We start from the raw sequence: 113563 nt of genomic DNA, 5'->3' as shown, positions 1-113563 counted from the left end.
TTATATAACGCCCAGTTTTTTAACCCTCATGGGAATTCCGAAACACCCTGTGCCTCATCGAGAGAGGGCGGGTTCTGGAATTCGCCGCAACACAAAGAGAGTAAAATGAGCAAAGTAATCGGTATCGACCTTGGTACAACTAACTCCTGCGTCGCCATTATGGACGGTGGAGATGCCCGCGTCATCGAAAACGCAGAAGGCACACGTACAACCCCTTCTATGGTAGCTTTCACCGACAGCGGTGAGCGCCTGTCCGGTCAACCTGCAAAACGTCAGGCCGTGACCAACCCTGAAAACACCCTGTTCGCCATCAAGCGTCTGATCGGCCGCCGTTTCGACGATCCGCTGACAAAGAAAGATCAGGATCTGGTTCCTTACAAAATCGTCAAAGCGGACAATGGCGATGCGTGGGTAGAAGCCAACGACGACAAATATAGCCCGTCTCAAATCTCTGCCTTCATCCTGCAAAAGATGAAAGAAACAGCAGAAGCGTTTGCCGGTGAAACCATTTCTCAAGCTGTGATCACGGTTCCGGCTTACTTCAACGATAGCCAACGTCAAGCCACAAAAGACGCTGGTAAAATCGCTGGTCTGGAAGTTCTGCGTATCATCAACGAGCCGACAGCGGCTGCGCTTGCCTACGGTATGGACAAAAAAGAATCCGGCACAATCGTTGTTTATGACTTGGGTGGCGGTACGTTCGACGTTTCCATCCTTGAAATCGGCGACGGTGTCTTTGAAGTAAAATCCACAAACGGGGACACGTTCCTTGGTGGGGAAGACTTCGACATGGCCATCATCGACTATCTGGCAGACGAGTTCAAAAAAGAACAAGGCATCGACCTGCGCGGCGACCGTATGGCCCTGCAACGTCTGAAAGAAGCGGGCGAAAAAGCGAAAATCGAACTGTCTTCTTCTACAGCAACTGAAGTCAACCTGCCGTTCATCACGGCTGACCAGTCCGGCCCGAAACACCTGAACATCAAACTGTCTCGTGCAAAACTGGAAAGCCTGGTTTCCGACCTGATCGAACGGACCGTGAAGCCGTGTAAAGACGCGTTGAAAGACGCCGGTCTGAAAGCATCTGAAATCGACGACGTTATCCTCGTCGGTGGGATGACACGTATGCCGAAGGTTGTTGAAAAAGTTAAAGAAATCTTCGGTGTTGAGCCGAACAAAGGTGTAAACCCTGACGAAGTGGTTGCCATGGGTGCGGCTATTCAGGGCGGTGTCTTGAAAGGCGACGTGAAAGACGTTCTCCTGCTTGACGTCACCCCGCTGTCTTTGGGTATCGAAACTTTGGGCGGTGTCTTCACACGCTTGATCGATCGTAACACAACAATCCCGACACGTAAGTCTCAGGTCTTCTCAACGGCTGAAGACAACCAGTCTGCCGTCACCATCCGCGTCTTCCAAGGCGAGCGTGAAATGGCGGCTGACAACAAACTGCTGGGTCAGTTTGATCTGGTAGGTGTTCCGCCTGCACCGCGTGGCGTTCCGCAGATCGAAGTGACTTTTGACATCGATGCGAACGGTCTCGTCAACGTGTCTGCGAAAGACAAAGCAACCGGTAAAGAACAGCAAATCTCCATCAAAGCTTCTGGTGGTCTGGATGATGCTGAGATCGACAAAATGGTGAAGGATGCGGAAAGCCACGCTGAAGAAGATAAAAAGCGTAAAGAGGTTGCCGAAGCCCGTAACCAAGCTGAAAGCCTGATCCACACGACAGAAAAGAACCTCACTGAACATGGTTCCGCCCTGTCTGCGGACGAAAAAGGCGAGATCGAAACAGCGATCAACGACCTCAAGTCTGCGCTTGAAGGCGACAACATCGACGTGGAAGACGTAAAGGCGAAAACAGACGCCTTGATGAACGCCTCCATGAAACTGGGTGAAGCGATGTACAAAGCCCAGCAGGAAGCTGAAGGCGGCGAAGCTGCAGGTGCTGCGGCTGATGAAGCGCCAGCTGACGACGGTGTTGTGGATGCTGACTTTGAAGAAGTCGATCCAGACAAAAAAGACAAGTAACTTTTAAAAACGAACCTGTGCCCCGGACCCAATCCGGGGCCTCTTTCTAAGAGATCCCCGCCCCAGTCGGGGGTCAACTTGTCTCTAAAGAGGAATAAAAATGGCAAAAGATGATTACTACAATACGCTCGGCGTCGATCGTGATGTGGATGAAAAGGCGCTAAAAGGCGCATTTCGTAAACTTGCCATGAAATATCACCCGGATCGTAACCCGGATGACGCGGACGCTGAGACGAAATTTAAAGAAATCAACGAAGCTTACGAAGTCCTGAAAGACCCGGAAAAGCGCGCGGCCTACGATCGTTACGGTCACGCAGCCTTTGAACAAGGCGGCCCCGGTGCGGGCGGCGGCGGCTTTGGCGGCGGCGGTTTCTCCGGTTTTGGTGACATTTTTGAAGAAATGTTCGGCGATATGATGGGCGGTGGCCGTGGACAGAGTTCCGGTCGCGGTGCTGATCTTCGTTACAATATGGAAATTACCCTTGAAGAAGCCTTCAACGGGAAAAAAGCCAAAATCGAAGTGCCAACTTCTGTAAACTGTAGCTCTTGTGACGGCAGTGGCTCGGAAAATGGCAAAGCGCCGACCATGTGTCCAAGCTGTCATGGTCGCGGGAAGGTTCGCGCCCAGCAAGGCTTCTTCACGATCGAACGCACCTGTCCCACCTGCCATGGCGCCGGCTCGATCATTTCGGATCCGTGCGGTGTGTGTGGCGGGTCAGGTCGCGAGCGTAAATCCAAAACCTTATCCGTGACTGTCCCTGCGGGTGTGGAAGATGGCACACGTATTCGTCTGTCAGGGGAAGGGGAAGCCGGTTTACGCGGCGCACCCAGCGGCGACCTTTATATTTTCCTAAGCGTTATCCCTCATCGGATTTTCCAACGCGAAGGGGCTAATATTTTCTGCCAAGTCCCGATCCCAATGACAACCGCTGCCCTTGGTGGCGAGATTGAAGTCCCAACGGTCGATGGCGGACGTGCCCGCATTAAAATCCCGGAAGGGACGCAAAGCGGCAACCAGTTCCGCCTGCGCGGCAAAGGGATGGTCGTTATGCGCACAGACTCGCGCGGGGATATGTTTGTGGAAGTAATGGTGGAAACACCTGTCAAACTGACCAGCGAACAAAAAGATATCCTGCGCCAGTTTGAAGCAGCGGGTGGCGGCAGTGCTGAAACCCATAACCCTGAAAGTCAGGGCTTCTTCAGCAAGGTTAAAGACTTCTTTGAAGATTTAACCGATTAAAAGTTTCATTAAACAACTCAAACACCGCTCTTCATAAGAAGAAGCGGTGTTTTTTTATCCAAAAACAAACCGTTTAAGGGAATAACTTGCTTCGGGTAAAAATTTATAGTTACCTATTTAGGAAGATAACCAGATCACCTACCCCGGATCCGCCCGTGCAGACAGTATTCACCTTTATAAAACTCATGCCTTGTACAATCCTTCTTTTGTTCTGTTTTATCTCGACTGGCCATTCTCAATCTCAAAAACCCCTGACATTCTGTTTTGAAAATTGGAAACCCTACTCCTTTATAGACACCAACCATCAACCGAGTGGATTATCTGTACAATTAATCGAACTTGCAGCGAAAAGACTCGATATCCCCGTGAGTTTCGAGCTTTTACCCTGGAAAAGATGCCTGTTCAAAGTCGAAAATGGTCAAGCAGACGCTGTTGTAGATGCTTCCAAGCGCGAAGCCTTTTTACAAGGACCAACGGCTCTAACTTTTTATACCAATACCATTTGGGTGCACACCCACGACACGCTTCGCGACCTTCCGTCTCTCTCTATCCTCGCGGGTCGGCGCGCAGGATATGTCGACGGCTACAGTTATGATCCACGCTATCTCACTATTGCAGGCATAAAAGTCGATTATTCCCCTGATGAAGCAACCGCTTTGCGTAAGCTGGATGCAGCCCGCGTCGACTATGCCATTGCAGATTATGTCTCAACCAAACATCTTTTGAAAAAAAGATCCCTCAACATCCGCGACCTGCGCCCTTTTCCGTCGGTTAGTCCCCTCTACCTGTCTTTTCATAAAAGTCGCGCGACAGAACAGCGCCTGTTTGACGCCACATTCAAAGACATGCAAGAAGACGGCACTGTGGATGCAGCCTATCAAACCTATATCGGTGAAACCCTGACCAACCTTATTAGAGCTTTCTAAATTTAGCTTGTATCGCACGAGAACCAACACATCTAAATAAAGTGGTGCTTACCAAGCGGAGGAGTCATGAAAGTTCTAGCCTATCTTTTTCTCTTTCACTGTTGCTTTGCCTTCACAGAAAGCAGAGCGACGGGCCTAACTTTTTATACAGAACATTTTCCGCCTTACAGCTATGTGGAAAATGGTAGTGAAGAGCTAAAAGGTATTTCAGTTGAGATTGTAAATGAAATCCTCAAACGCACCAAATTTAGCCATAGCGTGCGCCTTCTGCCTTGGAACCGGGCCTATGAATTAACCCTCACCCACAAAAATGCCTGCTTGTTTTCCACCGGGCGCACCGCAGATCGAGAACCTCTATTCAAATGGATCTCGCCCTTCACAGAAGTTTCGATGGTACTCTTCAGTCAAAAAGTAAATCCTATTAAAATCAACAGTTTGGAAGAGCTGGAGCACTATCGGATCGGCGGCTATCTGGGGGATGCGGCCGCCAACTATCTGATGGATCATAATATTTCAATCGAAAACGTAACGAATAATTTTTTCAATATCAAAAAGCTGGAAAAAGGGCGGATCGACCTGTGGGCAACCGGCGAACTCGCAGGTCTACAAATTGCCCAAAAGGCAGGCTATGCCAATCTTCACAAGGCCTATACCCTCATGACGTTACCCGGTGGCATTGCCTGTAATCGCCAGACCGATGACATCCTGATCGCGCGCATGCAGGATGAACTTAAAACACTCTATGACGAAGGTTTTATCGCACAGGTCTATCAACGCTATATGCCAGAACTGACCATCCCATCTTATTAACCGCCTACTCTTTCCACGCGATCCAGCCACCAAAGAGAAAGGCACCGTAGAACGGCTCAACGGTCTTAAACCCTGCGCTGTGCAACAGCTCAAGAATACGGTCTTCACTCACAAACTGGATATCGCGCACCACATGTTCAAAGCCGCGATCCACAATATGTTCCGGCATCCCGTTGTGAAGCTGCCAATCACGCCAGATATCCAAAAACCGCTTAAAGCGCGCACCTTGCACATCCGCATGTAAATCCGCCAAAATAAGAGGTGCACCGGGGTTCAGACGCTCGGCAATAGAACGTAACAACACTTCTTTTGAGCCATCGTCCGGTACAAAGTGCATCACCAAAATCAAAGTCGCGGCATCAAACTTCATCTCTGCCGACAGATCCTCTACAAAGCCTTGATAAATATGGGCGCGATCAGACATCTGTTTAATCTCAAGGTTTGCCTGCGCAACCGCGGCCATAGCGGGTGCAGGCTCAACACCCGTTAAATGCCATGTCGGAAAATGATCGCCCAAGGTCATCATTTCAACGCCCGTACCACACCCGACACTCAACAGCTTTGCCTCTGTTGCTGTGACGTAATGATCGAGAACAACCTTGATCATCTCATGCAGCACCTCATAGCCGGGAACAACTTGGCGAATAACGCGATCATACGCCTCCGCCTTCTGGTCATCAAAATGCTGTGTGGTATCAAAGTCTGTCATGGTCATGGCTCTTTTATCGAAAGACGGCCCCGATAGCATATAAAAGCAGGGACATAGGATTTACAGGTTGTATAAAGGTCACCATACATCTGAATGAGAGAACGTTCCTCAAAAAAACGACCAACCTACACATAAAACCCCCAAATGAGTGCGATTGGTCACACCTGCGCTACTACTTTTGTATTATTCTGTTTGCATAGTTTGGAGAATTAAGAGATAGTCTTTGTCATGTTACGTGCTGTTTCCCCCCTTCAGACCCTGACAAAATGCGCCTCCGCCTTACGTGAACGCAAAAACATCAAAAACAGGGTTACACTCGCTACTGAAATCGGATCGACCCTAGATGCAACAGGATTGTCGAGCAATGAGCGTTTAATTGCACAGCAAATCGTCGCCAAGCTGATTGAAGACGAAATCGAAGAAGTCCGACGCGCCATTGCGCTGTCCGTGGCCCATTCTCCCCACCTGCCTGCTGAACTGGCAGAAAAACTCGCGCAAGACATCGCTGAGGTTTCCATTCCGGTTCTCAAACTATCTCCCGCCTTGGAAGATCGCTTTCTGGAAGAAATTATCGACAGCGGGGCCATTGACCGGATGAAAGCCATTGCCTGCCGTCAAAACCTATCTAAAAACCTCTGTCGCCGTATTGTCGCCATGGGGAAAAAGGGTCCGGTTTTAACGCTCTTGGAAAACCCGAGCGCCCAAATCACCAACCATACCCTGACGACCATTATCCGTGTCTACGGCGATGATGGCCAGATTGAACAGGCCGTCCTTGATCGCGGGGAACTGCCGGATGATGTGATTAATGAACTGTGCGAACTAACCGAAACCCACGTCAGCAGCTTTATTGAGCGCTATTTCAAACTGCCCAAACCCGTGGTCGATGTCCAGAAAGGACGCAATTTGCTGAAGACCGTCAAAACGAACCAGACCACAAATGATCCCAGTGACTGGTGGGATACAAAAACAGGCGCGGTTTAAAGCCTCTTTTCCATGCGAAAGTTTTGTAAGGAAACTTGATTACGCTCAACCATTTGCGCTTCTACAACGTGAAAACCTTTTCGCTCAAAAAAGCCACGGGCGGTGAGACTGGCTTCCACATAAATGCGCTTGTTGTTTTGCTCTAAGGCCTGCTTTTCAACAGCCTCATAGAGCAAACTCGCCACCCCTTGCCCCTGAAAATCGGGGGAGACAAACATCATATCCAGATGCCCGTCCGCTTCCAGGTCGGTAAAGCCCGCCAGCTGCCCCTCTTGAAAGGCCAGCCACGTGGGATGGTTGGCGAAATGCACGTCCCACCCTTGCCCTGTCATGCCGTCAGGTGCCCAGACCATAAGCTGTTCTGGGGTATAGTGGACACAAGCGACTTCATGCACACTGCGATAAAACAACGTAACCATGGCCGGTACATCGCCCGGTTCAAAAAGTCGCAAGATAAATTGCATCAGGAGGCCAATTCTAACAAGCCATCCAGATCGCAATATTCCTCCAGATGATCAGCCAACTGATCCAACACCTGATCGATCTGCTGTTCATAAGACAGCGCCGCTTGGCGTCCTTCACGTAAAGTGCTCAAATAAGCGTTTCTAAATGCATCTTCATTAAACAGGCCATGCAAGTAACTACCGATCAGGCGCCCATGATCGTGATAAACGCCCTCATCTTCCCCGTTCAGGGTCAACAGAGGCGACTGACGCGCCGGACCTTCAGACACGCCCATATGCATTTCATAGCCACGAACGATACTATCGTCTAACACAGACACGCCCTCGGCAGCCCGTAAGGTCTTCGGCCCCTTTAAAACCGTTTCCATATCCAAAAGCCCCAGCCCGTCCATCTCTGTGACCGGACCTTCGATCCCATCGGGGTCATAGACCTTGCAGCCCATCATCTGATAGCCCCCACACAGGCCCACCACATGACCGCCGCGACGCACATGGGCCTGTATATCGATATCCCAGCCCTGTTCACGTACAAAGGCCAAATCAGACAAGGTCGCTTTGGAACCGGGCAGCAAAATCACATCCGCATCCCCCGGCAAGGCGCGGCCCGCTTCAACGATATCCACAAACACATCAGCTTCCGCACGCAACGGGTCAAGATCATCAAAATTGGCAATGCGGGGGAAGCGCGGCACCACGATCTTGATTGATCCGGTGGCCTGATCTTTACCACGCTGATCCAAACTCATGGCATCTTCATCGGGCAATAAGGCGGCTTTATGGAAAAACGGTACGACCCCGAAACTTTTAAGGCCGCATTTTTCACGGATAATGTCCAGCGCAGGCTCGAAAATCGTCACGTCACCGCGGAACTTATTGATCAAATACCCTTTTAATCGATCCTGCTCAGCGCGCGGCAACAACACGTGGGTGCCAACAAGGGAGGCGATCACCCCGCCACGATCAATATCACCGATCAGGATCACCGGTACATCTGCAGCTTCGGCAAAGCCCATATTGGCAATGTCAGAGGCGCGTAAATTCACTTCCGCCGCGCTGCCTGCACCTTCCACCAAAATCAGATCTGCCGTTTCCCCTAATTTATGGAAACTTTCCAAAACCTTGGGCATCAGGCTTGGCTTCATTTTGGTGTAATCGCGTGCGGAACAATTACCGATGACCGCGCCTTGCACCACCACTTGGGCGCCCACATCGGTCTGAGGCTTTAATAAAACCGGATTCATATGAACCGTTAAATCCAGACCACACGCGCGCGCTTGCAGAGCTTGGGCGCGTCCAATCTCCCCACCTTCAATCGTGACGGCGGCATTGTTGGACATGTTTTGCGGCTTAAAGGGCGCGACTTTTAAGCCCCGGCGCACATAGGCACGGCACAGGCCCGCGACCAGCAGGGATTTCCCCACGTCGGAACCTGTGCCTTGAAGCATCAAGGATTTAAACGATTTTGCCATCTTACTCTTGCAAAGCAGATAAGGTCGCACGCAAGGAATCTGCGGCCGGATTGCTCACCATACCTTCAAGCACGATCTGGCGTGGCTCAACGGTTTGCGCGTAAAAATTTTGGTTCAGGTCTGCGCGTTTGGCAAAGACTGCCCCTTCAACCGCCCCGCCGCCAAACAGGCCACGGTCCAGCGAAAAGGCCAAGATATCTGCGCCCATGGATGTGGTTGTCGATCCATCGACACTGCCGCCGAAAGACCCGACAACGATGCCAGCGGCCGCACCCGCTTTAAACTGGTCATCCAAAATGGCTTCCAATCCCGCTTGCGTGCGGATCACATAGATCATCTGGGAGTCTTTTAAGCCGATTTGAAAACCGACACTGCCGCCCCCCAGCGTGTAAAACGCCGGATAGCTCCAGCTCCCGTTCGGGCGTTTGGACAACAGAACGGCATTGCCATATTCTCCGCCAACGATAAAGCCACCTTTCAACAGACGCGGAACAATCACAACGCCCACCGCTTTATTGAAGGCGTCATTCAGTTCTTTATACCGTTTCGATCCCAAAACGTGACGGGCTGTTGCTTCGGCTTCCAACAGAATTTGAATCGCATCCTGTGAGGCCGCATAGGATTTGCCCGCCCCCATCAGGGTAAAGACACAAAGAAAAAGCGCGAGAAAGCGTTTCATAAAACTCTATTCCTTTTTGATGATCCGGCCTCAGAGCATGCCTGTAATTTCTAAAGAAACCCCTAAAATTCCACACCCGGCTGGGCTTTAATGCCACTTCTAAACGGATGTTTGACAAGAGTCATTTCGGTTGCCAAATCTGCACAATCCAGCAAAGTCTCTGACGCGTGGCGTCCAGTTAACACCACATGGACCATATCGGGGCGATGGGTCAACGTCTCGATCACCTCGGCCTCGTCCACATAGTCGTAGCGCATGGCGACATTGATCTCATCAAGGATAACCATGCGGTAGTCCCCGCTGTCGATCATCTCTTTTGCCGCTGCCCATGCTTTTTGGGCGGCTTGAATATCGCGTTCTTTATCCTGTGTTTCCCAAGTAAAGCCTTCGCCCATGGCTTTAAAGGTCACCAGATCGGGGAAGCCTTCAAACACACGGCGTTCTGCGGTATCCCATGCGCCTTTGATAAACTGGATCACCCCCACCTTGAAACCATGTCCGACGCAGCGCAACGCCATACCAAAAGCAGAAGACGATTTCCCCTTCCCTTTGCCCGTATGGACGATGACCAGACCTTTTTCATCGATCTTTTTTTCCATCATCTTGTCACGGGCGGCTTTCTTTTTAGCCATTTTACTTGCGTGCTTATCCAAATCCGCTTCAGACATGATCTCACCTTTTTAAAACTATACCTGTTCCAATATAGGCGGATCACCTCAAAAGCCCATAGGCAAATCTGAGCCCCGCCATAAAACTTTCATCAAGATCAGATAAAAGCGACCAACCCGACAAAGGCCGCATTGACCAAACAAGCCACAATATAAACCCGTAAAGCTCGTTTCAGGTCTTTCTGCGTCACTTTAGCCCGTCCCTCACCAATCCACGGATCATTAATCTGGCCTTCACGGTATTTGCGCGGGCCTGCAAGGGAAATATCCAACGCGCCTGCCATCGCCCCTTCCGGCCATCCCGCATTGGGGGACCGATGCTTGCGGGCATCACGGAACATGGTTTTCAACGATTTTAATGGCGTCGTCGTCGGCAAAAAACAGGAGGCAAAGAAAATCCAGAACCCGGCAAGACGCGCGGGGATCAGGTTTAAAATGTCATCCAGACGCGCAGCCGTAAAACCAAAGGACTTATATTTCTCCGACTTATGCCCGATCATGCTGTCCATGGTATTGACCGCTTTATAAACCAACAAGCCAGGGAAGCCGAATAATACGTACCAAAAGACCGGCGCAACCACCCCATCACCAAAGTTCTCCGCCAACGATTCAATGGCAGCGCGGATCACCCCATGTTCATCCAACTGGTCCGGGTCCCGCCCGACAATATGGCTCACCGCCACCCGTCCACCGGACAAGCCGTCTTCTTTCAAAGCCACACCCACCGCGTGCACATAGGTAAACAGGCTACGTTGCGCAATCAGGCTAATGACCAAAAACAGCTCCAGCGCCCAGCCGAACGGATAATGTTGTCCAAACCACGCCACCGCAAAACCGATCACACAGCACACCGACACAATAAAACACACGACCAAAAAGCCGCGAATGGCGCGGTTGGTTTCCGATCGGTTTGCCCGATTGAGCTTATTATCCAGAAAGGAAATCAGCTCCCCGATCCAGACTACCGGATGTTTGATGACATTAAACAGACGGTTCATATCCCCGACATACGCATCCAGCGCAAGGGCGGCGAGCAACAACCACAAAGGATCAAAGGTTTGCGTCAACAACAGGCTATCCATCCCGACCATACTTGCCCTAAGCCCCCTTCAAGGCGGACTTCAACGCACCCAGATCAAATTCGCTAAACACGGACAGGCCATTATTTTTCAACAAGGTCGCGGTCACGCCCGACCCCGGTATTTTAGTTGAGGTAAAGGTTCCGTCATAAATGATGTTCACCCCACAAGACGGGCTACGTTCTTTCAACAACGCATAGCGGATGCCGTGTTCTTGGGCCAAGGCCAGCGCAAGATCAGCCCCGTTATAAAACGCCTCGGTAAAGTCCTGCCCGTCTTTATCCAGAATGTCTCCGGTCTTTAAGTCACGCTCACAGGGCGGGCGTGGGGCGGGCAAGCCGCCTGCCATTTCCGGACAGATGGGGATGAGACGGCCTTCTTCCTGCCAAGTGAGAAAGTCTGGGTCATCAATCAAACAATGCCCCGCGTCATAGCGCACGTTTTCCCCAAAGAGGCAGGCGCTAATCAGTATTTTTTCCATGACTTAAGTCCGTTTTGACAGCGACTTTTTATGCCCGCTCTGCTTTTCGTGGGCTGCCGCGCGTTTTTTGAGTACACGCATGCTTTTACGGCGATTCTCTTCCGCGATCAAGGCTTCAACATGGCGGCCCTGATAAAGCTCAATACCGATCTCGCGCCCAAACTCCACCGACTCTTCCGTATCACACCGGCTCAGGATCACACGGGCAGGCCCCGTTAGCATAATATGGCGTTTGACCCGATCCGTCAGGTCATGGCCACCCAATAAGATATCAGGGTGCCAGATCAATTTGATCAAATCGGCTTCCAGACGTTCCCGATCAATAAAGGGTAAAGTCTTATAATTCACCCCGTCAATACAGATGCGATAGCCACGCTGTTTTACAAACTCACGGGCAAATAGATAGGCGTTGAGGTCACTAAAGACATCCAGCTGTTGCAGTTCCAAAACGATATTGCCCCGCATGGCCGCAATCACATTTTCGTCAAACTTCAGAAACTCTGGGGACAGCAAGGTCGCCACATTCAAATTGATGCTGATATCACCGGTAATATCGCGGTCTTCCGTCTTGCTAAGCAAAGACAGCACACGACGATCCAGCGTTTCCGTCAAATGCTGGAACAGCCACGGCGAGGACGTCAGGTTGGAACCCGGCAGCAACGTATCACGCAGATCCGAAATAGAAATAAACAACTCGCTGAAATAAGGGTTTGGCACATTTTGCGCGCCTTCCACCTTACAGACATATTGACGACGCACCATATTGGTCAAATCGGCGGCTTTTAGGGCTTCCACCAAACGGTCCAGCGTGCGCGGCGTCAGTTTTTCGCCTTCTTCCTGCTTCGCCAACAAATTGGCTTTCACGTCATGGGATGGACCTGTCAAGCTACCTGCCTTGTTTTGGGCATCCACTAAATCACGGGCCATGGCGACGATCTGGTCATATTCCGTTTCCACATCAAACCAACTGGTAAAGCCGTGCCCGTCCACTTCTTCTTCCGACAAAAGCGGGTCATCGCCAAACAGAAATTTCACTTTCTCCAGCGCCTGTTCCACCTGCCCCATGGCTTCCATCTTAAAAATAAAGACGATATCTGAATTATGCAGGACAAACAGTTGGCCGAACAGTTCTTTGACCAAGCCTTCAAACGCGTCCGCCGCGACACGGATATGATGTTCACGACGGTTAAACGGGCGCAGTTTGGACAGATGCAGATGCATCATTTCGCGGCCCTGTCGGTGATGTTCCAAACGACGGACATAATCGTAAAACAGGCTTTCCTGATTTTGCGTCCCCATCAGTTTGCCTCCCGTCTTGCTTTGGCAGCGGCTTTTTGCGTCATGGCCTCCACCAATTTATCCACAAAGAACCCTTGGAAACGCTGGACGCCCAATTGCAGGCCAAAGCGCACCGCTTCTTCCCCATCTACGTGGGAGATAATGATTTTTTGCGACCCGATAGATTGGATCAGCTCGCGCATTTCAGCTTGTCCCGATTGTGTCGCTGACGCCCCTAAACGATCCCCCCACGCGATTTTATAAAAGTCAGCCTGCAAACGGCTGGGATCATAATAATCCAGCACCAAAGGCTGAATGGCATCAATGAGCACCTGATACCCCCGCGCATGCAACAGATCGCGGATTTCTTCATAAACAAAAATATCCGAAAACACATCAAGGGGCTGGAATTCAAGGATCACCCGATGGGCCTGATCGCCGACAAACTGATCAAACATCTGAAAATCTTTAGTGTGGATCGTTTGTAAGTTCAAATTCAGGCTAATGACCTTGGGCAAATCATCCATGGACTGGCTGCGCAACATCAACAAGACCCGTTGATCCAAAATCATGGTGAGATATTGAAACAACCAACGATCCGCCAACAAATCAATATCCGGTGCTACGGCTTTGCGCAGATCATTGATGGAGACAAAATATTCCCGAAACAGCAATTGTCCCTGACCGTTGGTTCCAACCTGCACCGCAGACTGATGGCGCATCAAGGGCCGCGCATCCAATTGTTTAAAGCTACGGGCCAATTGGTCGAGATTTTTAGGGGTGAGCTTTTCATCTTCCATCACGGAAGTACCGGTTTTCATCTTTAACGCCATACCACTGAGGGCGGCGGTAACGACGGCTTCTTTAAAGAAGCTGAAATCTTCTTCCAGATCAAACCAGCTCGACAGCATTTCTTCGCCCGCAATATCGCGCTGTCCGATGAGGGGATCAGCCTTAAACAACATGCGCACCGTATCCAAGGCCTTGTCAATTTCACCGACTTTAGTGCTTGGACAGGTCAAAACGATATCGAAATTACCCAGAATAAACAGTTCCGCCCCATGGTTAACGCTGATCGGATCAAAAGCACGTTCTGCGATACGGATATAATCAGGGCGGCGGTTGGCCTTTTGCAATCTGGATAAATGCACATGCACCGCACATTGGCCTTGCGGGTTTTTCTCCAGATATTGCAGGTTTTCCAACAACTTGTTTTCAGGCCCATTGATATCGGCCCGAATAGCTTTCATTACCAAGGCATCATTTTCTGTTTGTGCCATCGCCGTCTTACTTTCTCATCCCTGATTGAGCATTTTCTTCCCAGACAATACCATAGCGATAAAACTCTTCATAAAAAATTAAATTCATCTATGTTTTTCCGGTCGAGAATGTTAAACGCAACCTGCAAGACTTCAAGGGAGATAAACTCGTGCATATGCGTAAACGGATTTTGGTGACAGGTGGTGCCGGTTTTTTAGGGTCTCATTTGTGTGAACGCCTCCTCAACGAAGGCCATGACGTTATTTGCGCCGACAATTTTTTTACAGGCAGCAAAGACAATATCCGGCACTTGCTTGATAATCCTTACTTCGAATTGATGCGCCACGATGTCACCTTCCCGCTTTATGTGGAAGTGGACGAGATTTACAACCTCGCCTGTCCGGCCTCTCCGGTTCATTACCAACACGATCCGGTCAGCACGACCAAAACAAGCGTGCATGGGGCAATCAACGTGCTTGGGCTTGCAAAACGCGTCAAAGCCAAAGTCTTTCAGGCCTCGACCAGCGAAGTGTATGGCGATCCCGAAATTCATCCCCAACCGGAAGAATATCGCGGCAACGTCAACCCCATCGGTCCACGCGCCTGTTATGACGAAGGTAAGCGGTGTGCGGAAACCCTATTTTTCGACTACTACCGCCAGCACAATGTAAACATCCGCGTTGCCCGTATTTTCAACACCTACGGCCCGCGTATGCATCCAAATGACGGGCGTGTCGTGTCCAACTTTATCATGCAGGCGCTACGCAACGAGCCGATCACCATTTATGGCGACGGATCACAAACCCGATCTTTCTGTTATTGCGATGACCTCATCGACGGCTTTATCAAATTGATGGCCGCCAGCGACGACGTGACCGGCCCGATCAACCTTGGGAATCCGAGTGAGTTCACCATCAAGCAGCTGGCAGAGAAAGTCATTGACATGACCGGATCAAAATCCACCCTGACCTTTGAAGATCTGCCGGTTGACGACCCGCTGCAACGCAAGCCCATCATCGACAAAGCGCGCGAGCACCTGAATTGGGAACCCAAAATCGCCCTTGAAGAGGGTCTTAAAAAGACGATCTCTTTTTTCGAAAAAATGGTCTAACGCGTTAATACCGCCCGATCGACTGCCCTTTTAAAAAGCGGATTGTGCTTGCCACATCATCCCATCGGCTTTCTTTGGCTTTATCTATGGCGCCCTGATAGCCAAAGGCCCGCACAAGCAGATGTGCGAGCTCCTCACGGCGATCACTTTCCTGTGGATGGGTGTATCGGGTTTTTCGCGATAATGTCAGGGTAGAATACATATCTCAAACCTCCAAACCAAGTGTCATGCCCCGTTTTACGGGGGCAGCCATTCGTTTATACACTTTGAGATATGTTCATTCCGGCTTCGTTTCAAGCCTTAGGGCATAAGATTTTTGAACTTATGCCACGCCGCGATAGTCGTCCTGCATAAAACGCAGTTCTTCTGCCACGTTAAACCATTGAAATTCCATGGCGGTGCAGATCGCATCATTATACCCCATGCTCAGAAGCAGGCGCTCGGCATAGTCGCGTACATCTGTTTGATTGGAAGCCTGTAAGCTTTGCATTTGTTCAACCATAGTCAACATTATGAACCTCTTATCCTTAGGGTTTTTTAATGTGATCGGGCGTTCTTCGACACAAGAACGGGGGTAAGTCTGCCGAGAAAACGCCCGATACGGAGGTATGTCCGTTTCACAATGCTATATAAACACACTAATGTTGCATGGGTTTTTCCAGAATAATTTATTTTGTTTCAGTTTATTTCAAAATTTGTAAGACGATCCTCCAACCAAGCCTTTCCCCCTCTAAAAAGGCGCGCTATAAAGGCTTTTTCTACCCAATAACGTAAAGTGAAGAGCTGATGGATTTACATACCCTTTTCCAAAGTGAATTCGACCGCCACCAAGCGGCTGTGGATGCCACACGCAAACAGTTGGAAGCGCCCTTTACCCAGTGGGTAGAAAAATCCCTGCACACCCTGAAAAACGGCGGCAAGATCATTTTCTTCGGTAATGGCGGCAGTGCCTCAGACGCTCAGCATCTGGCAACCGAACTGACGGTACGCTATGTCAAAAACCGACCAGCCCTCGCCGCCCTTGCCCTGACAACCGACACATCGGCGCTGACCGCCATTGGCAACGATTTTGGGTTTGAAGATATTTTTTCCCGTCAGGTCGAAGCCCTCTGTCAGGACAAAGATCTGGTGATCGGCATCACCACCTCCGGCACCAGCCCCAACGTCATCAAAGCCCTCAAAGCCGCCAACGCCATTGGCGCGACCACCGTTGGTCTGGGCGGACGCGATGGCGGCTTATTGCCTGAACTTTGCGATGTCAGCCTGATCATCCCGCATCAGGAAACCGCGCGCATTCAGGAAATGCATATCACCCTTGGGCACGCCTATTGTCAGGCGCTTGAAAACGAAGCAGGGTCTTAAGTTATGAACAGCCGCACCCGTCACCTTGAACTCCTCAATCGTGCCTCGAACGTCGATATCCTGTGCGTCGGTGATATTATGCTGGATCGATTTGTCTACGGCTCGGTTGATCGCATTTCACCGGAAGCCCCGATCCCTGTCATGCGGATTAATCGGGAACAATCCATGCTCGGCGGGGCCGGCAATGTGGTGCGCAACCTGTTAAGCCTTGGGGCCAACGCACGCTTTTGCGGGCTTGTCGGCAAAGATGAAGCCGGGCGCGAAGTGGCATCCTTGCTGAATGAAGATGATCAATGTACCGCAAACCTGATTGTGGATGATCATCGTCCGACCTCAGTTAAAACCCGCTTCATGGCGTCCAACCAACAAATGTTGCGCGCCGATCACGAACATATCGCCGCCTTAAGCGAAACCCAGCAACAGCAATTGCTGCTGGATGTTGCAGAAAGCCTGCCCGATGTACAGGTGATGGTGCTGTCCGATTACGGCAAAGGCGTGTTGGAAGGCGACAATACCCAACATCTGATCACACTGGCGCGCAAAGCCGGCATTGCGGTGGTTGTGGACCCGAAAGGCAATGATTACAGCAAATATCGCGGCGCAACCCTTGTCACCCCCAACCGCAAGGAACTGAGCGAAGCCAGCCAGATGCCGTGCGATAATGACCAATCCATCATCGCCGCCGCCCGTCATATCATCGAGACCTGCGGCATTGAAAATGTTTTGGCGACCCGTTCCCAAGACGGCATGACACTGGTAACCAAATCTGGTGAAGTGGTGCATCAGGCCACCGTCGCGCGTGAAGTTTTTGATGTCTCCGGTGCAGGGGATACGGTCGTTGCGACCCTCGCCCTTGCCCTTGGGTTAGGTGCGAGCCTGTCAGAGGGGGCAGAACTTGCCAATATCGCGGCTGGAATCGTTGTCGCCAAGACAGGGACCGCCAGCGTCTATCAGGACGAACTGGTCAATGCGCTGCACCATCAGGAACTTAATCAGGCCGAAGCCAAAATTCTTGATCGCCCGCACGCCAAAGACAAAGTCGTCCATTGGCAACGCCAAGGGCTCAGCGTCGGCTTTACCAACGGCTGTTTCGATTTACTCCATCCCGGTCATATTTCGCTGATCAAGCAATCGGCGGCGCAATGTGACCGCTTGATCGTTGGGCTTAACAGCGATGCGTCGGTCAAACGCTTAAAAGGCGACGAACGCCCCATCCAGACGGAGATGGCACGTGCAACCGTCCTCTCTTCCCTCGCTGATGTGGATATGGTCGTCATCTTTGAAGAAGACACGCCCATGGAAACTCTTTCTGCCTTACTGCCTGACGTCCTGATCAAAGGAGCGGATTACACCATTGATCAAGTGGTCGGGGCGGATTTAATCCAGCAAAATGGGGGCCGCGTCTTCCTTGCGCAATTGGAAGACGGTTTTTCCACCACAAATACGGTCAATAAGCTGAAAAACAGCTAAGTTTCCTTAATTTTCAGATCCTAAAACCTGCTGATAGGCGTGCCATGTCGCATGTCCAATCAGCGGGAAGGTAAGTATCAGCCCCACCCCGGTCACCAATCCGGCAAACATCAATAAAACGATCAAGAATGCCCACAAGATCATCACATGAAAATTAAGATAGATCGCATAGGCACTGGTCAACATTGCCGGAATCAACACCGTTTTCCGGTCAATCATCATCGGGAGAGAAAACGCCCCGCTAAAAAAGATGATCACCGCAAATACAGCCCCTAATGCCGTAATCATAAAGGCAAAATGCAGCCCTTCAAGGGACATGGCACGATCAAGGATCGGCCCCCATTCCGGCATCACGCCAGGAAAGGCGATGGCAAACAGGGTAAAGGACAACCGAATCCAGACCATAAACAAGAAAACCTGTGCAATCCCCATCGCCATCACCGAATAGGTATTGCGCTTAAATCCAAAAACCGCATGTCCAAGCTGAAAAGGCGTTCCCTGCTGTCGGCGCAAACTACCTTCATAAAATCCTACAGCAAGCGCCGGACCAATCAGCAAAAAGCCGGACAGCGACGGCAGGACCAGATAAGGCAGCTCCAAATGGTAAAAACCAAAGGAGACAAATACCCCCAGAATTAGAAAAAGGGCAGCATAGATCATGCTCACCCCTTTTAACGCTTTGGTATCGGCCCAGCCTTTTGCCAGCCATTGAAACACATCGTCCGTATGGACCTTGCGCACCAGCGCCATTTCAGGCACCAGAAATCCCGCTGTGGATTGTTTAATTTCCTCACTCATATAACCTCCCCAAAGGTGTCCGCCTCTGTTTTTTGATGTATACTCTAAACTTTCAATTGGAGGGCGCTAACCTTGGCAACTTTGTCTGTTACACAAGATGACATTACGACACTCTCAGTAGATGTGATTGTAAATGCAGCAAATTCAAGTCTTTTAGGAGGGGGTGGTGTTGATGGGGCCATTCATCGGGCCGCCGGCCCCGCTTTATTGGCGGAATGTCGCACCCTTGAGGGCTGTGCGACGGGGGAAGCAAAACTCACCAAAGGCTATAACCTGCCCGCACGCTATGTCATCCATACCGTCGGGCCGATCTGGGCGGATCACCGTGAAGAAACAGCCGAACGTCTCTTGTTCAATTGTTACTTTAACTCTCTCAACCTCTGCCTTAAAAATCACCTAGGAGTTATTGCTTTCTCTAACATTTCAACGGGTGTTTACGGCTTCCCCAAACAACGTGCCGCGGAAATCGCGCTCAAAGCAGTAGAAGTTTTCGAAGAAGAACAGGGCGGCATAAAAGAAATCATCTTTTGTTGTTTCGATATCGAAAACAAAAACATCTATGAAGCACTTTTAGCAAACCGAACCTGACAGGGCTATTCCTTCAAAACGATGATATCCATAGGCTGATCCACCCCCGCCACACGGCGGTTTGGGCGCAATTCCCAACGCGCCTGCGCGTTCGTATAGCCTTGTTTTACGGCATACTCCAAGGTTTCGCGTGTCGCAATGGCCCGCCCCCCTTCACTCTTGGTCTGCTTTTCCATTTTTGCCGACACATTGGCGGCATCCCCGATCACGGTATATTCCAACCGGTGCTCTTCCCCAATCACCCCAAACACAATAGGGCCGGAGGCGCAGGAAGCATGGATGACCACGGGGTCCAGCCCCTCTGCCACCCTTTCCACATTCCAGCGGTCGGACGCCTTGATAATCTCTTCCATCGCGCGCAACGCATCTGCTCCGTGGCTGTCAGATTCTGCCAATACCCCAAAATAAGCCATAATTCCGTCACCGGTAAACTTGTCCACATGCCCGTTATAGGCGGAGATGACCGGCACAATACGGGCATGATACTGGGTAATCAGCGCGATCTGTTCTTCGGGTGTGGAGCGTTTCGTCAGCGGTGTAAACCCGCGGATATCCACGTTTAAAACCGAGGCTTCGCGCGAAACCACATCCCCGATGGCCGCATCACATTCCGATGACTTGATCTGATTAGCCAAATCTTGCGAGAAAAAACGCGACAAGGATTGCGCGGCCTGCGTCTGAGACACCGCCTGCACCAATAAACTACGGGCGCGCACAATCGCCAATCCAAGAATCAGGGAAACCAGAATAATCGACATCATCTTGTCAAATTCCGCCCCGATCAGGACGCTGTTGGACGTGAGATAATGCACGTAATCACGGGTCACCATATTGTGCATATCATCGGCATAGACCACATAACCGACCATAAAGCCCCAGCCGACAACCGCGGCCAGACCACTCAGCAAAATATAACGCGCCTCAAAGCGCAAGGCCCGCAAAGCAATGAAAATAAAGATGTAAAGAACCGTTGGCGCTTTTAGATAAAAGCTCGGTGGTTGCATATATTGCAGGTGAAAACTAAAGATCGTGCCAAACAACAATAAAATATCTGCCACAATCGACAGACCGATCATCCAGCCCGTCAAGCGCATACGATAACTTAAAACCAGCCGAAAAACCGTAAACATAAAATACAGCGACAGGACATAAGGCACCGGTGCAAAGGTCGCATCCGGATGAAAGGTTTTCGGTGAAATCGCATAAACCGTGCCGAAGGTCAGCACCACCCCCAGCTGGATCCAGCCGATCAACTGTTCAGAGGTATTTTGCTGATCAATCATCGCCTGCTCTACCCGTGCGGGCAAATTATCGTGAGCAGTGATCCCCAACCATTCTTTTATCTGTGCCATCTTCCCCCCTTTATTTTTTAAGGAACCAGCTTGTAGCCCCCGGGTTCGGTCACAAGAATCTGGGCGTTGCTTGGGTCTTTTTCAATTTTCTGGCGTAATCGATAGACATGGGTTTCCAGCGTATGGGTCGTAACACCTGCGTTATAGCCCCAAACCTCGTCGAGCAGCGTATCACGCCCGACCACTTTGCCATTCGCCCGATACAGAAACTTGATGATGTTGGTCTCTTTATCAGTCAGGCGGACTTTTTTATCCGTTTCACTTTCTACCAGCATCTTTGCAGCGGGTTGGAAACTGTAAGGCCCGACCGTAAAGACGGCATCTTCGCTTTGTTCATGTTGGCGTAAGTGCGCGCGTAAACGTGCCAGCAAGACACCAAGGCGAAAGGGCTTGGTAATATAGTCATTCGCCCCCGCATCCAGGCCAAGGATCGTATCTGCATCCGTATCGGCACCGGTCAACATAATGATCGGGCACTTAACCCCTTGCTTACGCATCAGGCGACAGACGTCACGCCCATCCATATCCGGCAGGCCCACATCCAGGATCACCACATCGAAACTGTCTTTCTGCGCCGTTTCCAGAGCTGTTGTCGCACCATCTGCTTCAACCACGTCAAAATCTTCATGAAGCTGCAATTGCTCGGACAGCATTTGGCGCAGCGAATCGTCATCATCGACCAGCAACACACGCTTTACATTGGACATTTTAACGGCCTTTTTTCTGCGGAAATTGATCTCTTTGACACCATACCAACTAAAAAATATTTCGTATAGTCGCCTCACGCACCGATAACGCTATTGTGAAAGAAGGACTTTCGTCTTAAATAAAGGGACCCTTCTCATTTTATTTGACGCTATTACTATGCCCCATCGTCTTTCCATTACCCTGACAGAAACTGAAACAGCGGCCCACACACCGTCTTTGCTGACGGTTGATCGTGCCATCTCCGATTTGCGCCGCGGACAGATTGTGGTGATTGAAGACGACAGCGGTGCGCTCACACTCACGCTTGCCTCTGAAGGCGCGACCAAGACCGCGATTCAACGCCTGAAAAGCCTGAGCAATCACCAGCCCCATCTGATTTTGACGTCAACACGCGTGCACACGCTGGGCCTTGGACAGTTTAAAAACAAAGCCGTTTGCGTTGAAATGGGCAAAGCCCTGCGCCCCGACCTCATCGAAGGATTGGTCAATCCACTGGCGACCATTTCCAAAAACGACTTTTTCGATATTACCTTCAGTGATGTCCCGCTGCAAAGCGGTGAAAGCGCGTCGGTTGGACTGACAAAGCTCGCCCGATTGATCCCGTCCTCCATCACCGCGCGTATTGAGACAGAAGACAAACCCGAAAATCTGGATCAATGGCTCAAGGATGAACATCTGCTGCGCGTGAAAGCCGCAGATATCTTTGGTTATGAGGAAATGGCCGCCCGATCCTTACGCGCTGTCAGCGATTCGCAAGTCCCTTTGGCCGATGCGCCCAATACGAAAATCGTCGCCTTCCGCCCAGCAGATGGGGGCATTGAACATTTTGCCATTATTATCGGCACGCCTGACCCGCAAGACCCTGTCCTGATCCGTATCCACTCAGAATGTTTCACAGGTGATCTGGTCGGCAGTTTACGCTGTGACTGCGGCGATCAATTGCGCGGTGCCATTAAATCCATTGCAGATCAAGGCTCCGGCATTTTGCTCTATCTCGCGCAAGAAGGCCGCGGTATCGGCTTGGTCAACAAGTTACGCGCTTACAAACTGCAAGACACCGGCGTAGACACTTTTGATGCCAACGAACAGCTTGGGTTTGATGCGGACGAACGGGTCTACCTGCCTGCCGCGCAAATGCTGTCACATCTTGGTGTGAATAAAGTGCGCCTGATGACCAACAACCCGGAAAAGGTCAGTGTTCTGAAATCCTGTAATGTAGATGTGGTTGAACGCGTTGAACATGCTTTTGAAACCAACAAACATAACGAACCTTATATCTTTGCCAAAGCGACAAAGGGCGGGCATTACCTGTAAGGCGCTTTTTGCCGGGGGCGGGGGCGGAATCTTTTGCCGCCTGATTCCCCCTTTATCATCTAACTCACTGATTTTTATAGACCCTTTATTTGGCACGATGTCTGCAACGCTTTCAAAAAATCTATAATTGAGAGCGATAAGACAAGACAATCGGGGACCGAAGATATGGTCGAAACAGCCTATACACAGATTGCGCTATCTCCACAGCCGCAGTCGGACAAAACGCAAGAGCCCACACGAAGTGCAGATGCCCCCAAAGAGGCGGCACAAGCCAACGCTGACTTTAAAATGTTTGGCGATGACGGTCTGTCGTTCTGGGATTTTGTCGATATGATCAATCCCTTACAGCACATTCCTGTTGTTTCCACTGCCTATCGCGCCATCACGGGTGACGAGATCGACCCCGGCGCACGCATGGCAGGGGGCACCCTTTATGGTGGGCCCATTGGCCTTGCGGCGTCCGCCTTCAATGTAATTTTGGAACACGGGACGGGCAAGGATGCTGGCGAACATGTCATCGCGTGGTTTGATGGGGAGGAGGCACCAACCGACGCCCAACCCGTCTATGCGGACAATAGCCAAGCTGCACCGAGCGCTCTCGCCTCAAGCTTTGCCCCCGGCCTACCTGCCAGCGAGACCGATGCCTTTGCCGCCGGTGAAGCCAGCCTGCGCATGGCAGAACTGGAAGCCTTTATGAACCCCAGTATCGCAAAAGAAGTTCCCCTCCCCGTTACCTCTATAAAACAGGATCAAGCCGACAGAGGGTCTGCCTCTGCCGGGACGTGGGCGGCCCCCAAGGATTTGCCGCCGCCAGAAAGCCTGTTTGAACAACCGGTGAAACAAGCCGTCACCCCACCGCCCAACACCATCAGTGCCCCGGCCCCTGCGGTGACACAAGCCGGCGGACAAACCGTTTCGACACCGGGGCAATACCCGGGTTTCCAAGCGAAATCGACACATAGCGACTCCTTGGACGCCTTGCGCGCCTTTGCCCGTGATGTTCAGGCCCAACGTCTGCAACAACAGGGCCAAGAGGTTAAAAAACCTCAAAAATCCCCCGCTGCGGCACCGGCTAATCCCGTACAGACCAACACCTCAAGCCTGAGCCAAACACAGGATAACGCATGGTTTGCCGATATGATGTCACGCAACATGGAACAATATAACAATACCGGGCCCAAGGGATAAAACCTAGATGACACAGAAAAACGAGATTTATGTCAGCGCCGACGGCACCCTGCGTTGGCAAGGCAAAACATACCCCTGTGCGCTAGGGAAAGGGGGTGTCGTTGAAGATAAGACAGAAGGTGATGGCGCCACCCCTACGGGGCGTTACCGTTTAAAACGCGTTCTCTATCGCGCCGATAAGATGATGCGCCCTGAATGCGCCTTAAACGTAACAGAGATCAATGCAACGGATGGCTGGTGCGACGATCCGACCCATCCGGCTTATAATACCCAAGTAAGCCTGCCCTTTGCGGCCTCCCACGAGGAATTACGCCGCACAGATAACATCTACGATATTATCGTGGTCATGAGCCATAACGACAACCCGCCTGTCCCCTATAAAGGCAGCGCAGTCTTTTTCCATCTGGCGCGAGACGGATTTACCCCGACCCAAGGCTGTGTCGCCATTACGGAAGAGGCCATGAGAGATATCCTCAAAACCGTCACTGACGACACCTATATGGTGATCAGCCTGTAAATTAAGCGTCTTGCTTTGGGGGGCGGGTGCCAAAAACAGCCGTTCCCACTCGAACCGATGTGGCCCCGAAACGAATAGCGGCTTCATAATCACCGCTCATACCCATACTCAGACACGATAAATTATTGCGCTTGGCAATTTCGCGCAGAAACGCAAAATGCATGCTCGGTTCTTCATCCGCTGGCGGGATGCACATCAGACCTTTAACCGATAATTTAAGCTCGTCACGACAAAGACGGATAAACTCGTCCGCGTCTTTTGGCAGGCACCCTCCCTTTTGGTCTTCTTCACCCGTATTGATTTGCAAATAGATATCCAGCGTTTTCCCTTGCTTTTCCATCTCTGTTGCCAAAGCACGAGCCAGTTTCGGGCGGTCCACTGTTTCGATGACATCAAACAACGCGACAGCATCCTTGGCTTTGTTGGTTTGCAAGCTACCGATCAGGTGCAACTGCACGCCGTCAAATTCTTCTTGCAAGGCAGGCCATTTACCTTGTGCTTCCTGCACGCGGTTTTCCCCGAAAATACGATGTCCGGCAACCAATGCCTCGCGGACAGTTTCCGCCGTATGAACTTTGCTGACCGCAACAAGGTCAATGTCTGAAGGTTGGCGCTCCGCTTCCTGTGCCGCTGCGGCAATTGAATCCTTCACTTGTGCAAGATTTTCTGCGATACCCATAAAAGGCCCCTTAAGATCAAAAGGTAGAGAATGAGCCGCACCGTATCAGAGCTTGCCCAAAGGCTCAATCACCGGAATGCCAAAGAGCGGAAAATTCCCGCCCTCCTTCTTATGACGGATGCGAAACGACTACCAGATCCTAGCGCCTATATTCCCCGTCTACCCGCTGGATCAGCCGTTATCGTGCGGCATTTCAGCGACAGACAAAAAGAAGAAATAATTAAAAAAATCAGACTCTTGTGCAAGAAACATAAAGTAAAACTTTTAGTTTCAGACAGCCTGCACCTTGCCCTCAAATACAGATTGGATGGCGTCCATTTTCCAGAGAAAAGCGTTCGTAAAATTGCTAATTGCGGCTCTTTAAAAAGGTATCCCAAGCATCTGCTTTTTACTGCCGCCTGCCATTCCGAACGCGCCCTGCACGCTGCCAAACGAGCCGGATGCCACGCAGCACTGCTCTCCCCCATCTTCCCGACCCAAAGCCATCCCGGTGCGAAGTCGTTAGGGAGCTATCAACTCACCTCCCTCTCTCACAGAAGTCCTTTGAACCTTTTTGCCTTGGGAGGGATTACTCAAAAAACGGCTCAGCGAATAAGCACATGCCCAATATCTGGCTTTGCAGGTGTTCGCGGACTTATTTAATCACTTTTAGGTTGGACTCCCCTCGAAATCCTTTAAAAATTATGTCATAAAAGGGCATAAAAAAAGTAATCGGGGAAGCAATATGCTTGATAATTTCGAACTCGTTGGCGAATGGGATAGCGATGCCACGGGTAATAAAGTCGGCCTACGACGGATAGATATGGAATCTGTCATGCGCCATTTCACTACATTCGACGGTCCAGTTCTCCACATCGGTTCAAAAGACCACCTCTCGCTGGCGGCGTGTGTTTGCAGGTAAGCAAGTCATCGGGATCGACATTGAAGAGGGCGACAACGTTGATCACGTTTTTGATATTACGCAAAACATTTCTAGTTTGAGAAAAAAAACCGGCATCAAACAATATTCCACAATTGTTGCCTATCACTTGCTTGAACACGTCAAAAATCCGTTTGAAGTCGCATCCAATATTGAAAAGCTCTTGAAACCTGGTGGGCGCCTCATCGTGAGTGTCCCTTGGGTACAGGCCTTTCATGCCTATCCTGATGATTATTGGCGGATTTCCTTTTCAGGTTTACGCCAACTGTTCAGCAAACTGGACTTTGAGTTTGAATTTTATGCCGATGGGCATGAAGGTTATGGCTATCAATTGCTCTACAATGGCGTGCCAGAACATAGCCCGCGTATGTGCGATCTTGAAGGTCGCCTCTTCCAACTACGCTTTGAAATGGGCGAGATGCCGGAGCAAAAAATGATCAGAAAACTGGACGTTAATAAAATTCAGATGTCTAAACCCATGTGCCAGTATATGGCCTGTAGCGCCGTTGCGGTAAAACGCTAATAAAAAAGGGGAGCGACATATTTATCGCTCCCCCCTTCTTTTCAAGTCTTTATGATCAGATTAGAAAGAAACCTGCAGACCTGTCACGATACCCGTACCTTCGTTGTCGTTGGTAGAGTTCGGTGCATTGTCAGTACCGTTGTCATATTCTGCATGGAAGACAGAACCAACAAGTGCGACACCCGCACCAAGGTCATAAGAAGCACCGAGAACCCATTGGTCACGTGTGTGCTCAAGACCAGAGTTTGCAGCTGTATCTTGCTCCAAATGCATGTAGGCCAAAGAAACGGCATATGGACCAGTTGCGTAAGAAACACCCAGATCCCAACCCATTGCATCGATGTCTTTTTGGTTGTTCTCATTATTGGTATCACGATAAGAACCACCAATCGTGAAGCCAGCAAAACCAACTTCAGCACCGACTCGGTAAGCGTTACGATCTTCAACGCCAGCGCCAGTCGTACCACCATTGTTATTTTGTTGATATGTTACGTCAGCACCGAAAGTTACGCCGCCGAAATCACCGTTGTAAGCAACACCAACATCCCAAGCAGTATCATTGTCTGTATTATTGCCACCAACGTCCACTGGTTCTTCAATACCAGCATCATTACGATCCAAACCATAAGAGACGCCCGCTTGGAAGCCACCTAGGTTTGGAGTCCAATACACCAATTTCTGCCCGTCATTCGATTCAGAAGCAGTGTGTGTTTGATCAGCCGTCACATCACTATCGCCATCATTTGCTGTACCTGGATTATAGATCCAATCCTGGACATCGCCATCGTTGTTGCCGATAGGACCGACAGTCGGTGCTGTGTGGGACAGTGCATATGCAGCGCCTTTAGTTTGGCCGATGCGCAAACGTCCCAAGGACTCGCTAGAAATTTGCAGGAATACGTCATCGCCACCCGTATCATCGCGGTCAGCGTAACGATCGATATTGACGCCGATTGTCAGACCATTGTCCAAAGTCGTGGAACCACGGAAGTACAATTCTGTTTCAGATTCAACTTTGACTTCAGCAAAGTCTTCTTGACCATCAGCATCTTGTGACGCGTACCCAACGTATTGGTTCATATAACCACCGATGGATAGTTTAATCGGGTCAGCAGCATTTGCAGAAGAGACTGCAGCAATAGTTACGATTGCTGTAGAAGCCGCGAGAAGTTTTTTCATTTTTTCCTCATTAATAAAATAGTCTGAAACACACCACATGCGAATTCATAAACAATTTCTTTTAAGAGAAAAACATGTAAATGATACTTATTCTTAATTTATTTATATGCGTTGCACAAATATCACATAGAAAAAGGGCATCTCACTTGAGATGCCCTTTGACTTGAAGTTTTTATCTAAACTGAGATCAGATTAGAAGGAAACTTGCAGACCAGTTACGATACCTGTGCCTTCGTTGTCAGCAGTTGTAGGCAGACTGGAGTCGGCAGCATCGTATTCAGCAGAGAATACGGAACCGACCAGAGTCACACCAGCACCGAGGTCATAGGAAGCACCTAGCACCCAAGTTTTAGCTGTATCTTCCAAAGCAGAGTTCGCTGCAGCATCTTCTTCGAAAGAAGCATAAGACAGAGACACGCCGTAAGGACCAGTTTCGTAAGAAACGCCAAGATCCCAACCAGAAGAATCTACGTCTTTGATGCTACGCTCGTTCTTTGTTTTACGGTAAGAACCGCCAACTGTGAAACCAGCAACACCAACAGACACACCAGCACGGTAAGACTCACGATCTTCGAAATCAGGACCAGTTGTGCCACCATTGTTGTTTTGTTGGTAAGTTACGTCAGCACCGAAAGAAACGCCACCGAAGTCACCGTTGTAAGCGATACCAGCATCCCAAGCAGTGTCAGCGTTAGTGTTGTTACCACCAACGTTAACCGGGCCTTCAATTGCCGTGTTGTTAACGTCCAAACCGTAAGAGAAACCAGCCTGGAAACCACCAAGGTTCGGTGTCCAGTATACGATTTTCTGACCATCGTTACCTTCAGATGCAGTCATAGTCTGATCAGAGTAAACGTAAGTTTCACGGTTGTCGCCATCACTACCTGCGTTCATACGCTTAGCAGTTTGTGTCGGGCGAGCAATCCAATCAGAAACGTCACCGTCGTTATTGCCGATAGCTACGTTCGGAGCAGAGTGAGACAATGCGTAAGCAGCGCCTTTAGTCTGACCGATGCGCAGACGACCCATGGAGTCGCTGGAGATTTGCAGGAATACATCATCACCACCAGCATCGTCACGGTCAGCATAACGATCGATATTTACGCTAACAGTCAAGCCGTTATCCAGAGTAGTGGAACCACGGAAGTACAGCTCAGTTTCAGAGTTGATGTTTACTTCAGCAAAATCTTCCTGCAGGTCGTCATCCTGAGAAACATAACCAACGTATTGGTTCATGTAACCGCCAACAGACAGTTTGATCGGGTCAGCAGCGTTTGCAGAAGAAACTGCAGCAACAGCTACGATAGCTGTAGAAGCTACGAGAAGCTTTTTCATTTAGATAATCCCCTAATATAAGGTTTTGATTTCAACATTTGCAATTGATGTACCCACACACCTTTTGCGTGAGGGCATTAAAGGCTGATCGAACCCAAAGGTCAAGCATGCCAAACTGTCTCCTGTGACTTTTTTCCACCATTGTTGCAAAAAACACACACATCTGACCTAAGTCTTAATAGGAAGTTAAGCAAATGACCTCAAATAGCTTGATTGGACTTGCATTTTGCCCCACCCGAGGGCATACCTCATTCTTAAGAGATTTCCCGTATTCAGGATGTTTTAATGACCTATTTTGTTCGTGTTTTTTGTTTAGTTACCCTGATTGCCACCCTAAGTGCATGCTCAGGAGTTAACGTTTCCGAGCCCTATTTGCCCAACGATCGCTGGGATCAGCGCGAGAAACGCCAGTCTGTTTTTGGGGGTGAAGGTCTGACCTTTGGCGATTCGAAAGCAGAAAGACAAGATCAAGGCGGGACAGGCATTGGTGTTAACGGCTATCTGTGGCGTGCAACACTGGATACCATTTCCTTTATGCCACTGGCGTCCGCCGATCCGTTTGGCGGGGTTGTGTTGACAGACTGGCACACACCAAGCACCTCGCCAAACGAACGTTTTAAATTAAATGTCTATATCTTGGGGCAAGCCTTGCGCGCCGATGGTATTCGCGTCGCGGCCTTCCGTCAGGTGAGAAACAACGTCAACGAATGGCAAGCGATCGATATGGACCCGAAGGCGGTCACGGATATCGAAAATGCGATCCTGACCCGTGCACGTCAATTACGCACTGAAAGCATGACTCAATAACAGTATATCTGTCCTTCGCCCCGATTAGACGAAACCAGTTACATATATATAAAGAAAACCATGGCCCGTTATAACTTCAAAGAAACCGAATCCAAGTGGCAGTCCTTCTGGGAAAAGAACGAGACTTTTAAAGTCACAGAAGACCCCACTAAAAAAAAATACTATGTCTTGGAAATGTTCCCCTACCCCAGCGGACGCATCCATATGGGCCATGTGCGTAACTACACTTTAGGCGATGTTGTCGCTCGTTACAAAAAAGCCAGCGGTTTTAACGTTCTTCACCCCATGGGTTGGGATGCGTTTGGTCTGCCTGCAGAAAACGCAGCCATGGACGCCGGCGTCCATCCGGGGGAATGGACCTATAAAAACATCGCAGACATGCGCGCCCAGCTTAAAACCATGGGCCTATCCTACGATTGGGACCGTGAAGTGGCGACCTGCGATCCTGACTATTACCAGCACGAACAAAAAATGTTCCTGGATTTCCTTAAAAACGATCTGGTCTATCGCAAAGAAAGCTGGGTCAACTGGGATCCGGTGGAAAATACCGTTCTTGCCAACGAACAAGTGGTTGACGGTTGTGGCTGGCGCTCCGGTGTACCGGTTGAGCGCCGCAAGTTGAACCAATGGTTCCTGAAAATTACCGATTTTGCAGAAGACCTGCGCGTTGCCTTAAAAGACCTCGATCGCTGGCCTGATAAAGTCCGCATCATGCAGGAAAACTGGATTGGTCGTTCTGAAGGCATGCGTCTGGCGTGGAAACTTGCGGATCGCGACGATTCGATTGAGGTTTACACCACCCGCCCGGATACACTGTACGGAGCATCTTTCATCGCGATTTCAGCAAACCACCCGCTGGCAGCAGAAATTGCTGAGAATAATACCGATCTTCAAGCCTTCATTGAAGAATGTAACAAAATGGGGACATCTGAAGAGGCGATCGAGAAGGCAGAGAAAAAAGGCATCAACACCGGCCTCAAAGTCAAACACCCGCTGGATGACAGTTGGGAACTGCCCGTTTATGTCGCTAACTTCGTGCTAATGGAATATGGCACAGGCGCTGTCTTCGGTTGCCCAAGCGGTGACCAGCGCGACCTTGATTTCGCCCGCAAATATGGTTTGCCGGTTGTGCCCGTGGTTTGCCCGAAAGACGTTGATCCTGCTGAGTTTACCATTGAGAATAAAGCCTTCACCGACGATGGTGTCATGATCAATTCCGATTTCATGACAGGCATGACAGTTGCCGAAGCGAAAGAAGCTATTTTTGCCAAATGTGCCGAACTCGGTGTGGGCGAAAAAGAAGTGAATTATCGCCTGCGTGACTGGGGGGTTTCGCGTCAACGGTATTGGGGGTGTCCGATCCCGGTCATTCACTGTGACGATTGCGGTATTGTAGAGGTTCCTGCCGATCAGTTGCCTGTGGAACTGCCAAAGGATGTTGACTTCGATACGCCCGGCAACCCGCTAGACCGTCACCCGACGTGGAAAAACGTCGATTGCCCGTGCTGTGGTAAACCGGCGCAGCGTGAAACAGACACGTTCGACACCTTCTTCGAATCGTCTTGGTATTTCGCCCGCTATTGCTCCCCTAAATCTGAAAATGGGATCGATAAAGCCGCGGCTGATTACTGGATGTCCGTCGATCAATATATCGGTGGCGTGGAACATGCCGTCCTTCACCTGCTTTATTCCCGTTTCTTCACGCGCGCCTTGAAGAAATGCGGCTATCTCTCTGCAGAAGAACCTTTTGCGGGTCTTCTGACACAAGGGATGATCTGCCACGAAACCTATAAAGACGCCGATGGCAAATGGGTTATGCCGTCTGAAACCGTGCAAACAGAAGATGGCAAAACCGTGCATCGCGATGATGGCCGCCCGGTCGAGGTTGGCCCGTCCATCAAAATGTCTAAATCCAAGAAAAACGTGGTCGATCCGGAAATGATCATTGCCACATATGGGGCCGATACCGCCCGTTTGTTTATGTTGTCCGACAGCCCACCGGAACGCGATCTGGAATGGACCGATTCGGGTGTAGATGGCGCGTGGCGTTATCTCAACCGTTTGTGGCGTCTGATTACGGAGCCTAAAGCCCCTTATGCCGGCGTTGGCAGCCCTCAGCCGGCAAACCTGTCCGCTGATGCTCAAAAAGTTCGCAGCACCGTTCATAAGACAATTGACGCTGTTACAGACGACCTCGGCAAGTTCCACTTTAATAAAGCTGTGGCGCGCTTGCGTGAACTCACCAATACATTGGGGGCCCTTGATGGTGTTGAAGGCGATGACAGCTGGGTTTTGCGTGAAGGCTATGAATATCTGGTGCGCCTGATTGCGCCGATGACACCGCATATTGCTGCTGAGCTTTGGGCTGAACTGGGCCATGATAGCACCCTCTGCGATGTTGCTTGGCCCGTCGCGGACAAAGCCCTGCTGGTTGAAGATAACGTCATCCTGCCAATCCAGATCAACGGTAAGCGCCGCGATCAGTTGGAAGTCCCAAAAGACATGGACAAAGGCGAAGTCGAAAAACTAGCCTTGGCTTCTGACAAGGTACAAGCTGCCTTGGAAGGTAAAGCTCCGAAAAAAGTTATTGTTGTCCCCAACCGGATTGTGAACATTGTTGCATAAACTCTTTCATAAAAACTTTCTGATCGTTTTGTTGGTTGCCATGGGCGTGAGTGCCTGTGGCTACCAGCCTTTGCATGGCAACCGCAAAACCGCCCAGAATACAAAAATGAAAAATGAACTAGCCCGTATCTGGATTAATGAAATTCCGGATCGGGAAGGTCAACAATTGCACAATGAATTACTTAACCTTTTCAACGTTAAAGGCCGCCCTGCTCATCCAAAGTATAAATTAAAGGTGTCTTACAACGAATCCACAAGCGGTTTAGGGATCGGTAAAGACGAATTTGCCACACGTGCAAATATGTCAGTGAGCGCCACGTTCCATTTATCCGGAGCTGTGACTTTCAGCGGGGTCAGCCAATCTGTTGTTACGTATAACATCCTGACCTCACCAACGGGAACAGAGTTTGCCAAACGCGACGCCCGTAAACGCGCTATTCAAAATGTCGCAACTGATATCCACCGCCGGATCACGGTACATCTTCTTTCAGCAAAAACAGAGCAATAAGGCCTGAAATATGAAGATCACGGCAGGAAAAGCCGACGGTTTTATTAAAAACCCTCCCGCAGACGTACGCTGTATCCTCATTTATGGGCCTGACCAGGGCTTGGTCTTTGAACGCTCTAAAGCCCTAGCATCTACTGTTCTCGATGATCTTAACGACCCGTTTAACTCGGTTGTTCTGCAAGCCAGTGACGTAAAATCGGACCCAGCCATTGTTGCCGATGAAGCCGCTGCTATGTCCCTTACCGGTGGTCGGCGCTTTATCCGTATTCAGGACGCGGCTGACGCCCTGACAAGCGCCTTTAAAAACTATCTGGAAGACCCTATTGGCGATGCTATCATCGTATTGGAAGGCGGCGATTTGGGCCCGCGTTCCACCCTTCGTAAACTGTTTGAAGCTGATAAATCAATTTGCGCGGCGCTCCCCTGTTATGGGGATGAGGGCCGAAACCTGTCTGAAGTCGTGCGCGATACTTTGCAAAAGCACGGTCTGAGCGCCGATCGCGATGCGATGGGCTATCTGCTCAATCATCTTGGGTCTGACCGGCAAGTCAGCCGCGGGGAACTGGAAAAACTCGCCATTTATATGGGTGATGAAACCACCGTCACCATGGAACATGCCATGGCTTGCGTGGGCGATAGCGGTGCTTTTTCGCTAGACAACGTCACTATGGCTGCGGCTAGTGGTGATCACGCGGCCTTGGAAACCGCCCTTCTGCGCTGCTTTGATGAAGGCAACCAACCCATCATGATTCTGCGCATGCTGGCCCGTCATTTCCATAAGCTGCATCTGGCGAAAGGCCACATGCAAAAAGGTCTGAATATTGATCAGGCGATGGCAAAACTACGTCCCCCGATCATTTTTAAACAGGCCCCCGCCTTTAAAAAGCAGCTCGGGAGCTGGGATTTAGCGCGTATTTCAATGGCTATGGATATCCTCACGGAAGCGGAATCTGATTGTAAAATCACCGGAAATCCACCTGAAACAGTCTGTTCACGCGCCCTGATGCGTATTTCACAAGCCGCCCGCGCCCGCCGCTAACTCAATTTAGCTAAACCATGCCCGCCGATCGCGATCAAACAGGTTCAGGATATACTCTTTTACCGCCTGAATTCGCGCTGTCTGGCTGGTTTGTTCGTGGGTCACCAGATAAATCGGCATTTCAAAAAGGTCGCAGGGCAGATCAAGGATCATCAAATCCGTCACCGTATGACTGTAAAACCGGGGCAGCATACCGAGTCCCATACCAGAACGCAGCGCACTCACAAACCCCATGGCGCTATTGCTTTGAAAAACCACCTGATCATGGTTTTTGACGGTTTCCTGCCATAAAGACAGTACTTTACTCTCCTTATACCCCAGATAATCCACGATCTTATGACCTGCCAGATCGCCCCAGTTTTTAGGCTGTCCAAATTGATCAATATAAGAGGGCGCGGCAAAAACGTGAAACTTGACCACTCCAACCCGTTTCACCTTTAAATCCGGTTGGGTTGGTTCTTTCAAACGAATCGCAATATCAGCTTCCCGGTTAGACAGATCAACCATATGCCCTTCACTCATCACATTGAGCGAGATTTTAGGATAGGCTTTTTGAAACCCGGCAAGGTTGGGCGTGAGCCAAAAGGATCCCAGACCATCGGTGACGGAAATTTTCACCCACCCATTCAAGGCTTCATCCGCGCCCTTCGCCATCTGATGAAGTTCGGCTGCGGACTTTTCCATCTGCTGCACATGATCCAGCAAACGACGACCATCCGGCGTGAGCGTCATACCATGACGTTGACGATCAAAAAGCTTGCACCCCAAGTTCTGCTCCAGATGATCAATGCGTCGACCGACTGTCGAGCCGTTTACAGAGAGGCTGTCAGCCGCAGCAGAGAAGCTCCCCGTACGTGCCACCATCAAGAAATAGCGTAAATCATCCCAGTTCTGCATTTTTGCATTCCGTAATTGCAACATTACCTATTTATAGCCATATTTATGCATGGTAATCTACATAAAATATCAATTTAATTGCTTTTATGCAGGTCTGAAATGAAAGAACTTAAAAACGGTTTTACGGTCAAATCCGGCTATCAAAATGGCCTCGTCGGCTGGGTCACAAACCAGCACGGCCAAGTCTATCGGGAAAAATGGAATCTCGGTCAATTTTTTGAATGTCAGGTCGCACGTGAGCTTTGTGATTTCATGGACACCCATCAACCTCTCAATTCACAAATCTGGTCTCTTCAGAAAAATGATCAATTTTTTGGGTCGATCACATTGGACGGCAGTAAGGCCAATCAAGACGGTGCGCAGCTACGATGGTTTATCCTTGATGAAAAAGCACGAGGGTTCGGCTTGGGTCGATTGCTTCTCAACACAGCGATTCGATTTGCCTATGATCGAAGCTTTCCTTCCATCCACCTCTACACCCTTACCGGGTTAGAAGCTGCCGCAACTCTCTATAAGTCCTGTGGGTTTCAAGAGGAAGATCGACAGATCAGTGATCGATGGGGCAAGGGAATTGAGATTGCAAAATTTCGCCTCCCACTGACCTAATCTCCTCCTTACAAACAAAAAAAAGAGGCTCAATCACCTGAGCCTCTTTTACTTTATGGAGCGTTAAACTTATTAAAGTTTGCTCAATTCGACTTCAACATCCTGTTCACTCACCGGATCAAGATCAGCAGACTGATCGTTTCCTGTACGGCCATGATGACCATGGCTCAAACGATGGAGAAGATCATCCAATTGCTCTAGAGATGTATATTGCAGACTTAAAGTCCCACCTTTTGACTGTACGCTGATATTGACTTTTACACCTAACAAGTCTGTCAAATCACGTTCCAGAGCGACGGTATCCGCGTCTTTTTCTTTTTTGGCTTTTGCGCGTCCTTCAACGCCCGCCGTCTTCACAAGACTTTCTGTTTGGCGAACGTTCAAGCCCTTTTTAATCACCTGTTTGGCGACCTCGGCAGGTTCGTTACAGTTCAACAAGGCGCGGGCATGGCCTGTTGTCAGCACCCCATCATCCAGATAACCTTTAACTTCTTCCGGCAACGCCAGAAGACGCATCATATTGGCAACGTGAGAACGGCTTTTCCCCAAGGCTTTAGACAAGGCTTCCTGCGTGTGGCTAAACTCCTCCATCAAGCGGCTATAGCCTTCCGCTTCTTCCAATGGGGACAGGTCTTGACGTTGCAGGTTCTCGATCAGGGCGATTTCTGCGGCGTCCTGATCATCCATTTCTTTGACAATTACTGGGACTTCGTGCAATTGCGCACGTTGGGCGGCTTGCCAGCGACGTTCCCCTGCGATGATCTCATATTCCCCCACATGATTAGGGTGCGGGCGGACCAAGATCGGCTGTAAAATCCCTTTTTCTTTGATGGAATCTGCTAAACCTTCGATCGCTTCTTCTTTAAAGGTCTGACGCGGCTGATACTTACCCGGGATCAACAGGCTGATTGCAATCGTCTTCTGATTCCCGGAACGCAGCGGTACAACATCAGCGGAAGGTGCTGCACTGGCAGATGTGTCCATAGAGAGTGTGTGATCCTCAACAACACTTGCCGTCTCATCTCCCAACAGGGCGGAGAGCCCACGGCCCAGGCTTTTCCGTTTGTTTTCTTTCACCATTCTTATGCTGCTTTCCTATTTTCGCGTCTTAATACTTCACTTGCCAAATGTAAATAGGCTTTAGAACCTGCACATTTATGATCATATAAAAGCACCGGTTTACCATGAGACGGCGCTTCTGATACCCGCACGTTTCGGGGGATCACGGTCTCATACACCTTCTCACCAAAGAACTCCCGCACATCGTCTGCGACCATATCGCTCAAATTATTGCGCTTATCAAACATGGTCAAAACGATGCCTTGAATTTCAAGCGCCGGATTGAAGTTTTTCTTCACCCGTTCAATGGTTTTGACCAAAGCGGTAATCCCTTCCAAAGCAAAAAATTCGCATTGCAGCGGGACCATAACCGCGTCTGAAGCCACCAACGCATTGATGGTCAACATCCCCAAGGCGGGAGGGCAATCAATCAAAACAAAATCATATCCCGTGACATCGCTTAGCGATTCCCGCAAGCAATATTGCGGACGATCAAGCTCTGGGATTTCAATTTCTGCACCAGCTAAATCGGTGCCGGACGGGATGACAGACAGATTCGGGATCGCACTTTTCTGGATGGCACCTTCAACCTCGATATCCCCCATCATGACATGATAGGCATTGCGGGCACGCTTGCTATGGTCAATCCCCAGGCCTGTGCTGGCGTTGCCTTGCGGGTCCAGATCCAGCACCAACGTCTTTTTACCCACAGCCGCCAAAGCGGTCGCAAGGTTAATCGTAGTTGTGGTTTTGCCCACCCCACCTTTTTGGTTGGCTATAGCGATAATGCGCGGCTTGACCGGAGAAGTCGTTTGGTCCGTCATTTTCGTGTCATCCTTTCGATGATAAGTACCTTCCCTTCGTGGTCAGATACACTCCCATGGCTTTGATACTCAAAGTTCCAATTCTTTTGCGCCTCACGGATTTCTTCTTCCGTCTTACGGCCCTTTAGAAAAATACAGGTGCCATCAGGTTTGCGTAAGTTTGCCGAAAAGCCCAAAAGCTTTTCCAAACTCGCCAAAGCCCGTGATGTCACCACATCGGCAAATTCCGTTTCTTTTACATCGTCAATACGGCAGTTATGGATGGTCACCGGCGTTTCTGTCGCGCGTGCAACCTCGCGCACAAACGCCATCTTGCGCATATCGGAATCAACCATATGCACGTCTTCAACACCCATGATCGCCAAGACCAGACCGGGGAACCCTGCCCCACAGCCAATATCGACCAATGTTTTTGTTTGATTTGGTAGGAAGGGAAAAACCTGTGCAGAATCCAGCAAATGACGGGTCCACAAATCATCGAGTGTTGAGTTGCTCACCAGATTGATTTTGGCCTGCCACTTGACCAACAGGTCCGCATAGACTTGCAGTTTGTCCAATGTTTCACGTGAAACATCAAGTGCGTTCCATTGATCTTGTTGTGCTGCAAATCCCATTTTTCACCCCAAAAATATAGCTTAGCTATAAATCTACCCTATTTTTTTACCTTCGTCTCGCAAATTCAACGCCGACAAAGGCGAGTTCTGTCCAAAAATCTTAGAAACAGAATTAAAAAATTAACCTTAAGCGACTTTGTTTGATTTGTTGCGCTTGACGTAACTCAGCAACGCCGTCAAGGCCGCTGGCGTAATCCCAGAAATCCGCGCTGCTGCCCCTAACGTAGACGGCTTATGCTGCGCGAGTTTACTACGGACTTCGGTGGACATACCTTCAATAGACATATAGTCCAGATCAGCCGGCAGCGACAAACTCTCATCACGACGGAAAGCCCGAATATCAGCTTCCTGACGTTCCAGATATCCGGCATAGCGCCCTTCAATCTCGACCTGTTCCGCCACTGCGCCGGTGATATCGTTCAGTTCCGGCCAAATCTCTTTGACCTTTTCCAGCGGGGCATCGGGATACGCCAACAACGCCATCGCGGTGCGGCGTTGCCCATCCATATTTACCTTGATCCCAAACTTAGCCAGTTCCTGCGGGGTGGCACTTAACGCCAACATACGGGCCTTCGCCTCATGAATCGCTTTTTCTTTCACCTCAAACGCGCGCGCACGGGCACCGGAGATACACCCGACCTCCATGCCCAAACGGGTGAGGCGTTGATCCGCGTTATCTGCGCGCAGGATCAACCGATATTCCGCACGCGATGTAAACATGCGGTACGGCTCGTTCGTGCCCTTTGTCACCAGATCATCGGCCAACACGCCGATATAGGCGGTCGCACGATCAAAGATAAAATCTCTTTCCGCACCGGATGCTTTCAGCGCCGCATTGACGCCTGCCATCAAACCTTGGGCCGCGGCTTCTTCATAGCCGGTTGTGCCGTTGATTTGTCCAGCAAAGTATAAACGATTGACCTTACGTGTCTCAAATGTCTCATAAAGCTCACGCGGATCAGCGTAGTCATATTCAATCGCATAAGCTGGCTTTAGGGCCTCGACCTTTTCCAGACCCGGAATAGAGCGCATAAAGGCCATCTGCACATCACGCGGCAAAGAGGTGGAAATACCGTTCGGATAGACACTATCGGTGTCCAACCCTTCTGGCTCCAAGAAGATTTGGTGGCTGGTCTTTTCCGCAAAGCGCACGACCTTATCTTCAATCGACGGACAATAACGCGGCCCCATACCCTGAATCTGACCGGAATAAACCGGTGCCTGATCCATGTTCGAGCGGATGATCTCGTGTGTCTCTTCCGTCGTGCGGGTGATATAACACGGGATCTGCGGCGTGGTGATCTTGTCGGTCATAAAGGAAAACGGCTGTGGCGGTGTGTCGCCATCTTGGCGTTGCAGGCTGTCCCAATCAATGGTCTTGCCATCCAGTCGCGCCGGTGTCCCTGTTTTGAGACGACCGAGATCAAATTTAAGGCGCGCCAAGGTCTTTGCCAAACCGATGGAAGGATCATCCCCCATCCGGCCTGCGGACCATGTTTCTTTCCCGATATGGATCAACCCGTTAAGGAACGTGCCTGTGGTCAAAATGACTGCACCCGCGCGTAAGGTTTCCCCTGCCCCGGTGATCACACCGGTGACTTGCTTGTCCGCTGCATCGAGCACCAGATCTTCGGCGGTGCCTTCCATCAGTTCCAAATTCTCTTGGGAAGACATGAGCGCTTGCATGGCTTGCTTATACAGCTTGCGATCCGCCTGCGCCCGCGGTCCCCGTACCGCTGGTCCTTTTGACTGGTTTAGCATCCGAAACTGGATGCCGCCCTCGTCAATGGCACGGCCCATCACCCCGTCAAGCGCATCAACTTCGCGCACGAGGTGACCTTTCGCCAATCCGCCAATGGCTGGATTACACGACATCTCGCCGATACCGTCTAATTTTTGTGTCAGAAGAAGGGTCTTAGCCCCCATACGCGCACTCGCCGCCGCAGCTTCGCAGCCAGCATGTCCGCCACCGATAACAATCACGTCAAATGTCTTCATAGGGCGCAATGTATGTTTCCGCACCCCTGAAGTCAATTTCCAAAATGAAGCTTTTCCACATCTGTGGATAATTTAGGGGATAAGCCCGTTCATAACTTGCCGACCAGATAAGTTTAAACTTTTTAAATTACCTTATCGGCCCGAAATGAGGTCAGTGTTTCACGTGAAACATCTTATTTGCCGATACAGAAATCGCTAAAAACCACATCCAAAACATCTTCAACGTCGATTCGTCCCGTGATACGGCCCAAAGATCGGGTCGCCATACGCAAATCCTCCGCCGCCAATTCTGCCAGATCAATCTGCGCAAAACGGACTAGGGACTGAACGCAATCCTCCAACGCCTCGCGATGACGTGCGCGTGTCAGGGCGGGTGCTCCGGTCATCATACAGCGCTCCGCCACTTCCTGCTCCAGTGCTTTGAAGAAGTCAGCCAACCCCTCCCCCGACTTTGCCGACATATATAAAGGAGTGCGCCCTTGAAGATCCCCGACATCGGGTTTGGACGCTTTATCGATTTTGTTAAAGACCACCAGACTATCTTCGTCGATCAAAGATAACGCCTTTTCATCCAAGTTGGGCCAGTCGGAACTATCAAACAGAATGACTTTCAGGTCAGCTTGTTCTGCCGTTGATTGGGCGCGACGAATACCTTCCACCTCGATCACATCTTCGCTGTGACGGATACCTGCGGTATCTGACACCACGACCGGATAGCCGCCAATGTCCAAATGGCTTTCAATCACATCGCGGGTGGTCCCCGCAATATCGGACACAATCGCCACTTCGCGCTTTGCCAGATGGTTCAGCAAACTGGATTTCCCCGCATTAGGTGGTCCCACAATGGCAAGGCGCACGCCATCGCGCAGCATCTCGCCGCGATGACCGTCTTTTAAATGATCTTCAATTTCCCCCTGAAGGGTGGCGACTTTGGCGCGCACACCAGCTTCTACCTCTTCCGGTAAATCTTCATCAGGGAAGTCGATCACCGCTTCAAAATGCGCAAGGACGCGAACGATCCGATCTGCCCAGTCATTATAAAGCGACCCCAAAGCCCCATCCATTTGGCGCAAGGCTTGTTTGGCTTGAGCGCGGGTTTCCGCATGGATGAGATCTGCCAGCCCCTCTGCCGCGGTTAAATCCATCTTGTCATTTTCAAAGGCACGGCGGGTAAATTCCCCCGGTTCCGCCAATCGTAAACCGTCAAATCCGGCTAAGATTTCCTGCACAGATTGGACAACCGCCCGCCCCCCGTGGACCTGCAGCTCCACCACATCTTCCCCCGTAAAGCTGTTGGGGCCGGGGAAATAGAGCGCAAGGCCATCATCCAAACGATCCCCAGAAACAGGATCAGTCAAAAGCACGCGATGGGCATAGCGCGGCTTAAAGGTCTCTTTACCTGAAAGCTGTTGCAAAACGGTGAGGGCATGGGGACCGGACAAGCGGATCACAGCCACGCCACAACGCCCTGCCCCACTGGCAAGTGCGTATATGGTTTGATCAAACATAATTGAAAAACTTTATTCGTTAGAGCTGTTGCCCATCGGGTTTTTACCAAACTGCGCCCAGAACATCTTTTGCAATTGCTCCATATTAGAGATCCCGGCGGGCAACCATGTTTTCATCATAGTGTCCGGGTCCATTGCTGCCAAATTGGCTTTCATACGTTCTTCGACTTCTTTCATCATCATTTCCTGCATGGGTTTGACGTCTGGCAATCCCATAAAGGTACGGGCTTCTTCCGGTGTGCAATCAATATTGATGGTGATCTTCATTTTTCCAAACCCCGACCTAATGACAAAACTGTCTTATACTGTGACAATCTTTTACGTCAAGGTCCATCCCTCTTCGAAAAAAAGTAGTTGTTATTTCCCCCAAAAACCTAAACTCTGATCCCATGACGATCTCTTAGAAAGAAAGCTATGTCCGAAAACCGTCTTGGTTCCCTTAAAAGCCCCTATCTTCTTCAGCATGCCGACCATCCGGTCCATTGGCAGCCTTGGGGGGAAGACGCTTTTGAGCAAGCACGCGCAGAAAACAAGCCGATCCTGTTGTCTATTGGATATGCCGCCTGTCATTGGTGTCACGTCATGGCCCATGAATCGTTTGCCGATTGCGCAACCGCCCAGGTCATGAACGCGCTTTATATTAATGTTAAAGTCGATCGCGAAGAACATCCCGATGTGGATGCCATCTATCAAAAAGCACTTATGATGATGGGCCAGCAAGGCGGATGGCCCCTGACCATGTTTTTAACACCGGCGGGGGAACCTTTTTGGGGTGGCACCTATTTTCCGCCTCGCGCTGCCTACGGTCGTCCGTCTTTTGTCAATGTGCTACAAAATATCTCCAATGCCTATGCCCATCAAAAAGACGATATCACCCAAAATGTCACCAGCCTGTGTGACGCCCTGATAAAAGACAGTCAACCCAAAGGGGACGGTAGTTTAACGCTTGAGGATTTAAAGACCGCAGGCAGCTATATTTTACGGGTTTTAGACCCCCGCTATGGCGGGATGCATGGGGCGCCCAAATTCCCTCAGCCCGTCCTGTTTGATTTCCTTTGGCGGGTGAGCGCCCTTAAACAAGATGACCGATTAGCTGATCTGGTTGAGCTTACCTTAAAAAGAATGTGTTTGGGCGGCATCTATGATCAAATCGGCGGAGGCTTTGCGCGCTATTCCACCGATGCAGAATGGCTCGCCCCGCACTTTGAAAAGATGCTCTATGACAATGCCCAGCTGATCTCGTTAATGACCTTAGTCTGGCGCAAAACGCGCGCCCCTCTCCTAAAACAATGCATTGCCGACACCATCGACTGGGTCTTTCGCGAGATGTCAGTTGAGGGTTGCAACGCAGGCTTTGCCCTCGCCTCTACCCTTGATGCCGATAGCGAAGGCGTGGAAGGCAAATTCTACGTCTGGTCAGAACAGGAAATTGACGAGCTGTTGGGGGAACAAGCCGACAGCTTTAAACAAACCTACGATGTCACCGCCCAAGGCAATTGGGAAGGTCATACTATCCTACGTCGTGTCCTCCCCCTAAAGGAAGAGGCAGAAGAAAAACAGCTTACTCACTGCCGACAGATTTTATTAAAGGAACGGGCAAAACGCATCCACCCACAACGCGATGATAAAGTCCTGTGTGATTGCAATTGCCTAATGATCAAAGCCCTGTGTGAAGCGGGCGCCGTCTTTGATCGCCCCGACTGGATCGATAAAGCCAAAATCATCATGGATCAGATGAACACACTGATGGTTAAAGACGGCGTGCTCTATCATAGTTGGTGCGCAGGCCATCATACCTCCCCTGCTTACCTTGATGGCCGGGCTCGCGCTTTATAATGTCACGGGGGAAGCCTCCTACCTCGCCCAAGCTGAAGATCATGTTCGCCATATCGATACCCACTTTTGGGATGAGGACACCCAAGGTTATAATTTTTCAACCAACCAGACGATCAATGGATTAAACCTCCATCCCAAACCCATTCTTGATACCGCGACACCGTCGGGCAATGGGGTCATGGCCACTGTGCTTGCCGACCTGTTTCACCTGAGCGGAAAGAAGACTTATCAAAATCGCTTGACCCAACTGGTCCAGACCTTTGGCACCAAAAATCCCAATGATATTTTCTCCATGCCCAGCCTTTGTAGCGCCCTCATTCGTCTGGAGGAGACTCAAACCGTCTGTATCATCGGTGACTCAGCTGAAAATGACACTAAGTTATTGATTAAAAAAATTTATATATCTTCAACCCCCCATTTAAAAATTCTACTAGCAGATGGTAAACAGGCCTATCCGATCGATCATCCCCTGCATAAAAAGTCTCAGATTGCCGATAAACCAACTGCTTATGTTTGCCGTCTCGGGACTTGTTCACCGCCTGTGACTGACCCGACAGCACTCGCCTCCCTCCTCACACCACTAGGCGACTAAGCCCCCTCTCTCCAGCCACCTTAAAAAAACATCGTGTGCAGTTATTTAAAAGCCCTTATTATTCTGTCTGCGATATAACTGCCCGACCCCAAGTTTAAGAGAACAATAAAATGGATATCACCTGCACCTCCCTCATGACCCCCGTTGGTACCTTGTCTTTATTTGAAGATGAGGGAAAGATCGTCGTTGTGGAATGGGGTCAAGCGCCAAAGGGAACAGAAACCCCTTTATTGACGGAGGCCAAGGCCCAGCTTTCAGCTTACTTCAGTGCCAAGCTCACCAAGTTTGATCTGCCGCTTGATCCCTACGGCAGCGATTTTCAAAAGAAGGTCTGGCAAGCCATGTGCGAGATCCCCTTTGGCCAAACCGCCACCTACGGCGAGATTGCCAAAAAATTAGACAGCTCCCCGCGTGCTGTGGGGGGCGCCTGTGGGAAAAACCCGATCCCGATCATCATCCCCTGCCATCGCATCGTGGGCAGCAACGGCAAACTCACCGGCTATTCCGGCGGCGAAGGCGTGGAAACGAAAATCCAGCTCTTGCGCATGGAAGAAGCCGTCGCCACATCCTTGCTATAATCCTTAAAAAACAAGAGAAGAGAGTTAATGACCTACGCCATTCGTATCCATCAACCGGGCAATGCTGATGCCCTGTCTTATGATGACATCACCGTCCCTGCCCCAAGCGCACAACAAGTTCAAATCCGCTTTAAAGCCATTGGTTTAAACTTTATCGATTGCTATCAGCGCAGCGGCCTTTATCCCATACCCGACCTGCCAAAACCCTTGGGCATGGAAGGTGCCGGTGTGATTGAAGCTGTGGGGTCAGACGTCACGGACCTAAAAGTTGGTCAACGGGTTTGCATCGGCGCAGCCCTTGGCTGTTACACTCAACTTGGCAACTTTGATCAAAAAGTGGTTATTCCGCTCCCCGATGAGATTGAGTTTGAAACCGCCGCCGCCATGATGTTGAAAGGCATGACTGCCCATTATCTGCTGCGCCGTATTTATAAAGTCGGCAAAGACGATACCATCCTCTTCCATGCCGCAGCAGGGGGCGTCGGCTCCATCGCGACACAATGGGCCAAATCATTAGGTGCAACCATCATCGGCACTGTCGGTTCCCAAGAAAAAGCAGAGCTGGCAAAATCCCAAGGCTGTGATCATCCGATCCTGTACCGCGAAGAAAACTTCACCGACCGCGTAAAAGAACTCACCAACGGCGAAGGCGTGCCCGTGGTCTATGATTCCATTGGCGCGGCCACCTTTGAAGGCTCCCTTGATTGTCTACGCCCGTTGGGGATGATGGTCACCTATGGCAACGCAACAGGTCCGGTGCCCGATTTCTCCCCTACTTTATTGGCGCAAAAAGGCAGCCTCTTCCTCACCCGCCCAACGCTGATGAGCTATGTCGCCAAACGTGAAGACCTGTTGTGGGCGGCAAATGATCTGTTTGATGTGGTTAAATCCGGCGCAGTTAAAATCCATATTAACCAACGCTATGACCTCAAAGACACCGCACAGGCCCATAAAGACCTGGAAGCGCGCAAGACAACCGGATCAACGATCCTCTTACCGTAACACAAAAAAGGAGAGGTTTTAGATCACCTCTCCTTTTTCTTATTCTCTGTCTTTCGTTTTAAACAAAGCGTCCGGCGCGGAAATCGTCGAAAGCTTGATAGATTTCTTCCTGCGTGTTCATCACAAATGGGCCGTAACGGGCAATGGGTTCGTTAATCGGGTCTGCAGCAACGGCGATAAAACGCGCCCCCCGGGGACCGGATTTGACGTTGACCGCATCACCGTCATCCAATGTCACCAGACGGTTGGTTTCAATCTCTTCACAATCCAGATGGATTTTCCCCTCAAACAAAAAGAGGAAAGCGGTTTGACCCGCAGGGATTGGAATATTGACCTCCACATTCGGCTTCATCGCCAGATCGATAAACATGGGCTTGGTGACAATCTGTGACACAGCACCCGTAATGCCAAAGGCCTCCCCCGCGATGACTTTTAGGGTGCCGATCCCGTCCAGTTCTTTGCTAGGGATGTCGCGCGGATCAATATCCTGATAGCGCGGTTGCGTCATTTTATCGCGGGCAGGCAAATTGACCCAAAGCTGAAAGCCTTTCATCAAGCCGTCTGTTTGTTCCGGCATTTCACTATGGACGATACCGCGCCCCGCGGTCATCCATTGCGCGCCGCCACTATTAAGCAGACCTTCATTGCCGACATTGTCGCGGTGACGCATTTTGCCTTCCAGCATATAGGTCACGGTTTCAAAGCCACGGTGCGGATGATCGGGGAAGCCTGCGATATAATCTGCCCCATCTTCTGACCCAAACAGGTCGAGCAGCAAAAACGGATCAAGGTGGTCCAGCGTCGGTGTGCCGATAGCCCGCAGCATTTTCACCCCAGCCCCATCGGAGGTGGCAATAGGGGAAACAATCTGGTCAATCGTTCTTTGTTTCATAACACTTTCCCTTGTTGGAATTTCAAATCTTGCACAGAAGATAATCCCCTGCCCTGCTTTTGATTAGTCACCGATTTGGAAACAAAGTGTTTCACGTGAAACAGGCGACTGTTGCAATAGACAAAACCGCAAAGCCTGTTTAATCTGATCTTATCTTTTTCGATATCATCAGGACTTTATGATTATGCGCACTGCCCTTTTCTCTCTCCTTTGTGCCGGCAGCCTTTTAACCGCTCCAACCGTTCACGCTTTTGACCTGAATTCTGTGGTCAATAAAACCGTCGATGCCATTCAACAACGCACAAACTCGGTGCAAGGTTCCGGCTCCACGCTCAGCAGCCTCACGGACAATCAAATCATCGAAGGCCTGCGCGAAGCCCTGAAAGTCGGCACAGAACGTGTTGTCGGTCAAATTGGGGCTGTCGATGGCTATAACGCTGATCCGCAAATTCATATCCCCCTGCCCGACCAACTCGTACAGGTCCAGAGCCTGCTTAAAAAAGTCGGTCTTTCCTCGCTTGCAGATGATGTGGAACTGCGCCTCAACCGCGCGGCAGAACAAGCCGCCCCAAAAGCCAAAGAGATTATCGTGAATGCTATTTCTAACATGAGTTTAGATGATGCACGCGCCATTTATAATGGCCCGAACGATGCAGCGACGCAGTATTTTAAGAAAGTCTCCAGTGGAAACTTGCGTGAAACAATTGCGCCGATTGCGGAAAATAGCCTGAAAGATGTTGGCGCGATCAACGCCTATGACAGCCTGATGTCGCAATATAAAGATATCCCATTTGTCCCGGACGTGAAGGCTGATTTAATCAATCACACAACCGAATTGGCGATCAGCGGGATCTTCCATTACCTCGCCCAAGAAGAAGCCGCCATCCGTGAAAATCCGGCAAAACGCACCACTGAAATCCTAAAAACCGTCTTTGGCCAGTAAGTATGAATTTCCACTTCATCCGTGTCTGTTTTCGTTATCTCTCTATCGCGCGTCTTGATTTTCTAAGCGTTTTTCTGGTTTTAGGTGGAGTGACTCTCGTGGTCATCGGCGTCTGTGCGCCCCTGCTTTATTGGGCAGAATCGGCACGGCCTGGTGCGAATATCACCAATCTTGGCGATGCGATTTGGCTGTGTTTCATGATTGTCACCACCATCGGTTTTGGCGATCATTACCCTATCACCCTCATCGGACGTATTGCGGCCGTGCCGTTAGCGGCGACAGGGATCGGGGTGTTTGGCACCTTGGCGGGTTATTTTGGCTCTATCATTCTGGATCGGGTGGTGCGCCAAGCCTCAACCGACATGCTGCATCAACAAAACAGCCGGATTGAACAGCTTTCCAAACAAAATCAGGAACTTAATGAAATTATTCGCGCGGTCGCCTATGAGAATAAAGAGCTAAACCGGATGATTGTGGAACTGACCAAATCAAATAAAGAGATTATCCGCAAAGTCGATAAAGACACCGATGATATTCTCGATTACCTCAGAAAATGGAAGCATGAAGACTAAGTCATGTCTGCAGGGTCAGGTAAAATCCGGCCCTGCTTTTCCTGACTTCCCTGCCCCCGGTTTCCACTCCACGCTGCGCTCTACTTTACCATCCGGTGTAAAGGCAGCCAGGCAGTTTTTAATCGCTGCCAGTTTGTCCCTATGGGGCCAGATTTTCGTGCGGATATGATCCCAGACAAAACGGTTAAACAATCCACCATAGACTTTACGGTGAAACCGTTCAGCCCGTGAAATCGCCCGCTTGTAGGCATAATCAATATGGGCGGCGTTTAAGTCGGGACGTTCCAAAATCAGGAAATACATGGCCAGCACAGATTCATAGCGCGATCGGCCTTTTTGCGCGCTCAGGCGGTCTGGCGCTGCATGGGGCAAGAGACCCACATCCCCGTGGACGCGTGCGCCCGGCCCTTCTGCAAACAGGCGTAAAAACAACATCTGATCCGGTGAAACGAGACGCGGATCACATCCCCCTGCTTTTTGATAAAAGCTTTTTTTAAACAACATGCAGGTGGAATTTGCCGGATTGTTTCTGATGAAAAAACTTAAACCATCTTCCATCACTTCCATTTCCGGTTTTGGGGCCGGACGGCTTAACGGGTCTTCCTGCCCTTTCCATTCAAAATAGGCTGAATGCCCCCAAGCATGGTCCACATTCAAGCGCTCACAGGCTTCGATTAACCACAACGACGAATGCGGTGTCAGCAGATCATCGCCGTCACATAGCTTGATCCACTCATGACTTGCTGCGTCAACCCCTGCATTGGTGCCCCAGGACGCCCCTAGATTTTCCTGCTGAATGATGACCGTTTTGGCCCGTAAATCCTTCGTGCAGTCCTTAATCACTTCCACGGATCGATCACTGGACCCATCGTCTACAAAGATATATTCCCGTTCCTCAATCCCGATCTGGGCTTCCAGCGAACGGATAACTTCCGGCAGATAGTCTTCTTTATTAAAAACGGTGATGACGTAGGAAACGGCGGTCATAGGCATCTACTTCTTGTTTCACGTGAAACACAAAAAGACATCCCGGCCACTGGGGACCGGGATATCACTTACTCATTTTAGGCTTAACGAGAATTCATCGTATCGAAGAAATCATCGTTATTTTTAGAATATTTCAGCTTATCCAGCAGGAATTCCATACCGTCGGCTGTCCCCATCGGGTCGAGAATACGACGCAGAACCCACATTTTGGACAATGTGCCTTTATCAACCAACAGGTCTTCCTTACGGGTACCGGATTTGGTGATATCAATCGCCGGGAAGGTCCGTTTATCCGCCAGCTTACGATCCATCACGATCTCGGAGTTACCCGTCCCTTTGAATTCCTCAAAGATGACTTCGTCCATACGAGAGCCTGTATCGATCAAAGCGGTAGAGATGATAGTCAAAGACCCACCTTCTTCAATGTTACGCGCGGCACCAAAGAAGCGTTTTGGGCGTTGCAGGGCATTGGCATCCACACCACCGGTCAATACTTTACCGGAGCTCGGAACGCAGGTATTGTAGGCACGGGCCAGACGAGTGATGGAGTCAAGCAGGATGACAACATCCTTTTTATGTTCCACCAAACGCTTGGCTTTAGAGATGACCATTTCCGCGACCTGTACGTGACGGGTAGCCGGTTCGTCAAAGGTAGAGGAAATCACCTCCCCTTTTACAGAACGGTCCATGTCTGTCACTTCTTCCGGTCGTTCGTCAATTAACAGGACGATCAAATAACATTCCGGGTGATTTTCCGCGATGGAATGGGCGATATTTTGCAGCATCACCGTTTTACCGGTACGCGGCGGGGCCACCAGCAAGGCGCGTTGCCCTTTCCCGATCGGGGATACAAGATCGATCACGCGCGGTGTCATGTCTTTTGCTTCCGGATTTTCGATTTCCATTTTCAGGCGCTCATCCGGATAGAGCGGTGTCAGGTTATCAAAATGGACGCGGTGACGAGCTTTAGCCGCTTCTTCAAAGTTGATGTTTTCAACTTTCAGCAAAGCAAAATACCGTTCGCCGTCTTTGGGAGAGCGAATTTGCCCTTCAACCGTATCCCCTGTACGTAAGGAGAACTTACGAACCTGATTGGGGCTGACGTAAATATCATCGGGACCCGGCAAATAGTTCGCTTCCGGGGAGCGCAGGAAGCCAAAGCCATCCTGTAAAACTTCCAAAACACCGCCGCCATAAATGGTGACATCGTTTTCTGCCAGATTTTTCAAAATCGCAAACATCAATTCCTGTTTGCGCATATTCCCGGCGTTTTCAATTTCCAACTCTTCAGCATAGGCTAGAAGATCGGCGGGTGATTTGTCTTTAAGTTCTTGAAGATTCATATGTAATCTGCAGTGTAATTGTGGGAGAGAAGATCAAATATAGGTAAAGTTATCGAAATGAGTTTCGTCTACTTTATTGTTTTATTTGATAAATTTCGACAGTGCTGACATTCGATAAGGTCGTGTCGCTTGATCGAAAAGGAAGGAAGGAAGGTAAAAAGGCACCTATAAAGTGACTTGAATAGAAAATATGTAACCTGAAACGAATATTCAAGTCAAGTAATCCGAAAATCTTTCATTTCAACTGTTGCTATTAGGCCACGCATTCAGTTTACTAAAGGGAGATAGATATAAAACAGAGTGGAAAATGTTTAAAGCAGTCGTAATTTCTTTCATCGTTCTTTCCAGCCTTTTGCTGACCAAAATGGCGGATGCTCAATCGCGTTTTCAACAAATTCAAAAAGGCGTGAATGAAAACACAGCAAAGAAAGACGGAAGTGCAGGTTCAGGTGGTTCTGACGGAAAGACCGGATCTGTAGAGGCGACCCCAGCGGAACTAAACGATATTATTTTCCTCGGTGTCTTTGAAACCTATATCCCCACACGTAAGATCAATGCCCGTTTCACGGTCTATGGGGAACCACGCAAATTCCTGTTGGGTCACCGCGCCTGTACCAAAACCCAACGCATCCGCGACCATATCAACGCCTACCTGTTTAATCATCCGCCAGAAAAGTTTGATCACAAGGGCCAGGCCGATACAACCGGCATGGATCGAGGCGTGCGCGATGCCATCAAAGCAGCCCTGAAGACAAAACTTGAATATTTTACAAGTATTTACGTCTATAGCGGCCTCTATAGCGTTGCCAGCAAACCTCAAGATCTGTTGGAACTGACCGTCACTGATTGTGCGGGCGTCATAGCCAAAAAAGCGGAAATGGATAAAGCAAAATAAACTAAGGCGGGTAAATCTCCCTGTTTTTAAAGGAAAGGCTTGTTCCTCTCATTACATTAGAATATCTTTATATAAATTTTGGAGGATATTCTAATGAAAAAACTGTCACTCACCGCATTCACCCTCGCCGCCCTTCTTCTCGCTGCCCCCCTTCACGCTGCTGATAAACCGACAAAGACCACCGCACAGGTCAAATCCGACCTTTATGTCACGGCAACCGAAGCCTATGACCTGCTCCAACAGGATAAAACAGCGCTTCTGATCGACGTGCGGGATCCGATTGAAGTCATGTTTACCGGATTTACCGACGAAGCAGACATTCATGTCCCCTACATGATAAGCGATCGCACCCAAAAACATGCGAAAAAGCCTTCATACGCCATGAAAAAGAATGAAAATTTCTTCAAAGAAGTCTCTGAAAAACTGGAAGAAATGAAGATCAGCAAAGACACAAAACTTATTTTCATGTGTCGTTCCGGCTCCAACCGCAGCGCCCCTGCTGCCGATATGTTTTATGAAGCAGGCTTCAAAAACGCCTACACCATCGTTGATGGCTTTGAAGGCAGCCCCAGCAAAGAAGGCAAATCAAAAGGCGTGCGCGACGTCAACGGCTGGCGCAATTCCGGCCTGCCTTGGAGCTATAACCTGAACCCCGATAAAATGTATTTCAGCACGAATTAAAAACAAATCAAATCAAAACAGGGGAAGCCGCGGCCTCCCCTGTTTTGCATCTTAAAACGGTTTCACAATCACCATGATGACGATCACGATCATCAACAGCGTCGGGACTTCGTTGATCATGCGATAGAATTTCTCAGACTTCTGGTTTTTATCGTTTAAAAAGTCTTTGCGATATTTCGCCAGCATCATATGAAAGCCGATCATCAAGACGATGCAAGTGAGCTTGACATGTAGCCACCCTTGATCCCAGGCATTGATCTCTGCCAGCAACAATCCACCAAAAATGACTGAAGAAATCATCGCCGGGTTCATAATCGCGCGCAGCAAGCGTCGTTCCATCACTTTAAACGTCTCAGATAGCTCTGAGCCGACCTCTGCTGAGGTATGATAGACATACAAGCGCGGCAGATAGAACAGACCTGCCATCCACGCAAGCACAGAGATCACATGCAGGGCCTTGAACCAGAGATAACTATCTTCGAAAAACATGGATTATCCTTTGCAAATACAACGGCTGTGGCTGTTGGGGCAGATTTTGATCTTACCTTCCGGCATCACATCCCCATCTTGGGTGATATGATTGAAGACAATATCACTTAACCCCTTGATAAATTTAGGGTGTGTCGCAACAGTTGGGGTACGTAGATAAAGCGGCACGCCGTGTTCTTCCGCCAGTTCGCGATATTCGATATCCAGCTCGACCAAAGTTTCGGAATGTTCTGAGACAAAAGCGATCGGCACAATGATCAACGGCACTTTGTCTTTGCCGGCGCGCACGATCTCATCTTCCGTATTTGGGCCAATCCATTCCAGCGGGCCAACGCGGCTTTGATAGCTTACCCACCAATCTAAACCGTCTCTATTGAGCTTCTCCACCACAGCTTGCGCTGTCTGTTCCACTTGCCACTGATAGGGATCGCCGCCATCGACAATCTTCTTCGGCAGGCCATGGGCTGAAAACAGAATACGCGGTTTACCTGTCTGACTGGCCTGTTCAATCTGCGGGACCAAAAAATCTGCAATAGCGTCAATGAATCCATTATTTACGGGGTAGCAACAAACTGTTGTGGTTACGGCATTGATTTTTGCCTTCTTTGCCGCGCGATGCCAGTCTTTGATAGACGATTCACTGGTTGTCGTCGAAAATTGCGGATAAAGCGGTAGTAAAACAATGTGATCTGGCTCAAAAGCTTTCACTTTTTCTGCACAATCATCGCTCATCGGATACCAATACCGCATCGAAATGAATGTTTGAACCTCGACATTTTCGCCAAACTTTAGCGAAGTTGCCTCTCTAAGCGCATTTGCTTGATCTTGTGTCATCTCTAACAACGGGGATCGACCGCCCAAATGGCCATAAATTTCTTGCGCAACAGGGGCCCGTTTAGAGGAAATAAAGCGCGCCAACATCCAGCGGATCGGCTGTGGTGCGCCAATAATCGCTTTGTCATTGAACAGATTAAACAGGAAAGGTTCGATGGCCTCCACACTATCGGGGCCACCAAGGTTAAATAAAACAACTGCAAGCTTCATATTTCTCTTTCCTGCTTATCTATAATAGGCTTACTTTTTGAAATTCTGCACCATTTCAACGACACGGGCGACATTTTCCGGCGGTGTTTGCGGCACGATGCCGTGACCGAGGTTAAAGATAAACGGCCCGTTGGTCATGGTTTTGAGAATTTTTTCGACCTGTTCTTCCATTTGTTGCCCACCCGCAACGACACAGAGATTATCAAGGTTTCCTTGCACTGTGCACAGCGGTTGAAGTTCTTTCGCCGCCCATTCAAGCGGGACAGTCTGGTCGATACTGACGCCATCAACACCGGTTTCTATAACGAAACGCTTGTAAAGTTCACCTGCGCCGCGTGGAAAGCCGATGACAGGGATGCCCGGATGCATATCTTTCAAGCGTGAGGTGATTTCTTTGTTTGGTTCAATCACCCAACGCTCAAACTGATCTTCTGGAAGGACCCCCGCCCAACTGTCAAACAATTGTACGGCCTCAGCGCCCGCTTGGATCTGTTTAGACAGATATTCTGTTGTCGCTTCGACCAACAGATTGATCAGTTCTTGGAAAAAATCAGGATCTTGATAGGCAATTAGACGAATAGTCTCATATGTTTTTGATCCCTGGCCTTCAACCATATAGGTCGCGTTCGTCCAAGGTGCCCCTGCAAAACCAATAAGCGCTGTCGTTTCTGGAATTTCCTTACTTAACCTGCTGACAGTTTCGTAGACGGGGGCAAGATGGTCATGTATCCCGTCCATGCTCAGTTTTGAAAGCTCTTCTTTATTGCGAATAGGTTCTAATTTTGGCCCTTCGCCTTTAATAAATTCAACTTTTTGTCCCAAAGCGTCTGGAATTGTCAAAATATCGGCAAAGAGGATGGCTGCATCAAAGCCGTAGCGACGAAGAGGCTGTAAAGTCACTTCGGTTGCGAGATCGGGGGAATAACAGAAGTTCAGGAAATTTTTCGATTTAGCGCGTGTTTCCATATATTCGGGAAGATATCGCCCTGCTTGGCGCATGAGCCAGATCGGTGGACGTTCTGTGGTTTCACCTTTTAAAGCGCGTAAGAACAGTTTCTCTTGAGATGCCATGTTTCAATTCTTCCCTTTGATCCGTCTTTGAGTTCGTGGAGTTATTCACAGTTCAATAACAATAGTAAAGGTTATTTTCTTTAGGATGTTGTTGTTGTTGGGCCTGTGGATAACGGGGATCAAATTTAATCCACAGGCTGTCCCCATATGGCGGATGTTTTTGTCACAATTAAGGCTGAAATGGAGTCGCGGCTGTGGATTTTGAGTTTTGAGTCGCGGAGTCGGTTGATCTTTTTAAACGAGTCGCCAAAAATAGGGTGAATTATGGGGATAATGGGGATAACTTTTACAAAAGGGCCGCTTGTCCCCAGTCTGGGGTAAAGCGCAAAGAGTTATCCCACCCGTCACAACCGTTCGGACAAAAAGCGAAATAACAGGGGTATAATTTTCGCTTGTGATTAAAATACCGACTTATCCCCATGTTTGGCAGAGTTATGAACAGCTATCACATCCATCTTGTCTCCGATTCCACCGGCGAAACCATCGAAACATTGGCCCGCGCCTGTGTTGCACAGTTCAATGACATCACCGTGACTGAAAATGTCTGGACGTTGGTGCGCACAGCGGGCCAGGTTTCCAAAATTTTAAACGCCATTAAACAACGTCCCGGTGTGGTAATCTTTACAATGGTCGATAAAGGTTTACGCACTCAGTTGGAAAAAGGCTGTGAATCGCTGGGCGTGCCTTGTATTGCGGTGTTGGATCCGATTATGGCGTCACTGAAAGATTATTTTCATACCGAAGCCATGTTTAAACCGGGTCTTCAGCATGAAATGGATGAAGAATATTTTGAACGGATCGAGGCCATGCATTTTGCGTTGGCCCATGATGACGGGCAATCGACTCATGAAATACATACCGCAGATGTGATTTTGCTCGGGGTGTCGCGGACCTCAAAAACGCCGACCTGCATATATATGGCAAACAAAGGCGTGCGCGCCGCCAATGTGCCGTTGGTGCCGCAATGTCCCCTGCCCTTTGATCTGACGGATCCAAAATTTTCCAAATGTTTGATCGTTGGGTTAACGAAAGATCCGCGTCGGTTGGTACAGGTGCGCAAAAATCGCCTGAGTATGCTGAATGAGACGGCTCATACGGATTATATCGATCTCGATACGGTTGTGGATGAGGTTAAATTTGCGAGAAAACTCTGCAATAAAAACAGCTGGCCCATGATCGATGTGACCCGCAAATCCATTGAGGAAACTGCAACCGCGATCCTGAACTTAAAAATGAAGCGCGATCAAGCCTATGAAGATGATAACTGGGGGGAAGAATGAGCCTAATTCTCGCCTCAGCGTCGCAATCACGCGCCGATTTACTGCGTGGTGCCGGCCTTGAGATCACAACAAAAGCCAGCGATTTGGATGAAGAGGTCATTAAAGGGCAAGGCTTGTCGGTTGTAGGTACGGCCTTAAACCTCTCCACCGCCAAGGCTTTTGCCGTTGCGACAGAATATCCGGACAGTTTGGTCATTGGTGCGGATCAAATGATGGAATGTGCAGGACAGCGCTTTGATAAACCGAAAAACTTGGATCAGGCGCGTGATCAACTGTCTTTTTTGCGTGGGAAAACCCATCGCCTGATCTCGGCGGTTGCAATTGTGCGGGGGCAAGAGTGTCTCTGGTCCCATCATCAATGTGCTGAATTGGACATGCGCGCCTTTAGTGATGCGTTTTTGGACAGATATATAAAAGAAATGGGCGATGATCTCTTTACGACGGTGGGCGGCTATCGGCTGGAAAGTCAGGGTGTGCAGTTGTTTAACCGCATCGAAGGGGATTATTTCACCATTCTGGGGCTGCCGCTTTTGGCAGTGCTGGATTTTTTACGCACGCAAGATATAATTCAGCGATAATTCGGATAAAAGGCAGAAATATCATGATCTTAAGTGGTAACGCAAAATTGGCAGGGGTTGTCGGCTGGCCTGTAAACCATTCCAAATCCCCGCGTTTGCATGGGTTTTGGCTGGAACAGTATAAAATCGACGGCACTTATGTGCCCTTGGCGATTAAACCGGAAGATTTTGAAAGCGCGATCCGTGGCCTGCAAAAATCCGGCTTTAAGGGCGTTAATGTTACCGTACCCCACAAAGAAAGTGCCCTAAAGATTGCAGATAAAGTCAGTGCGCGGGCTGAAAAGATCGGTGCGGCAAATACGCTTGTTTTTCAAGAAGATGGATCAATTTTTGCCGATAATACCGATGGTTTTGGGTTCTATGAAAATTTAAAACAAGGTGCTGTGGATTGGCAGGCAGACGCTGGCCCTGCGGTGGTTTTAGGGGCAGGCGGGGCCGCGCGTGCGGTTATTGTGGCGTTGGCTGAAGCCGGTGTGCCGGAGATACGGTTGACCAACCGCACCCGCGCGCGTGCTGAAAATTTGGCGGCAGAACTGGACGCTCCCATCACTGTTGTCGATTGGGAAGATCGCAATGCGGCCTTGGAGGACTGTAACCTTTTGACCAACACGACCACCTTGGGCATGCACGGGCAAGGCTTACTGGAAATTGATTTGTTTGATCTGCCCAAAACAGCCTTGGTCAATGATATTGTCTATGTCCCGCTGATGACCAATTTGCTGGAAAAAGCACATGCCCATGGCTGCCCGATTGTTGATGGTATTGGCATGTTGCTCCATCAGGCACGCCCGGGGTTCGAAGCCTGGTTTGGCACAGACCCGCAAGTGACGGACGAGTTGCGCCAGTTTGTATTGGCGGATTGATGTATATTTTGGGGTTAACCGGTTCCATCGGGATGGGGAAAAGTGCAACGGCAAAGCTGTTTCAGCACTATGGCATCCCTGTGCATGATGCGGATGCGACGGTGCATAAATTAATGGGACCAAAGGGCCGCGCAACCCCTTTTATTGCCAAGGCTTTCCCCGGATCATTGGCAGAAAACGGCACGGTTGATCGCCTCAAGCTGGGACCATTGGTTTTCGGTGATGATCAGGCGCTTAAAAAATTGGAAGCCATTTTACACCCCATGGTGCGCGAAGAAGAACGCAAGTTTTTACGCCAATGTCAGTTGCAGCGTCATAAAATGGTCGTGCTGGATATCCCTTTATTATTTGAAACCAAAGGGGAAAAACGTTGCGATGGGGTGGCGGTTGTCAGTACGTCCAAGATCATGCAAAAAAAACGCGTGCTCGCGCGTCCGAACATGACGGTGGAAAAGTTCCGTGCCATCTTAAAAAAGCAACTGTCGGATTTTGAAAAGAGAAAACGCGCAGATTATGTCATTTTCACCGGAAATGGGTTTCGTCATGCCCGTTTTCAGGTGAAAGGGATTATTCAAGACATCATATCCTAACCAAATAAGGAAAGCAGATGACACAGGCAGAAAAGTTTAAGTCCCTCCATCATCAAAAAGCGCCGTTTATCCTGCCGAATGTGTGGGAACCGGGCGGGGCTTATTTGGTGGAAAAAATGGGATTTCAGGCGGTTGCGACCACAAGCGCGGGGATTGCTTATTCCAATGCCATGTGTGATGGCTCGATCATTGACCCGACCTTGATGTTTGAAACCATTGAAAAAATCGTCAATGTGGTCAGCATTCCCGTCACCGCCGATGTGGAAACAGGCTATGGCGATCTGGAAAAAACCTTAAAGACGCTGCAAAGTCTGGGGGTTGTCGGGGCAAATATCGAAGATGCGAGGGGCAGTGACCTATCCGACCTGATCGGGTTTGATGAAGCAGTAAGTGCGATCAAATCTGCTAAAGCGACGGTGGGGGATGAGTTTGTGATTAACGCGCGTACCGATACTTATCTGACCGGACAGAAAAATGCCTTGGAGATGGCGATTGAACGCGGCAATGCGTTTTTGCAAGCCGGGGCAGACTGTATCTTTGTCCCCGGTGTCCGCGACCCAAAAGAAATGGCGGTACTGGTTAAAGAAATCGCTGCCCCGATCAATGTGGTCGCGGGATTATCCGGCACACCGTTGAGTATGGCGGAATATGCGGCCTGCGGAGTGAAGCGGATTTCCACGGGCGGGTCATTGATGCGGCGTTGCTTTGCCATGTTGGAAACCTGCTTGCAGGAAATGCGCGATCAGGGGAGTTTTGGTTATGCAAATGACGCCATAGCTGATAAATCCATAGACCTGCTGTTTAAGGGCAGATCAGACTAAAACCTACCTTGGATGCCGGATAAAGCCATGCGCGAAATCGTACTTGATACCGAAACCACGGGCTTTGAATATAAGCAAGGCCACCGTCTTGTTGAGATCGGTTGTGTGGAGCTGGAAAACCATATGCCCACGGGCAATACCTATCACCAGTATATCAATCCTGAACGCGATATGCCGGAAGGGGCCTTTCGGGTCCACGGTCTGTCGGAAGAATATTTGCGCGACTTCCCGATCTTTAAGGAAGTGGCACAGGAATTTATTGATTTTATTGGGGATTCTACCCTTGTTATCCATAACGCGGGCTTCGATGTGCCATTCCTGAACTGGGAACTGAAACAGCATGGTTTTGCGGAGATGGAAAATAACGTGGTCGATACCCTGATCATGGCGCGCAAGATGTTTCCCGGCTCGCCGGCAAACTTGGATGCGCTGTGTCGTCGTTATCAGGTCGATAACTCCAACCGGGAAAAACACGGCGCCTTGCTTGATAGTGAGCTGTTGGCAGAAGTTTATCTGGAACTGATCGGCGGACGTCAACCGGGCCTGTTGTTGGGCAAAAATGTCTATGATGACGATGAGGATGTAAAGATTGAACGGGTGTTTCGTGAGCCCCGCCCCCATCATGCCACGGAAGAAGAATTAGCAGCCCATGCTGCGTTTATGGAAAAAATAAATGATCCGATTTGGTATCGAGGAAAAGAAGGTGGTTAAGATGAAAAAAAGATTGATTTTGAGCTGTCTTACCTTTCTGGTTTTTATTTTTTCACAGGCTGCTTTTGCCGACCTTCAGGTTGCAGGTAAGGTTAAACATATTACAGGATCGGCACTTGCTGTACAAAACGCACAAGTTCGCCCGCTTAAGGCGGGTGATGAGGTGTTAATCGGTGATATTTTATCAACGGGTCAGGATTCCCGCCTTGAAATTGCAATGATTGATGATGGTAGTTTTAAACTCGGTGAAAAAACATCCTTTGTTGTAATTGATTACACCTTTGGTCAAGGGAATGAGGGAAATGTCATTACAGAGCTTTTAAATGGCGCAATGGATGGCATCTCTGGTCAGATTGCCAAGACTAATCCGGAGGGGATGAAAATACTGACCCGCAGTGCGACAATCGGTATTCGCGGTACGAAATTTTTTGTAGGGGAGTTGGACAACCAGCTTCAAGTCGCCCATTGGTCCGGGGGCGGTGTCTTGGTTAAAAACCATGGCGGCGAAGTCTTTTTGGAAGATGATCATATGGGAACGACGATTGAACATGATCATAAAGCCCCCACTGCCCCGAAAAAATGGGACGGAGAAAAGAAAAAACGCGCGAAAGCTTTGGTTGATCACTGATAAATAGATTAAAAATAAAAAGCCCGCAAAATCGATCCTGATTTTTGCGGGCTTTTTTATTGAATGGCAGAACTTAGTTCTTTGTTTCGCCTTCGGCTTCTTTTTGTGCGGCCAACGCTTCGAGGCGCTGACGGTACATGCCGGCAAAATCGACCGGGTTCAGCATCATCGGAGGGAAAGACCCATCGCGTGTGGTGTTTGCAACGATATGACGGGCAAACGGGAACAACATACGCGGACATTCGATCAACAACATCGGCTCCAGATGTTCTTCCGGGACGTTAATTTCAAAGATACCGCCATATGCCAGCTCACAAATAAAGGCAACATCGTCTTTAACTTTGCAGTCTGCACGAATGCGAAGAACACATTCATACTGGTTTTCTGTCAGCTTTTTGGCGTCAACGTCCACATTTACATTCACATCAGGCTGATCTTGCATCAATTTGGCGTAGATACCCGGTGAATTTGGCACTTCAAAGGATAAATCTTTGATGTACTGACCGTGAATGGCAAGTTGAACAGCGTTTTGTTCTGCTGCGGCGTTATTTTCGTTTTGGTCGGCCATAAGCCCTACTCCTAATCTGCAAAATTTTTAATTAAAGGGTTGGTAACATGAAAAAACGCGATCGTTAATCCTTTTTTTCCGACCAGGGACTGTCGGGATTTGGATCAATCTCTTCAAAATCAGCGTCGATAACTTTTGAATTTTGTTTTTGTGTATCTTGAGGATTATGAGGATGAATAGGACGGCCATCAGGACCAACAACATGAACGTTGCCGCGCTTTAAGACGATTTCTTTTATATGTTTTCTCATAAATGCCCGAAAAGGCGGAAAGAATAAAAGAAATCCAACTGTATCTGTTACAAAGCCGGGGGTGAGAAGGAAGGCACCGGCTAAAACAAGGCAAATACCATCAAACATCTCTTCGGCGGGGACGCGCCCCTCGTTGATGGTGTTTTGGGCGCGCATGAGGGTACTAAGCCCTTGTTGACGTAAAAGATGAGTACCGAGAACGGCAGTCAGGATCACGATAATCAGGGTGGGCCACAGACCGATGACGTCGCCAACTTGAATGAAAACAGCGATTTCGATGACCGGGACGCCGATAAATAGAAGAAGTAAGATAAAACCCATGTGTTTCTGCCCGTGAATCCTTGCCCTTTTGGTGAATTAAGATTATCTAGTTTTACAACAGCATAAGCGCAAGCTACACTACAATTAAATGGTAACGGGTATAAATTATTCATTATGGCAAATTTTGATCTTATTTTACTGGCTTTGATCGCGGTCTTTATCTTTCTGCGTCTGCGTAGTGTCTTGGGTAGCAAGGATGGTAACGAGGAAAACCGTAACCATCGTGATATGTTTAATCCCGGTCCGGCGGAAGAAGCCGATCGTGGTGATGAGCGTGACAATGTAATTCATCTTCCCGGTAGCGAGCCGCAAAATCCGGCTCAACAAAAGCCTGCCGATGTGGTGACGGAAATTCAGCCGGTGGGTCCGGTTCAACAGGCGTTGGCCGATATTATGGAAGTGGATCCAAATTTCGACCAACATGGCTTTGTCGAAGGGGCTGGCGGTGCGTTTGATATGATCATCAATGCCTTTGCAAATGATGATCGTGAAACCCTGCAAAATCTGCTGACAAAAGAAGTTTATCAGAACTTTGAACAGGCATTGGATGCCCGTAAAGCTGCTGGTGAAACCTTGGAAACAACGGTAATCGGTATTAATTCCATCGAGATTACAGACGCTAATCTCGCGGATAATCTCGCGGAAGTTACGGTGCGTATTATCAGTGAACAGGTCAATGTCACGACGGATAGCAACGGCGACGTGGTTGATGGTGATAACAACTATATTGATACGATCACGGATGTTTGGACGTTTGAACGTGATGTGACGTCAAAAAGTCCAAATTGGTTCCTGAAAGCAACACAGACGGAATAGCATTGTGAAGAAGTGGCGCGCATCTGTATCGGCACGTGCAGGGGTACTGGGACTTGGTCTTTTGGTTTCCGCCTGTGCGGTGTCACCCCAAAATCCCGATGAAGATGCAAAGCCTTCTGAAGAAGCACTGAAAACGGCACAGCAAACGCTTGTGCCGGTTTCTTTTGCAGCCCTGCCCGGTTGGTCAGCCGATACTGTGTTTGATGCCATCCCGGCCTTGCGTAAATCTTGTAAGACATTTGGCCGTAAACCCAATGATCGCGCGATCGGTCCCAATGGGATTGGGGGGACGGCCGGGGATTGGAAGTCTCTTTGTACGCAGGTTTATTCTCTGCCCGATGGGGATCATGCCAAGGCGCGTTCTTTCTTTGAAGCAAATTTCCAACCTTATCTGGTGTCGGATATCGCAGATGACGATAAGCCTGCGGCGGGGTTGTTTACCGGCTATTATGAAGCGGGCTTACGCGGCGCTTATCGGCAAAGTGGACCCTACCAAACGCCGCTTTATAAAAGGCCGGATGATTTGGTCCTTGTCGGCTTAGGGGAATTTAAGTCGCAATGGAATGGCAAGCGCCTTGCCGGTCGGTTGGAAAACGGGCAACTGGTCCCTTACGCCAGCCGAAGCGAGATTGAAACGGGCAAATTACGCGGTAAAAATCTGGAGCTTGTCTGGGTTGATGATCCGGTTGATGCTTTTTTCCTGCATATTCAAGGCTCAGGACGTGTCCAGTTTGCCGATGGATCGACCATGCGGGTTGGCTATGATGGGCACAATGGGCATGATTATACCTCGATCGGGCGTATTTTGATTGATCGCGGGGAAGTCAGCAAAGAAGATATGTCCATGCAGGCCATTCGACAGTGGTTGGCAACGCATCCGCAAAAAGGTCAGGAGCTGATGCGGGAAAATGCGTCTTTCATTTTCTTTCGGGAGCTTAAGGACGAGGGACCGGTTGGGGCGCAAGGCGTTGCGTTGACACCGGGGCGATCCCTTGCCATCGATAAACGCTATATGCCTTTGGGCGTACCGATGTGGCTTTATACTTTCACGGATCCGGTTTCCACAGATCCGATTTCGCGTCTGGTGGTAACACAGGATACGGGCGGCGCCATTAAAGGGGTTGTGCGCGGTGATGTTTTTTGGGGATTTGGGAAAGAAGCTGCTGAACGTGCCGGGAAAATGAAAGAACCGGGCAGTTATTTTGCACTTCTCCCTTTAAATTCCCTGTCTAAATGCCAAGTATGTGAAACTGCTGAAGATACGCCTGAAGTAAAAACATCCGCCAAATAAATAAGGCAAATAGTAATGAAAATTCTGCTGGTAGAGAGTTCGAAAACCGTTTCTTCTCTCCTGACGATTGAGCTTGAGAAATTTGTTCATGTCGACGTGGATTGGGTCGATAGTTTACAGGCCGCCAAAGACCATATTAAACAAAACACGGACAGTCCGTATGCGCTTGCAATTTCTTGTATGAGCCTAAGCGATGCGCGGGATTGGGAGGCCATCAGTCTGCTGAGCAGTCACAACATCCCCACCATTATTTTTTCATCCGCTTTTAATGAAAAGCAACGCGATGAGTTTTTAAAAAATCCGATCATCGTCGATTACGTGGTCAAGGAAAGTCGTGTTGGCTTGCGCTATTTGTGCAATATGGTCCATCGCCTGCTGAAAAACCGTGAGATCAAGGCCATGGTGGTTGATGATGCCAGTGCCATTCGTACTCATGTCGGCAGTTTGTTACGTCAATATCAGTTTCAGGTTCTGGAGGCCGAAAACGGTCAGCAGGCCCTGGATATTTTGCAGGATAATCGTGATATCAAGCTGATTATCAGCGATTACACCATGGCGCCGGTAGATGGTTTTGAAATGACTAAGACCATTCGCGAAACCTATGAAAAAGAAGAACTTGCCATTATCGGCCTGTCTGGCGTCGATTCAGCCACTCTGTCGGCACGTTTTATCAAGGTCGGGGCCAATGATTTCATCACCAAGCCGTTTCAGCCGGAAGAGTTTTTCTGTCGGATTACCCAAACGGTCGATTTGATCGAAAAGACGCAAGCGCTTGTGGATGCGGCGACACGTGATTTTCTGACAGGCCTTTATAATCGACGATTCTTCTTTGAAAATGGGGAAGGAAAGCTCAATCGGGCACGTCGGGAAGGCACAAATATTGCCCTTGCCATGTTGGATATTGATCACTTTAAAAGTGTAAATGATACCTATGGGCATGATGTGGGGGATGAGGTCTTAAAGGGGGTGTCCAAACTTTTGGTAGAATGTACGCGCGACCATGACCTGGTGGCCCGCATGGGGGGTGAAGAGTTCTGTATTTTGCTGAATGACATCACAAAAAACGAGCTATCAGAATTGCTTGAAGCCCTGCGTAAAACTATCGAGCAAAAGCAGTATGCCTCCCTTGAAGATCGTAAAAACGTAACTTCAAGTTTTGGGGTTGTCTATGCGCAGGCTGGTGAGAACTTGGACGATTTGGTCAAGCGTGCTGACAAATTGTTGTATCGTTCAAAAGAAACCGGACGCAATAAAGTTACGGTTGAAGATTAACCCCTTGCCCTTTTCAAAATATATTGAGATATTAATATCTTAGACAAAATTTTTGTGCAGGAATTCCCATGAAAAAACCTTTGATGGCGGCGGCGGCATTTGCCCTCAGCCTTGTTTCGGCATTGCCCGTCTTTGCGCAAAGTTCTGCCAGTGTTGTGATGTATCACCGTTTCGGTGAAGACAGCTTCCCTGCGACCAATATTCGCATGGATCAGTTTGAGTCTCACATTCAGGAGATTAAGTCCGGCGGCTATAACGTTCTGGCGCTTGGGGACTTGGTGGAGAAGTTAAAGGCAGGCGAAACCCTGCCCGATAAAACATTGGCGATCACCATTGATGATGGGTACGCCAGTATTTACGAAAAAGCGTTTCCCAAATTCAAGGAAGCGGGCATTCCGTTTACCATCTTTTTGTCTACTGACCCGATCGATCGCCAATATGCCGGATATTTAAACTGGAAACAGGTGCGCGAAATGTCGGACCATCCGCTGGTCAGCATTGGTGCCCATACGGCAAGTCATTTGCATATGGCGGCAGCGTCGCAAGCGCGTGTGGGGGATGAAATGGCACGCTCTTTACAACGGCTTGAAGAAAAGCTGGGGTATCGTCCTGATCTTTTCGCCTACCCTTATGGGGAAGCCAGCCTTGCCGCAATCGAGGTTGTGCGCGGGTTTGGGATGAAAGCGGCCTTTGGTCAACATAGCGGGGCCATAGGCACAGGCGATGATCCGTATTATCTCTCGCGTTTTGCCTTGAACGAAAAATACGGCGATCTCAAACGTTTTCAGATGGTGGCGCAGACCAAGTCTTTGTTTGTGCAGGAATTGCAGCCGAAAGATATGATGATTGAAAAGCGCAATCCGCCTTTGGTCGGCTTTAGTGTTGCCGAAGAAGTCGGGGATTTGTCCCCGCTTGCCTGTTTCTCCGGTCATGAAGGTAAGGTGCGGGTCGAGAAATTATGGGAACGCAGGGTTGAAGTCCGTATGGAAAAACCCTTGCCAGTGGGTCGTACGAGGCTTAATTGTACTATGCCTGCCGGTGAAGGGCGTTGGCGTTGGTTTGGACGCCAATTCTACGTCGCACCATAAACTAGGCGGTTAGAAAGCAACGCGAGGGATATGCCGACATGGCCAAGATTGTAAAGCAACGCGATATCATTGACCGCAAAGCCTTATGGGTGAAACTGGAAGATATGGCGGGCTGGTCTGGCTATTCGACAAAAATGCAAAAAGACGTCCTCAAACTGTTTAAAGAGGCGTTGAAGTCCGGTCGTGATGAAATTCAGAGACGTTTCGATGACAAAAAGGCAAATGGGATTGTCACAGTCCATAACTATGCCTTTTTGATCGATCAGCTGATCCGTACCCTGTACGATTTTACCACCAAATATGTCTACGCGATCCACACCCCGACCAAAGGGGAACAGTTTTGTGTTGCTGCTGTCGGCGGTTATGGGCGTGCGGAAATGGCGCCCCAATCCGATATCGATCTGCTGTTTTTGCTGCCCTACAAACAAACACCGAAGGGGGAGCAAGCCATTGAATATATGCTCTATCTCTTATGGGATTTAGGCTTAAAGGTCGGTCATTCCACCCGGTCCATTGATGAATGCCTGAAAATGGCGAAAGAGGATTTGACCATTCAGACCGCTTTGCTGGATGCGCGTTACCTTTGGGGTAATAAATCTCTGTTTAAGGAATTCCAGAAACGCTTTCAGGAAAAGGTTGTCGATGTCACCGGGCGTCAGTTTGTGGATGCGAAACTGGAAGAACGCGATGATCGCCATCAACGCATGGGCGACACCCGCTATGTGGTGGAACCCAACCTGAAAGAAGGCAAGGGCGGGTTGCGTGATCTGCAAACGCTTTATTGGATTGGCAAATATACGTATGGGGTCGAACGCTGGCGTGATTTGGTGTCCCATGGTGTTATTCTGGAAGAAGATGCCAATAGCTTTAAAAAAGCGGTGAACTTTTTGTTTACCGTGCGCTGCGCCTTGCACTACCTGACCAATCGCCCACAGGAAAGTCTGACTTTTGATGTGCAGCATCTGCTGGCAGAAAAATTGGGCTATAAAGACCGGGCCGGCACCCGCGGCGTGGAACGGTTTATGAAGCATTATTATCTGACAGCAAAAACCGTTGGGGATTTAACGCGTAACCTGTGCGCGGTGTTGGAAGAACAGCAGAAAAAACACCAGCAGCGCTTTACCATCCTGACAAATTTTTTCAAACGCAATGTGGAAGGTTTCAAGGTCGATTCCGGTCGTTTGACCATGGAAAATCATGAAGCCTTTGCCGATAATCCTTTGCTGATGTTCCGTCTGTTTGAGGTGGCGCAGGATCACGATCTGGATATTCACCCGTTTGTGTTGAAGCAATTGCGCGATAATTTGCATTTGATCAATGCCAAGATGCGCAAAAATCCCGACGCCAACCGCATGTTTTTAGACATGCTGACCTCGCCCAAAAAGCCGCAACGGATTTTGCGTTTGATGGGGGAAGTGGGATTGCTGGGGAAATTTATCCCCGATTTTGCCCGCGTCACGGCCCAGATGCAGTACGACATGTACCATACCTACACGGTTGATGAGCATACCATCAAAGCCATTGGGGAACTGAATGGCGTTGAAAGTGGTGAGAGCCGTGAAGAACTGCCGGTTTGTTGTGGCGCGATCAATGAAGTGATTTCGCGCCGGGCTCTCTATGTGGCGGTGATGCTGCACGATATCGCCAAAGGCCGCGGCGGTGATCATAGTGAATTGGGCGCAGAAGTGGCTATGAAGTTGGGTCCGCGCTTGGGCTTAAGTGATGAGGAAACCGAGACGGTGTCGTGGCTGGTGCGTCATCACCTCGCCATGAGCCACGTCGCCTTTAAGCGCGATCTGGAAGACCCGAACCTGATCAAAAAATTCTGTGAAGTGGTGCAATCACCCGAACGTCTGCGTTTGCTGTTGATCCTGACGGTCTGTGATATCCGCGCAGTTGGCCCTGATATCTGGAATGGTTGGAAAGGTAACCTGTTGCGCATCCTTTATGCCCGCGCCCTTGAGGTGTTGACGGGCGGGGAATCTGCGGCTGGTGGGGTTGCTGCCCGGGTGGCATATAAACAACAGGCCTTGCGTGAGGCGTTGAAAGACTGTTCGCCTGAATATGTCGAAAATTATGTCCAGCTGGGTAATGCGGCCTATTGGCTGAGTTTTGAAACCGATGTACAGGTTCGTCATGCCAAACTGGTCAAAAGGGCGGAAAAAGAAGACGGGCCGGTTCATATCAATGTGGAACATGACACCTTTAACAATGTCAGTGAAATCACGGTCTATACCGCTGACCATCCGGGCCTGTTTTCCATCATCACAGGGGCGATGGCCTTGACCAATGGGTCCATTGTGGATGCGAAAATTGCCACTCTGTCTAACGGCATGGCGCTTGATACCTTTTCAGTGCAAGATCAATCCAACGAAGTGTTTGATAGCGAACAGAAAATCAAACGATTGGCGGAACGGATCGACAAAGCCCTAAAAGGTGAGATTTATCCGGCCAGTGAGTTGGAAAAAGTCACGCGCAACACCCTGAAATCGCGCCGGGAGGTCTTTACTGTGCCGCCACGGGTGTTGATTGACAATAAAGTGTCCAACGCCTTTACGGTGGTGGAAGTCAATGGGCGTGACCGTTTGGGCTTTTTGTATGATGTGACGCGCACCCTGTCCGAGCTGGGGTTACAGATCAACTCGGCCCATATTGCGACCTTTGGGGAGCGCGCGGTGGATGTTTTTTATGTCAAAGATGTCTTTGGCCTAAAGGTGAATTCCGAAACCAAGCTGAAGTCTATTCGGGAAAAACTTTTGGAAACCATCACCGAGGAAAATTACCACCAACCCCAAAAACGCCGCCGCAAAAAAGAGATGGTGGGCTAACCCTGCCCCAACATGGCTTCGCGCTTGCGTGGTTTTTTGCCTTCTGCTATAACCTTCCGAAGTTTACGTTAACGTAAAGGTAAAGTTTTTTGGGAGTTTAAAACATGGACGTTAAGGGTCTTGCTGCGATTGTAACCGGTGCCGCTTCTGGTCTGGGGGAAGCAACAGCGCGCCAATTGGCGAAAGCCGGTGCCAAAGTCGCTATCTTTGATATGAACATGGATGCCGCGCAAAAAGTTGCAGACGATATCGGCGGTATTGCGGTTGAATGTAATGTGTCAGATGCACAAAGCGCACAGGATGCGTTTGCAAAAGCACGTGAAGCCCATGGGGTTGCCCGCATTGTGGTGTCTTGTGCTGGGATCGCGCCCGCTTCTAAAATTGTTGGGCGCAATGGCGCACATGATCTTGATCTGTTTTCAAAAGTTATCAACGTCAACTTGGTTGGCACCTTCAATATGAGCCGTCTGGCCTGTGAAGATATGTTGACCCAAGACCCGATCAATGGGGAAGAACGCGGTGTTGTTGTCAACACAGCCTCCATCGCGTTTGCCGATGGTCAAATCGGTCAGGCTGCTTATGCGGCGTCTAAAGGGGGTGTGGCCTCCCTCACCCTGCCGATTGCGCGTGAAATGGCCTCTAAAGGTATTCGTGTCATGACCATTGCGCCGGGAATCATGGCAACACCGATGTTGTTGAATATGCCGCAAGAAGTGCAGGATGCCTTGAACGCATCTGTTCCCTTTGGTCGTATGGGCAAGCCGGAAGAGTTCGCGAGCCTTGTTCAACATATCGCTGAAAACGCCTATCTGTCCGGTGAAGTGATCCGTATGGACGGGGCGTTGCGGATGGCCCCTAAATAAGAAGGGCGCTGATCTTTCCATAGTCAAAGGATGGAAAGAGAAAAGAAAACCGCGTTTCGTTTTGGACTTTGGGGCGAAGATCTGGCCTGCGCCTATCTTCGCCTTAAAGGCTACAAGATTTTAGAACGCAATCATCGCAACCCTTTCGGTGAAATCGATATTATTGCGAGAAAGCGAAAAACCCTTATTTTTATAGAGGTTAAGAGCCGAGCGCACATGGATGATGCGCTGTATGCCCTCAGCCCTTTTCAACAAAAGCGCATTCTCAATGCGGCAAAGTCTTTTCTTTCTGTCAATCCACGTTATTGTGGGCTGGAAATCCGATTTGATTTTTTGGCGATTTCCACATCGCGATGGCCTCAACATCTAAAAAATGCCTGGTTTGACGAGACATGACACAGCGTTTATCTGCTTTTCTTCTTCTTGGTTTGGTTCTGGTTTCCTGTACGCCCGTTGGCATGTTGGTGACGGCAGGGACGACAGCGGGCTCCATGGCGATGGAAGAACGCGGCCTTGACGGGGCGGCCAATGATTATTCGCTTAAGGCCGATATCATCGCAAAATGGGCGGGGGCTGATCTCACTTTCGCCTCTGATTTGACCGTGATTGTCTATAATGGCAATGCCATGGTGACAGGGAGTGTGGAAACCGAAGAACAACGCGCCCAAGCCATCGCTCTGGTCTGGCTGGTGGAAGGTGTCAAGGATGTCTACAACGAGATTCTGTTGAAAAAAGAAAGCGATATGCAGGATTTCGCCTATGACACATGGATTAGCGCAAAACTGTACACCGCAACGACGTTTGACCCGCAATTGATGGAAATTAACTATAAATATTCCATTCAGGGCGGGGTCGTCTATGTCACCGGTATGGCGCAAAGCCCGGCGGAATTAAATCGTTTTATCCGCCACGCCAAATCCATGCCTTATGTGCGCAAAGTGGTGAGCCACGTTCAAATTAAACCGCGTAAATCCATGTTTAAAGAGCAACCCAAAACGGCAAATGCTAAATGAGCCTGCCCCACAGTCTTATTACGGGATTTGAAGCCTTATCAACACAGTCCGATCAGGACTTTGACTATGCCCGCGCCTTTGCTTTGGTCTCCAAGGCGCTGCGTCCTTCCGCAAAGATCGAAGACGGATTGTTGAAACTCCACGAACTTGCAGAAGGGCTCAAGACCGATCTGTCTGCGGATCAGCGCTTGACTGATAAAGTTGCTGTGTTGCGGGCCTATATGGTGGGGGAAAACGATTTTCATGGTGATGAAGACGCCTATGATGATCTGGATCATATGAACCTGTTTTCCATCCTGAAAACAGGCTGTGGAACCGCAATGGGGCTGGGGTTTATCTATCTTTATTGTTTACATCACTGCGGCTTAAAAGCCGATGTGCTGAACTTCCCCGCCCATTGCCTGATCCGGGTGGAAGAGGGGCCAAACCGGATTATTTTTGATCCGTTTGCCGGTGTTTTGGAGCTGGAAGCCGTTGACCTGCGCCAGTTTCTCAAGGTCATTGGTGGGGCCGATGTGGAATTGGGGCCGCAGTATTATCAAGAGCTTAGCCCCAAAACGGTGTTTATCCGCCACCTAAATGCCATTAAATCGCATTTTTTGCGCTGTGAGCAAACACAGGAGGCGTTGGAGGTGTTGCACATCCTGATCCTCTTGGAAGCAGACTCCGCGGCTTTTTGGCGTGAAAGCGGGTTGTTAAAAGCACGGATCGGACAATTGGCGCAAGCGGTGGCGGATTTAAAACAGGCGTTGCTGCACACCGAGGATGAAAATACCAAACGCCATACCCGTCATATTATCGCCGATTTGGAAGGGGCGTTGTCAGATTAGACGGCTTTTTGCTGGCTTTACACAGGTGTGAGGCAATTTTGCGATCAAGCACTGGCGAAAGATCACGTCCTGGGCTATATCTGGCATCACTCAAATGTTTTTGTTAAGGAACAGCTATGTCATTGCGTGTCGCTATCCAGATGGACCCGATTGAATCCATTGATATCAATGGAGACTCTACTTTCGTCATGGGGCTGGAAGCCCAGAAACGCGGCTATAGCCTGTTTCATTATCTGGCACAGGATTTGACCATGGTGGATGGTCGGGTGATCGCCCTTGCCCGCCCGCTGACTTTGCGCCGTGAAAAAGGCAATCATTTTGAGGTGGGTGAGGCCCACTGGATTGATTTGAAAGACGATGTGGATGTGGTCCTGATGCGCCAAGACCCGCCGTTTGACATGGGCTATATCACCGCGTCCCATTTGCTGGATCACATTCACCCGGAGACGTTTGTGGTGAATGATCCGATGCAGGTGCGCAACGCGCCGGAAAAACTGTTTGTCACCAAATATCCTGACTTGATGCCGCCGACTATGATCACGCGCAACAAACAACAGATTGAAGCGTTCCGTGATCAACATAAAGATATTATCGTGAAGCCGTTGTTTGGCAATGGCGGGGCGGGTGTTTTCCACTTGAAACCGGGTGATGAAAACCTGAATTCCCTGCTGGAAATGTTCGAGCAACAATACCCGGAACCCTTTATGATCCAAGCCTATTTACCGGATGTGCGCAAAGGTGACAAACGCATCATTTTGGTGGATGGGGAACCTGTCGGTGCCTTGAACCGTATTCCGGCAGAAGGCGAAGCGCGATCTAACATGCATGTGGGTGGCAAGCCTGCACAGTCCGAATTGACCGATCGTGAACGCGAAATTTGTGCGCGCATCGGGCAGGATTTAAAAGACCGTGACCTGATCTTTGTCGGCATCGATGTGATTGGCGACTATATGACGGAAATCAACGTGACCTCCCCGACGGGTTTGCAAGAGATCAACCGCTTTGATGGTGTGTGTCTGGAAGCTAAAATCTGGGATGCGATCGAAAAACGCCTTAAATAAGTGCGCGCACATCCTGTTTTAACTGCGGAAAAACCTCTGTCGAAAGCCAGGGGTTTTTCTGTATCAAATTGGTGACGCGCCAGCTGGGATGGGGCAGCACAAACAGATTGTCCCTGCGATAATCCTGCCAGTGCCGAATGGTGTCTGTCATGGTTTTATGACGTCTTTTACCCAGATAATAGGCTTGGGCGTATGATCCGACCAGCAACGTCAGCTTGATATTGACCAATTCATCCAAGACCTTTTGATGCCAGGCAGGCGCACATTCAGGACGTGGCGGCTTATCCCCGCCTTTTTCGATCTTGCCGGGGTAACATAATCCCATGGGCATAATGGCAATGGTGCTGTCGTCATAAAACTGATCCGGCGCAAGGCCCATCCAGTCGCGCAACCGATCCCCGGATGGGTCGTTCCACGGCACGCCGGTTTCGTGAACCTTGGTGCCCGGTGCTTGCCCGATGATGAGAATTTTTGCCGATGTTTGTGCCCGAATAATTGGGCGTGGACCTAACGGCAGGTCGGCACAAATGTGGCAGGCGCGAATGTCGGCAAGCAGATCATCCATTCTTTAACAGGGCATCCACATAGGCGGGGACAACTTCACTTGCCGGACCATAGACCGTTTCATCAAACAAGGTCGCCCCGTTGGAGGGATCGAGGTTCAGTTCCACACTATGGCACCCCCCCATTTGCTTGACCGCTTGCACAAAGCCCGCAGCGGGATAGACATTGCCGGAGGTGCCGATGGACATAAACAGGTCGGCATCTTCCAATGCGTCGTAAATCTCTTCCATTTGCAGGGGCATTTCACCAAACCAGACCACATGGGGGCGTAAGGTGCCGATGTTGTGGCAACTCGGACAGGACGTATCGATATGCAGGTCTTGGTCCCACGGGCGCACGCTGTCGCACTGGGTGCAGGTGATTTTCAACAGCTCCCCATGCATATGGATGATATTTTTATTGCCGGCTTCTTCGTGCAGATTATCGATGTTTTGCGTCACAATCAGGACACGTCCGGGCCAGTCACGCTCCAGTTTGGCAAGGGCAAGATGGCCGGGGTTGGGTTGGGGTTTTTCCTCAACCAATTGGGCGCGTCGGGCGTTGTAAAAGTCTTGCACCATCTTTGGATTGCGTTGAAAGCCTTCGGGGGTGGCGACATCTTCCAGATCGACTTGTGCCCAGATGCCACCTTCACAGCGGAAGGTATCCAGACCGGATTCTCGCGAAATTCCCGCCCCTGTCAGGATGACAATGGTGCCGTTTGGATCAATTCGTCTGTTCATGGTTGCGCCCTTTCAAAATACGCCCCATATTATGAAAAAATAACAAGAAGGGGAAGGTCTGTGGTCAAAGTTCTATTCGTCTGTTTAGGCAATATCTGTCGCTCACCCAGTGCGGAAGGCGTTTTTCGGGATCTCGTCGCTAAAAAAGGATTGGCGGGTGAAATTCTGACCGATTCTGCGGGCACCGGAAGCTGGCATGTGGGCAGCCCGCCGGATGAACGGGCGCAAAAAGCCGCCCTTGAACGTGGCATTGACCTATCGGATTTACGCGGCCGTCAGGTGAAACCGAAAGATTTTATCACCTTTGATTATGTGCTGGCGATGGATCGGTCAAATTACGCGAACCTGCAACAGATTGCCCCGTCCGGTTATGAAGATCGCCTACATATGTTTTTAAGCTTCGACCCCAACAGCCCGGAAGAAGAAGTGCCGGACCCGTATTATGGCGGGCCGTCCGGTTTTGACTATGTGCTGGATCTGATCGAGGAAGCTTCAAAAGGTTTGTTGCGTGATATCGAGACAGGGTATCTGGGTAAATCACCAGATTAACAGACGCGGTTGCGCCCCTGTGATTTGGCGCGATAGAGGGTTTTATCTGCGCGTTTAATCAGGTCTTCCATGCGTTCATCAAACATACTGTCATAGACGCAAACCCCGATAGACACGGTGATGTGGAAGGGGGTGTCGTTTTCGTCACGCAATTCCATTTTTCCGATGGCTTCGCGGATACGTTCGGCCAGGATAAAGGCGCCGTCGCGTCCGGTTTCCGGCAGGTAGATGCCGAACTCTTCCCCGCCCAATCGGCCCATGATATCAATGTCGCGCAATTCTCCCTTACAGGTCTTGGCAAAACTTTTTAAGGTCAAATCCCCGATATTGTGTCCGAATCTGTCATTGACGGATTTAAAGTGGTCAAGATCCAGCAACAGAACAGACAAGGCATGACCCGTACGTTCACAGCGTTTAATTTCGCGGGTTAAAAGTGTGGTGAAATAACGACGGTTATAAAGCTCGGTCAACACATCGGTATTTGCCATTTCGCGCAGGCGGCTGGCCATGCGTTTATGTTCGGTAATATCCACATAAGTGGTGATAAAACCGAAAGATTGTCCGTTGATTTTTAAGGGTTTGCCGGTGACTTCAAGGGTGCGCCCGTCTGGCCGTGTGCGTTCGAAATGGTGTGGCTCGAACTTCAAGGAAGCCTGTACCCGTGTTTGGACATGTTGTTCAATATCCCCCGGACCATATTCCCCACGCTTGGCATTGTAGCGGATCAGGTCGTCATACTTCATGACGGGTTTCATCAAGCTATCGGGCAGGTCCAATAATTTAAAAAACGCCTTGTTCCAATAAACGATATTGAGCTTTTCATCGATGACCGTGACGCCCTGATCCAGATTTTGCAGCAAGGCTTGCAGGTAAGAGGCGTTGCGTTTTGCTTCTTCCTCGGCTTTTTTGCGTTCAGTAATATCGGTGTAGGTGGTGACAAAGGCGTTGCGTAACCATTTGCCGCGAACTTCCAAGACGGTGCCGTTGGGGCGGGTGCGTTCAAAGACATGGTCTTTGCGCAGTTGGGTGCGATGCATCGCTTGTTTCGTCAATTCAATCGGGTCACCTTCGCCATATTCGCCACGTTCGGCATTATAGCGCAGCAGATCTTCCAGCTTGGTATGTCTGTCTTGAAAAAGAGTATCGGGAAATTCCAGAAGTTCTTTTAATTTATCATTGCAAATCAATAACTTAAGGTCTTCATCAAACAGGGTGACTCCGCTGGGTAGGTTCTCAACAATGGTTTGAAGTCGTTCGTTATCGATGCGGCGTTTATACATGGTGTAAAACGCGATGAAGATGATAAAGCCAACGGCACTGACCAGAATTGAGTTGGTCAGGGATGTTCTTTCAATCTTCATTAAAGGGCTGAACATCAGGATCGACCAGTCGGTTTCCTGAATGTAAGTATTTTGAGAGAGGTATCTATGTCCGAAAATACTAACGGTCTTGGCGTCGAGAATGTTGCCGGCAGAGCTTTTAATATCGATCGGGACAATCCGGGTGATGGGATATTGCCGGGTGCGGGTAATTTCCAAGCGGTCTTTGGCGGAGATGGTGCCGATCGATTTCAGGGTGTAATTGTCGTTGGAACTAAAGAACAAAATGTTCTTGTTGTCCATTAAGGCAAAGTCGCCCTTTAAATCCTGAGTCAGATGATGCAACTGATCAAGATCGATTTTGACGACCACAATGCCGAGGGTCTGCCCGTTCAACATAATTGCGCGCGAGACATAGAACCCCAGCTTTTTGGATGTCACCCCGATGGCGAGAAATTGTCCCTTCTGTTTGCTCAGGGCTTGGGTAAAATAAGGGCGAAAGGCATAGTTTTTGCCGATGAAGCTTGTGTCTTTATTAAAGTTACTGGCAGCAACGGTTAGGCCGGAGCGATCCATGATAAAGATGTCGGCTGTTTTTAAGCGATCATTGGTGCTTTGCAGAAAAAGGTTTGTCTGTTCAAGGCTGGTCGGTTGAAGGGATGTCTGTAAAGTGTTTTGTAAGACGGGGTGGCGCGACAGCATATCCGCGACGAGTTGCACCTTATCAAGCTCCCCTTTCAGGTAGCTTCTGAAAAGTTGTGATTTGTCAGAGAGGTGGACGCTATATTGTTTACTGAGGTCTTGGTAAGTGGTGTTGTAGGCCAACCAACCGATAAAAAGGATAAAGCCGGAGATAACGGATAGAAAAAATCCGTTTTTCATTTTTCTGGATATGTCCCTTGTACGAGCCATTTTCCCTCAAATTTTTAACATTTTTCTCATGATACGCGTTCGGGCGAAGGAAACAACTTAAAAAACAGTGGATTGTGCTTGTTGTCTGGGTCAATCTCCCTATACTGCGCCTCAAAGAGTTAACCTCGGGAGAGTAGATCATGTCGAATGTAGATTTTGACGTCATCGGCATTGGCAATGCGATTGTAGACGTGTTGAGCAAGTCGGATGATGCATTTTTGACGGAACATGGCCTGAACAAAGGCAGCATGTCCCTGATTGATGCAACACAAGCGGATAGATTATATGACCAGATGGGTCCGGGCGTTGAATGTTCCGGCGGGTCCGCTGCCAATACGATTGCTTGTCTGGCAAATCTAGGCGCAAAATCAGCTTTTATCGGTAAGGTAAAAGAGGACGGTCTGGGTAAAATCTTTGCTCATGATATCAAAGCGGCGGGTGTTGATTTTTCTTCCAAGCTGGCAACTGATGGGCCAAGCACGGCGCGTTGCCTGATCTTGGTGACTGAAGATGCTCAACGCACCATGAATACTTTCTTGGGGGCGTGCGTCAATCTGACACCGGATGACATTGACCCTGATTACATTGCCCGTGGGGCCGTGACCTATCTTGAAGGCTATTTGTGGGATCCGGATCATGCCAAAGAAGCTTTCTTGAAAGCGTCTATGGCCGCCCATAAAGCAGATCGTCAGGTTGCCCTCAGCCTGTCAGATGCATTTTGTGTGGATCGCCACCGCAAGTCTTTTCAGGATTTGGTGGAACATCATGTGGATATTCTGTTTGCCAATGAAGACGAGATCAAATCCCTTTATGAAGTAGATAGCTTTGATGCAGCTCTTCAGTGTGTGCGTGACAAATGCAGCGTTGCCGTGTTGACGCGCGGGGAAAAAGGCTCGGTCGTGATTTCCGGTAATGAAATTCATGTGGTGGATTGCGAACCGGTGGCACAGGTTGTCGATACAACAGGGGCCGGTGATGCGTATGCAGCGGGCTTCCTGTTTGGCTACACCAAAGAATTTGATATGGGAACATGTGCCCGTTTAGGGTCCATCTGTGCGGCAGAAGTGATTAGTCACTATGGTGCGCGCCCAGAAGCAAATCTGGCAGACCTTGCTGGTAAGGCACTGTCACAATAGAAAAAATGAATTATAAAACCCCTTCAAAGGATTTCTTTTGAAGGGGTTTTTTATTTCTCGCAAATAGGTGGGTGACGACTTTTACAAAGACTTTTTATCCACCGATACAATGTAGGGTCTAATATGAACGCTTGCTGTTTTCCTCAATAAGCGTATATTCCGCCCCAAATTTTAAATTCCCCTTCTCAGGATCAAAGTTATGGAACTTCGCAATATTGCGATCATCGCACACGTTGACCACGGCAAGACGACGCTGGTTGATGAACTTATGAAACAAAGCGGCCAGTTTCGCGAAAACCAACGTGTTGAAGAGCGCGTCATGGATTCCGGCGATATCGAAAAAGAACGCGGTATCACGATTTTGGCAAAATGTACGTCCGTTGAATGGGAAGGCGTTCGCATCAACATCGTCGATACACCGGGTCACGCGGATTTCGGTGGTGAAGTTGAACGGATCCTGTCCATGGTTGACGGTGTGGTCTTGTTGGTGGATGCGGCTGAAGGCCCGATGCCACAAACAAAGTTCGTAACGGGTAAAGCCTTGAAACTGGGCTTGAAGCCGATTGTTGTTGTCAACAAGGCTGACCGTCCGGATGCACGTCCTTACGAAGTGCAGGACGAATGTTTTGATTTGTTCTCTGCGCTGGAAGCCAACGACGAACAGCTCGACTTCCCGACCCTGTTTGCCTCTGGTAAAAATGGCTGGGCGGCTGAAACACCGGATGGGGAACGCACAGACCTGACACCGTTGTTTGATCTGATCCTCAAGCATGTAAAAGAGCCGGAAGGCGATACCACGAAGCCGTTCTCCATGTTGGCAACGACACTGGAATCCGATCCGTTCTTGGGTCGTATCCTGACAGGTCGTGTGCAGACAGGTGTCTTCAAGGTGAACCAAAACCTCAAAGCCATGAGTGTTGACGGGGAAACGATTGAACAAGCGCGTATCACAAAGCTTCTGTCTTTCCGTGGTGTGGAACGTGTACCGGTCACTGAAGCCCATGCGGGTGACATTGTGGCTGTTGCGGGTCTGACAAAAGCCAACGTGGCCGACACTTTGTGTGATCCGGCGCTGACTGTGCCGCTGAAGGCCCAGCCGATCGATCCACCGACCCTTGCGATGACCTTCTCTGTAAACGATTCGCCGCTGGCGGGCCAAGAAGGTAAAAAGATTACCTCTCGTATGATCCGTGACCGTTTGTTTGCCGAAGCAGAAGGCAACGTTGCTATCACCGTTTCTGAAACCGAAAACGCTGATAGCTTTGAAGTCGCCGGTCGTGGCGAACTTCAGTTGGGCGTGATCATTGAAACCATGCGCCGCGAAGGTTTCGAGCTGGGGATTTCACGTCCGCGCGTTTTGATCCAGATTGATCCGGAAACAGGTGAAAAACTGGAACCGTTTGAAGAAGTTCAAGTGGATGTGGATGAAGAATTCTCCGGTATCGTTGTGGAAAGTCTGTCCATCCGTAAAGGTAAAATGACGGAAATGCGCCCGTCTGGCGGCGGTAAAACCCGTTTGACCTTCCATGCGCCGGCGCGTGGCCTGATCGGTTATCACGGTGAATTCCTGACAGAAACCCGCGGGACAGGCATCATGGCCCGTACGTTCCACCACTTTGGCCCGTTTGCCGGCCCGATCCCGGGGCGTCGTAACGGCGTTCTGATCTCTATGGTTGATGGGGCGGCTGTTGCGTATGCACTGGCGAACTTGGAAGGCCGTGGCCCGCTGTTTATCAATCCGCAGACAAAAGTCTATCAGGGGATGATCATCGGGGAACATGCGAAAGGCACTGACCTTGAAGTGAACCCGTTGAAATCCAAGCAGCTGACCAACCACCGTGCGTCCGGTAAAGACGATGCCATTCGTTTGACACCGCCGCGCCCGATCACGTTGGAAGATGCGATTGCCTATATTCAGGATGACGAACTGGTGGAAGTTACACCGGAAAGCATCCGTCTGCGTAAATTCTACCTTGATCCGCACGTGCGTAAACGTTCGGAAAAGTCCATGAGTGGCGCATAAGTTTACTTGCCTAGGTTTGATTTCAACTGAAGCAAAGAAGCCGCCGGGTCAGAAATGATCCGGCGGTTTTTATGAAGATATCCAATATGCAATATGCTTGACCTGCGTGCTGGGTTTTGGCATCTGTAGCGACCTTTTATGATTTGTTTGAGTGACCGATATGAGTCGATTTCGCGCTAACCTACTTCTTTTGACTACGGCTTTTATCTGGGGCACCGCTTTTGTGGCCCAACAAAACGGTCTCGATCACGTGGGGCCTTTTACTTTTACAGGCTTTCGTTTTGTGTTGGGGACACTGGTTGTCCTGCCATTAGGCTTGCGGGAATATTACCGCCTGAAATCCCAAGGCGGTTCTATCCAGACGAAAGACTGGATTGGTATGTTGTTGTGCGGTCTGTTTTTGTTTACAGGCTCAGCCTCTCAGCAGATCGGCTTGATGAATACGTCTGTCACCAATGCGGGCTTCTTTACTGGCCTTTATGTGCCGATGGTGCCACTGATCATGTTGGTGTTTTGGCGTCAATTGCCGCACTGGACGATCTGGCCGGCCGCGTTTGGCTGTCTGGTCGGGACATATTATCTGTCCGGTGGCAGCTTTAGCGCCTTAAACACAGGTGATGTCTGGATTCTTGGGGGCTCTATTTTCTGGGCGCTGCAGGTGATTGTCATCGGGTTTGTGGTGAAATCAACTCAAACGCCTGTTCTGGTGGCGGCAACCCAGTTTGGGGTCTGCGCGATCTTGGGGGTGTCGATCGCGATTCCGTTGGAAACCATTGAGCTGCAAAGTGTCATCGCTGCCGGCCCCGACTTGCTGTATGCGGGTATTCTGTCCATCGGGGTGGCTTTTACCTTGCAAGCGATTGCCCAACGTCACACACCGCAGGCGGATGCGGCGATTATCATGAGTGGCGAAATCCTGTTTGCCGCCCTAGCCGGAGCCTTGATCCAAGGGGAACGCTTGACCACAGAAGGGTATATCGGCTGTGCGATCATGTTTAGCTGTATCCTTGCTGTCGAGCTTTTACCCTTGCTGCGTAGACGCCGAAAGGCCATCGCTTAAAGATTTTAAAAAGCGTCCCGATGGGGCGCTTTTTTTGTTTTGCAGTTTCATCTGACAGAGAGGCTTTAAGCGTTAACCCTGACGCACAAAAGCTTGTTTTCTGTGGGCAAAAGCCTCATTCTATAGGCATGTCTGGAGAAGAGAAAAACGTCGGTTTGTTTGTGACCTGTCTGGTAGATTTATTTCGCCCGACCGTCGCCTTTGCAGCCGTAAAACTTATGAGCGAGGCCGGGTGTTCCATCTGTGTGCCTGAACGTCAAACCTGTTGCGGTCAGCCTGCTTTTAACAGTGGGGATCGCCATGATGCCCGCAAAATGGCGGAAATGGTTATCGAAGAGTTTGAAAAATTCGATTACGTGGTCGCCCCCAGCGGGTCCTGCGCAGCGATGATCAAAAAACATTATCCCGAACTGTTTAGCGATCAGGCCGACTGGCACAAGCGCGCGCTTGACCTGTCGCGCAAAACCTATGAGCTGATGTCTTTCCTGACAGACGTGCTGGATGTGAAAGAGGTTGAGACGACCCTTAATCGCAAAGTTACCTATCATGATAGCTGTTCGGGCTTGCGTGAACTGGGGATCAAGGACCAGCCGCGCACGTTAATGAACGCGGTTGAAGGCCTTGATCTGGTTGAAGGGGAAAATGCCGAGCGTTGCTGCGGGTTTGGCGGGACGTTCTGTCTCAAATATTCCGATATTTCCACCCGTATTGCCGATGATAAATGTGACGATATCCTGAAGACTGAAGCTGATATGGTTCTTGGCGGGGATCTCGGCTGCCTGATGAATATCGCAGGTCGCCTGACGCGCCGTGGGGAAACGGTTGAGGTTCGCCATGTCGCAGAAGTGTTGGCAGGCATGTGTGATGACGTTGCCCCGATTTCAAGGAAGGGCTAAATCATGAAACTGAACGCCCATAATTTTAAAGAAAATGCCGCCAAAGCCTTAAAGGACGAAGATCTTCAAGCGTCTTTGGCCAAGCTTGGCACCGGCTTTCCGCTGAAACGTCTGGCAGCCGCTGCCCGCTTGCCGGAATTTGAAGCCTTGCGCGATCAAGCCCGCGATATCAAAGATCACACCCTGCGCCATCTGGATTTTTATCTGGAGAAGTTTGAGTGCAAGGTGCAGGAAACCGGCGGTCATGTCCATTGGGCGCGTGATATCGAGGATGGTCGCAAGATCGTTTATGATATCTGTGAGTCTGTCGGTGCAAAGACCGTGACCAAAGGCAAATCGATGATCGGCGAGGAAATGGCGATCAACGAATATCTGGAAGAAAAAGGCCTGATCCCGGTCGAAACCGACTTGGGCGAATATATCATCCAGCTCCGCAATGAGCCGCCGAGCCATATTATCGCCCCTGCGATCCATTTGCGCAAAAGCCATGTGGAAGAAGCCTTCCGTAAAACCCATACGGAATTGCCACCCGAACGGAATTTGGATGAACCGGAAGACCTGTTAAAAGAAGCCCGCGCCATGTTGCGCAAAAAGTTTATTGCCGCAGATGTGGGCATTACCGGTGCCAACTTTATGATTGCGGAGACAGGCTCGACCGTGATTGTCACCAACGAAGGCAACGGGGATTTGACCCAGACTTTACCGCGGGTCCATATCGTCTTGTGTTCTATCGAAAAAATGGTGCCGAACCTTGAGGATTGCGCGACCCTGTTGCGGGTGCTGGCGCGTTCAGCCACCGGGCAGGAACAATCGGTCTATACCACGTTTTCCACAGGGCCAAAGCAGATGGATGATCCCGATGGGCCGGATCAGTTCCATGTGGTCATTCTGGATAATGGGCGTTCGCGCATGTTGGGGCATGACACCCATGACATGCTGCGCTGCATCCGTTGTTCCGCCTGTATCAACCATTGTCCGGTCTATCAGTCCGTGGGTGGTCATGCCTATGGGTCGATCTATCCGGGGCCGATGGGGTCGGTTTTGACACCGGCGATTTATGGGTTGGAACAGTCCTGTGATCTGCCCAATGCTTCGACCATGTGCGGTAAATGTGAAGAAGTCTGTCCCGTGCGGATCCCGATCCCGCAGATGTTGCGGTCTTGGCGGGAAAAACAGTGGGAAGATGGACCTGTGCCGATTCTGCAGCGTCTCGCCATGTCGGTCTGGGCGTTTTGGGCGGTGCGGCCTAAGGCCTATCACTTTGGCGCAAAGATCAAGATGCGCCTGCTAGGTCTACTTGGGCGTAAGAACGGACACTTTAAATCGTTGCTCTTTTCCAAAGCCTGGACGAAAAGCCGTGACTTTCCCGCGCCAGAAGGTAAAACCTTCCAGCAGCTTTGGTCAGAAAAGGGAGGACGCCGTTCATGAGTTCACGTGATTATATTCTCGGCCGTGTGCGTTGGTCCTTGGGTCGGGGCGCATTTGAACGTGACAGCTGCCAACAGTTGGAAGCACGTCTGAACACGCCTCAAAGCAACCTGATCCCTAAACGTGGACAGGGGGATGCTAAAGCGCAGTTGAGCCTGTTTGTCAAAATGGCAACCGAGGTCAATGCCACTGTATCCCGACTTAAAGCATTGGAAAATGTGCCGAAAGCGGTCGCAAAATACCTGAAAGAACAGGAACTGGACGCGACAGTCCGTCTGGCCGATCATCCTGAGCTGCAAAAACTAGATTGGTCAAAGCTGGACGCGAGCACAGGCTTTAGTACTGGCGACGATTTGGTCGGCGTTGTGATGGCCTATGCCGGGGCAGCGGAAACCGGGTCTTTGGCGCTGCGTTCCGGGGCCGACAGTCCGACGACATTGAATTTCCTGCCGGACTACCACATTGTCGTTTTAAAAGCGGCTGATCTGGTGGGTGACTATGAGGCGGTTTATGCACGTCTGCGCCGGGAAAGCAACAAGACGGATTTTATGCCGCGGACGTTAAGCTGGGTGACGGGACCGTCGCGCACAGCAGATATTGAACAGACACTTTTGTTAGGGGCCCATGGGCCGCGCAAACTACATATTCTGGTGATTGAGGATAATGGCGAAGCCTCCTAAATATCAGGAAAAGCATGAACGACGTAGCCGTGGCCTGAGTGTTGGGGAAACCCAGCTTTGGAAAAAGATTACGGATGAGGTCAAACCCCTGCCCGGCCGTATGGTCGATCTGGACGGGGCGGACCCCATGCCGGAACCTGTGGCGACACGTCCCTTCCCTGATACGGCGAGCCCTTATATTGTCCATCGCGGGGATGAGTCCCATAAATCTTTCCACGCTTTAGAACATGGCAAGGCGGCAGGTGTGGATAAACGCACGATGGAACGGCTCAGTCGCGGCAAAATGCCGATTGAAGGCCGATTGGACCTGCATGGTTTTACGCAGGATCAAGCCCATAGCGCGTTGATGCGGTTTATTGATAGTTCCTATGCGCATGGTAAACGTTGCGTCAGCGTAATTACAGGTAAAGGCACTCGTTTAACCGGAGAAATCGGTGTTTTGCGTCAGATGGTGCCCCATTGGCTGAACCAACCGAACCTACGCGCCAAGATCATTGCGTTTTCCTATGCGCCAAAGGCATCAGGCGGGGAAGGGGCGCTTTATGTCCTTCTAAAACGTTGGCGTCGATAGAGTTTTGATAAAAAAAGCTGGTATCATATCGGCGCTTATATTATCAACAGGGGCAAAGTTAACCGGAATTTGTATAACTTATGACTCCTTTTGGCGAAAAAGTACGACAGTTGCGCAAAACGCGCGGCATCACCATGAAGCAAATGGCGAAAGACCTTGAAGTGTCTTCGGCCTATTTGTCTGCGTTGGAACATGGCAAGCGGGGCAAGCCGGGGCCGGGGTTCGTTATGCAGGTGGCAGGTTATTTCAACCTGATCTGGGATGATGCGGAAGAACTGAAGGAACTTGCTGGCCTGTCCCATCCCCGCATTGTGGTGGATACGGTGGAACGCTCAGCGAATGCGACCTATTTGGCAAACCTGTTGTCACGTCGCATCAATCGTTTGGATGAGGAAACCATCGAGGATCTGATTGCGCGCATTGAACAGACGATCCCCAGTTAAGGCAGCTTGTCAGAACGTCGGTGTTGCGGCACAATAGAAAGAGTGCAAAGTCAAATATTTAGATCTGGGAGTGACCTATGAAACGATTGGTTTTAGCAGTTGTGTTGAGCGCTGTCGCCGTGAGCGCACAGGCGCAAACACGTTATAACGCCTGGTCTGATCCCAACGCGCCTCACACCGCCGCACAGTCGGCTTTTGTTAAAGAACTACGCACCTTGGTGAGCGAAGCGGAAAAAGCCCGCGCGGCTGATCCTAAATTTTTGCAGGATTTAAAGAATTTGGCCGCCAAATACGATGTGTCTTTGCCGAGTGTGATCTTTAGTGATGACTTTAGTGACGGCGATTTTACCAAAAATCCGGCATGGCAAGTGACCAGCGGCAAATACTGGATCGAAAAAGGTTACGGTTTGCGTTCTATTGTGGAAAAAGCCAGTGCAACCACATCGCAAAACAACACGTCCAATCAGCAACAAAAGCTGAGTAAGGAAGAAATGATCATTGGCGTGTTGGGCGCGGTCCTTGGTGGGCAGACACAGCAGCAAGGCAAGACACAACAACAAGCGGCTGTCACGCCGAAAAATGATCCGGCGATGATCCAGCTCACCACACCGGTCAAAAATGCCTTTACCCTCAAAATGAGCCTGTCCAGCTGGGCAGAGGGCGCTCAGTTTGAAATGGGACCTTATCAGGGGAATGAGGCGGATGTGGGCTATAAGCTGGTCTATCGATCCGGCCAAACCCCTGCCCTGCAGTTGTTGCGCAACTATAAAAGCAGCTCGTCCGTGGTTGCAAGTCTGTCCAGCCTGAAGCTGGAAGACCAGAAATATCATGAGATTGAATGGATCAGAAATCCGGCAGGCGCCATGAGCGTGAGTATTGATGGCAAATCTGTGCTGCAGACAACAGATAACGGCTTTCGCGATGACTTTTCCGGCTTCGTTATGAAAAATATCAGCGGAGATTTAATCATTAAATCCGTTGCGATGCAGACAACGCCTTAAGCGTCTTTCGGGGCCGTCTCTAAGGCGGCCTGTTTCTCTGCTTTATTGCGCAAATGTGCTTTATAGCCACGATGGAGCGTGCGCATCACCGTTTGGGCTTTGATCATCAGATCAAGGGAGGGTGAGGTTGCGTAATAGAGATTGACGGTTGCCATAAAAATTTCCATCCAGCGTTTAAAGTGCTCTGTCTCCAAATCGGGGATCTGGTTGTGGATGGGCACCATCTTGCCTTTAAACGTTCCTTTGTTCAGCAGCAAAGACGACCAGAACTGGTTGACCCGATCCATATGCGGGGCCCAGTCTTCATCTGTCGTGCCGATCCGGGCATGGAAGATGGGTCCAAGAAGATCATCTTCCTGGACCGCATCATAAAACGCCTTGGTGAAGACCTGTAGATTATCTTCCGTGATGGTGTCGAACTTCGTTTCCATTACAGAATGAACTTTGACAGATCAACGTTCTGGGCCAGTTCACCGACGGTTTCTTTCACCATGTCTTTGGTGATGGTCAGGGTTTCGCCGCTTTTTTCACTGGCCGTAAAGCTGATTTCTTCCAGCAGTCGTTCCAAAACCGTGTGCAGACGACGGGCACCAATATTTTCCACATTATGGTTGATCTCGGCGGCAAGGTTGGCGATCTCTTCAATCGCATCGTCTTCAAAGTCCAACGTCACATCTTCCGTGCCGATCAGGGCGACATATTGCTTGATCAGGCTGGATTCCGGTTCTGTCAGGATGCGTTTAAAGTCTTCGCGGGTCAGGGCAGACAGTTCAACGCGATTAGGCAGACGGCCTTGCAATTCCGGCAACAAATCGCTTGGTTTGGCGACATGGAACGCACCGGAGGCAATAAACAGGATGTGATCGGTATTAACTGTGCCGTGCTTGGTGGTGACAGTTGTTCCTTCCAGCATCGGCAGCAGGTCACGTTGCACACCTTCGCGCGACACATCACCGCCGGTCTTTTCTGAACGGGTGGTGATTTTATCGATCTCGTCAATAAAGACGATGCCGTTATTTTCGACGCTGCTCAGGGCTTCGCTGACCACTTTGTCATTATCCAGAAGCTTGTCGGCTTCTTCGTCCAGCAGCAATTCGTAACTTTCGATAACCGTGACTTTGCGCTTTTTCTTGCGCCCCCCAAAGGCATCGCCAAACATTTCGCCCAGGTTCATCATGCCCATTTGGGCACCGGGCATGCCGGGGATTTCCATGGTCGGCATGGACAGGCTGGAGTTATCTGCCAAATCCAGCTCGATCTCTTTATCATCCAGCTTGCCTTCGCGCAGCATAACCCGGAATTTTTGGCGGGTTTCGGCAGACGCCGTTTCCCCGACCAAAGCGTCGAGTACACGTTCTTCAGCAGCAAGCTCTGCCTTGGCCTTCACTTCCTTTTTCATTTTTTCCGAAACGATGTTGATCGCGCTTTCAACCAGATCACGGATCATTTGTTCCACATCGCGGCCCACATAGCCGACTTCGGTGAATTTGGTGGCTTCAACCTTGATAAACGGGGCTTCTGCAAGCTTTGCCAAACGGCGCGCAATCTCGGTTTTACCAACACCGGTGGGGCCGATCATCAGGATGTTTTTGGGTAGAACCTCATCACGCAGCGGGTTTTCCAGCTGCTGACGGCGCCAGCGTGAGCGCAGGGCAATGGCAACGGCGCGTTTGGCGTTTTGCTGACCGATGATAAAACGATCCAGCTCCGAAACAATTTCGCGTGGGGTGAAATTTGTCATGTCTTATAAAGTCTCTACAGTCAGATTGTTGTTTGTATAAACGCAGATGTCGCTGGCAATGCCCATGGCGCGCCGCGCGATGTCTTCAACAGACAGGTCATCGCGGTCTTTCATAGCAAGGGCGGCAGACAGGGCATAATTGCCGCCGGACCCGATGGCGGCAATGCCATCTTCCGGCTCCAACACGTCACCGGTGCCGGTGAGGACGAGGCTGACTTCCTTATCCACCACGATCATCATGGCTTCCAGCTTGCGCAGATATCGGTCTGTACGCCAGTCTTTCGCCATTTCCACGCAGGCGCGGGTCAATTGACTGGGGTGCATCTCCAGTTTGGATTCAAGGCGTTCAAATAAGGTAAAGGCATCGGCTGTTGCGCCTGCAAAGCCAACGATGACACTGCCACCAGCCAGTTTGCGAACTTTCTTTGCATTGCCTTTGATGACAGTGTGACCAAGGCTGACCTGACCGTCGCCGGCGATCACGACATCATTGCCCCGTCTAATGGACAAGATGGTTGTACCGCGCCAACCAGGGAATTTTCTTTCTTCGGACATAAAGCTATTCCAGATTCTTTGACATTTAGAGTGTAGCGGATTTGGGCTGTTTCTATCGCTTTTGTCAAGGGTGAACGCTGGAATATCAGAGTGTGGGTTGAATTAACGGCGTGATTTTAGGGTCCAAATGAAAAACCGGCTCAGGGTAAGCACAGCATGGAAAAGGGCTAAGGATAAAAGGGCGACACCATAACGAAAAATCGAGTTGGCAAGCAGATTAGATTCAAGGGCGAGAACGAGAAGCCCGGTGAGAGAACCTAGAAACGCGTATGTTGCGAGGTGCAGGATCATTTGTTTAAGGTGCCGAAGGCTATTTGTACCGGGGAATATACTGAGTAGTAATACCTTTCAGAAGGCTAGCATAAAAAATAAAATTTTAGATAGTATAAAAATTACTAAAATTTCTTTTAATTGTTTTGTTCTGCGGTGATAAGGGCGGGAAGGGAAAGGTCACAGGTATGGTCCGGCCCGGACTGGGTTTTGGTAAAGCTTTTAAAGTCAATGGTTTCCCAGTTTTCCCCGCTTAGAAAACGGCTGTAGGTGGCAAGGTTGTCTTTTTCTAACAGAGCCATTTTTGTTTTGATGACCACACCTGTGTCATCTTTAAAATCATAGCCGTTGTAATGGTCATAGAGCAGAAGGAGGCTGAGGCCCAATTCTACAAAATGTCCGCCGATCGAGGCATCTACCGTGCCTTGGCTGATCGCCGAGACCACTTGGGGGTTCCAGTCAAATCCGCCGACGGTGGCTTTTTGGTTTAACGGAATTTCCGGCGCACTTTTGATCGCCATCAGGTCGGAGGCATACCAGTAAACGTTTGTTTTTTGGTGTTTTTCCGCGACCTTACGGGTAACGTTGCGCGCATCTTCGGGAATCCAGGTGGAGAAAATCGTTCTGTTGAAGGTGCTTTGGGTTTCTGCGGCGATTTGTTTGAGGCCGTCCACGCGTATATTCGAGACTGGATTTTCCCGATGACCGGAGATGGCGATAATCTCGGCTGTTTGGTGTTTGTAGTCTGATGTGGCTTTTTGGATCAGGTAGTTTCCTAAATCATAGCCGGCTTGTTTTTCATCCGGGTGCATCTGCCCTAAAAACAAAGGATAGTTTTGACGAGGTTGCCCGATCTGGTGGTGATCTTCAGCCGGTGTGGTCGTGTTGATTATAAAAACGGGAATGCCTGCTTTTTGGGTTTCATCAAGAAACGGAACGGCGGTGGATCTAAAAAAGATGCCGACAATATAATCGGGTCTGAGGGGGTCTTGAAGAGCCGCCTGAATGGCATTGCGATAGCTAAAACGGTGACGTCCTTCGTTGTAGACAATTTTGAAATCGATATCGAGATTTTGGGCAACAGTGCGGGCAAATTTATGCGCAATCCCCCAAAAGCGCGCATCTTTGTCTTCGGGGGTAACGAAGGTGATGCGAACCGGGCGCTTTTGTTCTAATGGGCCAGCGTCAGCGCTATAAACCCAGCCGAACAGCATAAGGCCGACGAGCACAAGACTCGCCTGAATTCGGAATGTATTTTTCATTTTTTACGACATAGTTTTTTATTTCAGAGCCCCTATTCCATACCATTTTATTTATTTGTATGCAAATGTTTTGGGTTGTGTGAAAGGGGGGTGACGCTTCTCATGGGTTGCCGGATGAAAAATAACTCACAAATCTTTAAGGAAATTGGTGTATAAGCAGGCGAGAGTTTGCACTATTGACTGGAGAAAAGGCCATGCGCACCGCATCTGTCGCGCGAAAGACATCTGAAACGGATATTTCTGTCGAGATTAATCTGGATGGAACCGGCGAGTATGACATTGAAACAGGGATCGGTTTCCTTGATCATATGCTGGAACAGTTGTCCCGCCACGGTTTGATGGATTTGAAGGTGCGATGCAACGGCGATCTCCACATTGATTGTCACCACACGGTCGAAGATGTGGCCCTTGCTATGGGCGAAGCCTTTAGTCAGGCGTTGGGGGACCGTAAAGGCATCAATCGTTATGCCCATAGTTATATCCCGATGGATGAAACCCTGATCCGTGTGGCGCTCGACTGTTCCAACCGTCCCTATCTGGTGTGGAAAGTCGCCTTTACGCAGGACCGTCTTGGCGATCTGGATACAGAAATGTTCCAGCACTGGTTCCAATCTTTTGCTCTAAAAGCGGGCTTGTCGTTGAACGTCGCGATGATTGATGGGGCAAACAACCACCATATTGCAGAAGCGTGCTTTAAAGGTTTGGCGCGCGCCTTGCGTCAAGCCGCAGAGATTGACCCACGTCGCAGTGATGTTGTGCCATCGACCAAAGGGTCTCTTTAACCGATAACGACAAGAACTGTCGCGCAGATACTCTAATCATCATTCAGGGTTTACAGACTCTGGATGATGAGGGGAGCAAGAGACGATATGGGTTATTTTTCAGCTTTCTTTTTGGTGGTGTTTTTTTCCTTTCAAGGACTCTCTGTGGCTCAGGACAGAGGGCATTGCCTGCGTTTTGGCGCGATTGGTGAAAAATTCCATCGGCAATTATCGATTAAAGTTGCCTCCTCTTTGACCAAAAGCGGCTTATGTGTGGAGATTTTGTATGCACCGCACAAAAGATTAACCGCTTTATTGTTGAATAAAGAGTTGGATGGGGAGTTTTTACGCAATCCCTCGTATGGAAAGCAGGTAAAGTCGGTTGCCTTTATGATTAGTCCACCGATTATGACGGCAAAAGGCGTGTTAGTCGTTGAAGATTCGCCTTATCGAAAACAGATAGATCGTGTCGGGCGAGTCATGGGCTATGTGCGGGGCACGAATTGGGTGATGGATCAGGTGAGCGACCCTACCCGTCTGGTCGCAGTTTCACAGCTATCTCAATTGCCGGAAATGCTACGTAAAGGCCGGATTGACGGTTTTTTCATCAATGAGGTCAGTTGGCAAGATCTGGCCCCACGGTATCCGACGTTGCGGGCAATTGAGGTCAGTGACTTGAGCGCGCATATCTGGTTGCGCCACGAGTATGCGGATTTAGGCGAACGGATTTCAAATATAGTCAAACAACTGGACCTGAAGGCTTTAAGTCAATAATCTGGGGCGGTTCATTTTTTAACAGGAGCATACCTATGGCACTTACCTTGTATTCCGATCAAGGATCCGGCAATTGTTACAAAGTCCGGTTAGTTATGCATCAACTGGGTCATGCTCTTAAGATCCGTGAAATGGATGTGCTGGCTGATGATTGCCTGACACCGGAGTTTCTGGCGATCAACCCGGTGGGGAAAATCCCGACATTGGTGTGTGAAGATGGACGCGTCCTGTCAGAATCAAACGCGATCCTGCTCCATTTCGCCGAGGGCACAGACCTGATGCCGACGGATGCGTTTGATAAAGCAAAGGTCTATCAATGGCTGTTTTGGGAACAGTATAGCCATGAAACGGCTATTGCGGTTGCGCGTTTTTCCATGCACTACATGGGGCAGACAGAAAAAGAAGACCCGCGCCTACCGCAGCTTTGGAAAAAAGGTTATACGGCGCTGGATGTGATGGAAAATCACTTAAAAGAGCATGATTTTTTTGCAGGTGGGCGCTATAGCGTTGCTGATATTTCGTTGTTTGCCTACACCCATGTTGCAGACGAAGGCGGGTTTGATTTATCCCGTTATCCGAAGGTGAACGCGTGGATTGAGCGCGTGAAAGCGCAAACCGGCTGGAAGCCGATGGACGAAATTTAAGGCGGATAGATGAAACTCTTTAGTATCCATATTCATAAATACGGCTTGGACCCCTGCCCGGACATTCGGGCGATCAAAGAAGGGTTTAATTTGTGGGCGGCGATCCTGACGTTTTTCTGGGCCGCCTTTAAGGGATATTGGTGGGTTGCCGGTGGTTTGGCGCTGGCAGAAATTATCATTAGCGTCATTTTAGCTGCAATAGGGCTTGATCTTTTTGGGCAAGCTGTGGTCAATATCGCCTTCAACCTGTTGGTGGGACTTTATGCCAACGATCTGGCGCGCTGGTCTTTGGCGCGACGCGGATTTACAGAGGACGAAGTGGTGAGCGCGGTATCGGCAGAACATGCCCTTGAACGCTACGTTACAACACTTCACTAACTAAGGGATCAGACCCTATGTCTGTTGTCATTATCGACTATGGTTCGGGCAATCTTCGCTCAGCCGAAAAATCATTTGAACGTGCCGCCCGTGAAGCGGGTCTTGGCTTTGATGTCAAAGTCTCCGACAAGCCGGAAGATGTGCTGAACGCAGATCGCGTGGTGCTGCCCGGTGTGGGCGCATTTGGTGATTGTGCCAAAGGATTGCGCAGTGTAGACGGCATGTTGGACGCCTTGCATGAAGTTGTGCATGTGAAAGCCAACCCGTTTATGGGCATCTGTGTTGGTATGCAACTGTTGGCAGATCGCAGCATCGAACATGGCAGCCATGAGGGGCTGGGTTGGATCGCGGGCGAGATTGTGCCGATTGAACCGAATGATGACAGTCTGAAAATCCCGCATATGGGTTGGAACGAGCTGAACTTTACAGCCGATGCGCACCCATTGTTGAACGGGTTGCCCGCGGATCCGAATGTGTATTTCGTCCACTCTTATCAGTTTAAAACCGTTGATCCGGCCCATCAGCTGGCGACCGTTTCCTATGGCGGTGACGTCACCGCAGTTGTGGGCAAAGACAATATGGTCGGCACCCAGTTCCACCCCGAAAAAAGCCAAGCCGTTGGTTTGCAAGTGATCACCAATTTCTTGAAATGGAAGCCCTAAGCCATGAACCTTTATCCTGCGATTGATTTAAAAGACGGTAACTGTGTACGTTTGCTGCGTGGTGAAATGGATGCGGCAACCGTGTTTAACGACAACCCGGGCGCACAGGCGCAGCAGTTTGTCCAAGATGGCTGCGAGTGGGTCCATATTGTGGACCTGAACGGCGCGTTTGAAGGTAAACCCGCAAACGCAGATGCGGTGATGCAGATTGTCACGGCGGTGGATGGAAAAGCCCAAACCCAGTTGGGTGGCGGTATTCGTACCTTTGAAACCATCCAATACTGGCTGGACGCGGGCATTAGCCGGGTGATCTTGGGCACGATTGCTTTGCGTGACCCTGATTTTGTGATTGAAGCCTGTAAGCGCTTCCCCGGTCAGGTGGCGGTTGGCATTGATGCGCGTGACGGCTATGTGGCTGTTGAAGGCTGGGCCGAAGTGTCGGACATGAAAGTGCTGGACCTTGCGTTGAAGTTTGAAGATGCGGGCGTTGCGGCCATCATCTTTACGGATATTTCCAAAGATGGCGCGATGGAAGGGCCGAACTTGCAGGCAACTGTTGAGTTGGCAAAAGCGATCTCGACCCCTGTGATCTTGTCCGGGGGTGTGTCGTCCATGGCAGATATCGAAGCGATCAAGGCAGCGGAAGTGCCGGGTCTGGATGGCGCGATCTCCGGTCGGGCGATTTATGATGGTAAATTAAACGTGGCGGATGCCATGAAAGTGCTGAAGGGATAATCATGTTAAAAGTTCGTATTATCCCCTGCCTGGATGTGGCAAACGGGCGCGTGGTGAAAGGGGTCAACTTTGTTGATCTGGTGGATGCCGGTGATCCTGTGGAACAGGCCAAGGTCTATGATGCGGCTGGTGCCGATGAGTTGACTTTCCTGGATATCACAGCCACCCATGAAAACCGCGACACCATCTATGATGTGGTACGTCGCACGGCAGAACAGTGCTTTATGCCCCTGACTGTGGGCGGCGGTGTGCGCGAGATTGAAGATATCCGCAAGCTGTTGCTGGCGGGGGCCGATAAAGTCTCGATCAATTCTGCGGCGGTGAAGCGTCCTGAGTTTGTGCGTGAAGCAGCGGAAAAGTTTGGTAACCAGTGCATTGTGGTGGCGATTGATGCCAAATCCGTGGGACCAAACAAGTTTGAGATTTTCACCCACGGCGGGCGCAACCCGACAGGGATTGATGCCGTTGAATGGGCGAAAAAGATGGTGGATTACGGCGCTGGCGAAATCCTGCTGACCTCCATGGATCGTGATGGCACCAAGGTGGGCTTTAACCTTGAACTGACGCGCGCGGTTGCTGATGCGGTTTCTGTGCCGGTGATTGCGTCTGGTGGTGTGGGCAATCTGGACCATATGGTCGAAGGCGTGACCGAAGGTCATGCCAGTGCGGTCTTGGCGGCAAGTATCTTCCACTTTGGCACCTATACCATCCGTGAAACGAAAGAACATATGGCAAAGGCCGGTCTGCCGGTACGATTGGATTGATGATGGACGCAACTGTACTGGATAAACTGTTTGAAACCATTGCGGCGCGCAAAGGGGCAGACCCGTCTGCGTCTTATACCGCCAAGCTTTTTTCCAAGGGGCGCAACAAGATCGCGCAAAAAGTCGGGGAAGAAGGCGTGGAATGTGTGATTGCGGCGCTGAGCGAAGGTAACGACAAGCTGGTGTCGGAAAGTGCCGACCTGTTTTATCACTTGTTGGTCCTGTGGGCTGACTTAGGGGTTAAACCGGAAGAGATTTGGGCTGAGTTAGCCCGTCGGGAAGGAATTTCCGGCATTACAGAAAAAGAATCGCGATCCAAGGAGTAGATCACATGCCGCATATGGTAATTTCTTATGCAAAACCTGTTGAAAAGCAGCTTGAAATTCAAAAACTGGTCCAGGAAGTCTGGGATGCAGCCGATGAATCCGGTTTGTTCACCCCTGAAGCGATCAAGGCCCGTGCCTTTCCGGTGGAACATTTTGTGACCGCGAATACAGACCAGCTGTTTATCCATGTGGATGCAAAATTGTTTATCGGCAGAACCGATGAGCAAAAACAGGATATGAACAAACGTATCTTTGATAAAATTGCCGCGCTGGTCAGCGACGATGTGGCAATCAGCGTTGAAGCCATTGATATGGATAAAACCACTTACCTGAAACGTTAAGGCTCTGGCCCCTGCATCGGCGGGGGCTTTGCTTTTTTTCTGCTAATTTTTAAAAGGCCTGTTGCGTGTTGGCGGGTCGATCACGGATTCCCCCTATGACTTATCACGCCGGTTTTTCCTTGTTCCGTGCGTCTGATCCGGATGGATCAATTCCCTGTGCAATCTGGTACCCCACCGACGAACCTGCGCGGGTTCTGCGCCAAGGTATCTATGATTTTAACGTGGTGCGTAATGGGGCGATTGCATCGGGTCAACATCCGTTGATTATGATGTCTCACGGGTCGGGCGGTACGCGCTTCGGGCATTGCAAGACGGCTGAATTTCTGGCGCAGAAGGGGTATATTGTGGTTGCCCCCGAACATCCGTTTAACAATTTTTTTGATGATAGCGGATCGGGGTCCGCGTCTGTCTATTCCGCGCGCTCGCGTCATGTGAAAGCGGCGCTGGATACGGTGCTGACAGAGGGAAAGTGGGCAGACTCTATTGATCCAACGCGGATCGCGGTGTTTGGTTTCTCCCTTGGTGGCTTTACGGCGCTGACATGTGCGGGCGCGCGGCCCTATGTGGACGGTTTGCGGCATCATCTGCGCCTGAACCGGGAATTTGACGCCACCTTTTGTGGTTATGAAGTTATTGTGCGTGACGGGTTTGCCGAAAGCTATTTACCGACAACGCCTGATCCACGTTACAAGGCCTGCATTGCGCTTGCCCCCGTGAGTGGGGGCTTGTTTACGCAAGAAAGCCTGCAGGACGTAGAGGTGCCTGTACTGCTGTTTCGCGCGGAACGCGACATGGTGTTGCGCAACCCCTTTCATGCGGATGAAATTCGCCAGAACTTGCCGCAGGGCTGTGCGTATCATGTGACAGCTAAAGCGGGGCATTTTTCCTACCTGTCGCCTGTGCGCGATGAGGCGCGCGCCGCTTTGGGTGAGTTGGCAAACGATATGCCGGGGTTTGATCGTGTGGCTGTTCATGACGACATGCATCACAAGATTGTTGATTTTCTGCATAAAGCCCTTTCCTGATCTCAAGGTTCGGGCTACATAAAATAAATCTTTATCAAGGGAAACCAAAGGACAGGCATGTTTTCCGCATTTTCTAAATCATTCGCGCAGTTACCCGACCCGACCTTTCGCAAAGTTATTTTGCTGGGGATTTTAGGGGCGTTTATTACGTTTGTTTTGTTATTTGCCAGCGTTACCGGCTTTTTGTTTGATGTGGTGTTGGTCAATATACCGTGGATGGATACGGCGATTGATTGGCTGGGATCGCTTGCGACCATTGGTGTGGTCTGGTTGCTGTTTCCGGCCGTCGCCTCCGTCATTATCGGCTTTTTGCTGGAAGACATCGCCGAAGCCGTTGAAAATAAACACTACCCCAACCTGCCTAAAGCGGCGTCTATTCCGTGGGGCGAAACATTGGTCGAGGCGATCAAGTTTGCTTGTGTGATGGTGGCGCTGAACATTTTGGCCCTGCCGATCTATTTGCTGTTTCCGGCGGTCAATCTGGTCGTCTTTTACGGGCTTAACGGCTATTTAATAAGTCGGGAGTATTTTGAACTGGTAGGTCAGCGCCGAGTCGGTTTAAAAAAAGCCAAAGCCCTGCGTAAAGCCTATCAGGGGAAATTGCTGATTGCCGGTGCATTGACCGCTTTCCTGTTGACGATTCCTCTGGTAAACCTAATAGCTCCCGTGGTCGGTACAGCGGTCATGGTGCATCTTTTTCATAGCTGGCGTCGGGAACCCAAGTTTCAGATGCTGGAACAACGAGACCTTTAAGGAGTATGTGTGAGTATGTTTGGGCGTAATAAAAATGGCGACAAACCAACCACCGAAAATGCGGACAAGTCGGCAAGTGAAGCCACAAATGACGATAAAGTGGAACAACTTCCGCCGTTGAAACCTTTTTCCTCCAAAGGGTCACACACGTCTGCACCGCCAAGCAAGCCAGCGGTCCCAAGTGCGGCGTCCAGTGGGATGTCACCGGGGTACCGTCCTGATATTGCTGCCCGTCGTTTGATGGATATCCCTGGGGCGACACCGCGCCGTGGCGAACAGCGTACAATGCAAGACCCGCGCACCCTGACAGTGGGGCGTGAAATTTCCCTGCGTGGTGAAATTACTGCCTGTGAAACACTGGTTGTTGAAGGTCAGGTTGACGCTAAAATCACCGATGCCCGCGTTTTGGATGTTGCCTCCAGCGGCGTTTACACCGGCACAGCACATGTGGAAGAAGCTTACATCTCCGGCGTATTTGACGGGGATTTGAACGCCTATACCACACTGACCGTTAAAAGCGGTGGTCGCGTCAAAGGCAATGTGCGCTACGGTCGGATTGTGATTGAAGAAGGCGGCGAGATTTCTGGTTCTATGGCGACTTTGTCACCGGACGAAATTGCGCAAGCGCGTAATCAAGACAACAACTCTTAAAAAGGCGCACCCTTTTTATGCGTATGATGTTTCAGGCGGTTAAAGCACTTTCCCTGTGTGGCATGCTTTTTCTCGCGGCTTGTTCCAGCTCTCCCACCTCAAAAGATATGTATCAGGGGGAGCGTAAAGCCCCGACGGTTCAGAAGAAGAAAGACACCATCGACAAAGACAGACTGGCGGCGATCAAAGCCTTTGGTCTGGAAGAGGAGATGATCCCGAGCAAACTGATCGGCCTGTCGCAACAGAACGTCAAACGCGTACTGGGGGACCCCAGTTTTATCCGCACCGACAAAGGGGTGGAGATTTGGCAGTATCGTGCCCAAGACTGTATTCTTGATCTGTTTTTATATACCAACCGTCAGGACGGTCTAAAGGTGGATCACAGCGAATTGCGTGGCCCCATGCTGGATAGTGCGGGCGAACTTTCCTGCTTTAGAACGATTGTCACGGGTCGGCCTTCATGAAGTCTTGGATCGAGGCGTCGAAAATCTATCTGGATCGACGCATTATTGCGATCCTTTTTCTCGGCTTCTCCAGTGGTCTGCCGTTGCTGCTGGTCTATGGCACCTTGTCGTACTGGCTGAAAATTGAAGGCGTGTCACTGGCAGCGATTGGGCTGTTTTCGCTGGCCCGCCTACCTTATACCTTTAAATTCCTGTGGGCACCGTTGGTGGATCATATCCGCCTGCCCGTTCTCCACCGTCTCATCGGACATCGGCGCAGTTGGGCTTTGTTATCTCAGCTGTGTTTGATTGTCTCGATCATTGGATTGGGCATGTCAAACCCGTCTGTAACACCGGAAATGACGGCCCTAATGGCGGTGTTTGTGGCTTTTTTCTCTGCCACACAAGATATCCTGATTGATGCCTACCGCATTGAACTGTTGAAAGATGACGAACAGGGCGCGGGCGCGGCCATGTATGTCAACGGCTACCGCCTTGGCATGTTGGTGGCAGGCGCGGTTGCGATCGGTCTATCCGACTGGATTGCCATGCCTTTGGTTTATATGATGATGGCGGGGCTGATCGTGATCGGGATGATTACGATTTTGTTGAATAGAGAGCCGGAAAATCTGGCGGCGGCTACCCAATTACAAGAGCGCGATGCCCATGCCAGCCAATTGGTGGCAGAGGGGAAACCGATGTGGATGGCCTCAACGATTGCAAATTTCAACATCGCTGTCGTGTTGCCGTTTAAAGACTTTATGACCCGGTCTGGATGGGTCTGGGTGTTGGTCTTTATCATCCTTTACAAAATGGGTGAAGCGATGCTGGGGGCGATGGCAAACCCGTTTTATCAGGAAATGGGCTTTAGCGGCACCGAGATTGGATCGATCACCAAGGTCTTTGGCATGGCAGCAACGGTGATCGGGGGCTTGATCGGTGGCATCGTGACCTACCGCTACGGGATTTTGCATTCCCTGCTCTATTGCGGGATCGTGCAGATGCTCTCGACGCTTTTATTCTCCCTTCAGGCAGAGGTTGGCTACAATATCCCCATGTTGATGGTGGCGATTTCCGGGGAAAACATTACCGCAGGCATGGCGACAACGGCGTTTGTGGCCTATCTGTCCAGTCAGTGCAATTCAGCCTATACCGCGACGCAATATGCTTTGTTGAGTTCTTTTATGGCTGTGCCGCGCGACCTCTTTGCGTCACTTTCCGGTCTCTTGGCGGAAGTGGTTGGATGGACGTGGTTTTTTGCTGCTTGTTCGGCAATCGCCCTGCCCGCCTTGCTTCTGCTGGTCTGGATGATCCGTAAAGATGATGCAAACCGCTTGAAAAACGCGTGATCCTTCGGTATTGTGCGCCTGCAAAATTGGGGGGCCTCGGGGCACCGCACTTAATGAATGTGAGGAAAAACCATGGATATCAAAAAGATTCCGGTCGGCGATGTGCCTGATGCGGTAAACGTAATCATTGAAGTTTCTGCTGGCTCTACACCGGTTAAGTACGAATTTGACAAAGACAGCGGCGCGATCTTCGTTGACCGTTTTGTTCACACGCCGATGCATTATCCAGCGAACTACGGCTTTGTTCCGCATACATTGTCTGACGATGGTGATCCGGTTGACGTTCTGGTTCTGGCTCCGCAAAGCATTATCCCGGGTGCGGTTATTTCTGCCCGTCCGATCGGTGTGTTGATGATGGAAGATGACGGCGGCATGGACGAGAAAGTTCTGGCTGTCCCGACTGACAAAATGCACCTGATGTACAAAGACGTGAAAACGCACACAGACCTGCCGGAAATCATCCTGCAGGAGATTGCACACTTCTTCGAACACTACAAAGACCTTGAAAAAGGTAAGTGGGTTAAGATTGCAGGTTGGGAAGGCGTTGAAAAAGCCAAGCAACTGCTTCTTGAAGGTGTTGAGCGCGCGAAAAACGCTTAAGCGCCCCCTTTTGACCGTCTAAAAAGAAAAGCCTGTTGGAATGATCCGACAGGCTTTTTTTATCGGCTAATGGATTGCACCGGCTCTGGCGGGATCTCCGCCTTATTGGCCTCATCCTGCAGGCGCTGACGGCGTTCTTGCTGATCTTCCGGCTCGGCCCCGGGCAGAAGTTGTTTTTCGCCCTTATCAATGGTCCAGATGCGGCGGCGCGGTTGGGCTTTTTCAAGAATTTTCGCCGCTTCCTTGGTGTTTTCCGGAATTTCGATTGAAATTTCAACGCGGCGGTTTTTTGCGCGACTTTCTTTATTTTTGTTTTCCATCAGCGGGCGCGAGTCGGCAAACCCTTGCGATGTTAAACGTTCTTTCGGGATTTGACCGGACCGGATCATATAATGCACAACCGATGTGGCGCGCGCCGAAGATAGGTCCCAGTTAGACCGGAATTGAAGAGTCGAAATGGGTAAATCATCCGTATGACCCCCGACTTTGATATCGCCGGGTGTGCGTGCCAGTACGGGGATGATCTTGTCCAACGTCGGATAGGAGCTTTGCGCCAGTTCTGCCCCACCGGACTGGAAGGCCGTTTCTGAAGGGAAGCGCAGGACAATACCGGTGTTGGTGTCTTCTATTTCCACGAGGTTGCTGGCGATGTCGCGTTGTAGGGAACGGCGCAGTTCCGCCAACATGGCTTCGTGCAGTACTTCGCGATCCGGGATATCCAGCGGGACGGTTTTTACCCCTTGTAAGATGCCCGATCCACCCGATAGGGTCGATTCTTCGTCCGTTTCAAAGTCGGCATTCTGGTTAAAGGCCTCGCGCATGGGGCCGGCATTTTTCTTAAAGCTGTTGTCATTAACTTCAGAAAAAGACAACAGCAGGACAAAGAGGGCGAACAGCAACGACATGAGATCGGCATAGGTCACCATCCAAGCCGGAGCATCCTTGCTATGCTTGATGACTTTGGAACCGTCTAGGGTTTCTGGATGGTCGTCGCTGGTTTCCATGCTCTATCGCCGTTTCTTGGCATCACGGCCTGCTGTGTAGCCGTCACTGCCACCGCTGCCGCCGCGTTGTTTTTCAGGCAGGTGAGGCTCAAGGATTTCAAGCATAGCAGTCGGGTTTTGCATTTGCTGGATCTGGAAAACACATTCGATAATCAAGGAACGAAGGGCTTTATCTTCCGAAGATTTTGATTCCAGTTTATCAGCGATGGGCAAGGCGATCAGGTTGGCGACAAGCACCCCGTAAAGGGTCGTCAGCAAGGCCACCGCCATGGCCGGACCAATGGTAGAGGGGTCCGACATGTTGGCCAGCATCTGGATCAGACCGACGATGGTCCCGAACATGCCAAAAGCAGGGGCCGCATCGCCGATGGCGCGGAAAATCTTGCCCCCGACTTCCTCGCGCTGAATAGCCATTGCCATTTCTTGAGTGAGGATTTTACGGATGTAGTCAAGATCGCGGCCGTCTGCACAAAGTTGTACCCCTTTTTTGAAGAACGGGTTTTTCAGATTGTTTTTTTCGATGGTCTGGATGCCGTTTTTACGTGCGCGTTTGACAAGCTGGATGGCTTGGCGAATGTAATCGCGTGGCTTTTCTTTTTGGACGGTAAAAGCGGCCCGAATCCCGATGGGGATGGAAACGAAAATTCCGGTTAGCGGAAACTTGATCAGGGTAGCGGCGAACGTGCCGCCAAAAACAATCAAGGCGCCGGGAATATTGAAGAAGATCATGACATCTGAACCGGACAGAATAGCCAAGACGACAACTGTGATCCCTATGATCAATCCGGCGATGGTTGCAAAATCAAACTGCATGGAGTCGTGTCTTCTTTCAATTTTTATTCAATCGGTTGATTTTGCAATCTCTTCGCCCATCTGACAAGAGGCAAAAAACACAGTATTTTTATATAATTTTATGCATTTACCTAAAGCTATGGATAAAGCAGGTTGAGTGTCATCTATGTCAGGTTGGGTTTTGTAGGGGGGATGGTGTGTTTTGGGGTTTGGAAGTCAGGTGGGAGATAAGTTAAGTAATTGTAAATAAAAGATATATGTTTATTTTAGATCTGCAACCTTATGACTTTTGGTAGAATGGCTTGGATGCCCTTATTTTTTGGAGATTATAAATGAGAGACAGGCTAGACTACTGAAAAAAATGTCATTGTGGGTAACGAAGGTCGAAAAGGAAACGAACTCTTGAGAATATTTCTGGTTGGATTGGTGATTCTATTACTCGCAAGCCCCGTTGTCTCAGCAAAGGAGTTGATGTTCTGTACCCATAAAGGGTTTGAACCCTATGTTCTGCAAGAGGGGAAAGTTTTAAACGGCATAGATATTGATATTGTGGTCGCCATTCTCAAGCGCGCCCGTCAACCCGCCAAGATCGAAGTTTACAGCTGGCAGCGACTGATACAGAAATTAAAAGACGGCACCTGCGATGTTGGGTTTTCGCTGTTTGACACGCAGGACCGTCGCCAGTTTGTGGAATATCTGTTTGAAGTGCCGGTGCATTATTCGACGTTTCGTGTTTTTGTAAAGCAGGGAAAAAAGCTGAACTTTAATCGTATTTCGGACTTTTTTGGCTTAAAAGTGGCTCATAATAAAGGGTTTGCTTTGACCATTGGTCTAGAGCAGGCCATTGCGGACCGCCGGATTCAGCGGTTCGAGTTTGAAAACGTAGCGGATGCGCTCAAGATGTTGGAAAGCGGGAAAGTGGATGCTGTCTTGGATAATGAAGCGCGTTTTCGCTATTATCTGAAGAAGCAGGGTAAGCTGGCAAAAATAAAAGGGCTTAGCGTCCCGTTTTTACCCTATGAGCCTGCGTTTATGGTGATTTCGCGCCAATCCAAGATCACGGATCGTGTGAAAATCCGTGATCTTTTGGAAGCTAATCTGAAGGAACTGCACCTGGACGGGACGATCAGGCAGATTACAACGCGGTACTTAAATTAATCTATTGAGCAACTGCAGAGGCTGGTAAGGCATGTTCATCATCATGAATACCGGCTTCGATGCGGGCTTTCATGCGCGAACAACGGGTGCGCTCGCTTTCTGATTTCAACTGACCACAGGCTGCGAGAATATCTTGCCCACGGGTGACGCGGATCGTGGCGGTGTAACCCGCACGGTTCAGGATCTCGACAAACTTTTTCTGTGTCGCGCGATCCGAACATTCGTAGTTGCTGCCGGGCCACGGGTTGAACGGGATCAGGTTGAATTTACACGGAATATCCTTGACCAGACGGGTCAGGGCGCGGGCGTCGGCTTCACTGTCGTTGATGCCTTTCAACATGACATATTCAAAAGTCACCCGGCGGGCATTGATCGCGGCGGGATAATCCTTCACCGCTGCCATCAGGTCTGCCAGCGGGTATTTTTTGTTGATCGGCATGATCTCGTTGCGCACCTCATCGACGGGGGCGTGCAGACTGATTGCCAGTTCCACATCCGCATCTTCGCCCAAGCGACGAATTTCCGGCACAACACCGGATGTTGACAAGGTAATGCGGCGTTTAGACAGGGAAATCCCTTCCTGATCCATAAGGATTTTAAGCGCTTTGACCACATTGTCGTAGTTATACAGCGGCTCCCCCATGCCCATCAGGACGATGTTGGACAGCAGGCGCTTGTCACCGGGAGGCGACGGCCATTCCCCATAAGAATCGCGCGCGGCCATAAATTGCCCGACGATTTCCGCGGAGGACAGGTTACGCACCAACAACTGTGTGCCCGTGTGACAGAACTTACAGGTCAGCGTACAGCCGACTTGGGAAGAGATACAGACCGCGCCGCGATCTTCTTCGGGGATGAAGACGGTTTCAGCTTCGTTGTTGTCATCAAACTTGAACAACCACTTACGGGTGCGGTCTTTGGAGGTCAGTTCTTCACTGATGTTCGGGCGGGAAATATAGAAATGGTCCGCCAGTTTACCATGCAGAGACTTGGAAATATTGCTCATTTCTGTGAAGTCGGTAACGCCGCGGTGGTAAATCCATTGCCATAGTTGTTTGGCACGGAAAGGTTTTTCACCAATACGTTCCATTTCGGCCTGAAGCTCATCACGGCTTAGGCCCACGAGGTCAGTGCGCGGGTCGCTCATTCTTCAATTTTCCTGAGTTGTTTACTTGGTTATTCCAAGATGTGCTGATCTATACAGGAAATAAGGGGTAAATGCAAACTCAAGACAGATTATTTCAGGATTTCTTTTTCATAAATCCGGCGAAAACGCGCGAGATTTTCCGGCGCGATCCATAATTCGGTCAGACGACGAAACTCATCAGTTCTTTTATGGTCTTCGATGATTTGATTAATTTTTTGGATCAGCGCCTGTCCGGCTGGTGATTTGGTACAGGCAACGCGTCCGAAAAAACGATCCATTGGCGTTGCAACGGGAACAATATGGATGTTTTTTTGATCTTTATGAGTCGCCTGATAATAGGTCACGCTATTTTCAATATCCAGAAAATGCTGGATTCGCCCATGAGACAGCATTTTGAACATCTGTTCGGTGGAGACATCAAGCACATTTATATGGCCCTTCTGGATCTCTTTTTTAAGGATCGGATCAAGGTGGGCCCCATAGGAGCGGCGCTTTTGTACAGATAGGACATGCTCATGCTGGGCAATGAACTTTTCAAGCGAGAGCCCTTCGGGGGGATAGTCCATGGGGTGATGGCTGACGATAACCTGTGAATAAGCGGGTTTATACGGGTTGGAAAAGTGAAGAATCTCGTCACGGAGCTGATTTCTGAAAAGTAGTCCGCTACAGACCAGATGGTTGCGTTCGACGAGTGCGTACAGACGGGAGAAGTTTATGTTTTCAAACTCGTGAGTATAGTCAGGCAGATAGGTCTGCAAAAACAGGGAGATCTGGTCTGCAATACCCTGCCCTTTGAACGGGCCGCTGTTGATATAAAGTGGAGACAGGTCGTTTGAAACCCAGCGAATCGTAGGTTTGTTTGCGGCAAGCCCCGAGCTGGGCAGGGACAGCAAGACACAAGAGACCAGTAAAAAGAAAACGCTAGTTATAAATCTTATCACGACATGACACCTCATACTCGCAAAGAGCGCAAGAAGAGTGTCCTTATATCATCTTTTAATCAATAAAAAACCCCCGGTAATGTACCGAGGGTTTTTTCAGGGGTGGACTGGTTTAGGCCACTTGTTTGGATTCCACCAGATTGGCGATATCTGCCATGATGGCGTTGATCTCGTAATCTTTCGGGGTGTAGACACGGGCAACACCGGCTTTCAACAATTCCGCTTCATCTTCTGGCGGTATGATCCCACCGACAATCAAAGGAATGTCGCTGATACCGACTTCGTGCATGCGTTCCAACACTTCTGTGACCAACGGAAGGTGAGAGCCGGACAGGATGGACAGGCCGATCACATGCACGCCTTCTTCAAGGGCGGCGTTGACGATTTGGGCCGGTGTCAGGCGGATACCTTCATAGACAACTTCCATGCCGGCATCACGGGCGCGCACGGCGATTTGTTCCGCCCCGTTGGAGTGACCATCCAGGCCGGGTTTGCCGACGAGCATTTTGACGCGGCGGCCCATCTGGTCGGAGATTTTATCGACTTTGACGCGTACGTCAGCCAGTTGGTCGCCATGTTGCGCGCTTGAGGCTCCGCCAACGCCCGTCGGGGCGCGGTATTCGCCAAAGACTTCACGCAAGGCTGTGCCCCATTCCCCGGTCGTGACACCTGCATGAGCCGCTGCGATGGACGGTTCCATAATATTACGGCCTTCTTTGGCAGCGGATTTCAAGTCTTCAAGGGCGGTGGCAACCTTGGCGGCATCACGATTTTCACGCCATGCTTTCAAACGCTCGATCTGTTCTGCTTCTGATTTTGGATCAACGGTCAGAATCGCGCCATCGCCTGCGGTCAGCGGGCTGTCTTCGCCTTCAGCAAACTTGTTGACGCCGACAACGATCTGTTCGCCTGCTTCGATGGCAGCAAGGCGGGTGGCGTTGGCTTCCACAAGTTTCTGTTTCATGTAGCCGGTTTCAACGGCCGGGATTGACCCGCCCATTTCGTCGATGCGGGCCAACTCGTCGCGTGCGCCTTCTTTGAGTTCTTCCACTTTGCGGGTGACTTCGGCAGAACCATCAAACAGATCGCCATATTCCAGCAGGTCGGTTTCGTAAGCCATGATCTGTTGCAGGCGCAAGGACCATTGCTGGTCCCACGGGCGCGGCAGACCCAGGGCTTCGTTCCAAGCCGGAAGCTGGACGGCGCGGGCGCGGGCGTTTTTAGACAGGGTAACCGCCAGCATTTCCAAGAGGATACGGTAAACGTTGTTTTCCGGCTGTTGTTCGGTCAGGCCAAGGGAGTTTACTTGTACGCCATAGCGGAAGCGGCGGTATTTTTCTTCTTCAACATTGTAGCGTTCGCGACAGATTTCGTCCCATAGCTCGGTGAAGGCGCGCATCTTGCAGATTTCAGTAACGAAGCGGATGCCTGCGTTCACGAAGAAGGAGATCCGACCGACCACTTTGGGGAAATCTTCATCTGGCACCTGACCGGAGGCTTTTACGGAATCGAGAACCGCAATCCCCGTGGCCAAGGCAAATGCCAATTCCTGCTGCGGAGTCGCGCCCGCTTCCTGCAGGTGGTAGGAACAGACGTTCATGGGGTTCCATTTGGGGATTTCACGGTAGGTAAAGGCCGCGATGTCGGTGATCAGCTTCAAAGACGGCTCTGGCGGGAAGATGTAGGTTCCGCGTGACAGATATTCCTTGATGATATCGTTCTGGGTCGTGCCGGCCAAGTCGCTACGTGCAGCGCCCTGACGTTCCGCTGTTGCGATATAGAGTGCTAGTTGCCATGCTGCCGGGGCGTTGATGGTCATGGAGGTGTTCATCTTGTTCAAGGGAATGTCGTTGAACAGGGTTTCCATATCGCCAAGATGAGAGATCGGCACCCCGACCTTACCCACTTCGCCGCGGGACAGCACATGGTCGGAGTCATATCCGGTCTGGGTCGGCAGGTCGAAAGCGACCGACAACCCCGTCTGGCCACGGCCCAGATTGGTGCGAAACAGTTTATTGGTTTCGATAGCCGAACTGTGTCCCGAATAGGTACGAAACAGCCATGGGCGATCTTTTTGAACCGGTTGATTGTCAGACATTCTTGGCGCTCCTACGCGAAATTTTATTTCTTAAAATAATACTGCTTTGGTATAATTATTTAGTGCAGAATTATTCAGCGCCGGTAAAGTAGCATTTTCCGCATCGCAAAAAAAGACAAAAAAGTCAGGCAAACATTGAAATTTTCAAAACAAGTTGCATATGCAACCACTTTTTTGTGTCGCAATGCAAAAAAAGCTTGTCTGCGAAAAAAAAAGGTGTAGTTGTTGATGTAAGTCTTAAATGCCAAGTCAATTGGCTTTGCTGAAACGTCTATTGAAAATATGGGAGTATCCCTCTGATGAGTTACCTCGCTGAAGTTACCGCGAATCAGGAGAAGAAAGACCTTTACGAGATCGGTGAAGTTCCGCCGTTGGGTCACGTTCCGTCTAAAATGTATGCGTGGGCGATCCGTCGCGAACGTCACGGCAATCCGGATATGGCGATGCAGTGCGAAGTTGTTAACACGCCGGACCTGGACAGCCACGAAGTGCTCGTTTACGTCATGGCAGCGGGTGTAAACTACAACGGTGTTTGGGCCTCCCTTGGTAAGCCGATTTCCGTTTTTGATGTTCACAATGATGATTACCACATTGCGGGTTCGGATGCGTCCGGTATCGTTTGGGCCGTTGGGGATAAAGTAAAGCGTTGGCATGTTGGCGACGAAGTTGTGGTTCACTGTAACCAGGACGACGGCGATGATGAAGAATGTAACGGCGGCGATCCGATGTTCTCCCCGACCCAACGTATTTGGGGTTATGAAACGCCGGACGGGTCTTTTGCCCAGTTCTGTCGCGTTCAATCTCAGCAGTTGATGGAACGCCCGAAGCATCTGACTTGGGAAGAATCAGCGTGTTACACTCTGACGCTGGCAACGGCTTATCGTATGCTCTTTGGTCACCGTCCGCATATTCTGCGTCCGGGCCATAACGTACTTGTTTGGGGTGCATCTGGCGGTCTGGGCTCGTTTGCGGTTCAGCTTTGTGCGGTTGCGGGTGCAAATGCGATCGGCGTGATTTCCGACGAAAGCAAGCGTGACTTTGTCATGAGCTTGGGCGCGAAAGGTGTTCTTAACCGTAAAGACTTTAACTGCTGGGGTCAGCTGCCGGAAGTCAACGGCGAAGGCTTTAATGAATATATGAAAGAGACACGTAAGTTCGGTAAAGCGATCTGGGAAATTACCGGTAAAGGCAATGACGTTGATTTCGTCTTTGAACACCCGGGTGAGGCAACTTTCCCTGTGTCTTGTAACGTTGTGAAGCGCGGCGGCATGGTTGTGTTCTGCGCGGGGACAACCGGCTTTAACCTGACTATGGATGCGCGTTTCGTGTGGATGCGTCAGAAGCGTATTCAGGGCTCCCACTTTGCGAACCTGAAGCAAGCGTCCCAAGCGAACAAGCTGGTTGTTGAGCGTCGTATCGACCCTTGTATGTCCGAAGTCTTCCCGTGGAAAGATATTCCGGAAGCCCACATGAAGATGCTGGCCAACCAGCACTTGCCGGGCAACATGGCGGTATTGGTCAATGCCAAGACCACTGGTTTGAAAACGCTGGAAGAAAACCTCGATTAAGGGGGCTGGCCCCGGTTATTTGATCCGGGGCCGCTTTCTGCGCGTACACATCCTTGTATTTATAAGGTTTATATATTTTTGAAAGGAATGATCCATGAGTGATCTTATCCTGTCCGACCTGTTGGCCTCAGCCGGTCGTGCCATTGAAGCTGCCGATATTCTTCTGGAAAAAGCGAAAGATGGCGTTTCTGCAAAAGTGATGGTCGATGGTCGCATCGACGGCGCTAAATTGGAAATGGAACAAACGGCCGCCCATGGTCTGTCGTGGATGGCAACCTACGTTGAAGCCCTGCGTCAGATGCACAAATGGGGTGAGAAACTGTCTGAAGAAGGCAGTTTCGGTGAATTTGAGCAGTTGATTTTACAATGTGCTTTCGGGGAATATTGCACCCAACTGACACATGGTATCGCGATTTCTCAGGTGGAAGTCATCCGCCCGCACGATATGGGCCTGAACGCGAAAGACTGTCATGACTACATGACGGACGATATTAAGCGTTTTAAATATGAAGCCAATACCCCTGCGGTCCGTCGTAAAATTGCTGAATTTGCCAAAGAAGGGCTGGAAACAGGATCCTTCGGGGCAACAGGCTTGGATGAAGAACTGGAAATGATCCGTGATCAGTTCCGCCGCTTTGTTAATGAACAAGTCATTGAGCAAGCGCATAAATGGCACGAAGCGGACGAGCTGATCCCGATGGAAATCATCGAGCAGGTCGCCGAAATGGGTGTCTTTGGCTTGACCATCCCCGAAGAATATGGCGGGCTTGGCATGGGTAAAACCGCCATGTGCGTGGTGACGGAAGAACTGTCCCGCGGCTACATCGGCGTGGGCTCCCTTGGTACACGTAACGAGATTGCGGGTGAATTGATCCGTTTGGGCGGCACAGACGAGCAGAAAAACAAATATCTGCCGAAAATTGCTTCCGGCGAAATTCTGCCAACGGCGGTCTTTACCGAACCCAATACTGGCTCTGACCTTGGGTCTTTGAAAACCCGCGCGGTTCTGGATAACGGCACCTGGAAAGTCACAGGCAACAAAACATGGATCACCCATGCGTCCCGTTCTGACCTGATGACGTTGTTGGTGCGCACGAACCCGAATGAACAGGGCTATAAGGGCCTGTCTATGTTGCTGGCGGAAAAACCACGCGGCACAGAGGGCAACCCCTTCCCGGCTGACGGTATGGACGGCGGCGAAATCGAAGTTCTCGGCTATCGTGGCATGAAAGAATATGAATTGGCGTTTGACGGCTTTGAAGTGCCGGAAGGTCAATTGCTGGGTGGTGAAGAAGGTCAAGGCTTTAAACAGCTCATGGAAACCTTTGAATCTGCGCGTATTCAGACAGCAGCGCGGGCAAGCGGTGTTGCGACCTCCGCTCTTGAACTGGGGATGCGGTATGCAACAGAACGTGTGCAGTTTGGGAAGCCGATCTTTGAGTTCCCACGGGTCCATGCGAAATTGGCATGGATAGTTGTCGAAACCATGATCGCAAAACAGCTAACCTATTTCTCTGGTTGGGAAAAAGATCACGATGTGCGGTGCGACATTGAGGCCGGTATGGCTAAACTTCTGGCTGCACGGGTGGCCTGGACCAACGCGGATAACGCGTTGCAAATCCATGGTGGTAATGGCTATGCGACAGAATATCCGATCTCTCGCGTTCTGTGTGACAGCCGTATCCTCAATGTCTTTGAAGGGGCTGCCGAAATTCAGGCGGGCGTGATTGCGCGTGGTCTGTTGACACGTCGTTAAGATATTGCGTTTGCTGGTTTTATTCTCTCCCTCTTGATTTGTAGAGTAAGGCAGGCAAACGCAACTCGCGTGCGGTTGACACTTTATGGATTCTGCCATCCGTCTTCTGGCATGCTTCCCGATTTGCGGGAAAAGGCAGACAGCGAAGCCGACTTGACCCCTTTCCGTGTTCGGGAAGGGGCCTTTTTGCTGGTGTGACCACTGGTAGATTTTATCTTTCATAAACATGGCTTCAATGTTAGAATGATTTTTAGGGAGAGATTCATCTACAGGTTTTAAAAGAGAAAATGGACTTTGACGCTCTTGTCGGGCGTGCCGCACAGTTTAGCCCGGACTCCATTCTTGTGGTGCGAAAGCTAAGTGGTGCCGGTGCATATACTCAGATACTTTATGCGAATCCATCGTTTCGATATGAAACGGGCTGCGAACTTGCGGGCGATTACACTTGCCAGTATCAGCTCGACCTTGGGGAATGTGATTTTTCCAACCAAGCGGTCTTGAATGTCAGCACCATCAATCAGGATTTTTTCTCCTTCCGCGTGAGTGTGACCCCCTTGCCGCCAGAAGAAACCGGCTCGCCCGACTGCTTTTTGCTGGTGGGTCGTCCCCGTGGTCTGAGTGTTTCTGAAGGCCGCGAAAAGCTTTATAGCGAAATTGCCCGAAAATTTATTGAACTGCCTGCGGAAGATGCGGTGCGTTCTGCCGTTCGGGCGGCGGGCCTGTATTTTAATGCGAGCCGCTGTTTTGCTGCGCGTGTGGATTTGGCAACGACATTTCTGGAAGTGCGCTATCATTGGGGCCGTCAGAGTGAGCATGTCAAAAACGATCTGCCCACCGGCACAATGTGCCCTTGGGTGCTGGAGCGCCTGCGCCAGAACGAAGTCGTGAAAATTGAAGATGTCGCCGCCTTGCCCGATGAGGCAAAACAAGTCGGGCATAATCTGGTTAAAGCGGGCGCGCAGGCGGCCTTGATTGCCCCGGTTTTGCAGGCGCGCGGGACATTATGGCTGATCGGTATGCACTTTGATCACCCTCACCCGTGGCAAGTTGTGGATGTCACCACCTTTAAGGTCGTCGGTGATTTGCTGGGTAATGCGTTTACCCAGACGGAAACCATCTGGTCCTTGCGTGAAACCCAGCGTCGCTTTAGCGACGTCGGGGCCAATATTCCCGGTGTGGTCTATCAGATGCGGCGCAATCAAAGTGGTAAAATCCATTTCAGTTATATCAGTCAAGGCGTGCGCGAACTGACGGGTTGGGGGCCAGCCTCCATGATGTCGGATCCAAATCTGTTAGAACGCACCATTATTGACGAAGATCGCGCCCTGTTTAAGGCTAAGCTGGAGGAAGCCGCGCAATTGCAGGCGGACTGGTCGGTGGATGTGCGGATTCTGCATCGTAAAACAGAAGAGGTTTTATGGGTGCGCGCCGGTGGACGGGTGCATCTTGGGGTGAATGGGGATACGGTCTGGAATGGTCTTTTGCTGGATATCTCCGAAAACCGTAAAGCCGAAGAAGCCTTGCGCGTGTCTGAAGAACGCTTGCGTCGTATTTTGGGATCCAGCCCGATTGCCATCGGTATTTCGGATGTGAAGCAGTTTAATCTGTTGTTTGCCAATAAACGTTTGGCCCAGATGTATCGCATTCCGAAGCAAGAAGTCATCGGCTATGACACCCGAAAATTCTATCCTCATTTTAAAGATCATCGCCGTCATTGGGTGGATACGCGGCGCAAGGGGTCCATCAGCAGCGAGGAAACCAGATGCCAACGTGCGGATGGGGAAACGTTCTGGGCAGAGATCAGCACGCGCCTGATTGAATATGGTGGACGTCAAGCGATCCTGTGGTGGGCGTTTGATATCACCGAACATAAAAACACCAAAGAAGCCTTGGCCCATCTCGCTCATCATGATGCGCTGACGGGTCTGGCCAACCGCCGCCTGTTTGATGAACACCTGCAAAGTGCGGTGGCGATTGCCGGGCGCACAGAACGGCCGGGGGTGTTGTTCTATTTCGACCTTGATGGGTTTAAGGCGGTCAATGATCAGTTTGGACACGGTTTTGGCGACTGGGTGCTGGTCCAGGTCGGGCGACGGTTAAAGTCTGTGTTGCGCGAAAGTGACGTCGGCGCGCGTTTGGGGGGGGACGAATTTGCCGTCATCGCCCACGGGATTGACAATATTGACGCGATCGAAGCTGTTGTGGATAAAATGCAGGACGCGATTTCCGCCCCTTATGTGCGTGATGATAAAATCGCCCATATCGGTTTGTCGATCGGGGTCGTGCGTTTTTATGGTGTGGAAACCAATTTGCAAAAGATTGTCTCTATGGCGGATGGGGCAATGTATCAGGCAAAAGAGGCGGGTAAAGGCACCTACCGGTTGATTACCATGCCGGATCAGGATGGCCTAAAGGCGTTTTCTTAAGCTTCATTACGATTTTTTACGTCTTTCAACTTGACCCTGATGGGGAAGATTGGAAAAGTGCTGACTGCACTTTTTATGCACCCATAAAAATAAGGTTGAGGCTCCATGGTTACATTGACAAAAATCTACACCCGCGGCGGCGATAAAGGCGAAACATCCCTTGGGGATGGCAGCCGGGTTGCCAAACATGACTTGCGCGTGGATGCGTATGGCTGTGTGGATGAAACCAATGCGACCATAGGGTTGGCGCGTCTTCATACCGAAGGCGAGATCGACCTGATGTTGGAAAGGATCCAGAACGACCTTTTCGATCTGGGCGCAGACCTGTGCACGCCCGAAGAGGGGCGTCGTGCAGAAGGGGCATTGCGGATTGTCGCAGAACAGGTCAACCGATTGGAAGCGGAAATCGATTCCATGAATGGCGAACTGAGCGACCTGACATCGTTTATCCTGCCGGGGGGAAGCCCTGTTTCCGCTTATCTGCATCTGTGTCGCACAGTATGCCGTCGCGCGGAACGGCTGTGTACCGAACTGGCAGGGCGCGATGACATTAATCCGCTGTGTGTGCAGTACTTGAATCGATTGTCCGACCATGCCTTCGTGATGGCAAGATACCTGAACGATAAGGGCAATTCGGATGTTCTCTGGAAACCGGGTGCACACCGGTAAGACAGGGAGGCTTTTACAATTGAATTGACGCAAATTTGCAATCGTTGTGATGATTGACATACGGTGACACACCTATTATTGTGCATTGCGAAAATTTAATATGTAAAAAAGCCTCAGGCGTAAGGGTTTACACAAGTTAAACAGACTTCTGAGAAAGGAATTCCATGAAGGTTCTCGTCGCAGTAAAGCGCGTAATTGATTACAACGTGAATGTCCGCGTAAAGCCGGACAACACGGGAGTTGAAACGGCAAACGTCAAAATGTCCATGAACCCATTTGACGAAATCGCTGTTGAAGAAGCCATTCGCCTGAAAGAAGCGGGCACAGCAACGGAAGTTGTTGTCGTTTCTATGGGGGAGAAAAAATGTCAGGAAACCATCCGTACCGCTTTGGCGATGGGTGCAGACCGTGGCATTTTGGTTGAAACCGATGACGAGCTGGAGCCGTTGGCAGTTGCCAAAATCCT

119 protein-coding genes are annotated in these 113563 nt (G+C 50.1%); 75 read left to right on the top strand and 44 right to left on the bottom strand.

The genetic code is table 11. The features are described from left to right. The first annotated feature begins 105 nt into the window (after positions 1-105). The 4 genes from dnaK to Q397_RS20805 all read left to right on the top strand — a co-directional run bounded on the left by dnaK (position 106) and on the right by Q397_RS20805 (position 5004). Positions 106-2028 carry a molecular chaperone DnaK gene (gene dnaK / locus Q397_RS0102925; protein WP_028878137.1) on the top strand — a complete coding sequence of 641 codons (1923 nt, stop codon included), beginning with the start codon at positions 106-108 and terminating at the stop codon, positions 2026-2028. A gap of 100 nt (positions 2029-2128) precedes the next feature. Next, the gene (gene dnaJ / locus Q397_RS0102920) at positions 2129-3268 is read left to right on the top strand and encodes a molecular chaperone DnaJ (protein WP_028878136.1); all 1140 of its coding nucleotides are present in this window, start codon (positions 2129-2131) and stop codon (positions 3266-3268) included. A gap of 185 nt (positions 3269-3453) precedes the next feature. Next, positions 3454-4194, top strand: a complete 741-nt coding sequence (locus tag Q397_RS0102915) for a substrate-binding periplasmic protein (protein ID WP_084148906.1) — start codon at positions 3454-3456, stop codon at positions 4192-4194. A gap of 66 nt (positions 4195-4260) precedes the next feature. Continuing rightward, positions 4261-5004 (top strand): substrate-binding periplasmic protein, encoded by a 744-nt coding sequence (locus Q397_RS20805; RefSeq protein WP_051609648.1) that lies wholly within the window; start codon positions 4261-4263, stop codon positions 5002-5004. A 4-nt stretch (positions 5005-5008) separates the two neighbouring features. On the opposite strand, the gene Q397_RS0102905 is transcribed toward Q397_RS20805, so the two are convergent. After that, entirely contained in the window at positions 5009-5713 is a 705-nt protein-coding gene (locus tag Q397_RS0102905) for a methyltransferase domain-containing protein (RefSeq protein WP_038012774.1), read from the bottom strand. Positions 5714-5941: 228 nt separating this feature from the next. Here Q397_RS0102905 and Q397_RS0102900 point away from each other — a divergent pair, with 228 nt between their 5' ends. Next, a complete protein-coding gene (locus tag Q397_RS0102900; RefSeq protein WP_028878133.1) occupies positions 5942-6697 on the top strand; it encodes a DUF2336 domain-containing protein in 756 nt (251 codons plus the stop codon). On the opposite strand, the gene Q397_RS0102895 is transcribed toward Q397_RS0102900, so the two are convergent. The 8 genes from Q397_RS0102895 to Q397_RS0102860 all read right to left on the bottom strand — a co-directional run bounded on the left by Q397_RS0102895 (position 6694) and on the right by Q397_RS0102860 (position 14095). Further along, positions 6694-7161 (bottom strand): GNAT family N-acetyltransferase, encoded by a 468-nt coding sequence (locus tag Q397_RS0102895; RefSeq protein ID WP_028878132.1) that lies wholly within the window; start codon positions 7159-7161, stop codon positions 6694-6696. The genes Q397_RS0102900 and Q397_RS0102895 overlap by 4 nt on opposite strands. Continuing rightward, positions 7161-8630, bottom strand: a complete 1470-nt coding sequence (locus Q397_RS0102890; RefSeq protein ID WP_028878131.1) for a cobyric acid synthase — start codon at positions 8628-8630, stop codon at positions 7161-7163. The genes Q397_RS0102895 and Q397_RS0102890 overlap by 1 nt, the downstream gene beginning before the upstream one ends. 1 nt (position 8631) lies before the next feature. Then, the gene (locus tag Q397_RS0102885; protein ID WP_051609647.1) at positions 8632-9309 is read right to left on the bottom strand and encodes a lipid-binding SYLF domain-containing protein; all 678 of its coding nucleotides are present in this window, start codon (positions 9307-9309) and stop codon (positions 8632-8634) included. Positions 9310-9371: 62 nt separating this feature from the next. Further along, positions 9372-9977: a cob(I)yrinic acid a,c-diamide adenosyltransferase gene (gene cobO, locus Q397_RS0102880; RefSeq protein ID WP_028878129.1), complete on the bottom strand. Its 606-nt coding sequence runs from the start codon at positions 9975-9977 to the stop codon at positions 9372-9374. Between the two features lie 98 nt (positions 9978-10075). Further along, positions 10076-11068: an adenosylcobinamide-phosphate synthase CbiB gene (gene cbiB / locus Q397_RS0102875; protein ID WP_038012772.1), complete on the bottom strand. Its 993-nt coding sequence runs from the start codon at positions 11066-11068 to the stop codon at positions 10076-10078. A gap of 7 nt (positions 11069-11075) precedes the next feature. Then, a complete protein-coding gene (locus tag Q397_RS0102870; RefSeq protein WP_028878127.1) occupies positions 11076-11537 on the bottom strand; it encodes a 2-thiouracil desulfurase family protein in 462 nt (153 codons plus the stop codon). A 3-nt stretch (positions 11538-11540) separates the two neighbouring features. After that, the gene (locus tag Q397_RS20800) at positions 11541-12836 is read right to left on the bottom strand and encodes an EAL domain-containing protein (protein WP_051609646.1); all 1296 of its coding nucleotides are present in this window, start codon (positions 12834-12836) and stop codon (positions 11541-11543) included. Next, on the bottom strand, positions 12836-14095 hold the full coding sequence (locus Q397_RS0102860; protein ID WP_028878126.1) for an EAL domain-containing protein: 1260 nt from the start codon (positions 14093-14095) through the stop codon (positions 12836-12838). The genes Q397_RS20800 and Q397_RS0102860 overlap by 1 nt, the downstream gene beginning before the upstream one ends. Before the next feature lie 155 nt (positions 14096-14250). Here Q397_RS0102860 and Q397_RS0102855 point away from each other — a divergent pair, with 155 nt between their 5' ends. Beyond that, positions 14251-15186, top strand: a complete 936-nt coding sequence (locus Q397_RS0102855) for a UDP-glucuronic acid decarboxylase family protein (protein ID WP_038012770.1) — start codon at positions 14251-14253, stop codon at positions 15184-15186. Positions 15187-15190: 4 nt separating this feature from the next. Here the strand turns inward: Q397_RS0102855 and Q397_RS0102850 are convergent, their stop codons facing one another. Continuing rightward, the gene (locus Q397_RS0102850) at positions 15191-15388 is read right to left on the bottom strand and encodes a hypothetical protein (protein ID WP_028878124.1); all 198 of its coding nucleotides are present in this window, start codon (positions 15386-15388) and stop codon (positions 15191-15193) included. Positions 15389-15508: 120 nt separating this feature from the next. Beyond that, a complete protein-coding gene (locus Q397_RS0102845) occupies positions 15509-15697 on the bottom strand; it encodes a hypothetical protein (RefSeq protein WP_028878123.1) in 189 nt (62 codons plus the stop codon). Positions 15698-15972: 275 nt separating this feature from the next. Here Q397_RS0102845 and Q397_RS0102840 point away from each other — a divergent pair, with 275 nt between their 5' ends. Both Q397_RS0102840 and rfaE1 read left to right on the top strand, forming a co-directional pair. After that, positions 15973-16548 carry an SIS domain-containing protein gene (locus Q397_RS0102840; protein ID WP_028878122.1) on the top strand — a complete coding sequence of 192 codons (576 nt, stop codon included), beginning with the start codon at positions 15973-15975 and terminating at the stop codon, positions 16546-16548. Positions 16549-16551: 3 nt separating this feature from the next. Then, on the top strand, positions 16552-18018 hold the full coding sequence (gene rfaE1 / locus Q397_RS0102835) for a D-glycero-beta-D-manno-heptose-7-phosphate kinase (protein WP_028878121.1): 1467 nt from the start codon (positions 16552-16554) through the stop codon (positions 18016-18018). 6 nt (positions 18019-18024) lie between these two features. Here rfaE1 and Q397_RS20795 read toward each other — a convergent pair whose 3' ends face one another. Continuing rightward, positions 18025-18816 (bottom strand): DUF2189 domain-containing protein, encoded by a 792-nt coding sequence (locus tag Q397_RS20795; protein WP_051609645.1) that lies wholly within the window; start codon positions 18814-18816, stop codon positions 18025-18027. Between the two features lie 72 nt (positions 18817-18888). Here Q397_RS20795 and Q397_RS0102825 point away from each other — a divergent pair, with 72 nt between their 5' ends. Next, the gene (locus tag Q397_RS0102825; protein ID WP_028878120.1) at positions 18889-19404 is read left to right on the top strand and encodes an O-acetyl-ADP-ribose deacetylase; all 516 of its coding nucleotides are present in this window, start codon (positions 18889-18891) and stop codon (positions 19402-19404) included. Positions 19405-19409: 5 nt separating this feature from the next. Here the strand turns inward: Q397_RS0102825 and Q397_RS0102820 are convergent, their stop codons facing one another. Together Q397_RS0102820 and Q397_RS0102815 are read right to left on the bottom strand one after the other, a co-directional pair. After that, complete coding sequence (locus tag Q397_RS0102820) at positions 19410-20756, bottom strand: adenylate/guanylate cyclase domain-containing protein (RefSeq protein WP_028878119.1); 1347 nt, start codon at positions 20754-20756, stop codon at positions 19410-19412. A gap of 17 nt (positions 20757-20773) precedes the next feature. Then, positions 20774-21463 carry a response regulator transcription factor gene (locus tag Q397_RS0102815; RefSeq protein ID WP_028878118.1) on the bottom strand — a complete coding sequence of 230 codons (690 nt, stop codon included), beginning with the start codon at positions 21461-21463 and terminating at the stop codon, positions 20774-20776. Positions 21464-21620: 157 nt separating this feature from the next. Here Q397_RS0102815 and ribA point away from each other — a divergent pair, with 157 nt between their 5' ends. From ribA to Q397_RS0102800, 3 genes are all read left to right on the top strand, one after another. Continuing rightward, a complete protein-coding gene (ribA, locus tag Q397_RS0102810) occupies positions 21621-22778 on the top strand; it encodes a GTP cyclohydrolase II (RefSeq protein WP_051609644.1) in 1158 nt (385 codons plus the stop codon). A 165-nt stretch (positions 22779-22943) separates the two neighbouring features. Next, entirely contained in the window at positions 22944-23966 is a 1023-nt protein-coding gene (locus tag Q397_RS23795; RefSeq protein ID WP_051609643.1) for a hypothetical protein, read from the top strand. Between the two features lie 7 nt (positions 23967-23973). Continuing rightward, entirely contained in the window at positions 23974-24483 is a 510-nt protein-coding gene (locus tag Q397_RS0102800; RefSeq protein WP_028878116.1) for a L,D-transpeptidase family protein, read from the top strand. A gap of 1 nt (position 24484) precedes the next feature. On the opposite strand, the gene Q397_RS0102795 is transcribed toward Q397_RS0102800, so the two are convergent. Then, a complete protein-coding gene (locus tag Q397_RS0102795) occupies positions 24485-25162 on the bottom strand; it encodes a YggS family pyridoxal phosphate-dependent enzyme (RefSeq protein ID WP_028878115.1) in 678 nt (225 codons plus the stop codon). 30 nt (positions 25163-25192) lie between these two features. On the opposite strand from Q397_RS0102795, the gene Q397_RS0102790 reads away from it, so the two are divergent. Both Q397_RS0102790 and Q397_RS0102780 read left to right on the top strand, forming a co-directional pair. Continuing rightward, positions 25193-25804 carry a thiamine phosphate synthase gene (locus tag Q397_RS0102790; protein ID WP_028878114.1) on the top strand — a complete coding sequence of 204 codons (612 nt, stop codon included), beginning with the start codon at positions 25193-25195 and terminating at the stop codon, positions 25802-25804. 245 nt (positions 25805-26049) lie between these two features. Beyond that, complete coding sequence (locus Q397_RS0102780; protein WP_028878113.1) at positions 26050-26604, top strand: class I SAM-dependent methyltransferase; 555 nt, start codon at positions 26050-26052, stop codon at positions 26602-26604. 60 nt (positions 26605-26664) lie between these two features. Here the strand turns inward: Q397_RS0102780 and Q397_RS0102775 are convergent, their stop codons facing one another. Further along, positions 26665-27783 (bottom strand): porin, encoded by a 1119-nt coding sequence (locus Q397_RS0102775; protein ID WP_169737958.1) that lies wholly within the window; start codon positions 27781-27783, stop codon positions 26665-26667. Between the two features lie 192 nt (positions 27784-27975). Further along, positions 27976-29118 (bottom strand): porin, encoded by a 1143-nt coding sequence (locus tag Q397_RS0102770; RefSeq protein WP_028878111.1) that lies wholly within the window; start codon positions 29116-29118, stop codon positions 27976-27978. A 285-nt stretch (positions 29119-29403) separates the two neighbouring features. On the opposite strand from Q397_RS0102770, the gene Q397_RS20785 reads away from it, so the two are divergent. Genes Q397_RS20785 through holA form a run of 4 tightly spaced genes read left to right on the top strand, consistent with a single transcriptional unit; the run spans position 29404 to position 34097 of the window. Beyond that, positions 29404-29925: a DUF3576 domain-containing protein gene (locus Q397_RS20785; protein WP_038012768.1), complete on the top strand. Its 522-nt coding sequence runs from the start codon at positions 29404-29406 to the stop codon at positions 29923-29925. 60 nt (positions 29926-29985) lie between these two features. Beyond that, positions 29986-32550, top strand: a complete 2565-nt coding sequence (leuS, locus tag Q397_RS0102760) for a leucine--tRNA ligase (protein WP_028878110.1) — start codon at positions 29986-29988, stop codon at positions 32548-32550. Next, entirely contained in the window at positions 32540-33058 is a 519-nt protein-coding gene (locus tag Q397_RS0102755) for a hypothetical protein (RefSeq protein ID WP_028878109.1), read from the top strand. Before leuS ends, Q397_RS0102755 begins: the two co-directional genes overlap by 11 nt. A gap of 10 nt (positions 33059-33068) precedes the next feature. Next, positions 33069-34097, top strand: coding sequence for a DNA polymerase III subunit delta (gene holA / locus Q397_RS0102750; protein ID WP_028878108.1), 1029 nt, complete (start codon positions 33069-33071; stop codon positions 34095-34097). 6 nt (positions 34098-34103) lie between these two features. Here the strand turns inward: holA and Q397_RS0102745 are convergent, their stop codons facing one another. Then, positions 34104-34994, bottom strand: coding sequence for a LysR family transcriptional regulator (locus tag Q397_RS0102745; RefSeq protein WP_028878107.1), 891 nt, complete (start codon positions 34992-34994; stop codon positions 34104-34106). Between the two features lie 99 nt (positions 34995-35093). Here Q397_RS0102745 and Q397_RS20780 point away from each other — a divergent pair, with 99 nt between their 5' ends. Further along, on the top strand, positions 35094-35600 hold the full coding sequence (locus tag Q397_RS20780; RefSeq protein WP_051609642.1) for a GNAT family N-acetyltransferase: 507 nt from the start codon (positions 35094-35096) through the stop codon (positions 35598-35600). A 72-nt stretch (positions 35601-35672) separates the two neighbouring features. Here the strand turns inward: Q397_RS20780 and Q397_RS20775 are convergent, their stop codons facing one another. The 6 genes from Q397_RS20775 to Q397_RS0102710 all read right to left on the bottom strand — a co-directional run bounded on the left by Q397_RS20775 (position 35673) and on the right by Q397_RS0102710 (position 41870). Beyond that, on the bottom strand, positions 35673-36680 hold the full coding sequence (locus Q397_RS20775) for a ParB/RepB/Spo0J family partition protein (RefSeq protein ID WP_084148902.1): 1008 nt from the start codon (positions 36678-36680) through the stop codon (positions 35673-35675). Between the two features lie 2 nt (positions 36681-36682). Next, the gene (locus Q397_RS0102730; RefSeq protein WP_028878106.1) at positions 36683-37483 is read right to left on the bottom strand and encodes a ParA family protein; all 801 of its coding nucleotides are present in this window, start codon (positions 37481-37483) and stop codon (positions 36683-36685) included. Beyond that, positions 37480-38097 carry a 16S rRNA (guanine(527)-N(7))-methyltransferase RsmG gene (rsmG, locus tag Q397_RS0102725; protein WP_028878105.1) on the bottom strand — a complete coding sequence of 206 codons (618 nt, stop codon included), beginning with the start codon at positions 38095-38097 and terminating at the stop codon, positions 37480-37482. Before rsmG ends, Q397_RS0102730 begins: the two co-directional genes overlap by 4 nt. 126 nt (positions 38098-38223) lie before the next feature. Further along, entirely contained in the window at positions 38224-40095 is a 1872-nt protein-coding gene (gene mnmG / locus Q397_RS0102720) for a tRNA uridine-5-carboxymethylaminomethyl(34) synthesis enzyme MnmG (RefSeq protein WP_028878104.1), read from the bottom strand. 173 nt (positions 40096-40268) lie between these two features. Further along, the gene (gene mnmE / locus Q397_RS0102715) at positions 40269-41603 is read right to left on the bottom strand and encodes a tRNA uridine-5-carboxymethylaminomethyl(34) synthesis GTPase MnmE (RefSeq protein ID WP_028878103.1); all 1335 of its coding nucleotides are present in this window, start codon (positions 41601-41603) and stop codon (positions 40269-40271) included. A 12-nt stretch (positions 41604-41615) separates the two neighbouring features. Next, a complete protein-coding gene (locus Q397_RS0102710) occupies positions 41616-41870 on the bottom strand; it encodes a DUF6489 family protein (RefSeq protein ID WP_028878102.1) in 255 nt (84 codons plus the stop codon). Positions 41871-42017: 147 nt separating this feature from the next. On the opposite strand from Q397_RS0102710, the gene Q397_RS20770 reads away from it, so the two are divergent. The 4 genes from Q397_RS20770 (at position 42018) to Q397_RS0102695 (ending at position 45611) form a co-directional block, all read left to right on the top strand. Next, positions 42018-43439 (top strand): thioredoxin domain-containing protein, encoded by a 1422-nt coding sequence (locus tag Q397_RS20770; protein WP_051609641.1) that lies wholly within the window; start codon positions 42018-42020, stop codon positions 43437-43439. Next, a complete protein-coding gene (locus Q397_RS25345; RefSeq protein WP_051609640.1) occupies positions 43417-44031 on the top strand; it encodes a YyaL domain-containing protein in 615 nt (204 codons plus the stop codon). Before Q397_RS20770 ends, Q397_RS25345 begins: the two co-directional genes overlap by 23 nt. 110 nt (positions 44032-44141) lie before the next feature. Further along, complete coding sequence (locus Q397_RS0102700; protein WP_038012764.1) at positions 44142-44609, top strand: methylated-DNA--[protein]-cysteine S-methyltransferase; 468 nt, start codon at positions 44142-44144, stop codon at positions 44607-44609. A gap of 27 nt (positions 44610-44636) precedes the next feature. After that, a complete protein-coding gene (locus Q397_RS0102695) occupies positions 44637-45611 on the top strand; it encodes a quinone oxidoreductase family protein (RefSeq protein ID WP_028878100.1) in 975 nt (324 codons plus the stop codon). Between the two features lie 58 nt (positions 45612-45669). Here the strand turns inward: Q397_RS0102695 and Q397_RS0102690 are convergent, their stop codons facing one another. Then, a complete protein-coding gene (locus Q397_RS0102690) occupies positions 45670-46503 on the bottom strand; it encodes a pirin family protein (protein ID WP_038012762.1) in 834 nt (277 codons plus the stop codon). Positions 46504-46687: 184 nt separating this feature from the next. Here Q397_RS0102690 and Q397_RS0102685 point away from each other — a divergent pair, with 184 nt between their 5' ends. Further along, entirely contained in the window at positions 46688-47446 is a 759-nt protein-coding gene (locus tag Q397_RS0102685) for a DUF4197 domain-containing protein (RefSeq protein WP_205618789.1), read from the top strand. A gap of 2 nt (positions 47447-47448) precedes the next feature. After that, positions 47449-48018, top strand: coding sequence for an ion channel (locus Q397_RS23785; RefSeq protein WP_028878097.1), 570 nt, complete (start codon positions 47449-47451; stop codon positions 48016-48018). A gap of 15 nt (positions 48019-48033) precedes the next feature. Here the strand turns inward: Q397_RS23785 and Q397_RS0102675 are convergent, their stop codons facing one another. Continuing rightward, positions 48034-49005 carry a glycosyltransferase family 2 protein gene (locus tag Q397_RS0102675; protein WP_028878096.1) on the bottom strand — a complete coding sequence of 324 codons (972 nt, stop codon included), beginning with the start codon at positions 49003-49005 and terminating at the stop codon, positions 48034-48036. Between the two features lie 83 nt (positions 49006-49088). After that, entirely contained in the window at positions 49089-50348 is a 1260-nt protein-coding gene (rho, locus tag Q397_RS0102670) for a transcription termination factor Rho (protein ID WP_028878095.1), read from the bottom strand. A gap of 307 nt (positions 50349-50655) precedes the next feature. On the opposite strand from rho, the gene Q397_RS0102665 reads away from it, so the two are divergent. Further along, positions 50656-51243 (top strand): hypothetical protein, encoded by a 588-nt coding sequence (locus tag Q397_RS0102665; RefSeq protein WP_028878094.1) that lies wholly within the window; start codon positions 50656-50658, stop codon positions 51241-51243. A 93-nt stretch (positions 51244-51336) separates the two neighbouring features. Beyond that, entirely contained in the window at positions 51337-51924 is a 588-nt protein-coding gene (locus Q397_RS0102660) for a rhodanese-like domain-containing protein (protein WP_028878093.1), read from the top strand. Between the two features lie 51 nt (positions 51925-51975). Here Q397_RS0102660 and hemJ read toward each other — a convergent pair whose 3' ends face one another. Genes hemJ through hemE form a run of 3 tightly spaced genes read right to left on the bottom strand, consistent with a single transcriptional unit; the run spans position 51976 to position 54528 of the window. Further along, positions 51976-52413: a protoporphyrinogen oxidase HemJ gene (hemJ, locus tag Q397_RS0102655; RefSeq protein ID WP_028878092.1), complete on the bottom strand. Its 438-nt coding sequence runs from the start codon at positions 52411-52413 to the stop codon at positions 51976-51978. Between the two features lie 3 nt (positions 52414-52416). Then, complete coding sequence (hemH, locus tag Q397_RS20760; protein WP_038012759.1) at positions 52417-53457, bottom strand: ferrochelatase; 1041 nt, start codon at positions 53455-53457, stop codon at positions 52417-52419. A gap of 30 nt (positions 53458-53487) precedes the next feature. After that, the gene (hemE, locus tag Q397_RS0102645; RefSeq protein WP_028878091.1) at positions 53488-54528 is read right to left on the bottom strand and encodes a uroporphyrinogen decarboxylase; all 1041 of its coding nucleotides are present in this window, start codon (positions 54526-54528) and stop codon (positions 53488-53490) included. Between the two features lie 434 nt (positions 54529-54962). On the opposite strand from hemE, the gene Q397_RS0102640 reads away from it, so the two are divergent. The 7 genes from Q397_RS0102640 to Q397_RS0102610 are packed head-to-tail and all read left to right on the top strand — an operon-like array spanning position 54963 to position 59999. Next, on the top strand, positions 54963-55808 hold the full coding sequence (locus Q397_RS0102640; protein ID WP_028878090.1) for a pyruvate, water dikinase regulatory protein: 846 nt from the start codon (positions 54963-54965) through the stop codon (positions 55806-55808). After that, positions 55805-56386, top strand: coding sequence for a Maf family protein (locus Q397_RS0102635; RefSeq protein WP_028878089.1), 582 nt, complete (start codon positions 55805-55807; stop codon positions 56384-56386). The genes Q397_RS0102640 and Q397_RS0102635 overlap by 4 nt, the downstream gene beginning before the upstream one ends. Positions 56387-56409: 23 nt before the next feature. Further along, positions 56410-57249 (top strand): shikimate dehydrogenase, encoded by an 840-nt coding sequence (locus Q397_RS0102630; protein ID WP_028878088.1) that lies wholly within the window; start codon positions 56410-56412, stop codon positions 57247-57249. Continuing rightward, a complete protein-coding gene (gene coaE / locus Q397_RS0102625; protein WP_028878087.1) occupies positions 57249-57839 on the top strand; it encodes a dephospho-CoA kinase in 591 nt (196 codons plus the stop codon). Before Q397_RS0102630 ends, coaE begins: the two co-directional genes overlap by 1 nt. A 17-nt stretch (positions 57840-57856) precedes the next feature. After that, entirely contained in the window at positions 57857-58660 is an 804-nt protein-coding gene (locus tag Q397_RS0102620; protein ID WP_051609639.1) for an isocitrate lyase/PEP mutase family protein, read from the top strand. A 27-nt stretch (positions 58661-58687) separates the two neighbouring features. Then, positions 58688-59371 carry a DNA polymerase III subunit epsilon gene (dnaQ, locus tag Q397_RS0102615; protein ID WP_028878085.1) on the top strand — a complete coding sequence of 228 codons (684 nt, stop codon included), beginning with the start codon at positions 58688-58690 and terminating at the stop codon, positions 59369-59371. A gap of 1 nt (position 59372) precedes the next feature. After that, complete coding sequence (locus Q397_RS0102610) at positions 59373-59999, top strand: FecR family protein (protein WP_038012757.1); 627 nt, start codon at positions 59373-59375, stop codon at positions 59997-59999. Positions 60000-60072: 73 nt separating this feature from the next. Here Q397_RS0102610 and secB read toward each other — a convergent pair whose 3' ends face one another. Both secB and Q397_RS0102600 read right to left on the bottom strand, forming a co-directional pair. Further along, complete coding sequence (gene secB / locus Q397_RS0102605; RefSeq protein ID WP_028878083.1) at positions 60073-60567, bottom strand: protein-export chaperone SecB; 495 nt, start codon at positions 60565-60567, stop codon at positions 60073-60075. 64 nt (positions 60568-60631) lie between these two features. Then, on the bottom strand, positions 60632-61138 hold the full coding sequence (locus tag Q397_RS0102600) for an FxsA family protein (protein ID WP_028878082.1): 507 nt from the start codon (positions 61136-61138) through the stop codon (positions 60632-60634). A 114-nt stretch (positions 61139-61252) separates the two neighbouring features. On the opposite strand from Q397_RS0102600, the gene Q397_RS0102595 reads away from it, so the two are divergent. The 10 genes from Q397_RS0102595 (at position 61253) to gshB (ending at position 72200) form a co-directional block, all read left to right on the top strand. Next, on the top strand, positions 61253-61954 hold the full coding sequence (locus tag Q397_RS0102595; protein ID WP_028878081.1) for a Tim44/TimA family putative adaptor protein: 702 nt from the start codon (positions 61253-61255) through the stop codon (positions 61952-61954). 4 nt (positions 61955-61958) lie between these two features. Further along, a complete protein-coding gene (mltA, locus tag Q397_RS20755; protein ID WP_240475011.1) occupies positions 61959-63245 on the top strand; it encodes a murein transglycosylase A in 1287 nt (428 codons plus the stop codon). 15 nt (positions 63246-63260) lie between these two features. Then, positions 63261-64517, top strand: coding sequence for a diguanylate cyclase domain-containing protein (locus Q397_RS0102585; RefSeq protein WP_028878080.1), 1257 nt, complete (start codon positions 63261-63263; stop codon positions 64515-64517). A 68-nt stretch (positions 64518-64585) separates the two neighbouring features. After that, on the top strand, positions 64586-65605 hold the full coding sequence (locus tag Q397_RS0102580; protein WP_051609638.1) for a polysaccharide deacetylase family protein: 1020 nt from the start codon (positions 64586-64588) through the stop codon (positions 65603-65605). Between the two features lie 38 nt (positions 65606-65643). After that, a complete protein-coding gene (locus Q397_RS0102575) occupies positions 65644-68433 on the top strand; it encodes a [protein-PII] uridylyltransferase (protein ID WP_028878078.1) in 2790 nt (929 codons plus the stop codon). A gap of 104 nt (positions 68434-68537) precedes the next feature. Beyond that, the gene (locus Q397_RS0102570; protein WP_028878077.1) at positions 68538-69296 is read left to right on the top strand and encodes an SDR family oxidoreductase; all 759 of its coding nucleotides are present in this window, start codon (positions 68538-68540) and stop codon (positions 69294-69296) included. A 30-nt stretch (positions 69297-69326) separates the two neighbouring features. Then, entirely contained in the window at positions 69327-69692 is a 366-nt protein-coding gene (locus Q397_RS0102565) for a YraN family protein (protein ID WP_028878076.1), read from the top strand. After that, positions 69689-70309 carry a BON domain-containing protein gene (locus Q397_RS20750; RefSeq protein ID WP_051609637.1) on the top strand — a complete coding sequence of 207 codons (621 nt, stop codon included), beginning with the start codon at positions 69689-69691 and terminating at the stop codon, positions 70307-70309. The genes Q397_RS0102565 and Q397_RS20750 overlap by 4 nt, the downstream gene beginning before the upstream one ends. After that, a complete protein-coding gene (locus tag Q397_RS0102555) occupies positions 70306-71139 on the top strand; it encodes a transglutaminase family protein (RefSeq protein ID WP_028878075.1) in 834 nt (277 codons plus the stop codon). Before Q397_RS20750 ends, Q397_RS0102555 begins: the two co-directional genes overlap by 4 nt. Before the next feature lie 116 nt (positions 71140-71255). Continuing rightward, complete coding sequence (gshB, locus tag Q397_RS0102550; protein ID WP_028878074.1) at positions 71256-72200, top strand: glutathione synthase; 945 nt, start codon at positions 71256-71258, stop codon at positions 72198-72200. On the opposite strand, the gene Q397_RS0102545 is transcribed toward gshB, so the two are convergent. Both Q397_RS0102545 and cobB read right to left on the bottom strand, forming a co-directional pair. After that, entirely contained in the window at positions 72193-72765 is a 573-nt protein-coding gene (locus Q397_RS0102545; protein ID WP_028878073.1) for a uracil-DNA glycosylase family protein, read from the bottom strand. The genes gshB and Q397_RS0102545 overlap by 8 nt on opposite strands. Further along, positions 72758-73486, bottom strand: coding sequence for a Sir2 family NAD+-dependent deacetylase (cobB, locus tag Q397_RS0102540; RefSeq protein WP_028878072.1), 729 nt, complete (start codon positions 73484-73486; stop codon positions 72758-72760). Before cobB ends, Q397_RS0102545 begins: the two co-directional genes overlap by 8 nt. Before the next feature lie 60 nt (positions 73487-73546). Between cobB and Q397_RS20745 the strand changes: the two genes are divergently transcribed. Then, positions 73547-74035, top strand: a complete 489-nt coding sequence (locus Q397_RS20745; RefSeq protein WP_038012755.1) for a low molecular weight protein-tyrosine-phosphatase — start codon at positions 73547-73549, stop codon at positions 74033-74035. On the opposite strand, the gene Q397_RS0102530 is transcribed toward Q397_RS20745, so the two are convergent. Beyond that, positions 74032-76236 carry a sensor domain-containing diguanylate cyclase gene (locus Q397_RS0102530; protein WP_028878071.1) on the bottom strand — a complete coding sequence of 735 codons (2205 nt, stop codon included), beginning with the start codon at positions 76234-76236 and terminating at the stop codon, positions 74032-74034. The two genes, Q397_RS20745 and Q397_RS0102530, sit on opposite strands and share 4 nt — an antisense overlap. Positions 76237-76406: 170 nt before the next feature. On the opposite strand from Q397_RS0102530, the gene Q397_RS0102525 reads away from it, so the two are divergent. From Q397_RS0102525 to Q397_RS0102485, 9 genes are all read left to right on the top strand, one after another. Continuing rightward, positions 76407-77402 carry an adenosine kinase gene (locus tag Q397_RS0102525; protein WP_028878070.1) on the top strand — a complete coding sequence of 332 codons (996 nt, stop codon included), beginning with the start codon at positions 76407-76409 and terminating at the stop codon, positions 77400-77402. 199 nt (positions 77403-77601) lie between these two features. Further along, positions 77602-79425: a translational GTPase TypA gene (gene typA, locus Q397_RS0102520; RefSeq protein WP_028878069.1), complete on the top strand. Its 1824-nt coding sequence runs from the start codon at positions 77602-77604 to the stop codon at positions 79423-79425. 160 nt (positions 79426-79585) lie between these two features. After that, complete coding sequence (locus Q397_RS0102515; protein WP_028878068.1) at positions 79586-80485, top strand: DMT family transporter; 900 nt, start codon at positions 79586-79588, stop codon at positions 80483-80485. 128 nt (positions 80486-80613) lie between these two features. Continuing rightward, positions 80614-81381, top strand: a complete 768-nt coding sequence (locus tag Q397_RS0102510; RefSeq protein WP_028878067.1) for a (Fe-S)-binding protein — start codon at positions 80614-80616, stop codon at positions 81379-81381. Positions 81382-81384: 3 nt separating this feature from the next. Continuing rightward, the gene (locus Q397_RS0102505; protein WP_028878066.1) at positions 81385-82809 is read left to right on the top strand and encodes a LutB/LldF family L-lactate oxidation iron-sulfur protein; all 1425 of its coding nucleotides are present in this window, start codon (positions 81385-81387) and stop codon (positions 82807-82809) included. Further along, positions 82806-83489, top strand: a complete 684-nt coding sequence (locus Q397_RS0102500) for a LutC/YkgG family protein (RefSeq protein ID WP_028878065.1) — start codon at positions 82806-82808, stop codon at positions 83487-83489. Before Q397_RS0102505 ends, Q397_RS0102500 begins: the two co-directional genes overlap by 4 nt. Further along, on the top strand, positions 83473-84060 hold the full coding sequence (locus Q397_RS0102495) for a Smr/MutS family protein (RefSeq protein WP_028878064.1): 588 nt from the start codon (positions 83473-83475) through the stop codon (positions 84058-84060). The genes Q397_RS0102500 and Q397_RS0102495 overlap by 17 nt, the downstream gene beginning before the upstream one ends. Positions 84061-84140: 80 nt before the next feature. Beyond that, positions 84141-84503, top strand: a complete 363-nt coding sequence (locus tag Q397_RS0102490) for a helix-turn-helix domain-containing protein (protein ID WP_028878063.1) — start codon at positions 84141-84143, stop codon at positions 84501-84503. A 77-nt stretch (positions 84504-84580) separates the two neighbouring features. Further along, positions 84581-85504 (top strand): hypothetical protein, encoded by a 924-nt coding sequence (locus Q397_RS0102485; protein WP_028878062.1) that lies wholly within the window; start codon positions 84581-84583, stop codon positions 85502-85504. Here Q397_RS0102485 and Q397_RS23780 read toward each other — a convergent pair. The 4 genes from Q397_RS23780 to Q397_RS0102465 form a co-directional block, all read right to left on the bottom strand. Then, positions 85501-85935 carry a group III truncated hemoglobin gene (locus Q397_RS23780; RefSeq protein ID WP_051609636.1) on the bottom strand — a complete coding sequence of 145 codons (435 nt, stop codon included), beginning with the start codon at positions 85933-85935 and terminating at the stop codon, positions 85501-85503. The two genes, Q397_RS0102485 and Q397_RS23780, sit on opposite strands and share 4 nt — an antisense overlap. Continuing rightward, positions 85935-87245 carry an ATP-dependent protease ATPase subunit HslU gene (gene hslU / locus Q397_RS0102475; RefSeq protein ID WP_028878061.1) on the bottom strand — a complete coding sequence of 437 codons (1311 nt, stop codon included), beginning with the start codon at positions 87243-87245 and terminating at the stop codon, positions 85935-85937. Before hslU ends, Q397_RS23780 begins: the two co-directional genes overlap by 1 nt. Before the next feature lie 3 nt (positions 87246-87248). Next, positions 87249-87800, bottom strand: a complete 552-nt coding sequence (gene hslV / locus Q397_RS0102470) for an ATP-dependent protease subunit HslV (protein ID WP_028878060.1) — start codon at positions 87798-87800, stop codon at positions 87249-87251. 407 nt (positions 87801-88207) lie between these two features. After that, positions 88208-89332 (bottom strand): ABC transporter substrate-binding protein, encoded by a 1125-nt coding sequence (locus tag Q397_RS0102465; protein WP_038012752.1) that lies wholly within the window; start codon positions 89330-89332, stop codon positions 88208-88210. A 194-nt stretch (positions 89333-89526) separates the two neighbouring features. Between Q397_RS0102465 and hisB the strand changes: the two genes are divergently transcribed. The 15 genes from hisB (at position 89527) to ppa (ending at position 99538) form a co-directional block, all read left to right on the top strand. Further along, positions 89527-90114 (top strand): imidazoleglycerol-phosphate dehydratase HisB, encoded by a 588-nt coding sequence (hisB, locus tag Q397_RS0102460; protein ID WP_028878058.1) that lies wholly within the window; start codon positions 89527-89529, stop codon positions 90112-90114. Positions 90115-90258: 144 nt separating this feature from the next. Then, the gene (locus Q397_RS0102455) at positions 90259-90867 is read left to right on the top strand and encodes a hypothetical protein (protein ID WP_156950620.1); all 609 of its coding nucleotides are present in this window, start codon (positions 90259-90261) and stop codon (positions 90865-90867) included. Positions 90868-90902: 35 nt separating this feature from the next. After that, entirely contained in the window at positions 90903-91511 is a 609-nt protein-coding gene (locus tag Q397_RS0102450) for a glutathione S-transferase family protein (RefSeq protein WP_028878056.1), read from the top strand. A 9-nt stretch (positions 91512-91520) separates the two neighbouring features. Further along, the gene (locus Q397_RS0102445) at positions 91521-91889 is read left to right on the top strand and encodes a DUF2628 domain-containing protein (RefSeq protein WP_028878055.1); all 369 of its coding nucleotides are present in this window, start codon (positions 91521-91523) and stop codon (positions 91887-91889) included. A 17-nt stretch (positions 91890-91906) separates the two neighbouring features. After that, positions 91907-92551 carry an imidazole glycerol phosphate synthase subunit HisH gene (gene hisH, locus Q397_RS0102440; RefSeq protein ID WP_028878054.1) on the top strand — a complete coding sequence of 215 codons (645 nt, stop codon included), beginning with the start codon at positions 91907-91909 and terminating at the stop codon, positions 92549-92551. 3 nt (positions 92552-92554) lie between these two features. After that, complete coding sequence (gene hisA / locus Q397_RS0102435) at positions 92555-93286, top strand: 1-(5-phosphoribosyl)-5-[(5-phosphoribosylamino)methylideneamino]imidazole-4-carboxamide isomerase (protein WP_028878053.1); 732 nt, start codon at positions 92555-92557, stop codon at positions 93284-93286. Between the two features lie 2 nt (positions 93287-93288). Continuing rightward, positions 93289-94050 carry an imidazole glycerol phosphate synthase subunit HisF gene (gene hisF / locus Q397_RS0102430; RefSeq protein WP_028878052.1) on the top strand — a complete coding sequence of 254 codons (762 nt, stop codon included), beginning with the start codon at positions 93289-93291 and terminating at the stop codon, positions 94048-94050. Continuing rightward, positions 94050-94376 (top strand): phosphoribosyl-ATP diphosphatase, encoded by a 327-nt coding sequence (locus Q397_RS0102425; RefSeq protein ID WP_038012749.1) that lies wholly within the window; start codon positions 94050-94052, stop codon positions 94374-94376. The genes hisF and Q397_RS0102425 overlap by 1 nt, the downstream gene beginning before the upstream one ends. 5 nt (positions 94377-94381) lie before the next feature. Continuing rightward, entirely contained in the window at positions 94382-94717 is a 336-nt protein-coding gene (locus Q397_RS0102420; RefSeq protein ID WP_028878050.1) for a 5-carboxymethyl-2-hydroxymuconate Delta-isomerase, read from the top strand. A gap of 95 nt (positions 94718-94812) precedes the next feature. Further along, positions 94813-95742 carry an alpha/beta hydrolase family protein gene (locus Q397_RS20735; protein ID WP_051609635.1) on the top strand — a complete coding sequence of 310 codons (930 nt, stop codon included), beginning with the start codon at positions 94813-94815 and terminating at the stop codon, positions 95740-95742. 57 nt (positions 95743-95799) lie between these two features. Then, positions 95800-96495: an EI24 domain-containing protein gene (locus Q397_RS20730; RefSeq protein ID WP_051609634.1), complete on the top strand. Its 696-nt coding sequence runs from the start codon at positions 95800-95802 to the stop codon at positions 96493-96495. Positions 96496-96510: 15 nt separating this feature from the next. Further along, the gene (locus tag Q397_RS23775) at positions 96511-97146 is read left to right on the top strand and encodes a bactofilin family protein (RefSeq protein WP_051609633.1); all 636 of its coding nucleotides are present in this window, start codon (positions 96511-96513) and stop codon (positions 97144-97146) included. Between the two features lie 17 nt (positions 97147-97163). After that, positions 97164-97610 carry a hypothetical protein gene (locus tag Q397_RS0102400; protein ID WP_028878049.1) on the top strand — a complete coding sequence of 149 codons (447 nt, stop codon included), beginning with the start codon at positions 97164-97166 and terminating at the stop codon, positions 97608-97610. Next, positions 97607-98938 carry an AmpG family muropeptide MFS transporter gene (locus tag Q397_RS0102395; protein WP_028878048.1) on the top strand — a complete coding sequence of 444 codons (1332 nt, stop codon included), beginning with the start codon at positions 97607-97609 and terminating at the stop codon, positions 98936-98938. Before Q397_RS0102400 ends, Q397_RS0102395 begins: the two co-directional genes overlap by 4 nt. 72 nt (positions 98939-99010) lie before the next feature. Further along, the gene (ppa, locus tag Q397_RS0102390) at positions 99011-99538 is read left to right on the top strand and encodes an inorganic diphosphatase (RefSeq protein WP_028878047.1); all 528 of its coding nucleotides are present in this window, start codon (positions 99011-99013) and stop codon (positions 99536-99538) included. A gap of 59 nt (positions 99539-99597) precedes the next feature. On the opposite strand, the gene Q397_RS25175 is transcribed toward ppa, so the two are convergent. Both Q397_RS25175 and Q397_RS20715 read right to left on the bottom strand, forming a co-directional pair. Next, positions 99598-100542 carry an OmpA/MotB family protein gene (locus tag Q397_RS25175; RefSeq protein WP_051609632.1) on the bottom strand — a complete coding sequence of 315 codons (945 nt, stop codon included), beginning with the start codon at positions 100540-100542 and terminating at the stop codon, positions 99598-99600. A 3-nt stretch (positions 100543-100545) separates the two neighbouring features. Beyond that, positions 100546-101355, bottom strand: a complete 810-nt coding sequence (locus tag Q397_RS20715; protein ID WP_051609631.1) for a motility protein A — start codon at positions 101353-101355, stop codon at positions 100546-100548. A gap of 381 nt (positions 101356-101736) precedes the next feature. On the opposite strand from Q397_RS20715, the gene Q397_RS0102375 reads away from it, so the two are divergent. Beyond that, complete coding sequence (locus tag Q397_RS0102375) at positions 101737-102492, top strand: substrate-binding periplasmic protein (protein WP_156950618.1); 756 nt, start codon at positions 101737-101739, stop codon at positions 102490-102492. A gap of 1 nt (position 102493) precedes the next feature. Here the strand turns inward: Q397_RS0102375 and rlmN are convergent, their stop codons facing one another. The 3 genes from rlmN to Q397_RS0102360 form a co-directional block, all read right to left on the bottom strand. Continuing rightward, on the bottom strand, positions 102494-103639 hold the full coding sequence (gene rlmN, locus Q397_RS20710) for a dual-specificity RNA methyltransferase RlmN (RefSeq protein ID WP_038012747.1): 1146 nt from the start codon (positions 103637-103639) through the stop codon (positions 102494-102496). An 89-nt stretch (positions 103640-103728) separates the two neighbouring features. Then, complete coding sequence (locus Q397_RS0102365) at positions 103729-104580, bottom strand: TIGR02285 family protein (protein WP_169737957.1); 852 nt, start codon at positions 104578-104580, stop codon at positions 103729-103731. Positions 104581-104692: 112 nt separating this feature from the next. Beyond that, the gene (locus Q397_RS0102360; protein WP_028878044.1) at positions 104693-106678 is read right to left on the bottom strand and encodes a protein meaA; all 1986 of its coding nucleotides are present in this window, start codon (positions 106676-106678) and stop codon (positions 104693-104695) included. Between the two features lie 299 nt (positions 106679-106977). Here Q397_RS0102360 and ccrA point away from each other — a divergent pair, with 299 nt between their 5' ends. The 5 genes from ccrA to Q397_RS0102330 form a co-directional block, all read left to right on the top strand. Continuing rightward, positions 106978-108246, top strand: coding sequence for a crotonyl-CoA carboxylase/reductase (ccrA, locus tag Q397_RS0102355; protein WP_028878043.1), 1269 nt, complete (start codon positions 106978-106980; stop codon positions 108244-108246). Between the two features lie 94 nt (positions 108247-108340). Continuing rightward, positions 108341-110002: an acyl-CoA dehydrogenase family protein gene (locus Q397_RS0102350; protein ID WP_028878042.1), complete on the top strand. Its 1662-nt coding sequence runs from the start codon at positions 108341-108343 to the stop codon at positions 110000-110002. A 287-nt stretch (positions 110003-110289) separates the two neighbouring features. Further along, the gene (locus tag Q397_RS0102340) at positions 110290-112428 is read left to right on the top strand and encodes a diguanylate cyclase domain-containing protein (protein WP_028878041.1); all 2139 of its coding nucleotides are present in this window, start codon (positions 110290-110292) and stop codon (positions 112426-112428) included. Positions 112429-112533: 105 nt separating this feature from the next. Then, the gene (locus Q397_RS0102335) at positions 112534-113097 is read left to right on the top strand and encodes a cob(I)yrinic acid a,c-diamide adenosyltransferase (RefSeq protein WP_028878040.1); all 564 of its coding nucleotides are present in this window, start codon (positions 112534-112536) and stop codon (positions 113095-113097) included. A gap of 164 nt (positions 113098-113261) precedes the next feature. After that, positions 113262-113563: electron transfer flavoprotein subunit beta/FixA family protein (locus Q397_RS0102330; protein WP_028878210.1), on the top strand; the 302-nt coding region annotated here is incomplete at its 3' end.

The sequence above is a fragment of the Terasakiella pusilla DSM 6293 genome (genome assembly GCF_000688235.1).
GTDB lineage: Bacteria > Pseudomonadota > Alphaproteobacteria > Rhodospirillales > Terasakiellaceae > Terasakiella > Terasakiella pusilla.
This window is presented reverse-complemented; position numbering and strand designations above follow the sequence as displayed.

Bases quoted from the DNA above. Each gene is read 5' to 3' on its own strand.
- Q397_RS0102695 (WP_028878100.1), top strand. From the start codon at position 44,637: ATGACCTACGCCATTCGTATCCATCAACCGGGCAATGCTGATGCCCTG.
- secB (WP_028878083.1), bottom strand. From the start codon at position 60,567: ATGGCCGACCAAAACGAAAATAACGCCGCAGCAGAACAAAACGCTGTT.
- Q397_RS20785 (WP_038012768.1), top strand. From the start codon at position 29,404: ATGACCTATTTTGTTCGTGTTTTTTGTTTAGTTACCCTGATTGCCACC.
- Q397_RS0102505 (WP_028878066.1), top strand. From the start codon at position 81,385: ATGAAACTGAACGCCCATAATTTTAAAGAAAATGCCGCCAAAGCCTTA.
- typA (WP_028878069.1), top strand. From the start codon at position 77,602: ATGGAACTTCGCAATATTGCGATCATCGCACACGTTGACCACGGCAAG.
- Q397_RS0102665 (WP_028878094.1), top strand. From the start codon at position 50,656: ATGTTTAAAGCAGTCGTAATTTCTTTCATCGTTCTTTCCAGCCTTTTG.
- hisH (WP_028878054.1), top strand. From the start codon at position 91,907: ATGTCTGTTGTCATTATCGACTATGGTTCGGGCAATCTTCGCTCAGCC.
- rfaE1 (WP_028878121.1), top strand. From the start codon at position 16,552: ATGAACAGCCGCACCCGTCACCTTGAACTCCTCAATCGTGCCTCGAAC.
- Q397_RS23795 (WP_051609643.1), top strand. From the start codon at position 22,944: ATGGTCGAAACAGCCTATACACAGATTGCGCTATCTCCACAGCCGCAG.
- gshB (WP_028878074.1), top strand. From the start codon at position 71,256: ATGTCATTGCGTGTCGCTATCCAGATGGACCCGATTGAATCCATTGAT.
- hemJ (WP_028878092.1), bottom strand. From the start codon at position 52,413: ATGTTTTTCGAAGATAGTTATCTCTGGTTCAAGGCCCTGCATGTGATC.
- Q397_RS0102885 (WP_051609647.1), bottom strand. From the start codon at position 9,309: ATGAAACGCTTTCTCGCGCTTTTTCTTTGTGTCTTTACCCTGATGGGG.
- ribA (WP_051609644.1), top strand. From the start codon at position 21,621: ATGCCCCATCGTCTTTCCATTACCCTGACAGAAACTGAAACAGCGGCC.
- Q397_RS0102610 (WP_038012757.1), top strand. From the start codon at position 59,373: ATGAAAAAAAGATTGATTTTGAGCTGTCTTACCTTTCTGGTTTTTATT.
- Q397_RS0102525 (WP_028878070.1), top strand. From the start codon at position 76,407: ATGTCGAATGTAGATTTTGACGTCATCGGCATTGGCAATGCGATTGTA.
- Q397_RS20770 (WP_051609641.1), top strand. From the start codon at position 42,018: ATGTCCGAAAACCGTCTTGGTTCCCTTAAAAGCCCCTATCTTCTTCAG.
- Q397_RS0102635 (WP_028878089.1), top strand. From the start codon at position 55,805: ATGAGCCTAATTCTCGCCTCAGCGTCGCAATCACGCGCCGATTTACTG.
- Q397_RS0102850 (WP_028878124.1), bottom strand. From the start codon at position 15,388: ATGTATTCTACCCTGACATTATCGCGAAAAACCCGATACACCCATCCA.
- dnaK (WP_028878137.1), top strand. From the start codon at position 106: ATGAGCAAAGTAATCGGTATCGACCTTGGTACAACTAACTCCTGCGTC.
- Q397_RS0102600 (WP_028878082.1), bottom strand. From the start codon at position 61,138: ATGGGTTTTATCTTACTTCTTCTATTTATCGGCGTCCCGGTCATCGAA.
- Q397_RS20715 (WP_051609631.1), bottom strand. From the start codon at position 101,355: ATGCAGTTTGATTTTGCAACCATCGCCGGATTGATCATAGGGATCACA.
- Q397_RS0102340 (WP_028878041.1), top strand. From the start codon at position 110,290: ATGGACTTTGACGCTCTTGTCGGGCGTGCCGCACAGTTTAGCCCGGAC.
- Q397_RS20800 (WP_051609646.1), bottom strand. From the start codon at position 12,836: ATGGGGACGCAAAATCAGGAAAGCCTGTTTTACGATTATGTCCGTCGT.
- hslU (WP_028878061.1), bottom strand. From the start codon at position 87,245: ATGACAAATTTCACCCCACGCGAAATTGTTTCGGAGCTGGATCGTTTT.
- Q397_RS0102795 (WP_028878115.1), bottom strand. From the start codon at position 25,162: ATGGGTATCGCAGAAAATCTTGCACAAGTGAAGGATTCAATTGCCGCA.
- rho (WP_028878095.1), bottom strand. From the start codon at position 50,348: ATGAATCTTCAAGAACTTAAAGACAAATCACCCGCCGATCTTCTAGCC.
- Q397_RS0102890 (WP_028878131.1), bottom strand. From the start codon at position 8,630: ATGGCAAAATCGTTTAAATCCTTGATGCTTCAAGGCACAGGTTCCGAC.
- Q397_RS0102595 (WP_028878081.1), top strand. From the start codon at position 61,253: ATGGCAAATTTTGATCTTATTTTACTGGCTTTGATCGCGGTCTTTATC.
- leuS (WP_028878110.1), top strand. From the start codon at position 29,986: ATGGCCCGTTATAACTTCAAAGAAACCGAATCCAAGTGGCAGTCCTTC.
- Q397_RS20795 (WP_051609645.1), bottom strand. From the start codon at position 18,816: ATGAGTGAGGAAATTAAACAATCCACAGCGGGATTTCTGGTGCCTGAA.
- Q397_RS0102400 (WP_028878049.1), top strand. From the start codon at position 97,164: ATGCGTATGATGTTTCAGGCGGTTAAAGCACTTTCCCTGTGTGGCATG.
- hemH (WP_038012759.1), bottom strand. From the start codon at position 53,457: ATGAAGCTTGCAGTTGTTTTATTTAACCTTGGTGGCCCCGATAGTGTG.
- rsmG (WP_028878105.1), bottom strand. From the start codon at position 38,097: ATGGGATTTGCAGCACAACAAGATCAATGGAACGCACTTGATGTTTCA.
- Q397_RS20775 (WP_084148902.1), bottom strand. From the start codon at position 36,680: ATGGTGAAAGAAAACAAACGGAAAAGCCTGGGCCGTGGGCTCTCCGCC.
- Q397_RS20730 (WP_051609634.1), top strand. From the start codon at position 95,800: ATGTTTTCCGCATTTTCTAAATCATTCGCGCAGTTACCCGACCCGACC.
- Q397_RS23780 (WP_051609636.1), bottom strand. From the start codon at position 85,935: ATGGAAACGAAGTTCGACACCATCACGGAAGATAATCTACAGGTCTTC.
- Q397_RS0102860 (WP_028878126.1), bottom strand. From the start codon at position 14,095: ATGGCACAAACAGAAAATGATGCCTTGGTAATGAAAGCTATTCGGGCC.
- dnaJ (WP_028878136.1), top strand. From the start codon at position 2,129: ATGGCAAAAGATGATTACTACAATACGCTCGGCGTCGATCGTGATGTG.
- Q397_RS0102360 (WP_028878044.1), bottom strand. From the start codon at position 106,678: ATGTCTGACAATCAACCGGTTCAAAAAGATCGCCCATGGCTGTTTCGT.
- Q397_RS0102800 (WP_028878116.1), top strand. From the start codon at position 23,974: ATGACACAGAAAAACGAGATTTATGTCAGCGCCGACGGCACCCTGCGT.
- Q397_RS0102640 (WP_028878090.1), top strand. From the start codon at position 54,963: ATGAACAGCTATCACATCCATCTTGTCTCCGATTCCACCGGCGAAACC.
- Q397_RS20780 (WP_051609642.1), top strand. From the start codon at position 35,094: ATGAAAGAACTTAAAAACGGTTTTACGGTCAAATCCGGCTATCAAAAT.
- Q397_RS23775 (WP_051609633.1), top strand. From the start codon at position 96,511: ATGTTTGGGCGTAATAAAAATGGCGACAAACCAACCACCGAAAATGCG.
- Q397_RS0102620 (WP_051609639.1), top strand. From the start codon at position 57,857: ATGACACAGGCAGAAAAGTTTAAGTCCCTCCATCATCAAAAAGCGCCG.
- Q397_RS20735 (WP_051609635.1), top strand. From the start codon at position 94,813: ATGACTTATCACGCCGGTTTTTCCTTGTTCCGTGCGTCTGATCCGGAT.
- Q397_RS0102420 (WP_028878050.1), top strand. From the start codon at position 94,382: ATGCCGCATATGGTAATTTCTTATGCAAAACCTGTTGAAAAGCAGCTT.
- holA (WP_028878108.1), top strand. From the start codon at position 33,069: ATGAAGATCACGGCAGGAAAAGCCGACGGTTTTATTAAAAACCCTCCC.
- Q397_RS0102900 (WP_028878133.1), top strand. From the start codon at position 5,942: ATGTTACGTGCTGTTTCCCCCCTTCAGACCCTGACAAAATGCGCCTCC.
- Q397_RS20805 (WP_051609648.1), top strand. From the start codon at position 4,261: ATGAAAGTTCTAGCCTATCTTTTTCTCTTTCACTGTTGCTTTGCCTTC.
- mnmE (WP_028878103.1), bottom strand. From the start codon at position 41,603: ATGTTTGATCAAACCATATACGCACTTGCCAGTGGGGCAGGGCGTTGT.
- Q397_RS0102510 (WP_028878067.1), top strand. From the start codon at position 80,614: ATGTCTGGAGAAGAGAAAAACGTCGGTTTGTTTGTGACCTGTCTGGTA.
- Q397_RS0102500 (WP_028878065.1), top strand. From the start codon at position 82,806: ATGAGTTCACGTGATTATATTCTCGGCCGTGTGCGTTGGTCCTTGGGT.
- Q397_RS0102545 (WP_028878073.1), bottom strand. From the start codon at position 72,765: ATGGATGATCTGCTTGCCGACATTCGCGCCTGCCACATTTGTGCCGAC.
- Q397_RS0102905 (WP_038012774.1), bottom strand. From the start codon at position 5,713: ATGACAGACTTTGATACCACACAGCATTTTGATGACCAGAAGGCGGAG.
- Q397_RS0102570 (WP_028878077.1), top strand. From the start codon at position 68,538: ATGGACGTTAAGGGTCTTGCTGCGATTGTAACCGGTGCCGCTTCTGGT.
- Q397_RS20750 (WP_051609637.1), top strand. From the start codon at position 69,689: ATGACACAGCGTTTATCTGCTTTTCTTCTTCTTGGTTTGGTTCTGGTT.
- coaE (WP_028878087.1), top strand. From the start codon at position 57,249: ATGTATATTTTGGGGTTAACCGGTTCCATCGGGATGGGGAAAAGTGCA.
- Q397_RS0102685 (WP_205618789.1), top strand. From the start codon at position 46,688: ATGCGCACTGCCCTTTTCTCTCTCCTTTGTGCCGGCAGCCTTTTAACC.
- hisB (WP_028878058.1), top strand. From the start codon at position 89,527: ATGCGCACCGCATCTGTCGCGCGAAAGACATCTGAAACGGATATTTCT.
- Q397_RS0102585 (WP_028878080.1), top strand. From the start codon at position 63,261: ATGAAAATTCTGCTGGTAGAGAGTTCGAAAACCGTTTCTTCTCTCCTG.
- Q397_RS0102895 (WP_028878132.1), bottom strand. From the start codon at position 7,161: ATGCAATTTATCTTGCGACTTTTTGAACCGGGCGATGTACCGGCCATG.
- Q397_RS0102775 (WP_169737958.1), bottom strand. From the start codon at position 27,783: ATGAAAAAACTTCTCGCGGCTTCTACAGCAATCGTAACTATTGCTGCA.
- cobO (WP_028878129.1), bottom strand. From the start codon at position 9,977: ATGTCTGAAGCGGATTTGGATAAGCACGCAAGTAAAATGGCTAAAAAG.
- Q397_RS0102530 (WP_028878071.1), bottom strand. From the start codon at position 76,236: ATGAAAAACGGATTTTTTCTATCCGTTATCTCCGGCTTTATCCTTTTT.
- ccrA (WP_028878043.1), top strand. From the start codon at position 106,978: ATGAGTTACCTCGCTGAAGTTACCGCGAATCAGGAGAAGAAAGACCTT.
- Q397_RS0102770 (WP_028878111.1), bottom strand. From the start codon at position 29,118: ATGAAAAAGCTTCTCGTAGCTTCTACAGCTATCGTAGCTGTTGCTGCA.
- Q397_RS0102350 (WP_028878042.1), top strand. From the start codon at position 108,341: ATGAGTGATCTTATCCTGTCCGACCTGTTGGCCTCAGCCGGTCGTGCC.
- Q397_RS0102700 (WP_038012764.1), top strand. From the start codon at position 44,142: ATGGATATCACCTGCACCTCCCTCATGACCCCCGTTGGTACCTTGTCT.
- Q397_RS0102425 (WP_038012749.1), top strand. From the start codon at position 94,050: ATGATGGACGCAACTGTACTGGATAAACTGTTTGAAACCATTGCGGCG.
- Q397_RS25345 (WP_051609640.1), top strand. From the start codon at position 43,417: ATGGCCGGGCTCGCGCTTTATAATGTCACGGGGGAAGCCTCCTACCTC.
- Q397_RS0102915 (WP_084148906.1), top strand. From the start codon at position 3,454: ATGCCTTGTACAATCCTTCTTTTGTTCTGTTTTATCTCGACTGGCCAT.
- mnmG (WP_028878104.1), bottom strand. From the start codon at position 40,095: ATGAAGACATTTGACGTGATTGTTATCGGTGGCGGACATGCTGGCTGC.
- Q397_RS0102815 (WP_028878118.1), bottom strand. From the start codon at position 21,463: ATGTCCAATGTAAAGCGTGTGTTGCTGGTCGATGATGACGATTCGCTG.
- Q397_RS0102675 (WP_028878096.1), bottom strand. From the start codon at position 49,005: ATGACCGCCGTTTCCTACGTCATCACCGTTTTTAATAAAGAAGACTAT.
- Q397_RS0102855 (WP_038012770.1), top strand. From the start codon at position 14,251: ATGCGTAAACGGATTTTGGTGACAGGTGGTGCCGGTTTTTTAGGGTCT.
- Q397_RS0102565 (WP_028878076.1), top strand. From the start codon at position 69,327: ATGGAAAGAGAAAAGAAAACCGCGTTTCGTTTTGGACTTTGGGGCGAA.
- ppa (WP_028878047.1), top strand. From the start codon at position 99,011: ATGGATATCAAAAAGATTCCGGTCGGCGATGTGCCTGATGCGGTAAAC.
- hisF (WP_028878052.1), top strand. From the start codon at position 93,289: ATGTTAAAAGTTCGTATTATCCCCTGCCTGGATGTGGCAAACGGGCGC.
- Q397_RS0102630 (WP_028878088.1), top strand. From the start codon at position 56,410: ATGATCTTAAGTGGTAACGCAAAATTGGCAGGGGTTGTCGGCTGGCCT.
- Q397_RS0102745 (WP_028878107.1), bottom strand. From the start codon at position 34,994: ATGCAGAACTGGGATGATTTACGCTATTTCTTGATGGTGGCACGTACG.
- Q397_RS0102790 (WP_028878114.1), top strand. From the start codon at position 25,193: ATGAGCCGCACCGTATCAGAGCTTGCCCAAAGGCTCAATCACCGGAAT.
- Q397_RS0102730 (WP_028878106.1), bottom strand. From the start codon at position 37,483: ATGACGGACCAAACGACTTCTCCGGTCAAGCCGCGCATTATCGCTATA.
- hslV (WP_028878060.1), bottom strand. From the start codon at position 87,800: ATGTCCGAAGAAAGAAAATTCCCTGGTTGGCGCGGTACAACCATCTTG.
- Q397_RS0102710 (WP_028878102.1), bottom strand. From the start codon at position 41,870: ATGAAGATCACCATCAATATTGATTGCACACCGGAAGAAGCCCGTACC.
- Q397_RS0102450 (WP_028878056.1), top strand. From the start codon at position 90,903: ATGGCACTTACCTTGTATTCCGATCAAGGATCCGGCAATTGTTACAAA.
- Q397_RS0102490 (WP_028878063.1), top strand. From the start codon at position 84,141: ATGACTCCTTTTGGCGAAAAAGTACGACAGTTGCGCAAAACGCGCGGC.
- Q397_RS0102845 (WP_028878123.1), bottom strand. From the start codon at position 15,697: ATGTTGACTATGGTTGAACAAATGCAAAGCTTACAGGCTTCCAATCAA.
- cbiB (WP_038012772.1), bottom strand. From the start codon at position 11,068: ATGGTCGGGATGGATAGCCTGTTGTTGACGCAAACCTTTGATCCTTTG.
- Q397_RS0102690 (WP_038012762.1), bottom strand. From the start codon at position 46,503: ATGAAACAAAGAACGATTGACCAGATTGTTTCCCCTATTGCCACCTCC.
- Q397_RS0102840 (WP_028878122.1), top strand. From the start codon at position 15,973: ATGGATTTACATACCCTTTTCCAAAGTGAATTCGACCGCCACCAAGCG.
- dnaQ (WP_028878085.1), top strand. From the start codon at position 58,688: ATGCGCGAAATCGTACTTGATACCGAAACCACGGGCTTTGAATATAAG.
- Q397_RS0102335 (WP_028878040.1), top strand. From the start codon at position 112,534: ATGGTTACATTGACAAAAATCTACACCCGCGGCGGCGATAAAGGCGAA.
- Q397_RS0102820 (WP_028878119.1), bottom strand. From the start codon at position 20,756: ATGGCACAGATAAAAGAATGGTTGGGGATCACTGCTCACGATAATTTG.
- Q397_RS0102515 (WP_028878068.1), top strand. From the start codon at position 79,586: ATGAGTCGATTTCGCGCTAACCTACTTCTTTTGACTACGGCTTTTATC.
- Q397_RS0102465 (WP_038012752.1), bottom strand. From the start codon at position 89,332: ATGAAAAATACATTCCGAATTCAGGCGAGTCTTGTGCTCGTCGGCCTT.
- Q397_RS0102660 (WP_028878093.1), top strand. From the start codon at position 51,337: ATGAAAAAACTGTCACTCACCGCATTCACCCTCGCCGCCCTTCTTCTC.
- Q397_RS0102555 (WP_028878075.1), top strand. From the start codon at position 70,306: ATGAGCCTGCCCCACAGTCTTATTACGGGATTTGAAGCCTTATCAACA.
- Q397_RS0102575 (WP_028878078.1), top strand. From the start codon at position 65,644: ATGGCCAAGATTGTAAAGCAACGCGATATCATTGACCGCAAAGCCTTA.
- Q397_RS0102445 (WP_028878055.1), top strand. From the start codon at position 91,521: ATGAAACTCTTTAGTATCCATATTCATAAATACGGCTTGGACCCCTGC.
- hisA (WP_028878053.1), top strand. From the start codon at position 92,555: ATGAACCTTTATCCTGCGATTGATTTAAAAGACGGTAACTGTGTACGT.
- Q397_RS0102580 (WP_051609638.1), top strand. From the start codon at position 64,586: ATGAAAAAACCTTTGATGGCGGCGGCGGCATTTGCCCTCAGCCTTGTT.
- hemE (WP_028878091.1), bottom strand. From the start codon at position 54,528: ATGGCATCTCAAGAGAAACTGTTCTTACGCGCTTTAAAAGGTGAAACC.
- Q397_RS23785 (WP_028878097.1), top strand. From the start codon at position 47,449: ATGAATTTCCACTTCATCCGTGTCTGTTTTCGTTATCTCTCTATCGCG.
- rlmN (WP_038012747.1), bottom strand. From the start codon at position 103,639: ATGAGCGACCCGCGCACTGACCTCGTGGGCCTAAGCCGTGATGAGCTT.
- Q397_RS25175 (WP_051609632.1), bottom strand. From the start codon at position 100,542: ATGGAAACCAGCGACGACCATCCAGAAACCCTAGACGGTTCCAAAGTC.
- Q397_RS0102395 (WP_028878048.1), top strand. From the start codon at position 97,607: ATGAAGTCTTGGATCGAGGCGTCGAAAATCTATCTGGATCGACGCATT.
- Q397_RS0102495 (WP_028878064.1), top strand. From the start codon at position 83,473: ATGGCGAAGCCTCCTAAATATCAGGAAAAGCATGAACGACGTAGCCGT.
- Q397_RS0102485 (WP_028878062.1), top strand. From the start codon at position 84,581: ATGAAACGATTGGTTTTAGCAGTTGTGTTGAGCGCTGTCGCCGTGAGC.
- Q397_RS0102870 (WP_028878127.1), bottom strand. From the start codon at position 11,537: ATGGAAAAAATACTGATTAGCGCCTGCCTCTTTGGGGAAAACGTGCGC.
- cobB (WP_028878072.1), bottom strand. From the start codon at position 73,486: ATGAACAGACGAATTGATCCAAACGGCACCATTGTCATCCTGACAGGG.